Genomic DNA, 97664 nt, shown 5'->3' on the forward strand with positions numbered 1-97664 from the left:
AACACCGGAAATGATGCATAAAAAATCCGGAAAAGTAAAATCTTCCGGATTCGTATCTTAATTGATAACTTGTAAACCTATTTTAGGACTAGTCATATAAATAATTAACTAAGGCAGTTCCCTGATCATTTCCACCATTGGTCCAGGTAAATCTAATTCTATAAAAAAATCCGCCTTCTAAATTAATTTCTGTATCTCTACTAACATTTAAACCATATGATTGTACCAACTGCTGACTCAAATTTAATTTTTCTAAGAATAAAAACCCGGTATCATTATCATTATTTAAAATTTGACCGCTTTCTATTACCAATATTTTGTTTTGAAGTATTTTTCCTAAACTATACGTAGCAGAATTAAAAAGTGTACTTTGTAATGTAACATTCGTAACATCACTATAAACCCAATTTTCAATATTTTCATCAAAATTAGTAATAGGCAGTCCCTCATGATTAAATGAATATGTATTCGCTCCAAAATCAAAAGTTTTCATGCCTCCAGAAGGAAGTTTTATGCTTTTAAGGATATTGATATTGATGCAACTTGGTGAAACGTATTTTGACAAAAGATAATTAGCGTTAGGACGGTTACAGTTAATCCAACCCCATGGATCTTTCCCCAAAGGTCTATTCAGTATATTAGATGTATAATCCAATACGTAATCAAATTCTTTATTTGAAGCCGAATCAAATTTGGTAACTTTAGAGAGTGATAACTTTACGTTTGGTAAATCCACCCCCGATAAAGTATAATTCAAAGAGCCATAGGATAATTCGTATGTTTCTACTGTTTTTCCGGATGGATCAACAATTTTAACCTTATCTAATCTTTGTAACTGTTGAGGAAACGTATAATTAGTATCTCCTCTTCCCTGTAAGTAGGTAAAATTAATTTTTCCTTTTCCTATGATCTCGATATCTTTTAAACTTCGGACAAATGTATTGCTTGTGATTGAGGTCGTTTCGTAAGAAGCTGGAATTTGACCATCAAAAGCCATTGCAATTGCTAAGGTATTTGCATCTTCACTTGCAAATTTATTTCTGCTTATGCCCGAATGATCTGTATACTGTACCTCGTAAGGGGGATAGTATTCCAACTTTACCAATTCTGCATTTGATGTGTTTGTAATTTTACTTAAATGAAAAGCAGTATTACTCTCACCCAAATCTGTTGAATTGGTATCATAAGAGTTATAATATCCTATTTTATTAGATAAGATAGATCTTTGAGATCGTTCTGTGACATCAAAAATAAAATTATTTCCATATTCATCAGTAACTACAAATGACATCACCTCTAATACCTTACTGGGATTAGTAGAGCCTATTGTAATTTTTAAATTATTTTTATCTAATTTTTCTACATATAAATTGTTGTCGGAAGATTTCTTAATTATAAACCGTCCGGTATAACCCATAAAATTATATTGGTAAAGATCATACTCGGTATCATATCTATTAAAAAAAAGCGATTCGAAAAATAGTTTTTTATATTGTTCAATATTATTTGCCCCTAATGCTAACTCATCTAAATATTTTCTGGTATAATTAATTTGGCTTCCTGTATAATTATATTCATCATAAAGAATTCCTATTTTGTTCGCAATTCCTTCGTTAACGCGATCATCTGCACTGCCTCTTATGGTTCTGGTGATGCTTCCTCCTGCAAATAAACTCCATCCCAATCCTTCTTCTCCGGATTTATCATCTGGCTTAGCATTGAGAGGATGATAATTTAGAGAAACGTTCATAGAGATTTTAGAATCATTCGTTGGGATATTGGCAATTGGAATTTTAATATCCGGTATTCCTGTATAATAGCTTACCGGAACCTCTTCAAATTTCATAAGATTATTTGCGGTAGGTGCCGCCGGAAACATTTGTTTTATATTATCCATAGGACTACTTACAGAAGAAGTACCTGTGCTTTGCCCATTCATTGCAAGTAAAAAATTTGAAGCTATTAGTAGTAATAATATCTTTTGTGAAATTTTTCTCATCATTTATTTTTTAATCAATTTAGCGTTAGCCGTTTTATTCGTATTAGTTTTAATCGTAATCAAATAAGCTCCTTGAATGAGTGACTGCGTATTGATTTTAGTGACTTTATTCTTCGTTTTCAAACTTTGCAATTGTCTTCCAGACATATCATACAAAAGGATATCAGCTTCTTTGAAATCAAAACCTATTTCTACATACGCATAATCTGATACAGGATTCGGATAAATCTTGATATCTTGTTTTACAATCAACTGATCAATCTGTTTATCTCCAAGCTTAATGATCTTCCAGTTTTCTTTACCAAGCTCCTCAGCGCTGGTTCCTGCTAAAATGATTGAACCATCTCTGTTGAGTTTAATATCAGAAAGCCTTTCTTCTTTTTTAGAAGATTCACCTTTCACATGTTTTCTCCACTCTTCATTTCCATTTTGATCTAAATACAGTATCCAAAAAGTTTCGTCTTCAGCTTGAATTCTTCCCTCCGCCTGTGTATATCCACCTAATAAAATCCCTTTTGAAGTTTTATCATCTGCTGCATGTAAAACACTCATTCCCATCAAAACATCTCGGTTTTTGAAGTTGTAAGACTTCTGCCAGATTTCATCCCCTTTATCATTAAGAGATATTAACCATAGATCTGTACCTTCTTCAATTCCGACTGTTTTATTTCCTGAACGTTCAGATCTGGATTCTCCTCCAATCAAAAATCCTGTTGATGTTAATGCCAACGTTCTCAAATGATCGTCATCTTTTCCTCCGAAGTTCTTCTCCCATTCAACCTTGCCGTCTTTATTGAGTTTGATAATCCAATAATCTCCTTCGCCAAAGTTTTCAGTTTTCTTTGAACCACCCATACCACTTCTGGAGTATATCCCAAGCAAAGCACCTCCGTCTTTCGTTGGAATCATTTTCTCAACTTCATCTAATCCTTTTCCACCTAAAATAGATTGTGATAGCTCTTTTCCGTTTTTATCTAGTTTTATAATTAAAACATCTTTAGATCCATACCCTTTAGCTGAGTTTTGCACATTACCCGCAACAAAGAATCCTAAATCTGTCGTTTGAATAACTGATCTTGCTTCTTCATCGGCTGAACTCCCTAATGTTTTTTGCCATAATTCGTCTCCAAATTCATTAATCCTTATCAACCAAATATCAGATCCTCCTTTAGAATCATCTTTTTTATCCAGACCTTTTCCGCTGTAAGAAGTTCCTGCTAAAAGAAATCCGCCTTCTTGGGTTGATACAGTTGCTGAAAGGAAATCATGATTGTTTCCGATAAAGAACTTTTCCCAAGCTTGTTCGCCTTGATTATTAAGTTTGACTAAATGGAAATCGTAACCGTTGTTTTGTTTATTATCCGTAGAAAGTTTTTTAGATTGGATGGAGCTCCCGGTAATTAAATACTGTCCATCGATTGTTGTGGTCACTTGGCTTAGAAAATCCTGAGTATTGGATTTAATATCTTTTTGCCAAACCACCTCTTGAGCAGAGTAGCCGGCAGCACATAGAAAAAGTGCACCTATATAGAATTTTCTCATATATTGTTCTCTTTTGATTGTTAGTTTTAAGCGATGCAAAAATAATCATTTTACTTCACTTAAATAAGAGTTATTTGGAGTGTTTCCTTTATTACATGAAAATTAATACTGAAAAACTTGGTATGTTTATAAAAAACTAAAAAACCTTCCAGAATCAACGGGAAGGTCAGATTATATAAGTGCAAAAGCTTTATTTATCTAAATTGTCTTTAAAATCTTCTATTCTGAAATCGGTGAGGGCATTTCCTTTTTCAATTTTTTCTTTGGCATAAAGTCGGAAATCATTTTCGGTTTTTTCCAAAAGATGATCATAAGGGCCAACAGCTGAAATTAGTTTTACCAAGACAGGTGATATTTCCAAGCAGATAAAAAGCCCCATAATAAAAGTGGCGGCTAAGCCAATAATCGCTGAGTTTTTTCCTAATTCGTCTAACGCCTGGAGTCTTGCCGCAAATCCGTTGAATTTATCTTCAAAGGTTTCTGTAGATTTTCTTTCGGTCTCAAGATTCGTATATACTTTAGAGATCTCTTTATCCAGATATTCTAATCGCGGAGATACTTGTTTTTGGTAATTTTCTAAATCTTGTCTGCGTTGTTCTTTAAGCTCTTGTTTACGTTTTGCATTGGGTCCGAAACCTTCTTTTCCACTTGTTAATCCAGATTGTTTTCCTAAAATTTCCTTTTCTAATTCTACGGCAGCAGAATCATAGGATTTTTGATATTGAACAACCTTTTCTGAGATTTGTTTCTTTTCTGTTTCAAAAGGTCCACTTTGTTGCAAAATCCTTCCGTTCATTTCCCCTTGAAGCTGTTTCTTATTTCTCTGAATAATGGTATTTAATTGTTTATTGACTTCTTTCTCAAAAATTTTAAGTTCTAAAGGTTTAGAAATAATAATTCCTAAAAAAGTGGCCAAAATTAAACGAGGAATAGCCATTAAAATCTGGTTCCACCATGTGCCTGTTTTCTTGATAGATGAAACAATGTATCGGTCAAGATTGAAAATCATTAATCCCCACAAAATTCCAAAGCCTGTGGATGCCCAAATATTATCAAATACGGTATACATGGCATAGCCGGCAGAAAGGGTTGCAAAAATAGCTGTGAATAGAACGATACCTCCTATTCCTGCAAATTTATTCCACTCGCTGGGGGTTTTTCTTAACATATGAAGGTTTCCTCCGGAGCAAACCATCAGAAATTTCTGGAACCAATTCATCTTATGATTCACTTGATTTATAGTTTGTTGATTGTTTTTCATTATTGAAAATTTATACAAAAGTAATACTAAAAATCGTACCAATGTTAAAGATAGTATTATGTTTTACCAAGTATAGTTGGTTTTCAGTTTAAAATAGTATAAATAAGTATTTTACATAATAAAGCTAATGGTGATTTAAATAAATTCGGAGCAACAACTTCATGGAATGGTTTATATACCGGACAGGTTTATGAAATCCCTGTAGTAATACACGTTATTGAATCACAAGCTGACGCCAATTCAAATTTAGCGTTAACAGATCAGGAAATTATCAATTGGATCGATAGAGCAAACAAAATGTATGCGACTACCTATGGTAATGGTTTTTATCCTGAAGGTACAGGCCCAACAGGTGGAGCAGTGATGCCATTTAAGTTGGTGTTAGCTAAAAGATCTCCTAGCTGTACTCCTACAACAGGAATTGTAAGATATAACGGAAGTGTACTTCCTTCTTATGATACTTATGGAGTAAAAATGCAAGGGAATAACGGGGCTGCTGATTATGACATTAAAAACCAACTTGCTCCGCATTGGCCGGAAACATCTTATTTTAATATCTATGTAGTGACTGGTTTCGATGGACAACAGCAATTATCTTATGGACTAATGGGATATGCAATGTTCCCAGATGCTTATGATTACAGCTATGAGAGTTTTATGAAAGTAGCAACTATCAAAAATTCAAATGATACTACGCTTACTCATGAGTTGGGGCATGCGTTCGGTTTGTATCATACTTTCCAAGGAGTTTCATATACAAATCAAAATTCTTGTCCAGTAAATAATAACTGCGCAACAGATGGAGACAGAGTTTGTGATACATCACCATCTAGAAGTATGTATGGTGTGAATGTTCCTAATAATACAGCTACAGATCCTTGTACGAGTCAGAATTATGACGGAACGCAATACAATATCATGAACTATACAAATGTGGAGCGTAAATTTACAGATGGGCAAAGAGATAGAGCAGTATTGATGATGATGGAATATAGAAAGAATCTAATGAATTCTACAGCAGGAAAAGATCTGGCAGTAGTTGTTCCTTCTCCGGTTTCTGTTATTGCTGCACAGTGTAATCCTGCGGGAACTGCACATCCAACCAATAATAATTTTGCAATAGGACCTTATAAAGTTAGTTTTGCATCTATAAATAGTACCACAAATGGATATGACTCTGATGAGCCATCACCAATATATTATGCTGATTATTCTACGGCAACTTGTATCAGACCTTCATATGCTACAGAGATTTCTTCAAACTCTAGTACTCCGTTGAAAATAAGTTATATGAATGGATTTAATCAGGCTGATAAATTCAAAACAAAGGTTTGGATAGATTATAATAACAATGGTTCTTTTGAAGATTCTGAGTTGGTTGTGAATAATACTTCGGCTACAGCTATGGCTTCAGGAGCTTCAGTAACACTTACCAATAATATTACTCCACCAGCTTCTGCGGTAAAAGATACATATTTAAGAATGAGAGTGGTGGTAGATGCTGCAACATTTGCGTCGGCAGTACTTCCTGATGTTACTCCGTGTTCACAGTTACAATATGGTCAGGCAGAAGATTATGCGGTGAAAATTCTAGGTGTATTGGGTACTTCTGAAACTAAAGAAAGTTCAGATGCTAAGATTGTATATTCAAAAGGAGAGAATAAGCTTATTCTTGTTGGAGCTAAAAACAATGTATTTGGAGATTATCAGATATATGACCTAAGTGGAAAGTTAATCCAAAAAGGGAATTCTAAAACGAATGAAGTTCAGGTAAACCAAGAATTGGTAAAAGGAGCTTACATCATTAATTATTCGGATAAAGATAAAAAAGGATCCAAGAAATTCTTAAATAACTAAATCTATGAGAGGCCCTTTTTTAAAGGGCTTCTTTTTTGTTGATAAAATGAAATGGGGAAAATTATAAGCATTATTTTATTATTCATATTGATGAGTAATTGCCAGTCTCAGCAGAAAAATAAAGATGCAGGAAGTAAACCGATGCTTTCTGTAAAAAATGATGCCGAATACTTCTTAGGAACCTGGAAATTTGTAGAGAAAAATTATGTTGATGGAACTGAGAAAAAAATCTATCCACTGCATGAGTGTATGAAAAAGTACAACCTTGTATTCGAAAAAGAAAATGATAATATATTTTTAACTAAAAATTATACTACAGGTAAAGATTGTTCTATTAAAAGTTCGTCGGGTAAAATTCAGGTTACCATTAATCCAAGTTCTTTTTCTTATTTAGATGCAGATTTAAAAAGGATTGATCAATATAAAATACTTTCTCCGGAAATGTTTTCCATCCTATATAATGATATCCTAGATGGAAAAGTAACAGAAATTGAAGACATGTATGAAAAGCAGAAGTGAGTTTTAAGTTGATGATTTCAGATGTTTAATTTTTTTAGTTGAAATAACCTTAACTTTAAGAATCCAATCATCAAAATCTTTAATTATGAAAAATTTAATCGTCGTTTCATTAGCTTCATTTTTATTAACTATAATCTCTTGTAATAAAAAGAAAACAATTGATGATGAATTGAAAGAAGCAGCAATTAATATGAATAAACTTACTCCGCAGGTTCTTAATGATGGAATACGTCTGGACAGTGTTTCTTCAAGACCAAATAAAATCTTTAGGTACAATTATACATTGATACAGGATGTAAAAGAAAATGTAACAGAAGAAGAAATCAATATATTTAAGAAAGAAGCAAAAGAAGGAGCGTTGAATGCTATTAAGACCTCTGCAGACATGCAGGAGTTTCGCGATAATGATGTGACGTTGAAGTATTTTTATTACGATAAAAATGGAAAACCTACCGCTGATTTCTCCATTACTTCTACGGAATATAAAAAGAAATAATTGAGATGATAAACTCATCAAAAAATCCGGAGGCTTATTTCAAGCGATCCGGATTTTGTTTTAAAAAGCTGTCCCAGCCCGTATAAGATTTATCACTGCTAATGGTTCCTGAATTAAAGTGATGGCAAACAGCAACGGCTAATCCATCCGATGCATCAAGATATTTTGTGGGAAATTCTTTTAGTTTTAATAAGTTTTGCAGCATTCCTGCTACTTGTTCCTTGCTGGCATTTCCGTTTCCGGTAATCGCCATTTTTATCTTCTTGGGAGAATATTCTGTGATAGGAATATTTCTATATAAACTTGCCGCCATCGCAACGCCTTGCGCACGGCCCAATTTAAGCATACTTTGTACATTTTTACCAAAGAAAGGAGCTTCAAGAGCAACCTCATCGGGATGATATTCATCAATTAATGCCAAGGTTTTATCAAAGATATATTTAAGCTTAGTTTCGTGATTAGGGTATTTCTTTAATATCAATTCATGAATTGAAACCATCTCCATATTGCCCTTCTTAACGGAAATAATACCGAAACCCATAATGGCAGTTCCGGGATCTATTCCTAAAATTATTTTTTCTGAAATCATTGAGCCAAAGATATGACTTTCCTTAATTTTTATGGATGAAAAAATTCATGGGAAATAGGATTGTTTTACCAAAAACTTCTTAACTTAAACAAAAAAATGAGTATGAAAAATTTATTTACCCTTTTTGTATTTCCCGTCTTTCTGTTTTGTAATTTTTTGCAAGTGAAAGACTTAAATGGAAATGAGAGTGCTGGGAATCACATTTCACAGCCAGTGAAAGACCAAATTGTTTATCTTTTTTTTAAAGTTGAAAAAAACAGTTCTGGGATGGAAAAAGTAGTATTGGAAGATAAGAAAATCATGGAAGGAATGTTAAAATCTAAACCTTCTTTTGATAGAAATTCGGCTAAAGTAGGTGATTTTATGATTTCATTAAATGATTCTAATGGGAAAGAAGTGGTGCAGCAGATTCTTAGAGATCCTTTGAATCCTGAATTAGAAAGATTTGCAGAGGAAGGAATAAGCAGAGATAAAGTTTCTCTTCAAAATGCAGAATTTAGCATACGATATTCTCATTCTGAAGATATAAAAGTGGTGAAGGTTGAGAAAATAACAAATACCGGAAGTCAATTATTATTTACCCAAAAACTATAATCATGAAAAAAACTTTGCTTTTCCTGTTCATTAGTACATGTTGCTTTTCTCAGGTCTTCGACGTAGTTCCGGTCTTACAAAACGGATCAAATGCTAAACGAATAAATATTGCAGTTTTAGGGGATGGTTTTACTGCTGCCCAACAGACCAATTTTGTTACCTCAGCACAGTCTACAATTAATTATCTTTTCACAAAAAGCCCTTACACAGAATATAAAAATTATTTCAATGCCTATGCTATAAAGGTAATTTCGGCAGAGACTGGGGTAAAGCATCCGGGAACGGCTACGGATGTTACAGAGCCCGTAATTCCTGTGTCTAATCCTAATAATTATTTGGGATCTTCTTTTGATTTTGGAGTTCACCGATGCATTTACAGTAATTCTACCAATAAGGTAGCGCAAGTTTTAGCAGCGAATCTTCCGGATTATGATATCACCTATGTTCTTGGGAATTCTACAGAATATGGCGGCTGTGGTGGAACGTATGCATTTGCATCATTAAATAATGCAGCGAATGAAATTGTAGTTCACGAACTAGGCCATTCATTTGGACAGCTTGCCGATGAATATTGGTTTGCAGGAACTGGGGAATCTCCCAATAAAACACAGAATTCAAATCCAACAACAAATAAATGGAAAAACTGGGTAGGAACGAATAGTGTGGGTATTTATCCTTATACGGAAAGTCCATCTTGGTTTCGTCCACATCAAAACTGTGAGATGAGGTATCTGGACAGACAATTTTGTTCCGTGTGTAAGCAGCAGATCATCGAAAGAATACATTCTTTAGTTTCTCCCGTTGATTCCTATACTCCTGCGAATAGTAGTTCCGTCAACGCAAATGCTAATGTAACATTTACAGTGAATGAGATTTTGCCCATTCCAAACACGTTGGTTAATTCATGGAAATTGAATGGAACAGCTTTGTCTTCTACAAGTAATTCATTAACCATAACTCCGAGCCAGCTGAATACCGGGAATAATACACTTCTTTTTTCGGTAACTGATAATACGACTTTAGTAAATGTAACAGGCCATAATGCGGTTCATTTCACGAATGTGAGTTGGACTTTGAATAAATCGGGTACACTTAAAACCTCAGAAATAAAAGCTCAGGAAAGGAGATTCAGTATTTATCCTAATCCCGCAAATAGTGAGTTTTATATTAGAGGAAAACAGGATTTTGCAAAAAATACGAAAGTGGTTTTATATGATGCTTCAGGTAAATTGATTCCTGTAAAATATGAAATGAAGGATGCTTCAACGCTGTTTGTTGATATCAATAATTTGCTCATCGGAACGTATACATTAGCAGTAACTCAAGATAATGAATTAATCATTTCTCAAAAGATTAGTAAAGAATAGTTTTAAATTGACCTATAGATGAAATCGGCTTATATGGCCGATTTTTTGTTGTAAAGAATTGAATTTACGATAGCTTTTTCTCAGCGATAGGAACCCATTTTCCGTCGTGACGAAGTAGGGTGATTTTTTCAACGATGAATTTAGTTTTATATTCTTTGTTCTTATATACTTCAATTGCTTTCAGATAATTATCGAAACTTAAATTTCTATACCCTACTGTAATATGAGGATTGAAAGTATATCTCATAAAATTAAATTGTTGTTTTACCCGGTTATAAAGCTCTATTAAATGATCATTAACTTCAGGTTTTACAAAGAGAACAGGATTTTTAGGATTAGAAAAACCATCGAAACCATTTAGCGTAATTTTAAACGGCGAAATATTGGTGTCAATTTTTTGAAATGCAATGTGAATATCTTCTTCCAATTCTATTTCTCTGGAAAAAGGAGGAAACAACGTAATATGAGCCTCATTTTTTAATGCTTTTGAATTATTATAGTTTGACGCCAAATCTTGCTTAAATAGGTTGATCTCATCAATTATCTGTTGAGGTGGAAATAGGGCGATGAAATAAAGCTTTTTCATGTGTCTAAAATAAGACTTTAATTATTTTCAATTTTCAAATAAATATTGATACATAAGAAAATTATGTATAAGTTTGCTAAGTATAAAAGATTTCGGATTGAAAAAAAATAGTCTTTACAAAGGAACACTTCAGAATATCATTTTGAAACTGCTTGCAAAAGAAGTGAAAATGTATGGTTACCAAATTACCCAACATGCCAAAGAATTGACAAAAGGGGAATTGGAAATGACAGAAGGTGCCCTATATCCAATTTTGCATAAGTTGGAAAGTGAAGAGATGATTATTTCTGAAATTCAAAAAATTAATGGAAGAGACCGTAAATACTATCTTTTAACGGAAAAAGGTAAAAAGCAACAGGCGATGCAGGAGGATGAAATGAAAAGTTATCTTTTTAATTTAAGTGCAATTTTTAATATCAGCTAAATACACAAGTGATGACAGCAGAACAGGAAAAACAAATAACAGGTTATCTTATTTTTCAAAAATTACCTTTGGATATTTTATTTGAAGTGAAAGACCATATGATTTCTCAGGTTTTAGAAATTCAGTTGAATGATAATTTAGATTTTGAGGATGCTTTTCATAAGACTAAAAAATTATGGGAAAGCGAATTTAAGCTTACCAATTATTATGCTTTTTATTCAGAAAAGATTCCTGTCATTGTTAAGAAGATTGTGAAAGAACGGTATAATAATATTCTCAAAAAATCATTTTTATTGGGGCTGGTTGCTTTCGGAGTTAATCTGCTACTAATTTATTTCTCGGATAGCACAGAAACGTATACATCGTTTTTCAGAGCACAGAACTGTCTGTTTATACTTGCTCCTTTGCTGGTGCTAACGAGTAACTACAAAATGAGAAAGTATATCAAAAGAGATTTTAAATACAAAGGAAGATTGTTTTACACCATGTATCAGCAAAATATGGGATTACTGATGGTATGTACAACTTCAATGGCTCAGATTATTTCAAAGGAAGGGAAGTATGGCTATTTGTTTTTTAAGACAGGAGACACCACGCATATTCCTTTTATTTTGGTTACTTTAATTCTTCCATTTTTAGTACAAACTATGATTATCTTTTTCCTCATCAATTTCTTTGAGCATAAAAAAACAATTATAAGACTTCAAAATTCTCTTAATCCTTCCGTTGGCTAATAAGTTCTTCGTTCGGGGTTATCATTTTTGTTCTTAAATCAATCACTGTATTTTCTATACCGTCTGTGATTTTCTTTATTTCAATATGTGGTCTGAAGATGGAGCTTTTCCCTTTTTCTTCATCTGCAATATTAGATAAGATAATAACAGAGGTTTTGGTTTCAGGGTAATAAATATTCAGAGAAGGGGAGCCTTTAATATATCCGCTGTGGAAATAAGCATTCGGTTTTCCTATATTAAGCATGATTCCGTAGCCGTAGCCCATTTTTCCGAAGATTTGATGTTGCCTTTCTGAACTTTTAGCCACGAATTTTTGAAGCGTTTCTTGGTTTAAAATTTTTCCACCATATAAAGCGTTATTCCAAGTATTCAAATCCTGAATGGTTGAAAGAATACCTCCTGCGGGAATTCCGATTTCTTTTCCGCCTAATCTTTTGGGCATATTCTGGATGAGCTCAGCATTCTTTGTGTTACCAAGATAAGCGGAGGCAAAATCAGTTCCTCTAAAAACATTTCCTGTAGAAGAGCTGTTCATTCCTGCTTTTTTAAATAGATCCAACACATTCTCGTCATAAGATCTTCCTGATACCTTTTCAATAATCTTTCCAAGTGCATTAAAACCATCATTGGAATAGAAAAAGTTTGAACCACTTTTGAACATTAATTTTCCTCCAAATAAATTCAATCCTGAAGTATGATTTAAAAGTTGATGAATAGTAATATTTTCATATTCTTTGGTCTGAAATTCTTTTAAATATTTTGATACTTTATCATCCGTCTTTAGTTTTCCTTGCTCCATTTCAAGTAAGACCATAACGGCGGTAAATTGCTTGCTTATTGATCCAATAGCAAAAATTGTATGATCGTCAATTTTCGTTTTCGTTTTAAAATCTGAAAAACCGTTTTCTTTTTGGTAAAGCTTAGTAGAATCTTTGAAAACAGCAACACTTCCATTAAAGTTATATTTCTTAAATACAGAATCTATCTGCTGTTCCAGCAATTTTTTTTCAAAAGCGGTGATTGTAGAATCTATTATCGCATTTTTGTCAATTGGCTGAGCTACTATCTGTTTAATTTCATTTTTCTCACATGAAATGATGGTAACCAAAAGGAAGAGAAGTGCGAAAAAAGAATAATTTTTTTGTGTCATTTGAGTGTAATAATTTTTTGAATCAACTTTGTTCCTCAAAAATAAGAAAAACCGCTTAATTTCACTTAAGGGGTTTGGAGTAAATAATATTAAAGTAAGCTTATAGTAGTTTTTATCTTCCGAGGTAAACGATAAATTAAGCAATGAAATGTACAGGTTTCTATTTGACGAATGTAATAAACAGGTCATTTATATTTTCATCTGTCGTAAAGACTTTTATAAATGCTTTCGGAATATAGTATACTTCGTATTTGTTATAGAATAGAGAGAAACTTTTATTGAACATTTTATAGTCTAATTTTTTTCCGCCTAAAAAAACTAAAGATTTTTCATTGGCAAATAATCCTTCTACAGAAACATCTCCGTATTGTTTTCTTTCATCATTTTCTGAAAGATATAAAGTGTTTTTTTTAAGGAGATCCTCCTTTTTGAAGATCATTAATTTTCCCGCATAATGATAGCCTTCGGGACTAAATTCTAGTAAATTTTCTGCTTTGACGCATTCTTGCGGAACCTCCAAATTGTAGAAACCTTTAGCATCTGTTTTTGCAGAATATACTTTTTGAGGAGTAATAAAATGAATAGTCGTTTCCGGGCCCGGTTTATTGGTTCCTTTAATTAAAACTTTCCCTGAAATAATCATATTCCCGTCACCCGTTTTATCTTCTTTTTTCTGATTCTCTTTAGGGGTTTTTGATGGGGAAGAAACAAATTCAGTTTTGGTGACAACTTTTGTTTGCGCAGGATAAGAATTAATCATACTTGCTGTTAAAGCCAATCCAGCTGCGATCTTAGTAAAAGACGTTTTTCTGGGATGATGGTTGTGTGAAAATGAAATTTCAGGTTGTAAAACTAGGTTTAATGATCTCTTAAAAACTATTCCACAGAATTGTTCGCCTTTGTTTTGCAGAATAATACTTAAAATCTCCGAATCATTAAGCTCAGATAAGTCTAAGACTTTTTTTGAGCATAAATCACAGAATTTTCCATCAGGAAGATCATGCATTTTTTCTAAGGATTCTTCACAAGGTTTTTCAATTTTTAAAAAAGGTTTCATTAAGATGGTTTTAGTTTACTATATAAACGAAAACTTTTATCTATTATTTTGAGATCAAATCACAAAACCAGAAAACATATTCTTCCTCTATATCGTTCTCGTCAGATTTAGGCTTGGGATAGGTTTTCTTTACCGTTTCTCCAATTTCAAATGAGATTGGTTGTTTAAAAATAGGTCCGTCAAAAGTAAAGGTGTGAAACTCTCCGTTTTCTCCACAAGGGTCAACGTTTTCAGGTAAGTCATTAATGAAATCCTGATCAATAACTCTTCCTGCAAAACTTTTATCTAAATATGTTTCGTTTACGCAAGTAACAATGGTTTTAAAACCGAGAGCTAAAAATTCATGGATGAGGTCTAACGTATTCTGTTTCCAAAGAGGAAAAACGGCTTCCATCCCGATAGCGTGTAATTGTTCCTCACGATATTTCCGAAGATCTTCCAGAAAAATATCTCCAAAAATAGAATGGGTATTACCTTGAGATTTTATAACATCCATTGTAGAAATCATAATCTCCCGATATTGTTCCATTGATGGCTCTTTCGGAATTTGCATCGTAACTAAAGGAATTCCCAAACTTGATGCCTGATGTTGTAAAAGATCTATATGAACGCCATGCATAGAAATTCTTTGAAATTCTTCATTTACACTAGTCAATAGGGAAGTAACTTCAAAACGGTCTTCTTTTAAGATTTTATATAGTGCCAGAGCAGAATCTTTTCCACTGCTCCAGTTAAAAATGGCTTTTGGCTTCATGTAAGGATGCTATTTTATAAATCTTTATTATGTTAAATGTAACACATTGGTGAATTAAATTGTCTTATTTAATTAAGGACCAACAATTTTTTTTAAATTTAAACCAAATTAAATAAAAATAAAACCACATGAAAAACTTATTATTAGGAACCGCTGTTCTGTTTTTTACAGGAAGTATTAGCCCTGCCTTCTCGCAAAGTAAAGAAGCTCCAAAATTTATCAGTAATACAGAAGGAGTTAAAGAATACAGCCTTAAAAATGGAATGAAAGTTCTTTTAATTCCTGATGCATCACAAAGTAATATGGTGGTGAATATTGTGTATAACGTAGGATCAAAAGATGAAGGTTATGGAGAGAAAGGAATGGCACATTTGCTTGAACATATGTTGTTTAAGAGTACCAAAAATATGGGCGACATAAAAAAGCAGTTGTCTGATAAAGGAGGTCAGGCTAATGGGACGACTTGGTATGATAGAACTAATTATTATGAAATTTTCCCTTCCAATGAAGAAAATCTAAAATGGTCTTTACAGATGGAGGCTGACCGAATGCTGAATGCTACAATTTTACAAACGGATCTTGATAAAGAATTTTCTGTCGTAAGAAATGAATTTGAAATCGGAGAAAATAATCCTACAAGAGTCATGATGCAGAATGTATTTTCTAATGGGTATACATGGCACAATTACGGAAACAGCACCATTGGGAGTAAAGAAGATATTGAGCGTGTAAAAGCGCCAACATTAAGAAAATTCTACGAAAAATATTATCAGCCGGATAATGCAACATTAATTATTGCGGGTAAGTTTGATGAAAAAAGTGCATTAAAATATATAACAGACTATTTTTCAGGATTGGCAAAACCAACTCGTGAATTGGGCGGAACTTATACCGTTGAGCCGGCTCAGAATGGAGAAAAATATTTTGAGGTTAAAAGAAATAATGACCAACAGATTATTGCTGCGGGGTATCATACATCTGCTTTTGCAGATAAAGATTATGCTGCTTTGTCAGCATTGTATGAGATTCTAACTTCTGATCCTTCAGGATATCTGTATAAAAATTTAGTGGAAACGCAGAAGGTTTCTTCTATATGGACATTCAGCCCGGTGGTAAGAGATCCGGGAATGGTTTATTTTAACTTTGATGTTCCAAAGGATAAAAATCTGGATGAAACAACAAAACTTGTAAGAACAGAATTAGACAAAGTATCTACAATAAAATTTACGGCAGAAGATCTTAAAAGAGCGAAAGCAAAATTGGTAAAAGACATTGAAAACGAAAAAAACAATACCATCAATTTTGCAATTAATCTTACAGAAATTATTGGAGCAGGAAATTATAAATTGAACTTTCTTTATCGCGATAATGTAGAGAATCTTAAATTGGAAGATATCAACAGGGTGGCTCAGAAGTATTTCAAAAATAATAACCGTACGATTGGAGTGTTCCGACCTTCTCCTAATGAAGAAAGAGTAGCTCCTGCAGAATTCAGAGATAATCAGATTGCTGATTTGGTGAAAGACTATAAAGGAAGAGCTATAGAAAAAGAAGTTGCTCCTTTTGAAGCTACCATTGCAAATGTTAAGAAAAATCTTACAGAAGGAAAGTTGTCCAATGGAATGAAATACGGGTTGATCAATAAAGAACTTAAAGGCGAAAAAATTCAGGGAACTTTCAGATTTAGAATTGGAAATGAAAAAGATCTTGAAGGCAAAGATGCAATAGCAAGCGTTACTGCTTCACTATTAAAATCCGGAACTAAAACTAAGACAAAAGAGCAGATTCAGGATGATCTTGATCAAATGAAATCTTCTGTGGGTGCTTATATTTACGGACAAAATTTAATTATAAATGTAAATACTTACAAACAGTATTATCCGAAGGTAATGGCTATCATACAGGATATTCTTACAAATGCTATATTTCCGGAAAATGAGCTTAGCAAAACAGTAATAGAAACCAATACTTGGTTGGAAGGACAACTAAAAGACCCAAATGCCATTGCAAGCAATGAATTACAAAGATTGGCTTCACCTTATCCGAAAACAAGTATTTTCTATGTGGCGTCTTTACAGGAACAAATTGATGACAATAAGAAAGTAACCAAAGCTCAGGTTGTAGATTTCTATCAGAATATTATGGGAGCTTCAGATGGGGTAGGAACGTTAATAGGAAGTATTGATGCAAAACAGGCTTCTGCAGAATTGGAGAAAACATTTGGGAAATTTACGGCTAAATCTAAATTTGTTGAGGTAAAGCCAACCTTCTTTGAAACGAAGAAACAAGATAAAAACATCATTACTCCAGATAAAGAAAATGCGGTGGCTCTTGGAACTTCAAGTTTTAAAATGGCTCAGGATAACCCAGATTATCCTGCATTGGTAATGGCTAATGAGATTTTAGGAAGTGGAGGTTTCCTTTCTGCCAGATTACCGATGAGGTTGCGTGAAAAAGACGGGATTTCTTATGGAGTAGGTTCCTATTTAAGCGTTCCCGTTACCAATGATGTTGCATCATGGAATTATTATGCATACCTGAATCCAACGAAGAGAGATGCTGTAGAAGCTGCCGTGAAGGAAGAAGTAAGCAAAGCATTAGCCTCAGGATTTACGCAAGAGGAATTAGATTCTAACAAGAAAAGTTATGCAAACGAAAGAAAGACCAATTTAGGTTCAGACAATACGCTTATTAATCTTGTGAATACCCAACTTCTTTTTGGAATTCCATTGGATAGGTTTGACGAGCAGAATTCAAAAATTCAGAATTTGAAATTGACGGAAGTAAATGCAGCCTTGAAAAAATATCTTTCTGAAAATAAAGTAATCTCTGTTTTTGCCGGAGATTTTAATAAAAAGTAGTTTGACATTGTATAAAAGTGAATCGGCGTAAATATATTTGCGCCGATTTTTTTTGAAATTTAAATCTTACAAAGTAAATATAAAATTTAATTTAGAGCGTTTTAAACCTTCAAGTTTTAATAAGTTAGAATTCTATTAAAAGGTCTTTAATGTCATAATAATCTTGTTGTTCAGTATGATATAATTTAAACTCTTCTTGGTTTTTGAACAATTCGATTACAAATTTCCGATTCAGTCTTGTGGGTTTATGAGAAATGATACTGCCGTAAGAACTCCAAGGATAATCTCAAATTTTTTCTGTGAAATGATGTTTTACAGGATTGAAATGAATATAATGAATGAGTTTCTTGAAATAATTTGTAGAATCAACTTCTTTTCTTTCAAAGTTTTTTTCAAATAAACTTCCGGTTCTATTGTATCGCTTATTAATGGCCTTAGCATAAGAATTAAAAAAATGGCCAAATTGTAAATGAACATCAATCTTTTTAGGTATTTCAGTTGCGGTATATTCTAATTTTTCAATCTTTATTTCTTCAAAAGGTTTCACATAAACTAGAACATGAAAATGATTTTTTAATAAAACCCAAGCAATGGTATCGCAAAATGGAGAAATGTATTGATGAAATCTATTCAAAAAGAAAGTATAATTTTCAGAATCAAAAAAAATATTCTGTCCATTATTACCTCTATTATAAATATGATAATACTTACCAGATTCTAGTAAAGATTTGTTGTTCATTTTATCATTTGTGTATTATAAACCTTCAAGGTTTTTAAAACCTTGAAGGTTTGATTGTATAAAACTACATATTTCTTCTGTACTTACCACCCACTTCAAACAAAGCATTGGTAATTTGTCCAAGAGAACAATATTTCACGGCATCCATCATAACATTAAATAAGTTTTGTTGGTTGATGGCTGCATATTGCAATGTTTTTAAAGCGGCTTCAGATCTATCTTCATTCGATTGTTGGAAGTTGTGAAGCGTTCCAATTTGAACCTGCTTTTCTTCTTCAGTTGAACGGATAACTTCTCCCGGGCGAACGGTTGGTGAACCATCTTTTCCAAGGAAAGTATTTACCCCGATGATCGGATATTCTCCAGTGTGTTTCAACCATTCGTAATGCATCGATTCTTCCTGAATTTTCGAACGTTGATACATGGTTTCCATAGCACCTAAAACACCACCTCTTTCGGTGATTCTGTCGAATTCTGCATATACTGCTTCTTCAACAAGATCGGTCAATTCTTCAATGATAAATGAACCTTGAAGAGGGTTTTCATTTTTAGCTAATCCTAATTCTTTATTGATGATCAACTGAATTGCCATTGCTCTTCTTACAGACTGCTCAGTTGGCGTTGTAATCGCCTCGTCATAAGCATTCGTGTGAAGAGAGTTACAGTTATCGTAGATCGCATACAGCGCTTGAAGTGTTGTTCTGATATCGTTGAAATCAATTTCCTGAGCGTGAAGCGAACGTCCCGAAGTTTGGATGTGGTATTTCAACATCTGGCTTCTTTCGTCTGCACCGTATTTCAGTTTCATGGCTTTTGCCCAGATTCTTCTTGCTACACGTCCGATCACTGAATATTCAGGGTCGATACCATTAGAGAAGAAGAACGATAGGTTAGGCGCAAAATCATTGATATCCATTCCTCTTGATAAATAGTATTCCACATATGTGAAACCATTCGCTAAGGTAAATGCCAACTGAGAAACAGGGTTTGCACCCGCTTCTGCAATGTGATATCCTGAAATAGAAACCGAATAGAAGTTTCTTACTTTTTCGGTAATGAAATATTCCTGAACGTCACCCATTAATCTAAGGGCAAATTCAGTAGAGAAAATACACGTATTCTGTGCTTGATCTTCTTTTAAAATATCAGCCTGAACGGTACCACGAACAGTCGCGATTGTTTTAGCTTTAATTTCAGCGTATGCTTCAGCAGGAATTACTTCATCTCCGGTAAGTCCTAATAATTTTAATCCTAAACCGTTGTTTGATGGAGGTAATTCACCGTTATATTTTGGTCTTTCTAATCCTTTATCGTCGAATTTTGCTTTTAAAGCCTTCTCAACATTCGCTTCTAATTTATGTTCAGCGATATATTTTTCAACATTTTGATCGATTGCCGCATTCATAAAGAAAGCCAACAACATTGGGGCAGGACCATTGATCGTCATTGAAACGGAAGTCATTGCATTCACCAAATCAAATCCGGAATACAATTTTTTAGCATCATCTAATGTTGCAATTGAAACTCCTGCATTTCCAATTTTACCATAGATATCTGGTGGTAATGCTGGATCTTGACCGTATAAAGTCACGGAGTCAAATGCTGTAGACAAACGTTTTGCATCCATTTCCGCCGAAACGTAGTGGAATCTTCTGTTCGTTCTTTCAGGACCTCCTTCTCCGGCAAACATCCTTGTAGGATCTTCCCCAGTTCTTTTGAAAGGGTAAATTCCGGCTGTATAAGGGAATCCTCCCGGAAGGTTTTCCTGACCTTTCCATTTAATTAAATCACCCCAATCTGTATATTTTGGTAATGAGATTTTTGGTATTCTTAAGTGTGATAAAGATTCTGTAGAGGTTTCAACTTTAATTTCTTTTCCACGAACGAAATAAGAGTAAAACTCGGCCTTGAAAGCATCTTTCGTATCGTCCCAAGTTTTTAGGAAGTCGATGTTTTCCTGTTGAAGATCTTTTTCAGCTTTTTGATATTCAGTATCTAAAGTTTCATTTGAAAGGAATTTTTTCACTCCTTCAATATGATACATCTTTCTTGCTAATTCAGCCTGTTTCTCAACATTAGCGTCATAGATTCTATTGTTTTCAACAATTTCAGATAAATAACGAACTCTTTTCGGTGGAATAATCGTGATGTCTTCAGAAACTTCTTGTTCAACAAAACCTTTTAGGTTTAGATCTGAAAACTTATCGTTTACTTTTTCAACTAATCTATTGTATAAATCGGTTGTTCCGTGATCGTTGAATTGAGATGCTTTTGTTGCATAAACCGGCATGTCATCTAATGGACTTTCCCACAACAAATGGTTTCTCTGGAACTGTTTTCTTACCGCTTGAAGTGCATCTAAAGCACCACGCTTGTCAGATTTATTTAAAGCAACTAAATCTGCATAATCTAGCATGTCGATTTTCTCTAACTGTGTGGAAGCTCCATATTCAGGAGTCATTACGTACATTGAAACATCTGCAAAATCTGAAACTTCTGAACCAGATTGTCCAATTCCTGAAGTTTCTAAAATGATAACATCTGGATGAGCCAATTTCAATACATTCAAAGCAGAATGAATGAACGGTGAAACAGAAACGTTGTTCTCTCTCGTTGCCATCGAACGCATATACACTCTAGGATCGTTGATTGCGTTCATACGGATTCTATCTCCCAATAATGCACCTCCGGTTTTCTTTTTCGAAGGGTCGATTGATATGATTGCAATTTTTTTATCTGTATTGGAACGTAGGAAACGTCTTACCAATTCGTCTGTTAAAGAAGATTTTCCGGCTCCACCAGTACCTGTGATCCCGATAATAGGAATGTTTAAGTCTTTTGATTTTTCATCAATTGCTTTTACCAAATCTGGTTTTTCTTCTGAGAAGTTTTCAACGGCAGAAATGATTTTAGCGATGCTTGTAGAATTTTCAAAATTAATTGAATCTAGATCCTCTGCTGTTACTTCTTTTCCGGTTGCAAAATCTGATCTTTTCACCAAATCATCGATCATTCCCTGTAAACCAAGTTCACGGCCGTCATCCGGAGAATAAATCCGGTCGATTCCATAAGACATGATATCTTCAATTTCCTCAGGCAGAATTACACCGCCACCGCCACCAAAAATTTTGATCTGCGGAGAGTTTTTCTCCCTTAAAAGGTCGTAGATATATTTGAAATATTCGTTGTGACCACCTTGATATGAGGTTAAGGCGATTGCATTGGCATCTTCCTGAATTGCTGTATTTACAACTTCTTCTGCTGATTTGTCGTGACCAAGGTGGATGACCTCACATCCTGTTCCCTGAATGACACGTCGCATAATATTAATTGCTGCATCATGGCCGTCAAATAACGACGCTGCGGTTACAATTCTTACTTTGTTTTTAGGAGTATATTTTTGGGTTTCCATAAAAAATCTAGAAATTTTCTGAATTCTCAAATATAACAATAAAATAACAACCCAAATTTTGTGTTTAAAATATTGATTATTAGTTTCCTATTTGTTTTTTTATGAAATGATTTTCCCCAACTGAACAAACATTCGTTTAAGAATGACAACTAAATTATCTATTTTTGCACCTTAATATATATAGTATGAAAAAGGCTTTGATGTATTTTGCTTTAGGAACGGTTTTGAGTTTCCTTATTAATTATTTCTTTTATAATTCCAACAATATCGGTCTTGATATATATTATGCATTAGCTTTTGGGGTTGCTTGGGGGATTGCTTATTATTTAGATACTCCCAATATCACACTGCCACAGAAACTAGGTTTTTCTTTTGTGGCAATGGCAATCTTGGTATTGGTAGGAACCTTGATCTTTAGTTTAGAATTGGCAATTCCTTCCATCCTTAAATTTTCAATGGTTTTTGTAGCTTATTATTTAATTGCAAGCTTTAAAGCAAGTAAGTCATTAAGACAATAAAAAAACGGGCTGCCTTTTAAGACAGCCCGTTTTTGTATTTTAATGGATCATCAGGAAACTGATCATTGCTAAACCAACTAATAGAAAGCTAAAAACAAAAAAGTTGATGAAGAGTAGGAAAGTACCGATGATAAAACTTACTAAACCGTGAGCGTGATATACTTTACGATGGGCAATGAAGAAATAGGCAATACTATATAGGCCCAATAAGTAATATGATATATCAATAATAGTATCAAAGAACTTAATATGTTCAATAAGTCTTTGGGTATGAATTAATATTGAAATAAAGGTGACCAGAAATAATAGAAATGAAAAGTAATGAAGCGTGAACACCCCATGATCAAAATACCACCACTTTTTCTTATTATGAAAGATCCATAATAAGAAGGCGAAAATTGGGAGGTAGATAAAAAGGGCTTTTGGAAGATTATGAAAAGATACTTCATAGATCTTTTGAAATATTTCTTTTTTTGGAATTCCACTTTCTTTCAATTCGAAAAACTTGTGAACAAAAGGAGAAGAAAGGTTATATCCGAAAGAAGGGTTTTTGGCTACAATCGAGTCATATTCTCTAGCATTTTTGGCTCCCGATATTACTATAGATTCATCTATACCATCATTAAAATTCATCTCTTCTTTTGGTTCGGTTGCTTCTTTTGCTCCCTCTTGAATCTTTTTATTTATTGTCGCAGCGAGTATAGAGTCATTTTTGGAAAGATTCTTCGTGTTTTTGTTGACGGCCTCTGTAAGTTGTGTGGAAATAACTTTTTTAATACTATCATTTTTTGCCTTAGTCTCAGCCACGGTAGCGGGAGATTCTTGATGGTCAAAATTAAGATTAATCAATGGGAAAAGCGAAAACATAAAAAAAGTAATAAAACTCATAAATATGTAAAGCTTTACAGGAGGCACATACATCTGTCTCTTTCCTTCCAGATAAATTGCGGTTAATTTTCCGGGTTTGAACAGAAGGTTTTTAATTGTCTTCCAGAATTGTCCGTCGTAATGGGTAAAATCTTCAATAAAGTGGGTAAAGAGATAATGAAAAACCTGTTTAGGTTCCGTATTTTCTTGTCCACAATGGGTACAGAATCTTTCTTCAACCTGATGATTACAGTTTAAACAAGTTTTGTCTTCTCTGATTTTTCCGTGACTCATGATTTTAGGATTTGCCGCAAATATAATTATTTAACAGGATACAATAATTACATTGGTAATCTTTTACGGCAAAGTGTAAATAAAAGTTAATAAAGTAAGAGCTTGACTTGCCAAACTCTTTACTTTATCACTTGTGTTTTTAGAATCTTCTAAAACTTTTTTTTCATCGCTAATGTCTTTACAACATTTATGCCATAAATAACATATATAGATGAAAGTTGTCGAATCGTTTAATCAAAACATCTCATCAGGACATTATATGAAATATGTTTTCAGGTTACAAAATTAATTTGTACCTTTGCACACCCTTACGGGGAAAATTATGTTTAATCTTTAACTAAAACGTGTGAATACATTAAGTTACAAAACTGTTTCAGCGAACAAAGCTACTGCTAATAAAGAATGGGTTGTGGTAGACGCTGAAGGACAGCCGTTAGGAAGACTAGCTTCTACGGTTGCAAAGATTTTGAGAGGTAAGCACAAAACAAACTTTACACCTCACGTAGATTGTGGTGATAACGTTATTGTTTTGAATGCTGGGAAAGTTACTCTTTCCGGAAACAAGTGGAACGATAAGACTTATATCTGGCATACAGGTTACCCTGGAGGTCAAAAGTCTATGACTGCAGCTGAACTTCAAAAGAAAGATTCTTTAAAAGTATTAGAAAAGTCTGTAAAAGGTATGTTACCTAAAAACAGATTAGGATCTGCTTTATTGAAGAACCTTTATTTATATGAAGGAACTGAGCACAAACATGAAGCTCAACAGCCTGAAACAATTAATATTAACGAATTTAAATAATTATTAATATGTCTATAGTTCACAAAATCGGAAGAAGAAAAACTTCTGTAGCAAGAGTTTATGTAAAGCCAGGTTCTGGAATCATTACAGTAAACGGTAAAGAGGCTGCAACTTATTTCTCTACAGACGTTATGGTTTACAAATTGAACCAACCGTTTATCCTTTCTGAAACTGTTGGTCAGTATGACGTTACCGTAAATGTTTTCGGTGGTGGTAATACAGGTCAGGCAGAAGCTATCAGATTAGGTATTTCAAGAGCTTTATGCGAAATCAATGCTGAGTTCAGATTAGCTTTGAAACCTGCTGGTTTACTAACGAGAGATGCAAGAATGGTGGAAAGAAAGAAGCCAGGTCAGAAAAAAGCAAGAAAGAGATTCCAATTCTCAAAACGTTAATTTTCAGACTTTCAGATACAAGGTCTCAGATCTCAAAATTTTTTGGTCTGTTATCTTATGTCTAAAATCTATTATCAAAACAAAAAATTGCCCGTTACGTTTAGCATCCAAACACTTCTCCCATCTAAAGAAGCTGTTGATTGCATAAGAGGCGGAAAGTAAACTAACAAAAACAGAAAACATGGCAAAAGCAAATGTAAAAGACCTTTTAGAGGCTGGCGTACACTTCGGTCACATGACTAGAAAGTGGAATCCAAATATGGCTCCATACATTTTTATGGAGAAAAACGGTATTCACATTGTAGACTTACATAAAACAGCAGTTAAGTTGGATGAAGCTTGTAACGCTTTAGAAAAATTAACATCTGCAGGTAAAAAAGTTCTTTTTGTAGCTACTAAGAAGCAAGCAAAAGAAGTAGTTGCAAAGCATGCTGCTGAACTTAATATGCCTTATATTACAGAAAGATGGCCGGGAGGTATGTTAACAAACTTTGTTACTATCAGAAAGGCTGTTAAGAAAATGAACCATATCGACAAAATGAAAAAAGACGGTACGTTCGAAACTTTATCTAAAAAAGAAAGACTTCAGGTTGACAGACAAAGAGCTAACTTAGAGAAAAACTTAGGTTCTATCTCTGACATGGTTCGTCTTCCTTCTGCAATCTTCGTTGTAGATATCATGAGAGAACACATCGCGGTAACTGAAGCTAAGAAATTAGGTATTCCAGTTTTCGGTATTGTTGATACAAACTCTGATCCTAGAAAAGTTGATTTCGTTATCCCAGGAAACGATGATGCTTCTAAGTCTATTGATATGATCTTGAGCGTAGTTTCAGAATCTATCAAAGATGGTCAGACTCAAAGAAAAGCTGACAAAGAAAAATCTAAAGAAGAAGGAGAAAAAGTATCTGCTGATACAGATGCTGATTTCGATACTGCTGCTGAATAATTAAGGATTTATCTTTAACATATAAAACCTCGCTAAACATGTTTAGCGAGGTTTTTAGTTTTTAAGGACACTTCACCAATGTGAATTCAGGATCATTTGGATCTTGATATTCTATAGCGATTCTACATTTGCCTGTACAGCATATCTCTCCAATTTCAAGGCTACAGCCCTCAATGCAGCTTTTATATCCTCCTTTAATTGTTCTTAGCTGATTTCTTGAGACTTTCTTTAAGTTTTTCATAGTTTTAGTTTTGTAATTTCCTACTCTATGTGCTTTTCGGATTCCGCAATATTATTCAAATATAATAATATAAGTTATATCACGTGTCTTAGAAAAATTAGTTAAGTCTTTTTTTATATTTCATTTAATTCGAAAGTTTAATCTTAAAAGAAGAAGAGATGAATTTAGTTTTTTGATAAATAGAGTTACATACCATTCCGGATAAACTATAATTCTGATTTTTAGGAACCATTGCAGAGCCGATTTTATTGGCGCCGATTGGTATTTTTTTGAAATAATTATTTCCACTTATTGTAAGAACCATATTACACTTCGAATTATTTTCCACGGTGATAGATGTTTCATCGCCATCTGAGCCATTTAATATATCTGTAAGTACTTCGGCTGTTTCAGGCTTGTAAGTCTTTATTAAGGTACTATATTCCCTTTCTACTTGACTTGCTGAGTTGTTTCCACTCGAAGGAATACTTGTTCCAGATCCTTTAACGGTTGGGCTTGAGCGGTAGTGCGTCGTACTACAACTATTTAAAAATATCACCAATAGCAAGCTGTAAAAAAGTAATGTCTTTTTCATTTTATAAATTTGTCATATAAAATTACTCTTTTTACTTATTATTTGAAATGGGTTTATTCCCAACCTGTGAGGGATTGCTTATCGTTAAAAGTGTATTCTTCTTTATATCTTTCTGTGAACTATATTTCACATCACAAACATTGCTGTTAAGGATATAAGATCCTTTATTAATGACAATGAAATTCTCTCCGTGCGCAGGAATTGCCATATTATAGAAATCTTTTCCTTCAATCTTTAAGACTAGATTACAATCAGAGTTATTTTTAAATAGAAGAATGACCTCTTTTTTGCTGATGTCTTCATTAATCATTGCATTTAAAAGCTGTACGGTCTTTTCTTTATGCTCTTTTGTTGTTTCCATTATTAAACGTTTAAACTCTTCTGCATCTTTAGAATTTCTCATGACACTACTGGGAATCTCAGAGATAACAGGTCTGGCTTCCATTGGTTTTGCATCTTTTTTACCTTTTGTCCAGGCTTCATTTTTTAAGGCAATAAGTTTTGGTTTTAAAACGCTTTTTTTGGGATCTTCAGGGAAAGTAGTACTTAGATACTCTTCAATCTCTTTAATATTGGTGCTTTTTAAAATGTTTTTTGATTTTTTTTGTGCATGAAAGGAGTTGCCAATCATTACAAGAAGTAATGAAAGGATGAAGGTGTTTTTTTTCATCAATAATCAATTTAATTAGTGTGTTTTTCATTTGTGATTGTATTGCAGTAGACATGACAATACAAGATTGTAAATTTTTACAATCTCTATTCTTTTGGGTGAATTTTATCACCCAGATAACAAAAAATAGTTAACTAATTATATAGAAATAGGGAGGGATCTTTTTTTTCATCTTGTGTGTATTTTTAATTTATTTTAAATTTTATGTAAGTTATTGTTTTTCCTTTTGCAGAAAACAATTCTTCATAATAGGTTTTTATATCTTTTAAATGTTCTGTGCCCGGATCATATTCTGCTGCACCATAAATATCATGATGTGCCGATATAATTTCGTAGCCTGCTCCTTGAAGATAACCTAATGTATAGCCATGTAAAAACTCAGAATCGGTCTTTAAATGAATGATACCGCCTGGTTTAAGGAATTTTTTATACCTTTCTAGAAAATCGGGGTGGGTTAATCTATGCTTTGTACGTCTGTACTTAATTTGTGGATCAGGAAACGTGATCCAAATTTCATCTACTTCGTTTTCTCCAAAAAAATGATCTACCAATTCTATTTGAGACCTTACAAAAGCAACATTTCCCATGTTGTTTTCTACGGCTTCTTTAGCTCCAAACCAAAATCTAGCCCCTTTGATATCGATACCGATAAAGTTTTTCTCTGGGAAAGCTTTTGCAAGTCCAACAGAATATTCTCCTTTACCACAACCTAATTCAAGAACAATAGGGTTGTCATTTTTAAAGAAATCTGTTCTCCATTTTCCTTTCAGTGCAAAGCTGTGTAAAGCTTCTTCTCTTGTTGGTTGGATAACGTTCGGTAATATTTTGTTTTCAGCAAATCTTGCTAACTTATTTTTTCCCATGAGATATATAAAATCCCGCAAAAATAGCAAAATTTGTATAGATTACCTTGTTTTTTAACGATAAAAGGCTTTTGTGAAGATGTATTATTTTTTTGCTGAACTTCCCAATGCTACCATAATGGGTTTCTGAATTGTTTTTTGAGAAGCATATTGAGCGCCACATACGATGCTTGTGAAGAGATAATCTCCTTTATTCACTACTACAGAACTTTCGTTGTGGGCAGGAACTGCAAGTCTGTATTTCGTAACTCCTACGCCTTCCATTCTTACGATAATATTACAGTCAGATTTATTTTGAATAAGAACAATACAGTCTTTACTCATAGGATCATTATCGAAAAGGGAATTTAATATTTGTACGGTTTTATTTTTGTGCTCCGTAGGAGAAACTGCCATTAATAGATTAAATTCTTCTGCTTCAGTGTCTTTAATTATCGTAGTAGATGCAGCTACAGTAGTATTGGTGATATATACGTTTTTTGCATTACTGGGTGTGTAAACAACCAAAGATTGTTTTGCCTGTAATTCTGCATTGTATTTTGCGATTTGTTTTTGTTTGATGATCGCATTCATTTCATCGAATGTGATTTTTGTAGAAGGCCTTCTTTTCAACAAAGCAAGTTGTTCCTGCATTTGCTTTACTTTCTGGTCTTCCGGAAGTGCATTTTTTATATACTCCCTCATCATTTCCATTACTCTAGGTTTTAGTACGCTTCTGCGAGGGTCATCAGGATGGGCGTCTCGTAAGAAAGCATTTATCTCATAAATGTTCTTGCTTTTTAAAATTTCGCTGTAGTCTTTATCCTTTCTCTGTGCAGAAAGAAGACCAAATAATAGAAAGGTACTAAAGAGTAAAAGTAATTTTTTCATTCACTAATATTAAGGTAAAAAATAACTTATTCTTTTTCTTTATTTGTGTTTTGATGGTTTTGATTTAATCATTAAAGTCTGCTACATTGTGATATAAAATTAACAATATTTTAAAAAAATAAAGGAATGTATATCACTTAATTTTATGATGTACATTCCTTTACTACAAATATGATGCTATTCTATTTAATAATGTCTTGAAGGTGTGAATTTCTTAACCTTCTTTGATAGATAGGCATGTATTTTTCAATAGGGATTTTTACGGCCTCAAAATTACCATTCATAATATAAGGCTGAATATTTTCTGATGAATATACAAATTGAAGGAAATTATCAATTAAATTTTCAGGGATTTTAAACTTAAGGAAATAATCTTTTCCTAAATAATTTTTAATCTGAGAAACAGAACTGTTCATCTTTTCATAGGCAACATAACGTTGTTTTTTCTTTCTTTCTCCTGATAGGATATCGTAAATACTTTCTAAACTAAAGGTAAGTCCGCCATCTCTTAATCCTGCAACAGGAAGTTCCGGTGGAGTTCCATCTCCTTTTGGTTCCGGTAATCCGATTACTTTTTTCAGTGCCCAAGCTTTATCGTCTTTTTTCAACGCGTTCACATCATATCTCAAATTTCCGGTTGGTTTAAACCTGCTTATCACAATTTCCTGAATATCGTGATAGGCTATTTTTAATTCGATTAAATTTTTGGGACCCAACATTTGAGGAGAAAGCTGAATGTCTTTTCTTTCTGTCACGATGGACGTAAAACGAATAACATCTCCAGTATTTGCCGGGATATTAAAATCACCATTGTAATCTGTAAGAACAGTTCTCTGTGTTGTAAGATTGGTTACATAAACCTGATTAAGATATAATACTGAGTTGTCCCTTAGAAACACTTCTCCGGAGTATACTTGAGCATTGATTTTTACCAAAAAAACCAATACTAATAAAGTGATAAGCTTCTTCATATAATGCAGCAAAATTACATAGAAATCCAATAATTTATACCTAGTTAAATAGTGAAATCAGGTTAAAGTTATATTAAACTTTATGATAAAACTGTTAATGAATGTTATAAACCTAGTTTTGAGTATAGATTAAACTATCTGTTCTTAACGAGTAGCCAACTTGAATATTTTACCGATGTGCTTCCTCCAAATTCTGTCCAGCTGATAAAATACCAATACGTGGCTGTGTTTATCGGTCTTCCGCCCAGAGTTCCATCCCAGGTAAATCTATTGGTAGGTGTTCCTCTGAACACTTCAGCTCCATATCTGTCAAATATCCTGAACACTAAATTATCATTCCCCATTAATGCTGAATAATCAATATCATCATTAATTCCGTCATGATTTGGGGTGATGGTATTGATCAAATTAATAATGGTGAATGTTCTCGTCACCTCATCACATTTTCTAGAATCTCTTACATGAATCACATGATTTCCTCTTGGGACATTTTGAAAAATATTGGAAGCCTGCCAGTTGATTCCGTCTAAAGAATATTCATAAGGAGGAGTTCCACCGCCTGCACCAATGGTTACTGTATTGCCATTAATTTCTATGGAGACAATTGCAGGGAGAACAGATTCGGTAACATTTACATTCTGTCTGTAAGTACAACCATCAAAAGTAAGATCTACCCAGTAACTTCCTGCAGGAACGTTTGTAATGGAAGGAGTGGTTGCTCCGGTACTCCATAAATAAGCGTCGAAGCCAGGTCCTGCGTCTAATGTTGTTGTCGTTTTTGGACAAATTATTTGATCAAAAAGTATATTTGATTTTTTAGGGGTCTTGATATTAATTATTATTGATGCTATATTCGGACAAACCCCAGGTTTTTCAAATCTAATATGGATGGTTTGTGTTCCTGTAAGATTCATTGGATTACCAATAGGAGCCACATTATTCTGTGCATCAGCTAAAGTAGCATGATAGGTTACCGTCACGTTAGGGTCAATTGTGAATTGTGGAATATACTGTGTAAGATTTACATTCTTAATTCCATCCAAATCATCATCACAGACGCTTATTGTGTAGGACGTTTTTATCAAAGGAATTTTTGCTCCGATACTGAAATTTAAAGGCTGGATAATAGAAGCACAACCATCCGGAGAGTCAACCCTGATGTATATGGTTGTAGCTGCGGTATAACTCCAGTTGTTAGGAAGTGTATTTGCGTTTCCAGCATTGGCATCAGCTAAATTGGCGTAATATCTTACATTCGTAAAATATGTAGGATTATTAAGAACAAGAGGAGTGATGTTTGATAAAATAACGGTTACTGTGCCATCCAGATTATCATCACAAAAAATACCATTGTAATTGTTGAGTACGATGGCCAGATTGTATAGATTCAGGGTAATCTGAGCAATTGTTTTACAGCCAACATTATTTTTAACTAAGGCATATACAATTGTCCCGTTAGGTGCAGCATAGGTTGTTGGTGCTGTAATTAGTGCTGCGGCATTTTCATTCTGAGCATCTAGCAGGGTAGGGTAATAAGTAATAGTTACAGGTGTATTGTTGGTAACATTCGCTGTTGTTAAATTAAAGGTTCCTTGCCCATTGATATTACAAGCTGTTAATGTTGCATTATTCACAGTCAATGCCTGAATATTAATGGTTACAATTACCGTTTCACAATCTGGAAGATTAGGGTCATTACCGCAGAAAGTATAGGTGAAAGTATCTGTTCCTGTAGTTCCGGGGTTGGTAACCGTGTAGGTAATTATTCCTGTAGTAGGATTAATAACAGCTGTTCCTAAGGTTGGTTGAGTGGTAATGGCAACAGTAGACGGCACAGGTGTTTGTGTAGAACTGCTGAAAGCCGGCGTAATAGGTTGCGAGGAACAAACATTGTAAACTGCAGTAGTCTCCTTCATACAGTTTAATACTTTTAGTTTGTCTGTAACCAAAGGCGCACAGCTTCCCATTGTTACTGAACAGGAGTAAAATCCGGATTGTGTTGGAATATAAGTTGATGCAGTAGCTCCCGGAATTAAAACATCATTCCTGTACCATTGATACGAATCATAAATAAGAGGATCTACGGTAAGAACGATTCCCGGCGCACAACCACTACCAGATTTTAAAATGACCGGCTGAGTTGGAAACCCTGCAAAGAAACCGCCATATCCCACAGCATCACTTCCGGCGCTGATTCCCGCCATAATTGCTTTAGAAGAAACTACGGTAATAGTACCTGTGGTATTCGGGATTCCATAAGTAACCCAGTTGTTGGTTCCCGTCATATTAAACGGCCCTGTGCTGGTAAGAGGAGTGTTTCCATTTACGGTGACAACAGCACCCCTTTCGGTGATTAAATTAAGCTTAGTTGGGATATTTAAAATTCCTAAAGGATTAGCATTTGAATGCACAAAGTTTTCATCAATAAAGCCTAATTCATTAATCTGTTTTGGTAAATAACAATTCAGAGCAGGGATGAAATTAAAACCACCCGTTGCAACCTCACTTCCCGAAGCTGAATCTCCCGCTAAAAGTTGATAGACATAGGCGTTTTTTGAAGTCCTTACATATAAATTATAATGTCCACTTCCTTGAAGCTGATACTTGGTATCCGGGATTACAAAATACTGTCCCGTGTTTAACGTAGCTAATGGAGGAATTTCATTGTTTACAAAAATTTGGGTATTATCTTGTGTGGCGATTACCACAGCACCTTCCATATTGGCGCCAATACTACCGTTGCCTTTTACGATGGCAAACTCATTTCCTAATCTTTCAACAGGGACTGCCTGATCCATCAGAATATCTGAACTTGAATCGTAATTTCCGGCATATTGACCGTTGAAGTTTCCGTTGGTAATATTTACAGGTTTATCAGAAACTATTTTAGATCCTATAAATCCGTCAAAATTTCCTGCAATGGTACCATTACCATCAATGATGTATGATTGCCCTTTATTTAAGGTAAAGGTCATGGTGGGGTTGGTGACTCCTGTGGTTCCGTTGGAAAATTGAACGGTACTTTTATATCCGGAAATCGTAACGGTAGTATTGTCTTCAGTGGCTAAAACACTGGTCATGAAGTTTAAAATAAAATTGCTTACCGTAATAGGAGCACTTGCCGCATGGAAAACTTTTCCTGTAGAAGGTATTCCTTTAGAAGTAATAATTTCGGCGTGGTTAAAAACGGAAAATCTTAAATTGACATAAAATGGGAATTCTGCTTTTAAATAAAGACCTTTTGAAGTTGGTGTAAATAAATCTGTTTGCTGAGTGGTGATGATATAATCTCTTAATACATCAAACTTTTGAGGATTATTTTTACTTATATTCACGGTTCCGATTAAGACATTGTTATTATAAATGCTTACCGGAAAAGAGGTCGTTCGGTTGGTAGATAGATATAATTTTTGATAGGGATTAGGATTTCCCGTTCTGTCTACCATAGGGGCAAACCAATGTTCTCTGTCCAACTGAGCGAAAGTTGAAGTGAAAATATAAAGTATAAATAGAAAAGATAGAATTTTCTTCATTCAGTATCAGCTTTTACCACAAATTTAATAATAAAATATAGTTAATCCTTGAAAAAACAATAAAAAAACCACGATTCTAGAATCGTGGTTTCAATACTTATGTGTTATTTTTATTATTCTCTGTTTTTTACTAAGATCCAGCCTGAGAATTTAATTGGAGTTTGCTTTTTATTAGGCTCATTCCAGCTGATATCATACCAATAACTTCCTGTAGATACTTTATTGGTTCCGCTTATTGTTCCGCCCCATTTGTATCCATTAGTTTTATCTGCCTGGAAGATTTTACTTCCGTATCTGTCGAAGATATTAACAACTAAATTCGGTTTATGAGCTAATGAAGAATAATCTAAAACATCATTTACGCCGTCGTTGTTTGGTGTAATTACATTAATTAAATTAGGAATTGTAATTTCTACATCAATAGGAGTACAGTTATAGTCATCTTTTACATATACCGTTCCATTTCCTCTAGGGACATTTGTGAAGATGTTTGAATCTTGCCAAGTGATATTATCCATTGAATATTTGTATGGAACAGTACCACCTACTACATATACTGTAACAGTATTGTTGGCAATATCAATATTCGAAATAACAGGTTGTTCAGAAGAATATACCTTTACATCTTGTTTAGTGATACAATCTCCTGTTTTTAACTTTACCCAATAGGTACCAACACCTATATTATTGATGGCTTGAGTTGTTGCACCAGTACTCCATTCGTAAGCGCTAAAGCCGGGGCCTGCGTCTAACGTAGTTTTGTCTTCCATACAAATAATCTTATCTACCAATACCGCAGATTTTGTGGGAGGAAGAACAATAAGTGTTATTTGTGCTACTTTGAAACATCCGTTTGCATTGGTAACTCTTACATAGGCAACACCATTAGGAGCGATATAAGTTGTTGGCGTTGTGATCTCATTAGTTCCGTTATTAGCATCAGTAGGGGATGGATAATACTTTTTAGTAATCCCAGCCTCCGTAGTGACACTGGCGGTGGTAAGATTAAATAATGCAGTTGCAGGATTAGATTCAATAAAACAAGATCTTAAAGTTGCATTATTAACTACTGGGCTTTTAGATACTGTTAAATTTAAAGTAATCTGTTCACAGTCTACAAAGTTCGGATCGTTACCACAGAATTTATAAACAATTTTATCTGGACCAAAATATCCTACAGTAGGTACATAAGTAATTACTCCTGTTATAGGATCTACACCTGCCGAGCCATTTGCCGGAGGAGTAATGATTGTTACAGTTCCAGGGACAGGTACCTGACTAGAGGTCGTAAATTGAGGAAGAATATTTAAAAGACCTTCACAAACCGTCATTGCTTTTGTGGTCTCTTGAAGACATGTGTATACTTTATAGACTGGGGTTGTTTCAGGAGGACATGATCCTATGGTAATTCTTACCGTGTAATCTCCAGATTGAGTTGGAGTGTATGAATTAGTATTTGCTCCCGGAATGGCAACTCCGTTTCGGAACCATTGGTATGTTTCGTAGCTATCATCAACCTCTAATACAAGCCCAGGAATACAGTTTCCTGTTTGTTTTGCAATTAAAGGAATAGATGAGAATCCTGCAAAATAACCTCCATATCCGGCGGTGCTATATCCTCCGTTTACCCCTGCGGTAACTGCTTTTGTAGAAGTAATAGAAACATTACCTGTAATTCCTGTAATAGCATAAGTTACCCATTGGTCGTTACCCAAAAGTGGATAGGGTCCCTGAGCAGGAGTAGGAGCTATGTTATTTACTGTTACTACAGCTCCCTTTTCTGTTAAGATATTCAGTTTTAAAACTAATGAACCTGTGTAAGTTGGCATTTCCTGGATTTTTCCAATCTCATCAATTTTTCTTGGCAAGAAACAGTTCAATGGGGGAATATAGTTGTATCCTGCAGTAGCAGTACCACCAGATGATCCTAATAATTGATATAGATATACATTTTTTGTAGTACGTACATACACATTGTAATGCCCGCCTCCTTGGTCAATATAAGCACTGTTTAAGATTCTATAATAATCACCTTCGTTAAGGGTTGCAATAGGTGTCGTTGCATTATTAAGAAAAACTTCTGTATTATTTTCAGTGGCAATTATTATCCCACCCTCCATATCGTAATGATTGGTAAGTGGAGATAAACTTCTTACCATGGCAAATTCATTTCCTAGACGGTTGGTTGGTACAGATTGGTCTAAAACAAGATCAGATCCTGCTGTAGTATTTCCTGTTGCGAACATTCCGTTTGCATTTCCATTGGTTACAGAAATTGCTTTATCAGAAGTTATTTTTGTTCCAATAAAACCAGCTTGGTTTGCAACAGTGTTACCAACTCCGGCAAGAATATAAGATTGGCCTTTATTTAGGGTGAAATTAATAGTTAATGGCGGATTTGTGTTATTGATAAACTGTATGTTGGGATCATATCCGCTAACTGTTACTTTTGTGTTGTCTTCAGTTGCCATGATACCTGTTGTAAAGTTCATACCACTACCCCCTGATAAACTTGTAGTGATTGGTGTTGCAGCTGCATAGAATGTTGTTCCTATACCGGCTTTTCCTTTTGAAGTTACAATTTCGCCATGAACACTATAATATATTCTTAATGAAGCAAAATAAGGTTTTGTTCCCTTGGTGTATACTCCCATATTAGTTGGGGTAGCAGCCTGTGAATCACTAGTTGTTGTAATGTATTGAGATGGCAGGGGAAACATTTGAGGAGTCCCTTTACTGATGGTAACAGTTCCAATGACAGTATTGTTGTTGTAAATGGTTACCGGAAACGGAGTAACTGAATCTGTTGAAAGGTATATACCATGGGTATAGGTTGATCCTGTTGAAGAATTAAAATAAGGAGCAAACCAATGGTCTGTATCCCTTTGTGCAAAAAGTGTATTGATTGTTAATACAATTAATACTAAGGATAGTAGAAATTTTTTCATAAACTTGGAATTAGGATTTTGCAAAAATAACAGAATATTTCAATATTCATTGAAAATAGTACTGTAAATATGGTGTTGTGTAATAAAAAAGCCACGATTTAAAAATCGTGGCTTTAAAATAATTTATTATTCCCTATTTTTTACAAGAATCCAACCTGTATATTTTATTGGAGTCTGTTGCTTGTTGGGTTCATTCCAATTGATGTGATACCAATACGTTCCGGTTTGTATTTTCTTATCGAAATGTTTACCATCCCATCTGTAGTTATTAAACTTGTCTCCTGTGAATATCTTATTACCATATCTGTCATAAATCACAAAGGTTAGATTGAGTTTGTAAGACAGCTCGCTGTAATCAATATAATCATTTTTGTTATCTCCGTTTGGAGTAATCGCATTTAATAAATTAGGAACGGTAACTTCCACAGAGGTAGGAGTACAGTTATAAGTATCTTTTACATAGAATGTATGTTGACCTCTTGAAAGATCTGTAAACACATTAGAGTCCTGCCAATTGGTAATCCCGTCTACTGAATACTTGTAAGGTGGAGTTCCACCGTTAACGTGAACTGTTGCTGTATTTGTAGAGATCTCTATTTGTGTAATCACAGGATCTACTGTTTTCTTAACTCTTACTACTTGGGTAACGAAACATCCGTTCTTTCCAAGGACTACTGTGTATTCTCCAACACCTACTCCCTGAATACCTGATGTTGTTGCACCTGTATTCCAAAGATAAGAATCGTATCCAGGACCTGCCTCTAGATTTGTTTTAGCATCAATACAGATATATTTATCTACAAGGATTGGTGATTTTTTGATAGGCTTTGCAATTAATTCAATTTTTGCAATAGCTGTACATCCTTCGTTGCTTGTTACTTTCACATATACAAAACCTCCTGCAGAAGCATAGTTGGTAATATCTATAATTTGGTTGGTATTTGCATTTAAATCTGCTAGGGTAGGGTAGTATTTTTTAGTTACCTGAGTGAAATCAATAACGTTTGCTTTTGTTAAATCAAAGAATGCTTTGTCTTCATATTGGCAAGCTTCCAGTCTTGCATCTTTTACGATGAATGGAACAACGGTTAGGTTTAGTGTTACAATTTCACAATCTACAAATTCGCCTCCGTTTCCACAGAATTTATAAACAATAATATCTGCTCCTGTATATCCAGTGGTTGGATTGTAGGTAATTGTACCTGTTGTAGGATTTACAACAACAGTTCCGTGCGTAGGTTGAGTAATAATGGTTACCGTACTTGGAACTGGAGTTTGTGGTGAACTCGTAAATGTTGGTATGATTATTTTTGTAGCACAAGCACTTACGTTAGCTGTTGTGTTTTTAACACAAGAATATACTTTATAGATAGGTGTTGTTACTGGAGCACAAGTTCCCATACCTACTGTTACTGTATAATTTCCACCTACTAAAGGAGCATATGTATTTGAGGTAGCAGCAGGGATGGCAACGCCATTTAAGTACCACTGATAGCTATCATAACCGTCATCTACTTCTAAGATGATTCCAGGAGCACATTCTCCTGATTTTTTTGAGATCACAGGAACTGAAGAGAATCCTGCAAAATATCCTCCATATCCGGCAGAGCTATATCCTCCATTTATCCCTGCAGTTACAGCTTTTGTAGAGGTAATGGATACATTTCCTGTAATTCCTTCAATAGCATACGTAACCCAAGCTGTATTTCCTGTAAGTGGGTAAGGTCCTTCTGCAGCTGTAGGAGGTATACCGGTTACTAAAACGGTTGCCCCTGCTTCTGTCAGGATATTTAATTTTAGAGTAATTCCTGAATTAATAGTTGGCATTTCATTGATTTTACCAATTTCATCGATTTTTCTTGGTAAAAAACAGCTCAATGGCGGGATATAGTTAAAACCGCAAGTTGCATTACTTGCTAAAACCGCAACTAATTGATATAGATATACATTCTTAGAGGTTGAAATAAACATGTTAGAATGAGTTCCAGCACCTGTTTGGGTAGCGTAGCTAGTTTCATTTATTCTGTACCATTGCCCTGCATTTATTGATGCAATTGGTGTTGTAGCACCATTTATGAATATGTCTGTATTATCTTCAGTTGCAATGATAATCCCACCTTCCATATTTTCATTAGGAGCTGTAGATCTAGTTTTAACCATTGCAAAAGTACTACCAAGTCTTTCTACTGGAACTGATTGATCTAGAACGGGATCTGACCCTCCAGAGCCAAGAATACCGAAGTTACCATTACAGCTTCCATTAGTAAGAGTTATTGGTTTAGTTGATGTAATCTTTGCTCCCATAAAGCCAGTTAAGTTGGCCTGGACACTTCCAGAGCCTGTAAAAATAAAGGATTGCCCTTTATTCAAAGTAAATGTTTGAGAGTTTCCGGTAGCAGTGCCTCCAGTAAATACTATACCTGTAGTATTCCATGTTACGGTTACAGAAGTATTATCTTCTGTTGCCAGAACTCCTGCTGTAAAGTTGTATAAAGAGTTCACAGAGGTATTTGGACTTGTTGCCACATAAAAATCTTTTCCTATGCCGGCTTTTCCTTTACTTGTGATAATTTCACCGTGAACACTTTGTGCCATTCTTAAACTACAATAAAAGGGTTTGTCTCCTTTGAGGTATAAACCTTTATTAATAACCTTAAATGCATCAGCAACAGTGTTACCCAATATAAGGTTATTGGCAACAGTGTATGTTTGTGGGTTTCCTTTACTGATAGTAACCGTAGTTACTAAATTATTGTTATTATATATCTTTACATCAAAGGGAGTTAGTGAGTCAGTTGATAAATACAAGGCATTAGTATATCCTCCTACATTATCATAATAGGGGGCTATCCAATGTTCTGTATCTCTTTGTGCAAAGAGGGTATTGATTGAAAAAAAAATCAATACCAAGCTAAGTAGAAATCTTTTCATAAAAAGTGGAATTAGGATTTATACAAAATTAGGATAATATTTCAAACAATATTAATAAAATTTAAATAATATTAGAAAATTATTCACGGTTTTTAATTAAAATCCATCCAGAATATGAAACGGGTAATTTTGTATCTGGCTCTATCCATTTTAAAATGTACCAATAAGTCCCTGTTGGGAGAGTTCTGCCGTTAGATTTTCCATCCCAGATATAATTACGATCTGAAGATTGATATACAGTTGCTCCGTATCTATCAACAACTTGTATAGTGACATCCTGTTTTATTCTTAGATCTGAATAATTCAATACATCATTTCTCCCATCACCATTTGGAGTAATAGCATTGATAAGATTTAATACTAAAAATTCTTTAGAAACCGGTTGACATCCATCTGCTCCTAAAACATACACTGTATGAAGGCCTCTTGATAATCCTGTGAAAACATTGGATGATTGATAATCAATATCATTTAATGAATACCTGTAAGGTGCAGTTCCTCCTGAAACATTTATCGTTGCAGTGTTTCCTGAAACAGCAATGCTCGTAATGGTAGGTGCCTGAGCGGTTGTTACATTAACAAATTGACGGTAAACACATCCATTGAAACCTAAATCTACATAGTAACTTCCTGCTCCTACGGTAACAGTTTCTGTAGTAGCTCCTGTGCTCCATAAATAAGATGTGAAACCAGGTCCTGCATTCAACATCACTTTGTCATTGGAACAAATAATCTGATCACGAAGTGTTGTGGATTTTTTTGGAGTCTTCAATGTTACCTTTAAGGTTGCAACGTTTGGACAATCTGTTGTGCTTGTAAATCTCACATAAAAAGTACCAACTGAATTGATAATTTGTGTAGGAGATATTGCACCGGTTACTGTTTGTGCATTGGCCAATGAGGTATAGAATGTTAAGGTTACAGCTGGATTATTTGTGAATAAATTTTTATAATCATTAAGGTTTACAGTTTCAGAACCATTAAGGTCATTGTCACAAACTTCTACATTTACATTATTGGATAGTAATGATATTTTATTTCCGACTTTAAAATTAATCTGTCCAAAAGCTGGTGGACAGTTTGATAAATTATTATCAACTCTTACATAAACAGTTGTATTGGCTGTATAAGTCCAGTTTGTTGGTAAGGTATTATTGTTTCCGGCAGTAGCATCAGCTTGGCTTAAATAATATCTTACGATGAAATTTGCAGAATTAGTAACGATTTGAGGAGTTACTGTTGCAAAATTTACATTGATAGCTCCTTCAAAACTATTGTCACAAAGATTTGCGTTATAGTTGTTTGTGTTTATATTGGGTAAAGGATTTGTTGTTAATGTGATCTGTGCTGTTTTTGAACATCCTGCTGATGAAGTTACATTAGCGTAAATAATTCCTGCAGGTCCGGAATAAGTTGTTGGATTTGTAATTTGTCCAGTTAAATTTGAATTGGTAAAATAGGTAATTGTAATCCCAGAATCTGAAGAAACATTTGCCGAAGTAAGGTTGTAAGTTCCGTTTCCGGTTGTTCCAGCACAAGATGCTAGAGAAGCATTATTAACAGTTGGCAGTGGATTTACCGTTAATGTGATTTGCGCTATTTTTGAACATCCTGCTGATGAAGTTACATTCGCATAAATAATTCCTGCAGGTCCGGAATAAGTTGCTGGATTTGTAATTTGTCCAGTTAAATTTGAATTGGTAAAATAGGTAATTGTAATCCCAAGATCTGAAGAAACATTTGCCGAAGTAAGATTGTAAGTTCCGTTTCCATTTGTTCCAGCACAAGATGATAAAGAAGCATTATTTACGGTTGGTAATGGATTTACAGTTAATGTAATCTGTGCTGTCTTTGAGCATCCCGTTGATGAAGTTACATTAACATAAATAATTCCTGCAGGTCCTGAATAAGTTGTTGGATTTGTAATCTGCCCAGTTAAATTTGAATTGGTAAAATAGGTAATTGCAATCCCAAGGTCTGAAGAAATATTTGCGGAAGTAAGGTTGTAAGTTCCGTTTGCACTTGTTCCAGCACAAGATGATAAAGAAGCATTATTAACGTTTGGCAATGGATTTACAGTCAATGTAATTTGAGCTATTTTTGAACATCCATATTGGGAAGTTACATTAGCGTAAATAATTCCTGAAGGTCCTGAGTATGTTGTTGGATTTGTAATTTGCCCCGTTAAATTCGGATTGGTAAAATAAGTAACTGCTGTTCCTGTATCTGCCGATACACTTGCTGTTGTTAAATTAAAAGTTCCATTTCCGGTTGCATTAGCACAAGTACTTAGAGAAGAGTTATTAACATTTAAGACATTTGTGTTGATAACTATCTTAAAGTATTCAAAACTGAAAGGGTTTCCATTTCCCTGAATATAATAAATAAATGTGTCTGTAGTATTTGTTGTAGTCCCCGCATTTGGAGTGTAAGTAATTTGCCCTGTCGTAGGATTAACGGTTGCTGTTCCTGAAGTAGGTGGAGAAATTATACTCGTTAATGAAGGAACAATAGCCTGTGTAGAGCTGGTAAAAGCTGGAGTGATTACTTTCGTATTACAAGAACCGATATTATAAGTTGTTGTTGTAATTGGCGGACATAAAGTGTAATTATAAATGGCCGTTAATTTTGTTTCGCAATTGTTTTTAGTGATTTGGCAAGTGTAATCTCCTGCTCCATATAATTCAGGATTAATAGAGTAAGTGGTGGCTCCAGGAATCAAAACTCCATTGAGGTACCATTGGTAAACATCATAATTACTGTCTACTTGAAGAAGAATTCCGGCATAACAATCCCCGGTTTTTGTAATGGCAGGGACAGAAGAAAATCCTGCAAAGTATCCACCATATCCTACAGCACCATTTCCTGCCGCTATTCCTGCCGTTACGGGTAAAGTTGAATTAACAGTGATATTCCCTGTTACATTCGGAATAGAATAGGTTACCCAGTTAGGATTTCCGGTTACGGGATATGGCCCATTAGCTACTGCAATATTATTTCCATTAAGTGTTACTGCTGCACCTACTTGAGTGATAATATTAAGTTTAGTATCGTAAGAATTATTTCCTATTTTATTGATGAATCCTATTTCATTAATTTCTTTAGGAAGAAAACAACTTAGCGGAGGTATAAAGTTCATTCCTCCTGTTGCGTATACTGTACTTCCAGAAGCTCCTGCAAGAAGCTGGTAGATGTATACATTATTTGTAGCGGAAATACTCATATTGTAATTTCCGTTTCCCTGATTAATATAATTGGTTCCTTGTACAATATAATATTGCCCTGCATTTAAGGTAACATTATTTAAAAGTGTTCCATTTACAGTAAGTTTGGTATTGTTTACAGTAGCAACAACTAAAGCGGCTTCCATTCCTGAATTCGCGGGTCCGTTACCTTTTACCATGACAAAATCTTTTCCCAGTCTTTCTACCGGAACTGCCTGATCCATCAATACATCTACATTGCTGTTATTTTGGGTGGTATAGATACTGTTGAAATTTCCGTTGGTTACAGATATAGGCTTGTTAGCAACTAATTTTGCACCTACTAATCCTGCCAAGTTACTTGTTGCTAAATCGCTTTGTGCTTCAATGATGTATGATTTACCTTTATTGATAGTAAAAGTTCTCGACGGAGCCGAGATCCCATCAGTGAAAACAACATTGGGGTTATATCCGGATAATGTTACCGTAGTATTGTCTTCTGTAGCAATAACTCCAATGGTTGAGTTTACGTAAGGTTTTGCTGTTGTATTAGGTGCTAATCCTATGAAAAAGTTTTTTCCAATTCCAGCTAATCCTTTTGAAGTAATAATTTCTGCCTGATTGGGAATACCAAATCTAAAGTTGGCAAAGAATTTTTTATTTCCTTTTACGTTTAATCCCATCGTTCTTTGTGTGAAAAGATTGGACAGCGTAGAAGCAATCATGAAATTATTCGGGATTGTTACCTGTACGGGATTTCCTTTGCTTACCTGTACGGTTGTATATACTGCATTGTTATTGTAAACCTGTACGGAAAACGGAGTTGTTTCGTTGGTTGATAGATATAAATAACACTCTGGAGTGCCTAGTAGAGAGCTTGCCGACATGGGAGCAAACCAGTGTTCTGTGTCCAATTGGGCATTCACAAATAGACAAAGAAATGTGCAAATAGCTAGTAGAAATTTTTTCATTGGTTATAATAAGGGGCGCAAATATAATAATTAAGAATCAAGATTCTGTACAAAAAAATCTAATAATTATCTCGTATCGTTCATATTGTTAATTATTTAATATTCACTTCATATTGGGCTCATTAGTTTTTTAATGTTCATCAAAACAGGGCACAAAAAATCCCGATGAAAATATTCACCGGGATTAAGTTTTTATCTGAAAGATTAATTAAGCTAAGCTTACTCTTACAAATCCTGTTACTTTAAGATCTCCGTTTACAGATTTTACATAGTCAGAAACAGAAATACTTCCGTCCTTAATGAAATCTTGGTGTACCAAAGTGTTGTCTTTGTAGAATCTCTGCATTTTACCTTTCAAGATGTTTTCGATAATGTTTGCAGGCTTACCTTCTTCAGTAAGTTTATGTCTTTCGATTTCTAATTCTTTATCGATAGTTTCCTGAGAAACTGCATTCTCATCAAGAGCGATTGGGTTCATAGCAGCAACCTGCATAGAAACAGCTTTAGCAACTTCGTCAGATCCCTCTACTTTAGCAGAAAGAGAAGTGATTGCAGCAATTTTGTTTCCAGCGTGGATGTAAGCTCCTAAGAAAGGACCATCTAATCTTTCGAAAGTACCGATTTCGATTTTTTCACCGATAACACCTGTTTGCTCGATTAATTTCTCAGCAACAGTCATTCCGTGGAAAGCAGTCGCTAAAAGTTCTTCTTTAGAAGCAGCAAATACAGCCATTTCAGCTATTTCGTAAGCCAGTTCAATGAATGCTTCGTTTTTAGCAACAAAGTCAGTTTCACAGTTTAAAGAAATAATAGCACCTAACGTGTTATCTTCGTTTACTCTAGCGATAACTGCCCCTTCAGCAGACTCTCTGTCAGCTCTGTTAGCAGCAACTTTTTGTCCTTTTTTTCTAAGGATGTCAATCGCTTTTTCGAAATCTCCTTCAGCTTCAACTAAAGCTTTCTTGCAGTCCATCATACCTGCACCTGTTGTGTTTCTCAATTTTGCTACGTCTGCAGCAGCTGGTGTATAAGACATAATATCTATTATTTTTTTATTGTAAGATTAGTATTGATTTTTTTTAGCTTATTTTTAGAGCAGTGCAAAGATAATGATTTTAATGATAAACTAAAAAATGACTTTTTGCGTTATTTACTTATTTAATAATTTTTTAAACGTTTAGTTAATGAAAAAAATATTTCTCCTCCTGTTTTTATGCATTTTCTCGCTGGGCTTTTCTCAAAAGAAGAAAAAAGCTAAATCTAAAGCAATTATAGAAAAGGAAACCCTAATCATATACACTGAGAATGATGCCGAAAGCACAAAAGAAGCCAGAATAATTGCTGGATTTTTAAAACAAAATCCGGGTCATGCTAAAACAGATTATTTTAAAAGAAAATTGATAGAAATAATAATGGCAGATAATTCTCCGGAAGCAAAACCAGTAATTAAGCCATTGAGTAAAGAGAAAATTGAAAAAATTGTTAGTAATAATGAGCTAAATAAGTCTAGACCAATTGCCTCAAATTCAAATAATAAAGCTGCTGCACCGGAGAAAATGGTTAATTATGCAAGTGTTGATAATACGAGTAAAAAAGCCGAACCAAGTGAAAGAAGTAAGAAGACCGCAGCAATGCTTACGCATATGTTTAACAATGATCCGATGGATAAAGAAGCCTATATTAATATTAAGAATAGGTCTAAATGTAATTTAATTGTAAAAATAAGCGGAAAGAAATATTATAATTTGGATGTACCAGCTAAGAGTCAAAATTTTATTTTGATAGATAAAGGAGAATATGTGGTAACTACAATGGTATGCGATGCGAAATATTCTTCTCTGAAAAAGATAGATAAGGATATTGAGATTGAATTGAATTTGAGAGAAGATTAAATAAATCTCGAAACTAAATAAAAAAAGCGGTTAAGAAATTTCTTAACCGCTTTTTATTTTATCCTTTATATTGCCCCATTGCAATAAATTTATCTTGTCTTTGGGTTTCAAGCTCTTGTCCTGTAAATTTAGAAAAAGCTTTGATGTTTTGTAAAATTGAAGCTTTCAAATTTAAGTATGTTGTTGCAGGATCGTAATGCGCTCCTCCAAGTGGTTCTTCAATGATACCATCAATGAATTTCTCTCTTAAGGCATCTTTAGGAGTCAAATTCAATGCATTCGCTGCATCTTCTTTGTGATCCCAGTTTCTCCATAAGATAGAAGAACAGCTTTCTGGTGCAATTACGGTATACCAAGTGTTTTCTAGCATATACACTTTGTTTCCAACACCAATTCCTAAGGCTCCACCACTAGCTCCTTCACCAATGATATAAGTAAAGATTGGAGTTTTTAGCTGAACCATTGTAAAAATGTTTCTTGCAATAGCTTCACCTTGACCTCTTTCTTCAGCTTCCAATCCTGGATAAGCTCCCGGTGTATCAACCAAAGTAATCACAGGAATATTGAATTTTTCAGCAAGCTTCATTAGTCGTAAAGCTTTTCTGTATCCTTCAGGATTTGGCATTCCAAATCTTCTGTGTTGTCTCTCTTTAGTTGTTCTTCCTTTTTGAGTTCCGATGATCATTATTTTTTGACCATCAAGGGTAGCTAAACCACCAATCATTGCAGGATCATCTGCGAAATTTCTGTCTCCGTGAAGTTCCAGGAAACTTCCTTTGTCTACCATTCCGTTGATATAATCTAGGGTATAAGGACGATCCGGATGACGGGATAGTTGTACTCTTTGCCAAGGTGTAAGATTAGAATAGATTTCTTTTTTCTTTTCTATGATCTTATCCTCAATTTGGCTGCATGCTAATTTTACATCAACACCACTTTCTTCTCCTACCAAAGAACATGTCTGGTACTGGTCCATCAATTCTTGTATAGGAAGTTCGAAACTTAAATATTCCATTCTTGAAGTAAATTAAATCTTTCAAATTTATGAAAAATTATGGTAATTCTATTTAAAATTATTGATAGCATTGTTTATCCTAGCTATACTTTCTTGTTTTCCAATGATTTCTAAAATGTCTGGAACGTCTGGTCCCTTCAATTCTCCAACCAAGGCTAAACGGAGCGGCATCATTACTTTACCCATTCCTAAGCCCTTGTTTTCTGCGAAATCATGTATTGCCTGCTTCAAGGTTTCAGAAGTAAATTCGGTACTTTCTAATGTGGTAGCAAATTCACCTAAAACAGCAGAAGTCTCATCATTCCAAGCTTTTTTTGATGCCTTTTCATCATAAGAAACCGGAGCTTCGAAGAAAAATTTTCCGTTTTCATAGATGTCTTTCGGGAAAGTTGCTCTTTCTTTCATCAGGTGAATAATCTTCAGTAATTTTTCATCATCAATCGTTAGATCTACATCTGAATTTTTCAATATTTGAAGTAATTCTTCATCAGATTTCAATTGAATATACTGATGGTTAAACCATTCTGATTTTTCTTTACTGAATCTCGCACCTGCCTTATGAACTTTATGAAGATCGAATTCTTTTGCCATTTCATCTAAAGACAAAATTTCTTTATCATCTGCAGGAGACCAGCCTAAAAGAGCAGACATATTGATGAATGCTTCAGGAAGATAGCCATTTTCTCTGTAGCCCTTAGAAATGTTTCCTGTTGCAGGATCTTTGAAATCTAAAGGAAATACTGGGAATCCGAATTTATCACCGTCTCTTTTGCTTAATTTTCCTGAAAGTCCTTTCTTTAAAAATTGCTTTACAGAAGCCGTTATTTCATCGTCCTTATCATTTTCGCCCAACATAGATTTAAACCTTGGACTTTTTACTTCTGAAAAGAATTTTTTAATAATTGCTGCTGATTCATCAAAAGAAAATTGGCTGTTTTTCGTCACAAATTCATCTGTAAAAGATTTTGTAATACTGTCAATATTATCTTTATTAATTAATGTTGATACATCAGGTTTTAGAATCAATGAAAGGTGAGCAAATTGTGGAGCTTCCCAAGCCATTGCTTCATATAATAAAGTGTGTAGGCCTAAAGATGGTAACCATTCTTCCCCACGGATTACGTGAGAAATTTCCATTTCGTGGTCATCAATGATGTTGGCGAAATGGTAAGTTGGCATTCCGTCGTTTTTAACTAAAACTTTATCGTCTAGTGTATTTGTATTTACAGAAGAATTCCCTCTAATAATGTCTACAAGATTCAAGGTTCTGTCAATTGGCATTTTAAATCTTACAACGTAAGGAGTTTTTTCATCCAACAGTTTTTGAACTTCCTCTTCAGAAAGAGAAAGACTGTTTCTTAAACGGTTTCTCGTTTTGTTATCATAAGAAAAAACGTCTCCTTTAGCTTCATATTCTGCACGAATAACATCTAATTCTTCCGCAGTATCAAAAGCAATATAAGCATAATCTGTTTTCAAGATCTGCTCTGTATATCTGTTGTAGATATCTCTTCTTTCAGATTGTCTGTATGGAGCAAATTTCCCTCCTTTCTTAGGACTTTCGTCAGGAATGATGCCGCACCATTCTAATGCTTCTTCGATATATTCTTCAGCTCCTTCTACATATCTTGCAGTATCTGTATCTTCAATTCTCAATACAAATTCACCACCTTGATTTTTAGCAAAAAGATAATCATATAATGCGGTTCTTACGCCTCCCAAATGCAAAGGTCCGGTAGGACTTGGAGCAAAACGTACTCTAACTTTCTCCATTTCAAATAAAATTTTGATGCAAATTTACTTAAAAATATATGTTTTAAAGTTGTTTTACCATTCTGTTATTGGCTTTTTTGATTTTATTACTTCAATTCATAAAAGCAATCTCCTTTATAGAAATAGCGGGAAGACTATTGAAGGAATATTTTGGTTTGGTAGATGGCACAGATTATAGAAGTGTAGAGAAAAGTACTTTGGAGAAGATGATATTGTGAGGCTTAATGATGAGTATGACAGAAATTAAGAAAAAATATTTATAAAAATTTGTAGTGCTACACGAATATTTCATGCAGCCTTATCTTTAAAAATGTATTTTTGTAATATATAAAATATTTTAAGTTGTCAATGAAAAAAGCAATTTGTCTTTTTATCGTAGGAGAAAAGTATTGGAAGATGTACGATAAAAATAAAGTACAGTTTGAAAATTATGCAAAAAAATGTGGGGCAGATTTAAAAATTATTGATAAGCCTTTAGATGAAAAGTTTAAAAGACCGCTTTTATCCCAAAAATTGTTGATTCCGGCAGCGACACAACAATATGATATAGTACTTTTTCTTGATTTAGATATTATCATTTCAGATAAAGCACCATCAATTTTCGAATATCTTCCCATAAATAAATATTTTGGTGCAATTCTGGACCCAAGAGGAACTATCGAATTTAATAAAACTTGGGGGCATATTCCAAGAATCTTAGATGAAACCAATGAAGTTTATTTCACAGATCGTTATTTTGAAAATCATCCTTTATTACAGGGAAGCATCAATGGCGGAGTATTTATTTTCAGACCGAAAAAAATAGCAGATTTTTTTGAAAATTATTACTTCTCTAGCCATAATCAAGGTGAACTTAATAGTTTTGAAGAAACTCCTTTTGCATATTTTTCGCAGATTAATAATTGGTTTGAGGCTTTACCAATAGAATTTAATACACAGATATTATATAAAATAAAAGGAACTGAAAAAGGTGTTGAAATTGATAAAAGAGAAAAAAAACTTCCTAAATTTTTTCTGAAGTATTATTATAAAAAAACAGGCTTTTGCTTTTATCCAACAAAGCAATATAAAAATTATATAAAACAAATTATTTCTGAAAATTATTTTATCCATTTTTCAGGCAATTATCCAATAATATCCAATTAATATGAGCATACTCTCTCGCATTTCGAGTGCATTTATTACTGTTTCTTACGGGATTACAGTAAATAATGAAGTTGAAGAAATTACTTTACTTTTAAAAACTTTACTTCCTTTGATTGATAAACGTGATGAAATTATCGTGCTACAGGATATTACTGAAAAAAATCAAAAAGTTTCAGATATTTTGGATAAGTACGGTGATCAAATTATTAGATTGGAAGCTAGATTAGATGGTGACTTTGCTACATTTAAAAATAACTTGATAAAAGCAGCCAGAAAAAAATATTTATTTCAAATAGATGCTGACGAAATTCCTAAAGAATCTCTTATCAAAGGAATTAAATCTTATCTGTCTGAAAAAAGGAAAGAAGAGGTTTTAATGGTGCCGAGAATTAATATTGTAAATGGAGTAACAGATGAGCATATTGAGCGTTGGAAGTGGAAATTAAATGAAGAAGGATATGTGAATTTTCCGGATTATCAATACCGTATTTTTAAATTAAATAAGGGAATTGTTTGGGAAAATAAGGTACACGAGAGACTTCGTAACTATAAGACAATTGCAAGTTTACCTTCTTTGGATTATTCTATGTGCCTTTTGCATATTAAAGAAATAGAGAGACAGGAGCAGCAAAATTCATTTTATGACACCATACAATAAATATCTGATGAGTATGAAAGTAATTTTAGATGCTGATGTTATCGCAGATTCGTATAAAGACAACCGTACCGGGATTTTTCGGGTTGCTTTTGAACTTTTTGGAAGCTTAGCAAAGCTTAAGTCTGTTGATGTTTATTACAGCCATTTGAGTTTATTTCACCGTGAAACTTCTACCGGGGAATTAGACGAGTTCTTTAGCGAGAACTCTATAACAATAAATCGTGCAAACGTTAGAGCCAAACGCAAATTTTTACTATTCAGAAAAGAAAAGCTTTTTAGGTATTTATACAACAAAATTGGAATTTATAATTATAAGAACACTCATTTTGAAAAAGTTTGGAAGAATGCTGACATTTTTCATTCTTTTTATCATCCTTTCAATAACGAAATCGAAAAATATCCTAATCTAAAGAAAGTTATTACAGTTCATGATTTAATCCCTGTTTTATTTCCAGACCTTCATTTTACTTCAGATTTAATAAATAATATTGTAGCAAGTATTGGAAAGGACGGATATGCAATTTGTGTTTCCGAGAATACAAAAAAAGATTTATTGAATTATGCTCCTCACATAAACCCCAATCATGTTTTCGTTAATTTGTTAGCAGCTTCAAAAACACTTTTTTATGTTTGTAAAGATGTGGAGAAATTTAATCATATAAAGGCTAAATACAATCTTCCGAAAAAATATTTTCTGAGTGTAGGGACTTTAGAACCTCGAAAAAATGTAGATTTTGTGATTCGAACTTTTTTAAAATTTATTAAAGAAAATAAGATTGATGATCTAGGGTTGGTTTTAGTAGGTGCAAAAGGTTGGGATTATGATAAAATTTTTGAAGAATATAATAATGCTCAAGAATTAAAAAATAAAATTATAATTACAGGAAGAGTCCCTGATGAAGATCTTGCAAGTTTGTATAGCCATGCTCACTCTTTTTATTATATGTCCCTTTATGAAGGTTTTGGATTGCCTCCTTTAGAAGCAATGCAATGTGGTATTGCAACGGTCACTTCCAATACTTCATCATTGCCGGAAGTTGTAGGTGATGGCGGAATTATGTTGGATCCCAATGATGAAAAACTATTGTCAAAAACAATGTTAGATTTGTATTTGGATGATTCTTTGAGAGAAGAATATGCTAAAAAAGGACTCAACCGTTCAAAATTATTTTCATGGAAAAAAAGTGCTGAGGAGCTTGTTGATATTTATCAAAAAATTGGGAATTCTAGATAGATTTAAATCGGATATTTCTACTTGTTGTAGTTCTGTTTTTTAATAATTTTAGCCGCAAATTTCTTATAATTTCAATTTTAGAAAATTGATTTTGTTATATTTTCTATAGCATTCTTTCCATTTATATTCATCATTAAATATGAAATAATAACAAAATTCGTTTGTGTTATTTTCTCTATATATGGGCTCTCCTTACACAATCATTTTTAAAGATTTTAAATGATCTTTTGTTCGTTTTTATTATATAGATTTTCTATGAATAAGTAGGAGTGAGTAATTCGGTTATACTAAATAAAGTAGTGTTAATCAGTGTTTGTCGTCTAAAAGCAATTGAAAAGATGAAGATTTCAAAAAATTAACTATTTTTTATTATTGATAATGTATTATTGGATTTTTTGATCTTATATTTGTAGAATTTTAATACGAGTAAATCATATGCTTACAATTAGTGAGAAACCTTGGAATAGACGCCATATATTGGCTTGTAAGTCCAGCGAGGAAATAAAAAGTGCTAGCGCGAATTGGCTCCAAAAGCTATCTTATCATTGCTATAATAAAAAAGATATAGCAATATTTGAAGCTAAGGGAAGTAGACAAGAATATAACTAAGAATAAAATGACAAATACACTAAGGATGTTCCGTCACATTAATAAGTCGAAATTTTTGCTACTACTTATAGTTTTTACATTTTCTTGTTCTCAACAAGAAGAAAGTTTGTTTGCCGAAAATGTACCTGTTACACCAGATAATAACAAGCAATACGATGGGGTAATAGATTACCTTACGGATCTTGGGACTCTTAATATCAATGCATTTGCTAATGGAAATTATCCGGGTAAAAGTGATCCGTCTTTTATAAAAGATATTAATTCTCCTAGTTTTGCCTATTGTCATCCTGATGTACAGTATTTTCCGAATGGATTTAACGGATATAAGTATTGGATGGTTTTTACCCCTTACTTTGGAGCAGTAGGTAATGATCAGAATTCTAAAAGATATGAAAATCCAACAATCGTTGTGTCCAATGACGGTATAAACTGGAATGGTCCAAATGGGCCAGCCAATCCATTGCAAAGAGCTCCTTCCGTTAATGAAAGTTTTTCGGAAAATAAACAGGATCCTAGGCAAGGTTTCTGGTCAGATGTTGATTGGACATTTGAAAATGGAAAGTTCTCATTATATTATAGAGGCAGTCTTATAAAAGCTTCAGCTTTGAGAGCAAGGGGAGCTAAGAGTCAAAATAATTTGAGAAAATTATTGAAAAACTCTCAAAGAACTATTGTTAGACAAACTTCTACAGATGGAATATACTGGACTCCTCTGGAAGCTGTTTATACAAGTAATACACCGTATGCTCCTAAAAATAATCATATCATTTCACCAAGTATTGTTTACAATGGTAAAGGATATGTAAGCTATGAAGTGGAAAATAATATTAGTCCGAATTTTCCAGGAAATGACCCTTCATACATCATAACAAGAACATCTAATAACGGGTTAGATTTCTCAACCTTTAAACAAAGTAAGGTCGTTAATTTTATTAATAAACCTTGGACACAAGTTAATTCTGAATATGCACCATGGCATATACAGGCAACGTATGTAGATGGATATTATTTTCTATGTATTGCGGCCGGTGAGGTGAAAAAATATACTGCTGAAAGTCTTTATCTTGCTTTTTCTAAGGATGGACTTAATTTTAAAGTACTTCCTAAACCATTGGTGGAACATAATACATATAGATCTAGTATTTTCCCAATGAATACTAATAATGAGACAATTGACTTTGGGGCGGTTATTGCTTATAAGACCGGTATTTTTAAGTATAGAGAGTTCAAGCTTAATAAAGAAAAGCTGGACGCATGTCTTTCTAAATAATAGGTATGAATACTATTTCGGTCTCTGTAATTATTCCTATATATAATGCAGAGAAGTTTTTGGATGAAACATTAGAAAGTGTTATTCGTCAAAGCCTTGTCGATTTTGAACTTATTTTAATCAATGATGGTAGCACAGATAACTCTGCATTTATTTGTGATAATTATTTGAAAAAAGACAAGAGAGTACAATATTTTATGCAGGAAAATTCAGGCGTTTCGGTAGCAAGAAATTTAGGATTATCCTACGCCCGTGGTGAATATGTTTTTTTTCTCGATTCTGATGATATTCTTGATTCTGAATTTTTGGAAACATCTTATAATGCAGCTAAAAAGCAGAATAGTGATATTACTATTGTTGGAGAAGAATTTTGCAGACGATTACCAAATGTCCCTGCATTGCCAACATGTGCTCAATTTTTGAAGATGGATTTTTTGAACAAATATCCAGACATACGATTTCCTAAGAATATTCAGCCTTGTGAGGACGGTTTGTTTTCTCATCAATTAATTGCTTTAACCCAAAATATAGGAACTAATCCTGATGGTATTTATCATTATAGACATCATGAAAATCAAAACCATTTAAAAATTAATGAAGACTGTTGGAAAGTCGTTCATCAGATTCCTATTTGGTTTGATATTTTAAATCAGTTTTATACAAATAACAATTTGTTTCATTCACATGCTCTTCATTTAGCACTTTTTATTGAGCATGAACCATTTGAACTTAGGTATTTATCTATGTCATTAGATAATGAGCAGAAAACTTTTTTATTTAATTTAATTAAAACATTTATGGTAAAAATTTTACCATATCTTTCTGATAAAGAGGAGACATTACTAAGCACACCTTTTCTTTATTTTATCAATTCTAATAATGTTAACGATTTTGATCAGTTTTATAGAAAATATATAAAACGAAAGAAAATTAAAAAGAGAATATACCTATTTCTTATAAAGTTTATTCCACTTAGGAAATTGAGAAAACAAGTGAGAAGGACTATTTGTGAAAAATTTTAAATCATGAAAATTTTATTCATACAACATAAGGGTTTTATTAACGGATCAGGAGGTACTGAAAAGATATGTAGTTTTTTGGCTAATGAATTTTCTAACTTGGGGCATACAGTTGAGATTGCTACGAATGAAGATGTTGATGGAGAACCTGTTTTTAATCTAAAACAAGAAGTTTTGGTTACGAATATTTTTGACAGAAATATTCCTCAGATTGAACTGAAAAAAACTTTTAATTATAGAGGTTCCAATCCTCTAAAATGGATTTCTTATAAGATTCAAAAGAAATTAATTAAGAGGGATAACAAAAAATTAATTAAACAAAATGGTGGTGCTAATGAACTTTTTAAGTTAAATCTCCATAACCGATCAAAAGCTTGGAAATCTTATATTGATGCTTTACATCCAGATATTATTATAACAATGTCTATAAGTTCTCTTTTAGAAATTACTTTTAGAAACGAATTTAAGGTTCCAATAATTAATTCCACGAATGGAAGACCAGATTATGATTATTCTGATGTTTTGTGGTATAGAAGTCCTTTTGAAATGGATTTATTAAGAAATGCTTATCAAAAACTTTCTGGTATTCAAGTTTTATTTGACAGTTACAAAGATTTTCTTCCAGATACATTTCACGGGAAAGCTGTAACTATTCCTAATCCGGTACCTCAATTTCCGGATACTGAAATGGTAGATCTTAAGGTGATAAAGAAAAGGTATAAGATTATTAATATTGGTTCTTTAGCAACGGATTGTAAACAGCAGCATGTTGCAATTGATGTTTTTGCTTCTATTGCAGAACGTTTCCCAGATTGGGATTTACACTTTTGGGGGCTTGGAAATGATTTTAATTTTCTGAAGGATAAAATTCAGAAAGTTAATTTACAAAACCGGATATTTTTGAATGGCTTTACTCATGATCCCATAGCAGAATTAAAAGACTCTGATATTTTTATTTTCCCAAGTAAATATGAAGGCTTTGGACTAGCCTTAGCTGAAGCAATGTCTTTGGGACTTCCTGCTTTAGGATTTACGACATGTTCTGGGGTTAATGAGCTTATACAACATGACGAGAGTGGGTTTCTTGCTCAAAATACTGAAGACCTTAGAGTCTATCTTGAAAAGCTGATGAGTGATTGTACTTTACGTTCCGAATTAGGAAAAAAAGCTCATTTTGAAATGAAAAAATATACTCCCAAAACAATTGGCAATGAATGGGAGTTTTTCTTAAAAGCATTTGCTTCTTAATTTGTTAAGATAACATACTGAAAATTTCTTCTTTTTGAGCGTCAATTGAGAAAGGATAAATTCCTTTTTCAGAATTGTTATGAAGGGTATTCCAAAGTGTTGTGTTTGTACAAATAGCAATGACATTATCTGCGAATTTCTGATAATCTTCATTACCCGCAATAAGTGCTGTAATTCCATCTTCTAAAAACATTCCTTCTGCTCCGATTTCGGTTGTTAAAACAGGAAGTGTATATTCCAAAGCCTGACCAATTTTACCTTTTACTCCAGCCCCAAAACGTAATGGAGAAACTGAAGCAAAACATTTCTCGTAATATGGGATAATATTTTCAACATATCCCGCGATTTCAAAGTTTTCAGAATTCATTTTCTGTATAAACTCCGGTGATTCTGAACCTATAATGGTGATTTTAAGATTAGGTAGCTTTTCCCAGACTAGAGGCATTATTTTATTATAAAGAACTTCAACAGCATCTACATTAGGATCGTGTAGGAAAGTGCCGATGAAAAATATACTTTCTCTTTTTTCAAAAGGGGGCATATCTTCAGGTTTTACTTTCAGGTTATGAACATTACTGACTGTGAAAAGTTTTGACTCATCAACAAAAGATTTCATAAATTCTTTTTCTTTATCACTAATTACAGCAATCTTATCTGCTTTTTTACAAAGCTCAGTTTCAATATATTTGTAATGAAGAACTTCTTTTGCTCTTTGTTTGTCATATTTTATTTCAAGACCTCTTTCCATTCTAAGGTAATGAATATCAACCATATCATAGATTATCTTTGCATGAGGAGCTTCTTTTCTGAAAAAATCTAAATAATATTCAAAAAGTTCAGGTCTGTGACACCAAACAAAATCAAGAGTTGGGAGTAAGCTATTAATGAAATGTTTTTTACCTTTCATTATCCCAAATTTGTTTATAAATGGAGCATAAACAGTTACATTATGATTATTGAAATTTTGAATATATTTTTTAGATTCTATGGTTGGAATTGATTTTCTCCAATCCATTAGATATACATTGTAATATTTGGCTAAAAATTTAGCAATTTCTGTAATTCGATTAGATGCTGAATCTTTATCAAAAGTCGGAATTTGACTGTCTATAATAAGAATGTTTTTTTTATTTTTATCAGGGACAATGTTTTTGTCTGATAAAGGATAATGATTCTTAATATGGATGTAATTTTTTATCTTTCGTTTAATTCCCATCGGGTTATAATTTAAATATTCTTTTTGTAAAGCACCTTACACTGTATTTATCAAGAATGTTTTGTGAAATCTCTATGTAGGGTAATTCAAGGAATTCTATGATTTCATGAGTGCTAATATCTTCACTGTTTATGATCAACATATTATTGGGATGATAAAAATCGTAATTTTTCACCATTGAATTTGTTGTGATAAGTTTTTTTCTGTAACCCAAACTTTCAAAAGTTCTGAAAGAAAGACCTTTTTGGTCTAATCTCTGTATATCTATCATTGCTTTTGATTCTGAAATAATTTTTTTTGTTTCTTCTAAAGATAGATATTTTGTTGTGGAGATCAAATGCGGATAACTCAGTTTTTCAAACCAAAATAATATAAAGTGAATTCTAAGTCCTGCGGCAAATAATACTTTAGATATATGATCAATTTCATTAATCCTGGAATCATATGATGAGATATTAAAAACATCATATTTTACTTCATTAGATGCTATCTTTTCGTCATATATAAAATTAGTTGTCTCTATAAAATTGTGTTCTTCAATATCTTCTTTTTCGTACGAATATATCTCATCAAAAAAATGGGCTATCTCAAGTTGTTTAGGGTATTTTTTACAGCTATCATAATAGTAAGCTATAAAACTATCTGTGTTATTTTTTAATTCTTTTAATAAAGAGATATCAACAAGATCTGGGCGAATAATAAAAATAATATCCTGTTTTTCTTTAATTTGTTGAACAATTTGTTTATTGAAGAATTCTTTTTTTATGTTTTTACCGAAGAGTTTTGTGATACCATTCCATATTTTTACGCCTAAGTTAGGGTACTTATACTTTATAGAATCTGTTTTAATATCTGTTACAGTTACATGAGAGTGGAGTTCTTGAACTACAAAGTCAATATATCCGTAAGCAAAAGGATAAATTAATGTAATCTTCTTCGACATTATCTAAATATTTCTTGTAATTTTTTTTCGAAAGCCTGCTCTTCATTCAAAACCATATTTTTATAAATTTTGAATTGAGGAATATGCTCTGGATAATTATCCAAAACTTCTTTTATTTTCGTTATAATTTCAGGAATTCTTTTTTCACTAAAATCAAATTTATATTCTTCAGGAATCGTAAGGTCCTCATAATAGGCTGATGAACCGTTTTTTCCTGAAATAATGCAACAATCTTGGGAAACAGATTCTCTTAACATCTTATCCCGCCCAGGGTTTTCTCCAAAATCAACGTATAATAATGATTTTGACATTAGGTCTTTTATTTGGAGGGCGTTCATGTTTTGAATAGGAATCCACGTTAGCTCAGGTGAGCTTTTAATTAATTCCGAAATTTCCTTTTTCCCTTTTTTGGGGTTATATAATATTGTTTTGTTTGAAATGTCCTTTTGGATAGGTTGAGTATTATCTAAAAATATAGGATTAATATAATCGCATACAAAATCTATTTGATTTTCATGAATACCATGATTCTTTATATAGATAGAAGATCTGAAAGACTGTGCCCATTGAAAAACATTCGGCAGAGGTTCAAAATGATATTCTTTATCTTCTTGTTTGTAAAATAGCTTTGTGAAAAAACTTTGTTTTCTTATTCTATAATCCATTAAGATTTTGTAAAAATCTACACTCAGCCACCAGATGATTTTTTGGCTTAAAGGATATTTTTTTACCAAGAATGTCATTGACTCTGGGATTATCAGAATGTTTTCAGGACTGTCTTCAACAGTATCTATTTCACCCGTTTTATAAATAGAATAGTTTTCTGGTTTAGCATTAGCTCTTTTGGGAATGTAATGCATAAACACATTATTATAGTTCAGCTCATAAAGTTTATTTGATAGCTGATGGAGTGCTTCCGGACCACCTGTTACTTTTCTTGGAGGGCAGAATATGATGATTTTGGAAGTATCTGTATACGAAATCATAAAGGAAATGAATTAAAAATAGGCTATTGAAAATATACAATCAATTACCGGTTGCTATAATACTATTTAATTTTTAAAATTACAAAACTTTAATTAACCAATTCGTCTACCCAGTTATCTATCAGATATTTATTTAAAATGTCTTGTGGGATGTCAATGTAAGACGTTTCAAAGAAATGGTCAGTAATTTTTATATCCTCAATATCGTCTATAACGAATATATTTTCGGGATTATAAAAATCATAATTAATAATATCTGTATTTGTTGTAATTAGTTTTTTCTTGAGACCTAAACTTTCAAATACTCTAAAGCTTAATCCTTGTTGATTACTTCTATTAATATCCAACATTATTTCAGATTGTTCTAATAAATGGTTGATATCCGAAATAGATAAGGTACATTTTGAGAACTCTATATAAGGATCATTATTTTCTTTAGAGGTGAAAATAATAATTTTACTTTTCACATCCATATTATACAACGTTTCCGCTATTTTTTTTACAATAGGAAATCTTTTGTCGTATGAGCTGATATTGAATACTTTATATTTGTATTTTAGAACCGTTTTAGTAACGGTTTTATAGATAAAATTTGTTTTAAAGTGTAAATTATACTTTTTACAATCCTTTTTCTCAAATGAAAAAACCTTATCAAAAAGAGAAAGTATATTTTTTGTTTTTGGATACCTATTAATAGAATCATTGATGATTAATACTGATTTACTTGCTTTTTTATTAATAGCTTCTATCGTTTGTTGAGACAGAAAATCAGCTTTTATATAGATGGCGGTATCTATTGATTTGAGATTTTTAATTTCATTTAAAATGGTCTCATTATAATGGATGTGTTTAAGATTGGCTATTCCTAAATTTTTCGTGAAAAAATTAAGAGCTTTATGTGAAAACCCAGGATATTTATACTTAAAGCTGTGAAAATTTATGTGCTTTACTTCATAAGATTTTCTCTCCAAAGCATCGGCAATGTATTGATTATAGCCCCAATTATCGTAGGTTATTAAAAGTATGAGCTTTTTATTTTTTTGCATTCTATCTCTCTATTCTTAATTCTTACAATTAATTACACTAATGTTTTGTCCAAGAATTCTTCCAAATCATTTTTCAAAAATGAAGGTTTGAAATCTGAATAGGTTTTAGAATCAGGTACAAAATTTGTAATATGCAAAAATCTATCCATTTCTGGATTACTGCTCCACGCCCAATCTGATAACTGAATGTGAGGAGAAAAAATTGTAAAAGTAGGAATGTCCAAAGCTTTGCTAAGATTAGTAGCGCCACCTTCATTACCTATAAGACATTTGCAAAGGCTTGTGACCGAAGCAAATTCACGTAAGTTTCTAGTATCGAAGTTTTTTATAATTAATTTTTTAGTGTTGGGGGATATCAAGGTGAGCAGTTTCTCAAACAATCCCTTTTGAGATGGAAGGTAGTTGCATAGAATCTTAGCATCAGGCTTATAATAGGCAATATATTCCAACAATTCAGCCATATATTCTATAGGATATGTTTTCTCTTCAGAACTACCGAAAGTACTTATCATAACCAAATTGTCATGAGAAGATAATCCATTTTCAGCAAGAATTTTATGAGCATTATTCACTTCTTCCTCTAGCAAATATACTTTGGGAAATACTTCCTGAAATTGAATTTGTAAAGGTTCTAGCATCAATAATCGATGTTCAATACCTAAAGTAGTATTTTTTGATTTTAATTTTTTATCTCTTTTTACTGGGAAATTGTAAAAAAATTGAGTGTATTTTTTTAAAAAACCAATTCGTGTTTTTGCTCCTGAAAATAAAGTTATAATGCCTGTTTCAATTTTTGAATACAGGTCTATAACTAAATCAAATTTTTGTCGTTTTATATCTGCTAAAGTATTAATCATGCTATCTTTAAAAAAGATAACATGATTAACATAAGGGTTTCCAATTAAGATTTGAGCATGTTTCTCGTCTAGGAGAAAGCTAATTTCGGCCTGTGGATATTTTTTTTTCAATAAAGGAAGAATTGTACTCGTCACAAGTACATCACCCATGAATTTTTTTTGAATAATTAAAATTTTCATATTAACCGTGAAACTCCAGAATTGTTTTTTCAATAATTCTTACGCAGTCTAACAATTGCTCTTCTGTAATAACCAATGGTGGTGCTAGTCTGATAATGTTTCCGTGAGTAGGTTTAGCAAGTAATCCGTTTTCTTTTAATTGTAAACAAAGATTCCAAGCAGTAGAACTGTCCGGAGTATCATTAATTAGAATAGCATTTAATAATCCTTTTCCTCTTACTTTGGTGATAAGATCAGATTTTGCAATCAATTTTTCTATTTCACTTCTGAATAGTTGACCTAATTCCTCAGCTCTTTCAGATAGTTTTTCATCTGCAACAACATCTAAGGCTGCAATTGCTACTGCACATGCAATAGGATTTCCTCCAAATGTTGAACCGTGTTGTCCCGGTTTGATGACATTCATGATTTCGTTATTTGCCAAAACCGCTGAAACAGGATACATTCCTCCAGAAAGTGCTTTTCCAAGGATTAAAATGTCGGGTTGTACATCTTCGTGATGGCAAGCGATTAATTTTCCTGTTCTTGCAATACCTGTCTGAACTTCATCAGCAATGAAAAGTACATTATATTTTTTACAAAGCTCAGAAGCGTTTTTCAGGAAGTTCTCGTCTGGAACATATACTCCGGCTTCCCCTTGGATTGGCTCTACCAAAAAGGCAGCAATATTTTGTGCATCTTGAGCTAAAATTTCCTCTAAAGCTTTGATATCGTTGTATGGAATTTTAATAAATCCAGGAGTAAAAGGTCCATAATTCTGATTGGCATCAGGATCATTTGAGAAAGAAACAATTGTTGTGGTTCTTCCATGGAAATTATTTTCACAAACGATGATTTTTGCTGCGTTTTCAGAAATTCCTTTTACTTCATAGCTCCATTTTCTCGCTAATTTTACTGCGGTTTCTACAGCTTCTGCTCCAGAATTCATCGGTAAAACTTTATCGAACCCAAATAGAGTCGTTATTTTTTGTTCGTATTCTCCCAAATTGGAATTGTAAAATGCTCTTGATGTTAATGCTAATTTTTTAGCCTGATTCACTAAAGCATCTACAATTTTAGGATGAGAGTGTCCTTGGTTAACGGCAGAATAAGCAGAAAGAAAATCATAATACCTTTTGCCTTCTACATCCCAAACGAAAACGCCTTCTCCGCGGTCTAAAACTACCGGAAGAGGGTGGTAATTGTGTGCGCCATGTTTGTCTTCAAGGTCAATGAAATACTGTGAGTTTTTTACTGTTTCTACTGTTGACATATACTTTTGGTTTTGTACAAAGTTAATAATTTAATATGAGAAGACACAAAAACAAAAACTGCCTCAGAATGAGACAGTTTTCAAAATTTTTATTTAAAAAATAATCTTAGTGATTATCATATTTTCTATCCATTACAAAATCTTCCATGAATTTTGTAGTATAGTTTCCTGCAAGATAATCTTCATTATCCATCAATTGTCTGTGGAACGGAATAGTAGTTTTTACTCCCTCAATATAGAATTCTTCCAAAGCACGTTTCATTTTTGCAATTGCTTCTTCACGAGTTTGAGCCGTGGTGATTAATTTCGCAATCATTGAATCATAATTAGAAGGAATTGAGTATCCAGAATAAACGTGAGTATCAACTCTGATTCCATGTCCGCCAGGAATGTTTAATCCTGTGATTTTCCCCGGAGATGGTCTGAAATCAGCGTAAGGATCTTCTGCGTTGATTCTACATTCAATAGAGTGTAATTTTGGATAATAGTTGATTCCTGAAATTGGAGTTCCAGCTGCCAAAAGAATTTGCTCTTTAATTAAATCATAATCAATAACTTGTTCAGTAATTGGGTGCTCAACCTGGATTCTTGTATTCATTTCCATGAAATAGAAATTTCTATGTTTGTCTACCAAGAATTCAATAGTACCTACACCTTCATAACCAATGAATTCTGCTGCTTTTACAGCTGCATCACCCATTTTTTCACGAAGTTCGTCAGTCATGAACGGAGAAGGTGTTTCTTCTGTTAATTTCTGATTTCTTCTTTGTACAGAACAATCTCTTTCAGAAAGGTGGCAAGCTTTACCAAATTGGTCACCGGCAACCTGAATTTCGATATGTCTAGGCTCTTCAATCAATTTTTCCATATACATACCTCCGTTTCCGAAAGCAGCTACAGCTTCTTGAATAGCAGATTCCCAATGTTCTTTAAGGTCTTCAGCTTTCCAAACGGCTCTCATCCCTTTTCCACCACCACCTGCGGTAGCTTTAATCATTACGGGATAACCTGTTTCTTCAGCTGTTTTTACAGCGTGTTCGTAAGATTCAATTAATCCTTCAGAACCAGGTACACATGGTACACCTGCTGCTTTCATGGTAGCTTTAGCATTTGCTTTATCTCCCATTTTCTCAATCTGCTCAGGAGAAGCACCAATGAATTTGATACCGTTTTTCTGACAGATTCTAGAGAAATTAGCATTTTCAGATAAGAATCCGTAACCTGGATGAATAGCGTCTGCATTCGTAATTTCTGCAGCAGCTATAATGTTAGGGATCTTAAGATATGAGTCTTTACTCATTGCAGGACCAATACAAACAGCCTCGTCAGCAAATCTTACATGAAGACTGTCTTTGTCTGCAGTAGAGTATACTGCAACAGTTTTGATTCCCATTTCTTTACAAGTACGTAAGATACGCATTGCAATTTCGCCACGATTGGCAATTAATATTTTTTTGAACATCTCTCCGAAATTTTAAATTATAAATTTTGAATTTTAAATTATTTTAAATGAAAAGCCTTCATCTAAAATTTATAATCTTTAATCTAAAATTCCTTAAGATGGATCTACTAAGAATAAAGGTTGGTCATATTCTACAGGAGTAGCATCGTCAACTAAAATTTTAACGATTTTACCGCTTACTTCAGAATCAATTTGGTTGAATAATTTCATTGCTTCAATTACACAAACAACTTTTCCAACAGAAACTTCGTCTCCTACGTTTACGAAAACATCTTTATCTGGAGATGGTTTTCTGTAGAAAGTTCCAATCATTGGAGATTTGATAGTAATAAATTTGCTGTCATCAGATGCAGCTTCAGCTTTTTCAGCAGGTGCAGATGTAGCAACTGGAGCTTGTGCAGGAGCAGCCATTTGTTGTGGTGCTGTGTGGTAAACAGCAGGTTGAGCATAAGCAACTTCGCTTCCAGCTAATGGAGTTTTAATAGTGATTTCGAAATCTTTAGTTTTGTACTTCACTTCAGAAACTTCAGCCTTAGATACAAACTTAATAAGATTTTGTATGTCTTTAATGTCCATAAATTTGATATTTGATTTTGGGTCAAAGATACCAAAAAAACGTAAAAAACAACAAAAAACCGCCGAATTTTATCAAAATTGGGCGGTTTTTGTATAAAAACGAGTGTTTTTCAATGAAAAACGACTTCTTAGTTTTCTTCAGTAGTTGCTACTTCTTTTTCCAATACTACTTTACCTCTGTAGTAAAGTTTCCCTTCATGCCAGTGAGCTCTGTGGTAAAGGTGCATTTCTCCTGTTGTTGCATCTTTAGCTAGTTGAGGAACTACAGCTTTGTAGTGAGTTCTTCTCTTATCTCTTCTTGTGGACGATTGTCTTCTCTTTGGATGTGCCATCTTGTAATAACTTTTTTAATTTGATGAGCGATGAGATTCTTTTCATCCTCTCATCATATTTAAATTATTTTAATTTTTATCTTTTAACTTCTTAAGTGCTTCCCATCTTGGGTCACTTTCCGGTTCTTTTTCTTCAACTTCTTTCGGGCTGAATTTTTCAAGAATTTCCAGATCTTCTTTACTTACGTTGGGTGAAACCTTTTTCATTGGTATGGAAAGGATCACGTTTTCGTAAATCAACTGTGCTACATTAAAAGCATGGTCGTTGGTTGGAATGGTGATAACATCTTCTTCGCTGTCATCGTATTCTTCTCCAAACTTAACCAAAACTCTGATGTCATTTTCAATAGGGTGGTTGAAATCATCGTTTGTGATATCACAAACCAGCTCTACAGTCCCATTGGTTTCTATCTCAAATTCTAAAAAAGTAGTGTGTTTCTCAAGAAAAACATCTACTGAAATCTTAGGATTTGTAAATTCCTGCTCAGTGTCAAATAATTGAAAGAACGATTTGTCTATCTCAAATTTGAACTGGTGCTTCCCGATTTTCAGTCCGGAAAAGCTCACGTCATAGTTTCTTAACTTGTCCATAAAATGAGTGTGCAAAAATATGCATTTTTTTTATAATTACAAATAAAATCCCCAACAAATTAATTTTAAATTTGTTTTAAGGATTTATGCTTCAGTTTCATCTGGTAAATCTTCATCAATTCCGTTGTCGCTAACCATTTTTCTTGGCTGCATACGGTTGCTCATCAATTCGTTGTATTCGCTTCTATTCTTGAAGATTTTAATGGCTGTGAAGATTGCTTCTGAAAAACTTTGTTCATCTGCAATGTTTTGTCCAGCGATGTCATATGCAACGCCATGGTCTGGTGAAGTTCTTATAAAAGGAAGGGCAGCCGTATAATTTACGCCTTCTTCATAGGCTAATGTTTTGAAAGGAGCCAGGCCTTGATCGTGATACATTGCTAAAACAGCATCGAAGCTTCTGTATTTGCTTGGCTGGAAAAAACTGTCTGCAGGGAAAGGTCCGAAAGCCAAAACTCCATTATCAGAAAGCTCTTTTATTGCTGGAGAAATAATTTCAATTTCTTCATTTCCGATCACTCCGCCATCTCCTGCATGTGGATTTAATCCTAAAACAGCAATTTTAGGTTTCGTAATATTAAAATCTTCAATTAAAGTTTGATTTAACGCTCGGATCTGTTTTTTTATTTTTTCCTTAGAAATGTTTTCAGCTACTTTTGCCAACGGGATGTGGTGGGTAGAAACAGCAACTTTTAAATCTTCCGTTACCAAAAACATCAATCCTTTTTTACTGAATTTTTCTTCAAAATATCCTGTGTGGCCAGCATGCTTAAAGCCCATCTTCATCATTTCGTCTTTATTAATAGGAGCTGTTACAAGAACATCTATTTCTCCTTTCATTAAAGCTTCAGTTGCTGCTTCCAAAGAATCTATTGCCAATTTGGTTGATTCTTCTGTTGGTTTTCCCAATTCTACATTAGAATTGTCTTTCACAAGATTCACCATATTGATCTTTCCTGCCTGAGCCTGTGAAGTTTCGTTGATGTAATTAAAGTTTAAATTAAGCTTAAAAATATTTTTCTGATAGGTGAATAATTTCCCTGAACCAAAAATTATCGGAGTGAAAAAATCCGTAATGGCTTTGTCTTTCAGAGACTTCATGATGATTTCTGGTCCTATGCCGTTGAAATCCCCGATTGAAATTCCTACTCGTACTTTATGGTTTTTTGGGCTCATTTTGATTATCTTTGAAGATTATAATTTTACAAATTTAGCAAAAAATAATATGTTCACAGGAATTATTGAAGCAGTTGGAGTTATTGAAAAGATTGAGGAAAAAGGAAGTAACATTGATTTTACTTTAACATGCCCTTTTACCAATGAATTAAAAATAGATCAAAGCCTTGCTCATAACGGTTGTTGTTTAACAGTTGTTGAGATAAAAGGAGATCAATATGTCGTAACGGCAATTAATGAAACATTAGAAAAAACCAACCTTGGAAAATGGGATGTGGGAACTGTTGTTAATCTTGAGCGTTGCATGAAAATGGACGGAAGATTAGACGGACACATTGTTCAAGGTCACGTTGATCACACGGGAGAAGTTGTGGGAGTTGAGAATAAAGACGGAAGCTATTTTATTACGGTTAAATATGAATCTAACGGAAGTTTTGTAACAGTTCCACAAGGGTCTATTACTGTAAACGGGATAAGCCTGACCGTTGCGAAAAGTGAAGATTCTCAGTTTTCAGTAGCAATTATTCCTTATACATGGGAGTTTACCAATATGCAGCATCTTAAAATCGGAGATAAAGTTAATCTGGAATTTGATATTATTGGTAAGTATATTGCTAGGTTAATTAATAAACAGAATGGCAATTAATAAATACAAAGGATATAGTTTAAGGAATCGGGTCTTTTTCGGCTTCTTACTCGTATGTTTTTTAAGTGTTGCCGCTTCGTCGTTGGTTCCTTATTTTGTTTTAAAGAGTAACTCTTTAGAGCAGAGTAGGATAGACATGCAGGATAAAACAAACGCCGTAATGGGGTATTTGGATTATGCTGTGAGTCGTGCTCTTGTGGAGACAAAAGACCTTCCTGAAGTTCTAGGTAATAAAATTCTTGAAATTGCGGATATCAATCAACATGATATTGTTATTTATGATTTAAAGGGGAATTATCTGCTTTCTAATAAAGATGAGAGCTTGGTTGAGCAAAAAACGATTCCTTTAAATATTGTGAATAAAATTCTGGCTACCGATGCAAGAGTTGATATTAGAGGATATGATCAGGCTAAAGATGCGGTTTTTACATCCTCTTATTTAGTGTTGAAAAATAATGTTCTAGACCCAATAGGTATTGTGTATATTCCTTTATATCACAATGAATCGGCGTATCTGGATGTCCTTCATCAATATGTTAAATATATCTTATTGGTAGATATATTTCTTATTTTATTTAGTATTTGGCTAAGTTGGGTTACTTCTAATAATTTGGCGAAAACAATTACTAAGTTTTCTGATATGATCACACGTATCACATTGTTTGAGAATGAAATGCATCCTATCAGATACTATAAAAACGATGAATTGAATGCGCTGGCAAGAGCCTATAATAGGATGATTCTCCAAATTCAGGATCAAAAAGAAAGATTACGCTTTAAAGCCTCGGAAGAAGCTTGGCGGGAAATGGCCAAACAGGTTGCTCATGAGGTGAAAAACCCTTTGACACCAATGAAGTTGACTATTCAGAATTTTGAAAGAAAATTCGATCCTGAAGATCCAAATATTAGAGAAAGAGTAAAGCAGATGAGTAAAACGATGGTTGATCAAATTGATTTGATTGCTACCGTTGCTTCAGCTTTTTCAGAATTTGCAAAGCTTCCTGAGAAGAATAACGAGGTAATCAATCTGAATACAGAGGTTGAAGATATTCTGCGTGTTTTCAATGATGATAGTATTTTTATCCATTCCAATAAGAGCAATATCATGATCAATATGGATAGGATTTACCTTTCCAGAATTATTACCAATCTTGTTACCAATGCGAAGCAAGCTGAAAGTGATGAAAGGAAATTAATTATTAATGTTGATGTAGAGCAGCATCAGAGAAGAGTGATGGTGTCTATTCAGGATAATGGTGTTGGGATTCCTGAGAATATATATGAAAGGATTTTTGAGCCTAATTTCACTTCGAAGAATAGTGGGATGGGACTTGGTCTATCCATGGTAAGAAAAATGGTTGAAGATTATAAAGGGGAAATCTCTGTGAAGTCTGAAGTAGGAAAAGGATCAACATTCACAATTACATTACCAACCAATTTATAGTGAAGCCTTTTACATTTAAACAATTCGATATTTATCAGTCTAAAAATGTCTTTCGTGTAGGAACAGACGGTGTTTTGCTGGGTGCTTTAGCGAATGTAGATAACAAATCTAACGTTCTGGAAATAGGAACGGGAACAGGATTAATCTCTTTAATGTTAGCCCAAAGAAATCAGCATGCTGAATTTTTAGGATTAGATATTAATGAAGATGCTGTAAATCTCACAAAATCTAATTTTGAGAATTCAATATTTAATCCAAGGTTAAGGAATGTTCTTCAGGATTTTAAAAATTTTGAAACGGAAGATAAATTTGATTTAATAGTTTCTAATCCTCCTTATTTTGAAGAATCAGGTTCTGAGAAGGATAAAATTGCTAGGCAAACGGTGGAATTAAATTTTCAACAATTAATTTCAAAATCATCCAAATTACTTTCTGAAAAAGGGCTTTTTTCTGTGATTATTCCTGTCGAAGTGGGACTTGATTTTATTGAAATTGCTAAGGAAAATCAATTGTTTTTAATCCGAAGAGTTAATATTAAAGGAATTGAAAATTCAAACGTAAAGAGATTGGTTTTAGAGTTTTCTTTAGCTGAAAATCAACTTGAAGAATCTGAATTTATTATAGAAAAAAGTCCGAGACAATACTCGGACCAATATCTTGAACTCACTAAAGAGTTTCATGTTTTCGGGAAATAAATTATTCAAATAATTCTGCTGTATCCAGCACAGAAACTTTACCGTCTTCACATCTAATCGCCTCTCCAGGGAAGTTTTGAATCATGTGATAATCATGTGTTGCCATTACCACAGCAGCTCCGTTTTCTAAAGCCACTTGTTTTAGTAAAGTCATAATTTCATTAGACGTCTCTGGGTCAAGGTTTCCTGTTGGCTCATCTGCTAAGATTAAGTCTGGATGATTCAGTAAAGCTCTTGCAATAGCTACACGCTGTTGCTCTCCACCAGAAAGCTCATGAGGCATTTTGTGCTTCTTGCTTTTCATGTTTACGCTTCCAAGAACCTCGTTGATACGGTCTTCCATTTTTGTTTTATCACTCCATCCGGTAGCTTCAAGAACAAATTTTAGATTTTTCTCAACTGTTCTGTCAGAAAGTAATTGGAAATCTTGGAAAACAATTCCTAATTTTCTTCTAAGGTTAGGGATGTCGGAAGTTTTCATTTTTGCAAGATCGAAACCAACAACAGCTCCATGTCCTGACGCTAACGGAATGTGTCCGTAAAGCGTTTTTAATAATGAGCTTTTCCCAGAACCTGTTTTTCCGATAAGATAACAGAATCGGCCTTTTTTGATGTTAAGATTCACATCAGAAAGAACCGTGAAGTTTTTTTGCGCAATCTTCGCGTGCTGTAAACTTATAATGCTATCTCCGGAGATATTTGTATGTGGCATAATTCAAATTTAAGAGGCTATTTCTAAAAAATATTTTCAGATCTTAAAAATAGAAAAAAGAAACCTAAAGAAACTAAATTTTAGTAAATTTTAACAACAAAAAATGCCTGAAAAAGTTCTTTTCAAGCATTTCTTGTATATTGTAAAATAAGATATTATCTCTTAGCTCTTGCAGAACTTACAGATAGACTCTTTCTACCTTTAGCTCTTCTTGCTGCCAAAACTCTTCTACCGTTTGGCGTTGACATTCTTTCTCTGAAACCGTGTTTGTTTCTTTTTTTTCTCTCCGATGGTTGGAATGTTCTTTTACTCATTACTATATATTTAAGTCGTAATTAATATTAATTTTTCAGGTTGCAAAGATATAGATTTTTTTATAAGTTCCAAACTTAACGCGTCTTTTTTTGGAAAATATTGAATCTTTTTTTTATCACTTATTTTATTACGCCCATGGATAAATGACTTAGGCGTAGTTTGAAAATAATGAGTTATGATTTATTTAAAAGCTCTATCTTTGAAGACTCAAATTTAAAGAAAATAAATGTTTACACCTGCAGAACTTTTAGAAATTAATACACTTCTTATTCCTGAAAACAAAATAGTTATTCTTACACACTATAATCCGGACGGAGATGCTATTGGTTCTAGCTTAGGCTTAAAGCATTATTTGCATGCAAAAGGAATCAATGCGGAAGTGGTTGTGCCTAACGATTTTCCTAAGTTTCTGAAATGGATGCCTGAGGCTAGAAAGAATGTTGTTGCTGAATATAAAAGGAAAGTAGCTTTTGATATTATTAATGAAGCGGATGTTATTTTCTGTTTAGATTTCAATTCTCCTGCTAGAATTGGTATTTTGGGAGAATGGCTAGTGAAGGCAACAGGTAAGAAAATCCTTATTGATCATCATCAGCAGCCAGAACAGTTTGATTATGTATATTCTGATACTGTAATCCCTGCAACTTGTCAAATGGTATATCATTTTATTGAAGCGATGAATGATGAACATTTGGTAAATAAAGATATTGCAGAATGTCTTTATACTGGAATAATGACAGATACAGGAGGTTTCCGTTTTCGTTCTACCAGTGCAGCAACGCATAGAATTATTGCTAATCTTATTGAAAAAGGAGCAGATCCTTCTATGATAACTTCTAATACATGGGATACCAATACGGTTTCACGTCTTCATTTATTGGCTTTGATCTTAGGAAGAATTGAAGTGGTGAATGAGGGTAAAGTAGCCGTTTTATATTTAACAAGAAAAGAACTTCAGGAATACGGTTTCCAGAAAGGAGATACCGAAGGTTTTGTTAATTATGGATTGAGTATTGTTGGTGTAAGAATGTCTGCATTCTTTATGGAAGACTTGTATGATGATTTTATTAAAATATCATTCAGAAGTAAAGATGATGTGGATGTGAATCAGTTTTCAAGAAAATATTTCAGTGGAGGAGGGCACATCAATGCGGCAGGAGGAAAATCGAATGCTTCTTTACAGGATACGCTTGAAAATTTTAAAGCTAAAGTGGAAGAAGAAACTTTGTCGCTGAATTTAAATAGCTAAACCTCAATATCTACAAAGACTTTTGCTTTTCATTTTTAAAAGAATCTAAACACTTAATAAAGTGAGAATTCAGATTCGAAATAATGATAATGACGTATTTTTCTAGCTCGGATCTTGAATGTTAGTTACTTTTTTATAACCTTTTTCTTCAAGCTCTGTGCAAGTATATTCATAAACTTCTTGAAACATTATGTCAAGATTTTTCTTACTGAATAAACTGAATTTCGTCATTTTTGGGGGATCCAGAAATATATTACAGGATTTCGCTTTAGAGTAAACAGATTTTGCTATGGCTAAATGTAAAATCCGGTCAAATTCTTTCATTAGGCTCATGTGCTTGAGCTCTTCGTAACTTATTGAGTTGACGTGTGAACCAATTAAAAAGTCACACTTGTCAATAATAGGACCTATGGGCAGATTGTCTAAAACACCTCCATCTACATATATTTTATCTCCCATCTTTATGGGTGGAAAAATAAACGGAACGCTGGAGGATGCTAAAAGCGGTTGAAAAAGCGGTCCCTCAGAAAAGAAATCTACGATACCTTGTGTCATTTCTGTTGTGGCAACATAGAGAGGGATTTTTAAGACTTTAAAATCATCTTCAGGAAAATGATCATTAAATAATTTTAAAATGAAACTAGAGCTGAATATCCCATTTTTAGAAAGCCTTAAATAGGATCTTGAAAAAAATGTGGTTTCTTTTACAATTTCTATCATTTCATCAGGCGTTTTACCGAAAGAATAGAAAGCAGCGACGATAGAGCCTGCGCTTGTTCCTGAAATGATATGTGGTTTCAGATCATATTCTTCCAACGCTTTTAAAACGGCAATATGGGCAATTCCACGCATTCCTCCGCCTGAAAGTGTCAAGCCGATAATTGGTTTCTTTTTTTTGAAAGAGAATAGCCCCATTGCTGAATTTAATCTTTACTAAGATACAAGAATTTTTGATATAAAAAGATTAAGGCTCGTCACAATCAGAGTCTATTTTTATGAAAAGTGAGTTGAACTCTTTTTCCATTTTCTCATCGTGTAATGGACCTGAAATTTCCTCGTTTGCACAATTTCCCCAGCCAAAAACTATCAGATCCAAAATAGCGTAATCTTTTTTATCGGGAGAATTTAAACGACTTTCAAACTCATTCCTGATTCTTTGTGGGTCGCTGTTTTTTTTACTCATTTCTTCACGCAGTTTTCGCCATTCTTTCACCATTTCATTATCATTAGAATTCAGGGCTTTTATAAAGCGCTCACAATTTTTAGAATATTTTTTATTTAATAAAACAGATGGATCAGAGAATGCCATTACTTCTGTCTTTCTAATTTCATATTCGTGTAACAAAGATTGGTACGTTTCTTTTTTTACATTCTGCCAGTAAGGGGTATTGACAATCTTTAAATTTTCAATTAATTTCTTTTTTTCATTGAAATCTTTTTCTAACTTTTCAAGAATCTGATCTCTGTCCATTCTCACTTGCTGAAGAGTCTCAAGTTTGAAAACCTGAGGTGTACTCAAAATGACGGAACCTAACTGGAAATATAGTTTATAAGTTCCCTCCAGCTCTTCTTTGGTGTATTTGTTCTCATCAAAATAAGCTTTGTTTTGACATAACTCTGTTTGAAAATTAAAAATTCCCGGTTTACTTGATTGGGTTTTTAGGCTGTCTTTTGGTGTGCTTTCTGTAATTGTAGTCGAATCTTTTTGAATAGGATTCTTGGAAACCTGAGTTTCTTTTTTACAACTAAATAATGAAAGAAAAATAATGGAAAGTATATAAATTCTCATAGATGAATTTTTTAAAGAACTAAATTTTTCGGCATATTGTGAAGAAGTTCTGTATTGATGATTTCTGCACAGATAATTGGTTTTTCCCAGTGTCCGTTATGTCCGCAATCAAGAACGTAAGATTTGATATTGGTTCGGTCGGGAAGGTTTTTGATAGTTTTTTCTGTTTTTACAGCATTGTCGTGTTTTCCTGCAATAACTAAAATTTTAGCTTCAAGATTTTCTAACACATGTTTTTTATCGGTTCTGTCTACCATGCCTTTTACACAGGCTAAGGCTCCTAAATTATTGGTGGAAAGAGCAATTTTCAAAGCCGTTTCTATTTTTCCTTCCAGAATGTCTCTTTCGTTTGGATTAAATAAATTAGGAATTCCCGCTCTTGCGTAATGTGCAAAAGCATCTTTGATAATCCTATAGCTTTTTATGCGTTGTTCTTTCTTTTCTTCATCATCAGGAAAATAGGTGGAGAAAAATAGTGTTAAGCTTTTCAATGTTTCAGGGTGTTTTTCAGCAAATGCTAATGAGATATAACCTCCCATTGAATGTCCCAATAAATGAACTTTATTTAATTTCTGATGATCTAAAACTTTCTTCACTTCATCAGCCATTAAATCAATACTGTGGATTTCTCCTAAAACTTCGGATTTACCATGACCGGGAAGATCTATTTTTAATAGTGAAAAATTTTCAGACAAATGAGGTTCCATGTCGCTCCAAATAGAACTGTTTTCCATGAAACCATGAAGCAGTACCAATGTCTCTTTTCCGTTTCCTTTTCTCTCGAAATGTAGCATAGTTTCAAATATTAAAAGTGAATGTCAATATAATCAACAAATCCCGAACCATTTACCATATCCTGAAGTCTCCAGGTTTTTCCGCCGTCTTTAGACATAAATGTTTTTGTTCCTTTTCGGGCATAGGTTTTTCCGTTGTCGTTTGAAGAAATGCTCTGCGTAATGTCTCCTGTGAAGTTAAGATGCTTAGGGGAAACAACAATTGCAGATCCTTTAATGGTTATAAAATCTTTTCCGGATTTAATATTTCCTGAAACATCATAGTCGTCTCTACCCATTTTTTTGAAATTCACAGAACCTGATTTTGTTGATGAATTCTGGCTTTGGTACGTGAATTTATGATCTCCGCTAAAATCTTTAAAATTATTTTCGCTGTTTTTAGCTTTAATACTGTCATTCATTTTGGTTCTGACCGCATTAATAGAATCAATGATTTTTGTGCTGTCTGATGGGTTGGGTGTAGGTTGTGTTTCTTTTTTTGAACATGAAACCATTAAGGCTATAATAGCAATTGCGGTAATTAGATTTTTCATCAATACTTAAAATTATAATCTCAAATGTAAATAAAAAAGAGCATTTTAAAAATGCCCTTTCGTATTATTTTGTTAATTCCTCGTAAACTTTCTTTTCCCAAGGTTTTATGTCTGTAACTCCGTATCGTTCTTTTTTAGAAATGGCGATATTATCTAAGATATCTACGAAATTTTTGTAGTTTGCCTTATCGGTAGGTTCAATAATAACTGTGAAGTTTTCTTTAACTGGTGCATTTTGATAGGCTTCAGAAATAATCTTTGAAATCTTCACACCGCTAAAATCTGTTTCTTTTAAATTACCTGTATTTAAATCTTGCTTGTCTTGTTGATGGTAGAATACTCTGTTGTCTTTTCCAAGAATAAACGTTACTTGGTTTTTAACATCAACTACGTTTGTTGTTGGTATTGGACTTTTCGCAGGCAATCCCAGATCCATCACGTTAGGTTTTGTAAAGTTGGTGGTAAACATAAAAAAGGTGATTAATAAAAACCCTAAATCTACCATTGGAGTCATGTCAACTCTGATCAATTTTTTCTTTTGCTTGCCTCCTTGTTTTTCTTGTGCAATTACTTCAGCCATGATTACTATTTTTTAAATGTTAAACAGTTTGTAATAAAGAGTGATTTGTTTTTTTTTATTTGAAGGAATCAATACAAAGTCTATACCTAAATTACATAAATGGTGTAAAATATTTAAAAATGATTATTATTTGTTAATATTATGTTGTATTCTTTTTTAATTGTATAAAGTTTTGTGATATTTTAAGTGTTTGATTATAGTTTCGTTAAACTCTTTTGTCTGTTATTTTTACAATAAAAAAAACTCACACTTTTCAGCGTGAGTTTTTAGTAATATTTTGAATTTTTTATTTATTCTTTTTGTAATAATTAACACCACATTCCAAGAATTTTTTGAAATCTTCTTTCGGCATATATCCTGAAACCGGAGCATTGATTACTTTTCCGTCCGGAGTTATCAAAACGTAGTGGGGTTGAGAGTTATTATTAAAATTAACTTGTTGGAACAAACTCCATCTGTCTCCAATTGTTTTTACTTTTTTAACTTGGCCCTCGCCCAAATCAATCTTCGTTTTTTGATCTTCAGGAAGTTCTTCTTTGTCATCAACATATAATGAAGCTAATACAATATCATTTTGAAGAATAGGTAAGATATCCGGTTCACTCCAAACAAATTCTTCCATTTTTCTACAGTTTTCACAACCGTAGCCAGTGAAGTCAATTAAAACAGGTTTATCTTCTTTTTTAGCTAATTCAAGAGCTTTGAAGAAGTCATGTTCAGGATGCATTCCCAAAATTCCATCTTTTTCATCGTGGAAATAGCTAACATTCAATGGAGGTAGAATTCCGCTTAACAATTGCAGTTTCGGACGTTCTGAAGGAACTAATCCTTGAATCATATAAATAACGAAACCAATTCCTAACACTCCTAAAATTTTTCTACCGATAGAGATTTTAGGTTTCTTATCATCGTGTGGAAATCTTATGATTCCGAATAAATATAAAGCTAATCCGATTGCGATAATGATCCATATTCCGATGAACAGTTCTCTTTTTAATAAGAATGTTTTAGAAACTAAATCTGCTTTTGACAAGAATTTTAAGGCTAATGCTAGTTCTATAAATCCTAAAACAACTTTTACCGTATTCATCCATCCTCCTGATTTTGGAAGACTTTGTAATGCTTGTGGGAATAGTGCCAACAATCCGAAAATAATGGCCCAAGCTAAACCAAACCCTGTTAAAGCTAAGGTTAACAGCGTTGGAATATGAGATGAACCTGATAATGATCCTCCTAATAAACTTCCTAAAATAGGACCTGTACAAGAGAAAGATACAATTACCAAAGTTAAAGCCATAAAGAATATACCGATGATTCCACCAGCTTCTTCTGCTTTTGAAGATTTATTTGCAATTGAGCTTGGTAACGAAATGTCGTAATATCCAAAGAAACTTCCCGCGAAGAAGATGAATATGATAAAGAATACAATATTCAACCAAATGCTTGTAGAAATTTCATTGAAGACGTTTCCTGCAATTCCATCAATTAAATGAAAAGGAACGCTTAATAAAACAAAGATCAAGAGAATAAAAAATCCGTACATCAGTGCATCTCTTTTGCCTTTTGATTTATCTTTATTCCCTTTTGTAAAGAAGGAAACTGTTAGAGGAATCATTGGGAAAACACATGGTGTTAACAATGCAATTAATCCTCCGATAAATCCTAGGAATAAGTACGTCCAATAATTTTCACTGTCTTTCACAGCTGCTGTTCCGCAATCTGTTAAAGGTTTTTGAAAATCAATAGATTCTATTTTTAATTGTTTTGGATCTAGCTTTGAAACTTCTTTTACTGTCATTTCTCCTTTTCCGGGATCAGCAGTTACTGTTTCAACCATTTTAGCAGAATCTTTAGTAGGTTCTACTATATCAGCAGTAACTTCTTCAGTTGCCCCTTTTGGAGTTACTTTTTGATTGAATTCTAGTGTGTTTGGAGCTAAACAAACGCGGTCGTCACAAGTTTGATAAGTAATTTCTGCAACCACATCGCCAGGTTTTGTTCCGTCTTTTAATTTAAACTTTTGTTTAAAGCCGGCGCTGTTGGAATAGAAGATAATCTTTCCGCCAAAGGCTTCAGAAAATTCTTCATGTTTTTTACCTGTTTCTGTGAACTTCCCAATCAGTTCAATATTTTTACCTGAAACTTTATATTCTGTAGGGATTCCGGTGTCTTCAGGAATGTCTTTAGAATAAATATGCCAACCGCTTTCCATTGTTGCATTCAACACGGCTTCATATTGGTTGTTTCCTAATTCGTTAACCGTAAGTTTAAATTTTACAGGATTTTTGATTTGTGCATTAATTCCTGTTGCTAAAAACAGCAGAATTAATAAAAACCAGTTTTTAAATTTCATTTTACTTTAATTAAAAATTTTGAGAATATTGTTTCGTTTTCTCATCCCTTGCATATGGTTTGCCTTATCTTAATGATAGAATTCCGAGAACAGAATTTTTTCTTTAAGGCTAAGATCCATTTTTTTTCTTCGCTAAAATAGCTAATTTTTCGTCCTTAAAAAAACGAAGGAACCCTCTTTTTCCTAAGAATTCTTTCAATAAAAGATGTTCGTTGATGTATTTACCTTAGCAGTAACAGAAATACGTATTCTTTTTACTAAAAATGTTGTGAGAAAATCCCTATTGATTTTCTCAATATGTTCAATACCTGATTCGGCAATTTACCTGATTCTCTTTTCTCCAGCTATCTTTTTTATTTTTTCTTCTCTAATGTTTTTGGAGGTTTTTCAGTGGAGATTTTATCCACAACAGCCATTCCAACTGTGGAGAACTGCTCAGCATTATAATACCCAAAGTCATATTGAACTAATTTTCCTTCAGAATCTAAAAATAAAAATGATGGGAAATTCACAATTTTGAATTCTTTTGCCAATGCTACACCTTCTTTTTCTGCGTCTATCGCAAGATTTACAAAGTTTTTATTGAATATGTCTCCAACTTTAGGATCGGGGAAAGTATTTTTCTGCATCAATTTACAAGGACCACACCAAGTGGTGTATATATCTATGAAAATGAGTTTGTTTTCTTTTTTAGCGATCTTTTTGGCTGCTTCCAAATCAATTTTTTGAAAATCAATACCTTTCTTACTTTGTGCATTAGCGGAAACTCCGATGATTAGGCACAGACTGAATATGATTGTTTTAAACATAATGTTGATATTTATTATAAGTTCCAAAAACAAAAAAAAATCACCCGTCTTTTCGAATGTTTTTTATAATGTATTGTATTTCAGTGTTGAAAATAATCGTTGTTTTTAATTTTTCTAATTTGTTCTACACATTTATGCTTCTGATTTTGTGCATTATGCTTACTGGTATATTGATATTTACTTTGAATCTCTTCAATACTTTTATTTTTCATAAAAATATCCTGAATTAAGTTTTTGCAATGCGTAGATATAGAATTGATATACACATTAAGTTTATCCCAATAGTCCCGCTCGTTTTCAATAGCCAAATTGATCTCTTCTTGATGGGTGGCGTAATAATTTTCCGGAATTTCTATGAAAAACTGTTTGTTTCTAAGCTTTTTCAACCATAAGTTTTTAGAAATCCCTGAAATGTAATAACCAAGACAAGTGTGCGCTTTGAAGTCGTCAGTAAATAACTTTTCGTATAAAATAACCAATGAATCCTGAAAAATGTCTTTGGCATCCTCTAGATTTCCTTTATTATTAAGAACAAATTTTTTAGTGTATGTAAAGTATTGTTGATATAAAATGGCAAAAGCTACATTGCTGTTTCTCTTAAAATCATCTATTGCTAGAGTATTTGTTGTTTTTCTGTCCATTTTATTTTCAACATTTTTTGAGTCTGCTTGCTGGCAGAGAACCTTCTATCTTGTCTATAAGGTAGTATTCCTAAAATCTGATCTTTTGCATCGCACAATAACCAAGCGTTTTCTTTTTCTAGAAAAGATAATTTTTCATCTCTCAGGAATTTTGAAATCTTCTTTTTTCCTGAAAACCCTGATGGGTAAAATTCATCTCCATCCTCTTGTTTTCTTAAACGTAAAGGAAAGTGGAGTTTATCGGCATCAAAATCCCATTCAACTATCTTATTGATTTCGTAGTTGCTTTCAATAATATCTTCGAGATTAATGATGATTTGGTTTTCTGAAAAATTAAAATTTTCAATCAGAAGAATTTCAGATTCGGGTTTCTTGCCTTTTACTTCCTCCTTCTTGCTTATAATCAATTCATCTCTATTGATGCTTAAATGATAGTCTTTTGAAAAAAAAGAACTTCCATTTTCAGCTTTGAAAATTTTAGAAATTTCCTCTTCCTGATTAAAACCATATTTCTTTAAAATTTCAAACTTTACAAAATCACTTTCCTGATCCAGCTTTTCTTTGGATAAAATTTTATGGTCTTTGTTAAATGTTGAAAGCTTATTTTCTATTTCTTTAATCTGATGTTGAACAAAATCTTTGGTCTGATTTAAATAAGAAGAGCTTTTTTTGAAGTTTTCCAAAAAATGGTCGTTCGTTTCTAAAAGCTTGGGAACAATCTCGTTTCTTATTTTATTTCTTAAATAATCACTTTTTTTATTAGAAAGATCTTCGCGAAATTCAACGCTGTTTTCTTTTGCAAACGCGTAAATTTCTTCTTTTGAAAATGATAAAAGAGGTCGAAGGATATTATTGTCATTGGAAGGGATTCCACTCAAACCATTAATTCCTGCTGCTTTTGAAAGATTTATGATGAATGTTTCCAATTGATCATTCAAATGATGAGCAGTTACTAAAAACTCTAACTTTTCCTGTTGCTGAATATTTTTAAAGAAAGCATAACGGAGCTCTCTTGCCCAAAGCTGAATCGAGTTATCGGGTTTTTCATCTTTTTCTGAAACTTCATATAAATGAAAAGGAATTTTGTTTCTCTCACAAAAATCCTGAACAACTTTTTGGTCAAGGTTAGAATCTTCACCGCGAAGTTTATAGTTGATATGGGCTATCTGAAAGGGAAATCCAGAATTTTGAAACAAATAAGCCAGCACCATAGAATCAGCACCGCCACTCACTGCTAATAAATAAGTGTGGTTTTCCGGATTGTGAATAAGATTTTCTAATTGATCTCTAAAACGTAATTTTTTCAACATCTAGGTTGATAATTTCTTTTGTGCAAAGATAACCCATATAATTAAAATGAATTTTCCTAAATTTGATTCGTCTAAAAAAGATTATTTATGAAGATTATTAAAATTCTAGCAGTTTCTGCGATGGCGTTGGGGATGACATCTTGTATAAGCAAAAAGCAATACGATGCTCTAAGTTCAAACTATAAGCAATGTATTGAAAACATTGGCGAAAGACAGAGAGAGATTCAGGATCTGAAGTCTCAAAACTCTGCATTGTCTGGTGAGAATAATTTACTGAAAAGTCAGCATGATGCTTTAAAATCATCATTAGATGCTTGTTTATCTAATACAGGTAAAAGCTCTGCAAATATTGATAAATTGGTAAGTGAGATTAATTCTTCAAACTCTTACATCAAACAGTTGATTTCTAATAATGCTAAAAATGACAGTTTGAATCTAGCATTATCAAACAAACTGAAAAGATCTTTGGATAATGTAACAGACGATGATGTTCAGGTAAAAGTATTGAAAGGAGTGGTTATGATCTCGCTTTCAGACAAAATGTTATACAAAGTGGGAGACTACAATGTATTGCCTGCAGCTCAGGAAGTATTAGGAAAAGTGGCTAAAGTAATTAATGATTACGATAAATATTCAGTATTAATTGAAGGTAATACAGATAACTCTCCATTAAGTTCTCCAAACTTGCCAAGAGACAACTGGGATCTTTCTGCATTAAGAGGTACATCAATTGCTAAAGTTCTACAATCTCAATTTGGAGTTGATCCTGCAAGAATTACAGCAGGTGGACGTTCTGAATACAATCCTAAAGCGACAAACATGAGCGTTTCAGGTAGAGCAGAAAACAGAAGAACAGAGATTATCATTATGCCTAAACTTGATGAATTCATGAAGTTGATGGATATTGCTCCTAAGAAATAAGAATTTCAAATTCAACAATAAAAAAATAACTCCTGAATTTCTTCGGGAGTTATTTTTTTTAATCAAATTAATTCTTCTTTTTTCAATAAGGAAATAATTCTTTGGAAAAATGAAGAGGATATTCCTGGTTTAGTTTTTTTCACAGAAGAAGCCGCCTTGTCCGGGGACACTGCGGTCTTCTGATTCTTAGTGTTTATTTGTTTTTCCCCTATCTTCATTGTTTTTTTTTTCTTAGTGTTTCTACCCGTCTTTGCAAAGGTATTACAATGGCTCATTAAAAAACATCCGTGTTTTTACGGTAAATGATATGGGACTTTCCCCATCTTTAAGAGAATGTTTGTTTCAAAATTTATTCTTTTTCCTTATATTTAGTTAAATTTGAATCACAAAAATTTGTAAAATGAGCTTTTTTGAAGAAAAGAATCCAGAAATGGACAGGTATTTGGAAACACACGGATCTTCCGAACCTGAAATTCTGAAAAAATTAAGAAAAGAAACTTTCCAGAAAACGACGCAGCCTCATATGATTTCGGGATATCAGCAAGGGAGACTTTTAACCATAATTTCTCAGATGTTACAACCCAAAAATGTGCTGGAAATAGGAACTTTTACAGGATATGCAACTTTATGTTTGACGGCAGGTTTAGCCAAAGACGGAAAAATAACAACATTGGATGTCAATGAAGATCTTGCCTATTTACCTAAAAAATATTTTCAGGAAAGTGAATATTCTAATCAGATCAACTTTAAACTTCAGGACGCAAAAGAGTTTTTAAAGGAAACGGATGAGATTTTTGATCTTGTTTTTATTGATGCTGATAAAGAAAATTATGCGGAGTATTTTAGATTAATTAAGCCCCGAACACAATCGGGTTCAGTGGTATTGTTTGATAATGTTCTTTGGTATGGTAAAGTGCTGGAAGAAAATCCGAAGCAGAAATCTACTCAAATCATCAAGGAACTAAACGATTTGATCGCAAAAGATAATGATTTTGAAAATCTTATTTTACCTTTGCGTGACGGAGTGAATTTCCTAAGAAAGATATAAGATATTTAGTATCTAAAAAATTATGAATAAAGGAATTTGTATTGTTACAGTAGCACCGGTGCGCGCAGAAAATTCTGATAGAGCTGAAATTGTTACTGAAATATTGTTTGGAGAAAGTGCAGATATTTTGGAAGTGAATAAAAACTGGACCAAGATAAAAATGCATTATGATGGCTATGAAGGATGGATGGATACCAAACAAATAAAGCCTGTAACAGACGAAGAGCTGGCGAATAGAAAAGTAACCTTAATCACTGAAGATTTTTCTTCTGTACTGATGAATGATGGGAAGACATTACTTTCCATGGGTTCTGAGGTTGAATTTCCTGCGGTGGCTTCCAGAAGAAGTCATGATACCCGTGAAAGCATTGCTTTAACAGCAAAAGAATTTCTTAACGTTCCTTATTTATGGGGTGGGAAAAGTTTTTTCGCGGTAGATTGTTCTGGTTTTACACAATTGGTTTACAAAGTTCATCATGTGAAATTACCGAGAGATGCATCTCAGCAGGCAGAAGTCGGGGAGACGTTAAGTTTTGTAGAAGAAAGTCAGCCTGGTGATTTGGCGTTTTTTGAGAATGCTGATGGTAAAATTATTCATGTGGGAATCATGCTCGATAATCAAAGGATTATTCATGCTTCCGGAAAAGTAAGAATTGATACTTTAGATTCTACAGGAATTTTTAATAAAGAACTGAATCAGCATACTCATAAATTAAGAGTGATTAAAAGTATCATTTAAATATGAAAATCTCGAGCATATTATTAATTGTAAATACTCTTTTACTTATAGTAATTTGGGCTTTTACAGGAATGAAATATGCTGGATTACCGGATGTTATTCCTACCCATTTTAATTTTGAGGGGAATGTAGATGGTGAAGCCGAGAAGGCGGCAATTTGGGCTGTGCCATGTATTGCTACATTTATTTCGGTTCTCTTTGCAGGACTCTCCAGAAATCCTAATTCTACTTTATTAAACGTTCCAAAAAGTTTTCGAAATAAAAAGACGTTAGAACTATACTTATATTCTATCCAGTTTCCTATAATGCTTTTATTTTTGGATATTGTTATAGAAAGTATCCGTATTGCAGAAGGGAAACAGACTAAGCTAAGCGGGCTTGTTTTTTTTATTGTGGGATTATTATTTGCGGTGATTGGAGTAGGTCTTGTAAAATCAATTCAGGAAGGAATAAGAGATAAGGCTAATTATTAAAATAACCAGGTTTGAAATTTCTCTACAACATATTCATCAATCTTCTCATCTTCGGAATGAAGGTTTTCTCGTTGTTTAATGATAAAACTAAAAAAGGCGTTGAAGGAAGAAAGCAATCTATCCATGTTATTAAATCTAAATTTTCGAAATCTGATAAAGTAATCTGGATGCATGCTGCAAGCTTGGGCGAGTATGAGCAAGGTTTGCCTGTGTTAGAAAAACTGAAAAAAGAATTTCCAACGCATAAAATTTTAATTACTTTTTTCTCACCATCAGGCTATGAAAATGTTATTAAAAAGAAACATATTGCCGACTGTATCTGTTATTTGCCTTTCGATAAAAGATCAACAGTAAAAGACTTTATTTCCCAGTTTGAGACTGAACTATTTTTTACGGTGAAATATGATTACTGGTATAATCTTTTGGCTGAATTAAAAGAGCAGGGTGCAAAAACTTATGTTATTTCAGCTCTTTTTTATGAGAATCAATCTTTCTTTACCTCGTATGGAAAATGGTTTGTGAAACAGTTGAGAAATAATATTGACTGGTTTTTTCATCAAACAGAAATGTCTTTTGCTTTGGCAAAAAGTGTAGGCTTAGAGCGTTCTTCGATAGCAGGAGATACAAGATTTGATCGCGTGAAACAGCTTAGAGAAAGAGATAATCATGTGAAGTATATCAGTGAGTTTATTGATGGGGATAAGACTATCGTTTTCGGAAGTTCTTGGGGTTCGGAGGAAAAGATAGCAGACATTATTTTAAAGGCGAATCCGTATGTTAAAATTATTATTGCTCCTCACGATCTCAAAAGGGTTCAGAATTTAAGAGAAATTTTCCCTGATACTTTGTTATATAGTGAAATTACAAATCAGTCATCATTTAGCCATCATCGTTTGCTTATCATCGACAGTATTGGTTTATTGTCGAAACTCTATTCTTACGCTGATGTTGCAGTGGTTGGAGGAGGTTTCCATGATGCGGGTTTACATAATATTCTGGAGGCAGCAACTTTCGGAGCGCCAGTTATTTTCGGAGATCATTATAAGAAAAATCCCGAAGCAGATGATTTGATCTCAGCTAACGGAGGAAAATCTTTTCATGAAGAAAATGTAGCAGCCGACTTCGCGCTATTTCTCCTCAATGGTGATAATGAAGAAGTGTTAGCAGAAATGTCTGCAAATGCGAAGAAATTTGTGGATGAGAAACCTAATTCAACCGAAATTATTCTCAAGAAAATTCTATCTTAAAAAACCCTGACTTTTTATTTCTTTCATAATCTGATCTAAATTATCCGGAATGTTTTCACATTTCAGCCAATTAAAATCTAAACCGTTATTAATGCAAAGCTTTTGTAGATATGTATTGCTGTTTATTTTCTTATCGAGATCTTCTAAAAGTTCATCAATCTCCATCCAGTAATCTTCATCTAATTTTTTAGCTAAAATTAATGCTCGGAATATTTTATTGATGATATAAAGGTAAAGCTTATAAACATTGTCAAACCTTTGTCTGCCAAGTTCTTCGTTGTTTTCCAGAATTTCATTGATAAGTAATATGTGCAGAGAGATTTCTCCAAACTTATCAGTCGTTATCTTTATGTGTTCTGTTATTTCTGCACTGAGTTTTCGGATAATGGTCTGGAAATATTTTTGATTTCCAATGTATTTTGAAGCCAAAAAAACTTTCTCCTTTACATTTTCTTCCATTGCATCTCTTTTGTCATCGGTTGTTTCTGTATCAATCAATTCGAAATACAGTTTTTTAGACAAAAGTTTATCTTTTTTTAATAATCTGAAAATAAGACGGTCTTTTTCTACAGGAGAAAAATTACTTAAAGCCGCTTTAAATTCTTTTGAATACTCCATTAATTAAAAATTTTTGAATATTTAAGAAACCCATTTAATGCCCAATTGGCCGTGTAATACAACGATTTTACAGTAGAAAATTCCATGAAGTCTTTGTAAACTAAATATTGATCTTTAATGATATTTTTCTTCTTTCTCGAAACGCTGTTTTCGCGCATTCTATATTTTGCTAACGTCTTTTTTACGGGATATCCTTTGGGGATTTCTTTTAATAAATTCAGCCACATCACATGGTCTTCACGTTTGCTTTTGATGGGAAAGAAGAATTTACCTACTCTTTGGGTGTCATACATGGTGGAAACAGGTGCAAGTCTGCAAGTCTTCAATAAGTTTGAAAAAGTAACGATTTTATCAGCAAGATAATCCTTTAAAACAGGTTGCATGGTATGTTCATCACATCTTGAATAATTACAATAAACAAGTTCTACTTTATTTTCCTGCATATAATTGGTCATTGTTTCCAAATATTCAGGGTACCATAAATCGTCAGAATCCAGGAAAGCAATATATCTACCGTGTGCTCTTTCCAGGCTTTTGTTTCTTGCATTTCCTGCGCCTCCGTTTTGCTGTAAAGCTTCCAGTTTTATTCTGGGATCATTGTACTTTTTAATGATTTCTACGGTATTGTCTTTAGAAAGGTCGTCCGTAATCAGCCATTCCCAGTTTTCGTAGGTTTGGTTGAGGACAGATTGTATCGTTTCTTCTATAAATTCTGCAGAATTATAGCAGGGAGTGATGATGGAAACAAGATCTTTCATTTGTGCAAAGTAATATAAATAGATTTAAAGTTGGATGAGGGACTCTTAAAATTATAAAAATCTTTTTTCGTAAAGATGCCATGAGCATACTCCGACTCCTATAACGACGAGCATACATATAAATGCCATGAAATAAGGATTGTAATTGGAAAATAAGCCTAACGTTGCAAATACTCGGATAATCGGGAAGTGGAAGATGTAGATGCCATATGTGAAATCTCCATATTTTCCGAAATTATTTAAAAACTTAAATGAATAGGCAACGTAAAGAACGATAATGCTTATCATGATGGGTGAGAATAATTTAATTTTAAAAATCAAATCAATCCAAACTGTTAGAATAGCAATGATGAAAAGGATATTTTTATGTTTAATGAATTTATGAAAGTTAAAATACACCAACATTCCACCAATGAAATAGCATAAAGCTCCCGGAATTTGTCTTGAAATTTCAACTTTCCCTATCATTTCAAAATAATTAAGATAAATTAATGAAAGGAAATAAAATACGATTAAACTGATATTTCTATATTTATTATTCTTCCCAAAAAATAAGAAAAGAACCGGAACTAAAAAGTAAAAACACATTTCGATTTTTAAAGTCCAAAGGGCACCGTTTACCGCTCCATTCCCGAAAACACCGGGAAGGTTGGGCGCCATAAAGTTCATAAATGCGGAATTCCATAAAAAATATCTAAGCGTTTGAGGGCTGCTGAAATATTCTGAAAAGGAAACAGTGCTTACCAAGCTTAATAGTACGGTACATAAAACTACGACCAATAAATAGGCAGGAACGATTCTGTTGAGTCTTTTTTTGATGTATTTTTTTAATGTACTTGTTCTTTCGTAGCTTCGTGCAATTAAAAAACCACTGACGATGAAAAATGCGAAAACACCAACTTCTACAGGGCTGTGCTTTAGAAATTCGAGAGAGGGAGAGGTGCTTAGGTAGCCTAGGTGACCAACAAAAACGATGAAAGCGAGGAGAACACGGATGAAGTCAAAATTATTTTTCGCGATGTCTTGCATTTGTTTTTTTAGCAAAAATAACTTTTTTAGTAAATATATAACACTATAATATAGTTCAATATTTGTTAAATAGAAGTAATATTGCAGGAATAAGCCGTGACAATTTTAAAAATATTGGATTTTGAAATAATTTTTCACAAAAAACTATTAAGTAAATCAAAAAAATTATAATTTTAGCGCTTGAAAAATTTGATACATGAAGAAATTAGCTTTACTATTTGCAGGTTTATCATTATTTGTAGCTACAGGATGTACTAAGAATGACGATGAAGTAGTTCTATCTCCTATTAGAGGAGTTTGGCAGCCGCTAAAAGAAGTTGTTACTACAATACAGACAGGGCAGCAACCTATTAGTGATGTTATTACATATAGCGATTGTCAGAAAGAATCCAGATGGAGATTTAATACGGAGTCATTAGGACAAAGAATTGAATGGAATGATGTTGCTACACCTGGAGTATGTGCTATATCATCAAGTCAAAATTTCAGCTATATATATGACAGCAGTGCAAAAACAATACAGATAAAATATCAAGGTACTGTAGATCCATCTAACGGTAAGGTAGTTACTCTTAATGAAACTACGCTGAACCTCGCCATAAGAGAAGAAACTTCAGATCCTACCGTATACAAGACAAGAACCTATACTTTTAAGAGAATTCCTCAACCATAAGTAATAGCAGATATATAACAAAAGGTCTCGTCTTCGGATGAGATCTTTTTGTTTAGGGATGCATTATAATTAATCGAAAATTAAAGTTGCATTTCTTTTAAAATCATTATTTTTGTGAAAACTAGTGTTAAAATTAATCTAACATCTAGAGTCTAACATCTAATATCAATAACAACGTGTTTTACGATCATCAGCAGATAGAAAAAAAGTGGCAGAAATACTGGGAAGACAATCAAACGTACAAAACTTCCAATAACACAGATAAACCAAAATTTTATGTTCTCGATATGTTTCCGTATCCATCGGGGGCGGGGCTTCATGTAGGCCACCCGCTGGGATATATTGCATCAGATATTTATGCGAGATATAAAAGACATCAAGGTTTTAATGTTCTCCACCCGGTTGGTTACGATAGTTTCGGACTTCCTGCTGAGCAATACGCAATTCAAACAGGACAGCATCCTGCTGTTACAACAGAACAGAATATTAACAGATATGAAGAGCAATTAAGAAAAATTGGTTTTTCATTCGATTGGAGTAGAGAAGTAAGAACTTCTGATGCTTCTTATTATAAATGGACGCAATGGATCTTTATTCAATTGTTCCACTCTTGGTATAATAAAAATACCGACAAGGCAGAATCTATTGAAACATTGATCAAACATTTTGAAGAGAATGGATCATTGGATGTAAATGCCAATCAAAACGAAGAATTAAATTTCACAGCAGAAGAGTGGAAAGAAGCTTCTGAAATAGATAAAGAAGATATCTTATTAAACTACCGTTTGTCTTTCAGAGCGGAAACGACTGTAAACTGGTGTCCTGCTTTAGGAACAGTGTTGGCAAATGATGAGATAAAAGACGGAAAATCTGAAAGAGGAGGTTTCCCTGTTTTCCAGAAAAAAATGATGCAGTGGAGCATGAGAATTTCTGCATATTCTGAAAGATTGTTGCAAGGTCTTAAAACATTAGACTGGCCACAACCTTTGAAAGATGCTCAGGAATACTGGATCGGAAAATCTCAGGGTGCTCAGGTTAGATTTAATATTGATTCTCATGACGAAATCGTTGAGGTTTTCACAACAAGACCTGATACTATTTTTGGAGCAACATTTATGGTGTTGGCGCCGGAAAATCCTTTAGTTGAAACCATTACTACAGCAGAACAAAAAGCTGAGGTAGACACTTATATTGAAGAAACTTCTAAGAAGTCCGAAAGAGACAGAATGTCTGACGTGAAAAACGTTTCGGGAGCTTTCACAGGAAGTTATGCAATCAATCCTTTCAGTAATGAAAAGATGCCGATCTATATTTCAGATTATGTATTGATGGGTTACGGAACGGGAGCTGTAATGGCTGTTCCTGCACATGACGAGCGTGATCACAGATTTGCGAAGAAATTTAATTTAGAAATTAAAAAAGTGGTGGAAACTGAAGAAGACGTTCGGGAGAAATCTTTTGATTCTAAAACAAGTGTTTGTGTAAATTCAGATTTCTTGAATGGTTTAAGTTATGATGAAGCAAAAGCGTTAATGATTGATGCTATTGAGAAAAAAGGAATTGGTCACGGAACTACAAATTACAGACAGCGTGATGCCATTTTCTCAAGACAGCGTTATTGGGGAGAGCCGGTTCCAATTTATTATAAAGATGGAATGCCTTACACATTGCCAAATTCGGCATTGCCTTTAGCGCTTCCTGAAGTTGAAAAATATTTACCAACAGAAGATGGAGATCCACCATTAGGAAATTCAAAAACTTTTGCTTGGGATGAAGCCAACCAGAAAGTGGTTGCTACAGATCTTATTGATGATAAAACAGTATTTCCATTAGAATTATCTACAATGCCGGGTTGGGCAGGAAGCTCTTGGTATTTCCTTAGATATATGGATCCTAATAATGATGAGGTTTTTGCGAGAAAAGAACTAACTGATTATTGGGGACAAGTAGATTTATATATTGGAGGTAGCGAGCACGCAACCGGACATTTATTATATTCTCGTTTCTGGAATATGTTCATGAAAGATCGTGGATATGTGAATCATGATGAGCCTTTCCAAAAATTGATCAACCAAGGAATGATTTTGGGGATGAGTGCTTATGTATATAGAATTGATGGAACTAATCAATATGTTTCTAAAAATTTAGCCAATCAATATAAAACTCAGGAAATCCACGTTGATGTATCTTTATTAAAAGGAACATCTGATGAATTGGATACAGAAGCTTTCAAAGCTTGGAGACCAGATTATGCTGATGCTGAATTTATTTTAGAAGACGGAAAATACATCACAGGACGTGAAGTAGAAAAAATGTCTAAGTCTAAATATAATGTAGTAAATCCTGACGATATCTGTAATGAATATGGAGCAGATGGATTGAGATTGTATGAAATGTTCTTAGGTCCGTTAGAACAGTCTAAGCCTTGGAATACACAAGGGCTAAGTGGAGTATATGGTTTCTTGAAAAAATTCTGGAATTTATATTTCAATGGCGAAAATTTTGAAGTTTCTGATGAAGAACCTACAAAAGAAGAATATAAAGTATTACATACATTAATAAAGAAAGTAGTTTACGATATCGAAAACTTCTCTTTCAATACGTCTGTATCATCATTTATGATTGCTGTAAATGAATTACAGAAAATAAAATGCAACAAACGCAATATTCTTGAACCTTTAGCCGTTATCATCTCGCCGTATGCCCCTCACATCTGTGAAGAGCTTTGGAGCTTGCTAGGACACGATACTTCTATTGAATTTGAGAAATTTCCAGAACTGAATGAAACGTACTTAGTAGAAGACGAAATTCAGTATCCGGTAAGCGTAAATGGTAAAATGAAATTTAAATTATCCCTATCTGCGCAATTATCTGCTAAGGAAGTTGAAGATTTGGTGATTAATGATGATAAAATTCAACAAATTCTGGAAGGGAAAGCACCTAAAAAAATCATAGTAGTGCATCACAGAATTGTGAATATTGTAATTTAAAAAAAAATTAACATTGGTAATTTAAAAAAAATGAGGGGTTAAATTTTTTAATATTTTAACATAAATGTTAAAATTGAGGAAAATAATTAAAAAATTGAAAAAAAATTATAATATCGAAATCGTATTAAAATTTCTTTATCAAAAAAAACAAAAATGTTTATTTAAGACTCTTGCATTTTAATTAATTTTGCCTTTAATTTACAAACTGTAAAAATTTTAAAACAATATAATTTAGTTAAATATGGAAATGAATGTTTCAAAAAATGATGAGCAATTAGTTGCTAGAAAAGCAGGAGGTTTAAATCCGGCTATTATTATTCCTATTTTATTCGTTATAGGAGTTTGTATCTATTTATTCGTTCTTGGTAGCCCAGGGAATTTTAAAGACGCAGATAAACTAGGTGGTGGTTCTGTAGCTTTTTCAAGTGTTGAAGGAAAAGACATTCATCCAGAGTCGTTTTTAGGTATTATTTACAAAGGAGGGGTTATTGTACCAATCTTGATTACTTTCATGATTACAGTAATTGTTTTCTCTTTTGAAAGACATTTTGTACTTGGAAAAGCGGCTGGGAAAGGAAACTTAGACAACTTCGTAGTACAAGTAAGAAGCTTATTGAATCAAAACAAAGTTGATGAAGCTTTAGAAGAGTGTGACAGACAACAAGGATCTGTAGGTAATGTAGTAAAAGAAGGTCTTACTACTTACAAAGCACTTTCTCATGACACTACATTAAATAAAGAGCAAAAAATGGTAGCTCTTAACAAAGCTATCGAAGAGGCTACAACTCTTGAGATGCCAATGTTAGAAAAAAACATGATGATTCTTTCTACATTAGGAACTGTTGCAACGTTGATCGCACTTTTAGGAACTGTAATCGGGATGATCAAAGCATTCTTCGCATTAGGTTCTGGTGGTGGTACTCCAGATGCAGCTGCACTTTCTACAGGTATCTCTGAAGCATTGATCAATACAGCTTTAGGTATTGGTACTTCTGCTATCGCGATTATCCTTTATAACTACTTTACATCTAGAATTGATGGGTTGACTTACAAGATCGACGAGATCGCAATGAGCATCCAGCAGTCTTTCGCTGAATTCAACTAAGAATTTTAGCAAGGTGTTTGCATTAGCAATAAAAGAAGTTTAATTAAAAATAATTCAAAACAATGGCGAGAGTCAAACCAAAAAGACATGGAGTAGTTACGGATATGACGGCAATGTGTGACGTTGCATTCCTACTACTTACATTCTTTATATTGACCACTCAGTTTAAGAAACCTGACGTGGAGCAGATTAAACCGCCATCTTCAATATCAGAGAAGTTACTTCCTGATGCGAGTTTGATGACCATCAACGCTACTGCTGACGGGAAATTTTATTTCCAACCGGTAGAAAATGCATCAGAGAGATTACAGCTTTTAGATAAAATGGGTCAAAAGTATGGAATTACTTTTGACAACAACGAAAAAGCTGCGTTTCAAAAAGTACAAGCAATTGGGGTTCCTATGAACCAACTTAAGAGCTATCTTGATTTGTCAGATGAGGAACAAAAGAGTTTCAAGAGTCCTAAGGGGATTCCTATGGACAGTACAAATAAGCAGTTAGTAGACTGGGTACAACAGAGTTTAAGCGTAAATCCTGATTACAAATTAGCAATCAAGGGTGACGTAACTACGGAGTATCCTAAAGTTAAAAGCCTATTTGAAGGTTTAAGAGATATTGATTTTCTTAAATTCTGGTTGATTACATCACAAGAAGGTAAACCATAATATAATCATTTAGAAATGGCAGAAGTACAAGTACAGGAAAAAGGCGGCAAAGGCGGCAAGGTACGTTCCAAGAAACAGAATACCAGGGTAGATATGACTCCTATGGTGGACTTGGGTTTTCTATTGATTACCTTCTTTATGTTCACAACCACATTCTCTAAACCGAATGTAATGGATTTGGGTCTTCCGGCAAAACCGAAAGAAAATACCCCAAAACCACCTCCAACAGAGATTAAACTTTCTAACTCAATTTCTTTATTATTAGGTAAAGACAATAAGGTTTTTTGGCATCAGCAAGATAATACATCTTTAACTGATCAAAATCTTAATGAAACTACTTATGATAGAGAAGGAATTAGAAAAGTAATTGAGCAGGCAAAAGCAAATGCGGCAGATAAAACGAAATTTACTGTTATTATCAAACCGACTGACGATGCTGTATATAAAAACTTTGTAGATATTCTTGACGAAATGGCTATTACCAAAAGTGAGCAATACGGTGTTACCGATGTGAAGCCTTGGGAACAAGCTATTTATAATAAGAAGGTTGGTAATTCTGGGGCTCCAGTGGCACCAGCAACAAAGTAATTTAACCATAAAATTGTAAATCTATGGCAGATGAAAATGTATACAATCAAAATCTTACGTTAGACGAGATTGTATTTGAAAATAGAAACAAGGAATATGGTGCCTATGATCTTAGACATCAGTATCCAAGACTTCTGACAAAGTCTTTTATTCTTGGAACGGCATTATTCCTAGTTGCGGCTTTATCTCCTTTTATTTATCTTACAATTAAGAGACTTACTGAGCCACCTAAACAAGAAGTTAAGGCAGATTTAGTAGAAATTCTTCAGGAAGATAAAATTATTGAGGAGCCAAAAGAAGAATTACCACCGCCACCACCTCCACCAAAAGAAGAGGAAAAAATCGAGGTAATTCAGAACGTTGTTCCGGAACCGGTGAAAGCTCCGAAAATCGAAACTCCACCTCCACCAATTTCTAAGCAATTAGAAACAACAACAGGTCTGAATAATCAGGAGGGTGTAAAAGCTCCGGCTTATACTCCACCACCTCCACCACCATCTACAGGTACAAGAACTTCAACTGCTGAAGTGAAGCCTCAGGTGAGTGATACTCAGATTTATAGTGAGGTAGAGCAAACTGCAGAATTCCCAGGAGGGATCAACACTTTCAGAAAGAAAGTAGGAGATAGCTTCGATGGTTCTGCGATGAATGGAGATGAAGGTACAGTAAAAACTGAAATTACTTTCGTAGTAGAAAGAGATGGAAGTATTACTGACGTAAAGGCTAATGGAAAAAATGCAGACTTCAACTCTGAAGCTGTAAGAACGATTAAGTCTATTAAGAATAAATGGAGTCCGGCTAAAATTAATGGTCAATCTGTTCGTTACAGATTCAGATTACCTTTAACAATGAATTTTGAAGGATAATATTTATCTTTAAATAATAATTAAAAAAGAGAAGCAATAGCTTCTCTTTTTATTTTTTTTGGTATTTTTGTTTTATGATGTTCAATTGGTTATCCTTAATTACAGGATTGTTTTATATAGTGTTAGGAGGTGTAGTTATTTACTACAAATTCTTTTTTACCGTTCTAGAACCTACGGTTGCGTACGCAATGGGTGGGCTTCTTATGCTTTACGGGATATTCAGAATATACAGAGCTATTTCAAAAATTAAAAATACTGAAAATGAAAAATAGTGTTAAAATTGTAATACTATTTGTTCTTAGTGTTATTGTTTCGGGATGCAAAAAAGAAGATAAATCTCCATCTTATCACAAAGGAGACCTTACAATTCTTACTGATGAATCTTTTAAAAGTGTTACTAAAGCGTTGGCTGATGGGTATATGATTAATTATCCTGAAACAAAAATTAAAGTAGTCACCAGAAAAGAAGATTTAGGCTTTCTTGATCTTTTACAGGGTAAAGCAAGAATTGCCGTTATGTCTAAAGAACTTTCTCCTGAAGAAGTTAAAGCTTATGAAGAGCAGGTTGATATGAAAATTTTACCTGCAAAATTTGCTGCTGATGCAGTGGTTTTTGTGGTTCCTAAAAGTTCTCCAAAGACGAGTATTTCAATGGATGAAATTAAAAATGGACTACAGTCTGATAATAAAGCGTTTATTTTCGACGGAACCAATTCAAGTAACTTGAATTTTGTAGCTCAAAGGCTTAAAAAACAACCTAAGGATTTGAAGTTTTCAGTAATTCCGGGAAGCCAGAATATTATTGAAGAATTAAATAAATTTCCAGATAAAATAGGAGTTATTGGTCTGAATACATTTAGCAGACCTTATGATGAAACTTCTGAAAAATTAAGAGAATTGGTAAAAGTGCTTCCTGTTGAAAATGAAGGGAAACTTTATACTGCTGATTCTAGTACATTACGTGAAATGAAATATCCTTTTACAAGAGTTTTATACTTTTTAACAAATGAAGGGAATTTTAACATTGCTAATGGGTTTATAAGATATTCTTGTACTCAACTTGGCCAGATGATCGTAGAAAAAGAAGGATTACAACCATACAATATTTACAAGAGAGAGGTGCAGATGCATTAAAAATAGTAAATTAACCTTTTGTCCAGAATAATTATACTATTTTGGTCTGAAAATTGTGTAGTAAATTAACTCAATTTAGAATATATTAAAAATGAAAGATATAATGATTATGAATGTAAAGAAGATTGCTTTTGGGGCAGCCGTGGTATTTTTTGCCAACTTTGCCTCTGCGCAAACAGTACAAGATGGTATTAACAGTATTGACAGTGATAAATTTGCTCAAGCAAAAACTAATTTCACTGACATGATTGCTAAAGCGCCTACAGCTGAAAATTATTTCTATTTAGGAAATACATTTTTAAGACAAGGTGAGCCAGATTTTGCAAAAGCAACAGAAAGTTTTAACAAAGGTCTTGCAGCAGATGGTAAGAGCTACCTTAATAAACTAGGTTTGGCTACTGTAAAACTAGGAAAAGGAGATAAAGGAGCAATTGCTGAAATTCAGAAAATTGTAACTGATTCTAGAGAGAAAGATGCAGAAGTATTATTCAGAGCTGCTGAAGCTTTAACATTATTTGAAAAAAATAACTCTCCTGATCTTGCTATCCAGTTCTTGAATAAAGCTATTGAGAGAGCGTCTAAAAAAGAAGTTCCTGCACATTACTATTATACATTAGGAGATGCTTACAGATTGAAGAAAATCCCTGGTGATGCAATGAGCGCGTATGATAAAGCTTTGCCACTTGCGAAAAATAAAGCATCCGTTTATACAAGAATTGGAACTTTATGGATGGCTGCACAACAATGGAAACAAGCAAAAGAAAGTATAGATAAAGCAATTGCTACAGATGCAACGTATGCACCTGCATATAAAGCATTAGCTGCTTATGATATTAAATATCAAGAGAATGCAAAAGCAACTCAGGATTTGATTAATTATACAAAGTATGCTGATGAAGATCCATATACACAATTAGAAATTGCTAAACTTTATTTTACGAATGAAGATTATGCTAACTCTAAAATGATTTTGGATAAGATTTTTGATAAAGTTGAAGATCCAATCAAATTTAAATTAAGAGCGTATCAACTATATTCTGAGGGAAAATATGCTGATGCTAAACAAAGTATCGACAGTTTTGTTTCTCAGGCTGAAAAGTCAAGAGTACAGCCAGCTGACCAAGGATTATTAGGTCTAATTGCTGCTGGTTTAGCTAAAGATGAAAAAGATGCGGCTAAGAAATCGGCTTTAATGGCTGAGACTCAACAAAAAGTAGCAATTGCTAAAGGAGCAAAAGACGAAACATTGAAGTGGGATATGGAACTTGCTAAAATTGCTGGAGGTGGCGCTGTATCACAAGGTTCTGCTGATTCTGGAGCAACGAACCCTACTATCGAAGGATTAAAGCAAAAAGTTGCTGCTAATGCTCAGGATACAGATTCATTATTTAAGTTGGCAACAGCTTATCAGGATGCTAAAAACTGGAACGGAGCAATCCTTACATGGCAAAAAATGAGTACGCTTCTTCCTGATTGGGCTCCTGCTTACTATAGCCAAGGATATTCTTATCAGCAAGCTGGAAATAATGATGCTGCAAAGATTGCTTATGAGAAATTTATCTCTACAGTAAAACCTGCAGATAAGGAAGCGAACAAGCAAACGTTGGCTTATGCTTACTTTGCGGTAGCATACATGAGTAAAGATGCAGATCTTGCAAAAGCAAAAGATTATGTTGCAAAATCTTTACAATTAGATCCAACATACCAAGATGCTGTTAAGCTTAACGGAGAAATCAACAAGTAATTTAAATTTTAAATTATAGATATTAAAACTTCCCATTCGTAATGTTTGGGAAGTTTTTATTTTAAACCCTATATTTGAAAATAGGAAATGTTCACAGTTAAAAATTCGAAAATATGATCATAGCTGTTGGGCGTTCTGTTGTACAAATTAAAAATAATAAATGAAAATAGATATACTTGCCTTCGGGGCACACCCTGATGATGTTGAATTAGGATGTGGTGGTACCATTGCCAAATTAATTTCAGAAGGGAAAACCTGCGCTATTGTTGATTTAACAAAAGGCGAGATGGGAACCAGAGGTACAGATGAAACAAGAAGAGTAGAGGCTGGAAATTCTGCCAGGATTTTAGGCGTTTCTGCGAGAGAGAACTTGGGAATGAAAGATGGCTTTCTTGTGAATTCTGAAGAATATCAATTAATGATCGTAAAAATGGTTCGCAAATACCAGCCAGAAATCGTTTTAGCGAATGCGATTGATGATAGACATCCAGATCACGCAAAAGGAGCGAAATTAGTGTCGGATGCGTGCTTTTTAGCTGGTTTAAGAAAAATTGAAACTACAGAAGAGGGAGAAAGCCAAGAGGTGTGGAGACCGAAGCATATTTTCAATTATATTCAGTGGAAAAATATCAAGCCTGAGTTTGTTATTGATATATCTGAGCACCTTGATAAGAAGATCGAAGCATGTATGGCTTTCAAAACTCAGTTTTATGACCCGAATTCTGATGAACCCGAGACTCCAATCACATCAAAAGACTTTTATGAGAGTTTAACCTATCGTGCACAAGACTTAGGAAGGTTATCGGGAGTTGCTTATGCTGAGGGATTTACGACTGAGAAGCTAATTGCGATGAAAAATTTTGATGGAATTGTTTTGTAATTAAAAAATCTTTCCTATATTTGCAGCACCAAAAACGGTGATTGTAGCTCAGTTGGTTAGAGCGCCGGATTGTGGTTCCGGAGGTCGGGGGTTCGAGACCCCTCATTCACCCACATTTAAACACATTTTCTTTATTGAAGATGTGTTTTTTTTATGTAATAATGCCAACGAAATAACTCGTATTTATAAAAATATTGAGGGATCAGTTCCAAAACTTGGGGACTACGCAAAAAGTTTAGATAATCTAAAAAGGAAAAACGATTTATCTCGCACGCCTCTAAGTTGTAATCTGAA

The 97664-nt window shown here is 33.5% G+C and carries 88 protein-coding genes and 1 tRNA gene; 39 read left to right on the top strand and 50 right to left on the bottom strand.

What is annotated here, in order from left to right; translation table 11 throughout:
- Positions 1 to 88: 88 nt before the first annotated feature.
- The 3 genes from BUB80_RS12645 to BUB80_RS12655 all read right to left on the bottom strand — a co-directional run bounded on the left by BUB80_RS12645 (position 89) and on the right by BUB80_RS12655 (position 4802).
- On the bottom strand, positions 89 to 1999 hold the full coding sequence (locus BUB80_RS12645) for a hypothetical protein (RefSeq protein WP_139262677.1): 1911 nt from the start codon (positions 1997 to 1999) through the stop codon (positions 89 to 91).
- 3 nt (positions 2000 to 2002) lie between these two features.
- The gene (locus tag BUB80_RS12650) at positions 2003 to 3541 is read right to left on the bottom strand and encodes a T9SS type A sorting domain-containing protein (protein ID WP_073293367.1); all 1539 of its coding nucleotides are present in this window, start codon (positions 3539 to 3541) and stop codon (positions 2003 to 2005) included.
- Positions 3542 to 3731: 190 nt separating this feature from the next.
- Positions 3732 to 4802 (bottom strand): DUF4407 domain-containing protein, encoded by a 1071-nt coding sequence (locus tag BUB80_RS12655; RefSeq protein ID WP_073293369.1) that lies wholly within the window; start codon positions 4800 to 4802, stop codon positions 3732 to 3734.
- Positions 4803 to 5099: 297 nt separating this feature from the next.
- Here BUB80_RS12655 and BUB80_RS12660 point away from each other — a divergent pair, with 297 nt between their 5' ends.
- The 3 genes from BUB80_RS12660 to BUB80_RS12670 all read left to right on the top strand — a co-directional run bounded on the left by BUB80_RS12660 (position 5100) and on the right by BUB80_RS12670 (position 7674).
- Positions 5100 to 6659, top strand: coding sequence for a zinc-dependent metalloprotease (locus tag BUB80_RS12660; RefSeq protein ID WP_228433800.1), 1560 nt, complete (start codon positions 5100 to 5102; stop codon positions 6657 to 6659).
- 51 nt (positions 6660 to 6710) lie between these two features.
- Positions 6711 to 7178, top strand: coding sequence for a lipocalin family protein (locus BUB80_RS12665; protein WP_073293371.1), 468 nt, complete (start codon positions 6711 to 6713; stop codon positions 7176 to 7178).
- Positions 7179 to 7263: 85 nt separating this feature from the next.
- Positions 7264 to 7674: a hypothetical protein gene (locus BUB80_RS12670; protein ID WP_073293373.1), complete on the top strand. Its 411-nt coding sequence runs from the start codon at positions 7264 to 7266 to the stop codon at positions 7672 to 7674.
- Positions 7675 to 7708: 34 nt separating this feature from the next.
- On the opposite strand, the gene ruvC is transcribed toward BUB80_RS12670, so the two are convergent.
- Positions 7709 to 8263, bottom strand: coding sequence for a crossover junction endodeoxyribonuclease RuvC (gene ruvC / locus BUB80_RS12675; protein WP_066754672.1), 555 nt, complete (start codon positions 8261 to 8263; stop codon positions 7709 to 7711).
- Between the two features lie 102 nt (positions 8264 to 8365).
- Between ruvC and BUB80_RS12680 the strand changes: the two genes are divergently transcribed.
- Positions 8366 to 8857, top strand: coding sequence for a hypothetical protein (locus BUB80_RS12680; RefSeq protein WP_073293375.1), 492 nt, complete (start codon positions 8366 to 8368; stop codon positions 8855 to 8857).
- A gap of 2 nt (positions 8858 to 8859) precedes the next feature.
- Positions 8860 to 10224: a M64 family metallopeptidase gene (locus tag BUB80_RS12685; protein ID WP_073293377.1), complete on the top strand. Its 1365-nt coding sequence runs from the start codon at positions 8860 to 8862 to the stop codon at positions 10222 to 10224.
- Between the two features lie 64 nt (positions 10225 to 10288).
- On the opposite strand, the gene BUB80_RS12690 is transcribed toward BUB80_RS12685, so the two are convergent.
- Entirely contained in the window at positions 10289 to 10810 is a 522-nt protein-coding gene (locus tag BUB80_RS12690) for a 2'-5' RNA ligase family protein (RefSeq protein ID WP_073293379.1), read from the bottom strand.
- Between the two features lie 97 nt (positions 10811 to 10907).
- On the opposite strand from BUB80_RS12690, the gene BUB80_RS12695 reads away from it, so the two are divergent.
- Entirely contained in the window at positions 10908 to 11234 is a 327-nt protein-coding gene (locus tag BUB80_RS12695) for a PadR family transcriptional regulator (RefSeq protein ID WP_073293381.1), read from the top strand.
- An 11-nt stretch (positions 11235 to 11245) separates the two neighbouring features.
- Positions 11246 to 11968 carry a hypothetical protein gene (locus BUB80_RS12700; RefSeq protein WP_073293383.1) on the top strand — a complete coding sequence of 241 codons (723 nt, stop codon included), beginning with the start codon at positions 11246 to 11248 and terminating at the stop codon, positions 11966 to 11968.
- On the opposite strand, the gene BUB80_RS12705 is transcribed toward BUB80_RS12700, so the two are convergent.
- From BUB80_RS12705 to BUB80_RS12715, 3 genes are all read right to left on the bottom strand, one after another.
- Positions 11949 to 13118: a serine hydrolase domain-containing protein gene (locus BUB80_RS12705; protein ID WP_073293385.1), complete on the bottom strand. Its 1170-nt coding sequence runs from the start codon at positions 13116 to 13118 to the stop codon at positions 11949 to 11951. The genes BUB80_RS12700 and BUB80_RS12705 overlap by 20 nt on opposite strands.
- A 160-nt stretch (positions 13119 to 13278) precedes the next feature.
- Positions 13279 to 14175, bottom strand: a complete 897-nt coding sequence (locus BUB80_RS12710) for a hypothetical protein (protein WP_073293387.1) — start codon at positions 14173 to 14175, stop codon at positions 13279 to 13281.
- 43 nt (positions 14176 to 14218) lie between these two features.
- Positions 14219 to 14929: a Dph6-related ATP pyrophosphatase gene (locus BUB80_RS12715; RefSeq protein WP_073293389.1), complete on the bottom strand. Its 711-nt coding sequence runs from the start codon at positions 14927 to 14929 to the stop codon at positions 14219 to 14221.
- Between the two features lie 128 nt (positions 14930 to 15057).
- Between BUB80_RS12715 and BUB80_RS12720 the strand changes: the two genes are divergently transcribed.
- Entirely contained in the window at positions 15058 to 17790 is a 2733-nt protein-coding gene (locus tag BUB80_RS12720; RefSeq protein ID WP_073293391.1) for a M16 family metallopeptidase, read from the top strand.
- A 286-nt stretch (positions 17791 to 18076) separates the two neighbouring features.
- Here the strand turns inward: BUB80_RS12720 and BUB80_RS12725 are convergent, their stop codons facing one another.
- Both BUB80_RS12725 and BUB80_RS12730 read right to left on the bottom strand, forming a co-directional pair.
- A complete protein-coding gene (locus BUB80_RS12725; RefSeq protein WP_073293393.1) occupies positions 18077 to 18529 on the bottom strand; it encodes a hypothetical protein in 453 nt (150 codons plus the stop codon).
- Between the two features lie 64 nt (positions 18530 to 18593).
- Positions 18594 to 21941, bottom strand: coding sequence for a methylmalonyl-CoA mutase family protein (locus BUB80_RS12730; protein ID WP_073293395.1), 3348 nt, complete (start codon positions 21939 to 21941; stop codon positions 18594 to 18596).
- Positions 21942 to 22126: 185 nt separating this feature from the next.
- On the opposite strand from BUB80_RS12730, the gene BUB80_RS12735 reads away from it, so the two are divergent.
- Positions 22127 to 22459 carry a hypothetical protein gene (locus BUB80_RS12735; RefSeq protein ID WP_073293397.1) on the top strand — a complete coding sequence of 111 codons (333 nt, stop codon included), beginning with the start codon at positions 22127 to 22129 and terminating at the stop codon, positions 22457 to 22459.
- Between the two features lie 39 nt (positions 22460 to 22498).
- On the opposite strand, the gene BUB80_RS12740 is transcribed toward BUB80_RS12735, so the two are convergent.
- Positions 22499 to 23620, bottom strand: a complete 1122-nt coding sequence (locus tag BUB80_RS12740; RefSeq protein WP_073293399.1) for a DUF3667 domain-containing protein — start codon at positions 23618 to 23620, stop codon at positions 22499 to 22501.
- Positions 23621 to 23966: 346 nt separating this feature from the next.
- Between BUB80_RS12740 and rplM the strand changes: the two genes are divergently transcribed.
- The 3 genes from rplM (at position 23967) to rpsB (ending at position 25766) form a co-directional block, all read left to right on the top strand.
- Positions 23967 to 24422, top strand: a complete 456-nt coding sequence (rplM, locus tag BUB80_RS12745; protein WP_073293401.1) for a 50S ribosomal protein L13 — start codon at positions 23967 to 23969, stop codon at positions 24420 to 24422.
- Positions 24423 to 24430: 8 nt separating this feature from the next.
- Positions 24431 to 24817 (top strand): 30S ribosomal protein S9, encoded by a 387-nt coding sequence (gene rpsI, locus BUB80_RS12750; protein ID WP_054511446.1) that lies wholly within the window; start codon positions 24431 to 24433, stop codon positions 24815 to 24817.
- A 181-nt stretch (positions 24818 to 24998) separates the two neighbouring features.
- Complete coding sequence (rpsB, locus tag BUB80_RS12755; protein WP_073293403.1) at positions 24999 to 25766, top strand: 30S ribosomal protein S2; 768 nt, start codon at positions 24999 to 25001, stop codon at positions 25764 to 25766.
- A 61-nt stretch (positions 25767 to 25827) separates the two neighbouring features.
- Here the strand turns inward: rpsB and BUB80_RS24130 are convergent, their stop codons facing one another.
- The 11 genes from BUB80_RS24130 to tsf all read right to left on the bottom strand — a co-directional run bounded on the left by BUB80_RS24130 (position 25828) and on the right by tsf (position 44577).
- Positions 25828 to 26007: a bacteriocin-like protein gene (locus tag BUB80_RS24130; protein WP_449384805.1), complete on the bottom strand. Its 180-nt coding sequence runs from the start codon at positions 26005 to 26007 to the stop codon at positions 25828 to 25830.
- A gap of 124 nt (positions 26008 to 26131) precedes the next feature.
- Positions 26132 to 26581 (bottom strand): DUF6759 domain-containing protein, encoded by a 450-nt coding sequence (locus BUB80_RS12760; protein WP_073293405.1) that lies wholly within the window; start codon positions 26579 to 26581, stop codon positions 26132 to 26134.
- A 31-nt stretch (positions 26582 to 26612) separates the two neighbouring features.
- Complete coding sequence (locus BUB80_RS12765) at positions 26613 to 27251, bottom strand: DUF6759 domain-containing protein (RefSeq protein ID WP_073293407.1); 639 nt, start codon at positions 27249 to 27251, stop codon at positions 26613 to 26615.
- A gap of 185 nt (positions 27252 to 27436) precedes the next feature.
- On the bottom strand, positions 27437 to 28114 hold the full coding sequence (trmB, locus tag BUB80_RS12770) for a tRNA (guanosine(46)-N7)-methyltransferase TrmB (RefSeq protein ID WP_073293409.1): 678 nt from the start codon (positions 28112 to 28114) through the stop codon (positions 27437 to 27439).
- Positions 28115 to 28198: 84 nt separating this feature from the next.
- Entirely contained in the window at positions 28199 to 28984 is a 786-nt protein-coding gene (locus BUB80_RS12775) for a DUF6759 domain-containing protein (protein ID WP_073293411.1), read from the bottom strand.
- Positions 28985 to 29166: 182 nt separating this feature from the next.
- A complete protein-coding gene (locus BUB80_RS12780; RefSeq protein ID WP_073293413.1) occupies positions 29167 to 29955 on the bottom strand; it encodes a hypothetical protein in 789 nt (262 codons plus the stop codon).
- Positions 29956 to 30089: 134 nt separating this feature from the next.
- Positions 30090 to 33488: a T9SS type B sorting domain-containing protein gene (locus BUB80_RS12785; protein ID WP_073293415.1), complete on the bottom strand. Its 3399-nt coding sequence runs from the start codon at positions 33486 to 33488 to the stop codon at positions 30090 to 30092.
- A 113-nt stretch (positions 33489 to 33601) separates the two neighbouring features.
- On the bottom strand, positions 33602 to 36436 hold the full coding sequence (locus BUB80_RS12790; protein WP_073293417.1) for a T9SS type B sorting domain-containing protein: 2835 nt from the start codon (positions 36434 to 36436) through the stop codon (positions 33602 to 33604).
- Positions 36437 to 36562: 126 nt separating this feature from the next.
- Positions 36563 to 39367, bottom strand: a complete 2805-nt coding sequence (locus BUB80_RS12795) for a T9SS type B sorting domain-containing protein (RefSeq protein WP_073293419.1) — start codon at positions 39365 to 39367, stop codon at positions 36563 to 36565.
- Between the two features lie 79 nt (positions 39368 to 39446).
- A complete protein-coding gene (locus BUB80_RS12800) occupies positions 39447 to 43541 on the bottom strand; it encodes a T9SS type B sorting domain-containing protein (protein ID WP_083547156.1) in 4095 nt (1364 codons plus the stop codon).
- Between the two features lie 208 nt (positions 43542 to 43749).
- Complete coding sequence (gene tsf / locus BUB80_RS12805; RefSeq protein ID WP_073293423.1) at positions 43750 to 44577, bottom strand: translation elongation factor Ts; 828 nt, start codon at positions 44575 to 44577, stop codon at positions 43750 to 43752.
- A gap of 148 nt (positions 44578 to 44725) precedes the next feature.
- Here tsf and BUB80_RS12810 point away from each other — a divergent pair, with 148 nt between their 5' ends.
- Positions 44726 to 45433, top strand: coding sequence for a DUF6759 domain-containing protein (locus BUB80_RS12810; RefSeq protein WP_073293425.1), 708 nt, complete (start codon positions 44726 to 44728; stop codon positions 45431 to 45433).
- A gap of 58 nt (positions 45434 to 45491) precedes the next feature.
- Here the strand turns inward: BUB80_RS12810 and BUB80_RS12815 are convergent, their stop codons facing one another.
- The gene (locus BUB80_RS12815; protein ID WP_073293427.1) at positions 45492 to 46448 is read right to left on the bottom strand and encodes an acetyl-CoA carboxylase carboxyltransferase subunit alpha; all 957 of its coding nucleotides are present in this window, start codon (positions 46446 to 46448) and stop codon (positions 45492 to 45494) included.
- Between the two features lie 48 nt (positions 46449 to 46496).
- Complete coding sequence (gene gltX, locus BUB80_RS12820) at positions 46497 to 48221, bottom strand: glutamate--tRNA ligase (RefSeq protein ID WP_073293429.1); 1725 nt, start codon at positions 48219 to 48221, stop codon at positions 46497 to 46499.
- A gap of 348 nt (positions 48222 to 48569) precedes the next feature.
- Here gltX and BUB80_RS12825 point away from each other — a divergent pair, with 348 nt between their 5' ends.
- The 6 genes from BUB80_RS12825 to BUB80_RS12850 all read left to right on the top strand — a co-directional run bounded on the left by BUB80_RS12825 (position 48570) and on the right by BUB80_RS12850 (position 55405).
- Positions 48570 to 49367: a glycosyltransferase family protein gene (locus BUB80_RS12825; protein ID WP_073293431.1), complete on the top strand. Its 798-nt coding sequence runs from the start codon at positions 48570 to 48572 to the stop codon at positions 49365 to 49367.
- A 1-nt stretch (position 49368) separates the two neighbouring features.
- A complete protein-coding gene (locus tag BUB80_RS12830; protein WP_073293433.1) occupies positions 49369 to 50025 on the top strand; it encodes a glycosyltransferase in 657 nt (218 codons plus the stop codon).
- Complete coding sequence (locus BUB80_RS12835; RefSeq protein WP_083547157.1) at positions 50009 to 51259, top strand: glycosyltransferase family 4 protein; 1251 nt, start codon at positions 50009 to 50011, stop codon at positions 51257 to 51259. The genes BUB80_RS12830 and BUB80_RS12835 overlap by 17 nt, the downstream gene beginning before the upstream one ends.
- 616 nt (positions 51260 to 51875) lie before the next feature.
- Positions 51876 to 53138, top strand: coding sequence for a hypothetical protein (locus BUB80_RS12840; RefSeq protein ID WP_228433802.1), 1263 nt, complete (start codon positions 51876 to 51878; stop codon positions 53136 to 53138).
- A 5-nt stretch (positions 53139 to 53143) separates the two neighbouring features.
- Positions 53144 to 54160 carry a glycosyltransferase family 2 protein gene (locus BUB80_RS12845; protein ID WP_073293439.1) on the top strand — a complete coding sequence of 339 codons (1017 nt, stop codon included), beginning with the start codon at positions 53144 to 53146 and terminating at the stop codon, positions 54158 to 54160.
- A 3-nt stretch (positions 54161 to 54163) separates the two neighbouring features.
- Complete coding sequence (locus BUB80_RS12850; protein ID WP_073293441.1) at positions 54164 to 55405, top strand: glycosyltransferase; 1242 nt, start codon at positions 54164 to 54166, stop codon at positions 55403 to 55405.
- A 4-nt stretch (positions 55406 to 55409) separates the two neighbouring features.
- On the opposite strand, the gene BUB80_RS12855 is transcribed toward BUB80_RS12850, so the two are convergent.
- The 11 genes from BUB80_RS12855 to pdxA form a co-directional block, all read right to left on the bottom strand.
- Positions 55410 to 56621, bottom strand: coding sequence for a glycosyltransferase (locus tag BUB80_RS12855; protein ID WP_073293443.1), 1212 nt, complete (start codon positions 56619 to 56621; stop codon positions 55410 to 55412).
- 4 nt (positions 56622 to 56625) lie between these two features.
- Complete coding sequence (locus BUB80_RS12860; RefSeq protein WP_228433804.1) at positions 56626 to 57564, bottom strand: WaaS/CpsH family glycosyltransferase; 939 nt, start codon at positions 57562 to 57564, stop codon at positions 56626 to 56628.
- On the bottom strand, positions 57564 to 58550 hold the full coding sequence (locus BUB80_RS12865; RefSeq protein WP_073293447.1) for a hypothetical protein: 987 nt from the start codon (positions 58548 to 58550) through the stop codon (positions 57564 to 57566). Before BUB80_RS12865 ends, BUB80_RS12860 begins: the two co-directional genes overlap by 1 nt.
- 89 nt (positions 58551 to 58639) lie before the next feature.
- Positions 58640 to 59596: a WaaS/CpsH family glycosyltransferase gene (locus tag BUB80_RS12870; protein WP_073293449.1), complete on the bottom strand. Its 957-nt coding sequence runs from the start codon at positions 59594 to 59596 to the stop codon at positions 58640 to 58642.
- A gap of 32 nt (positions 59597 to 59628) precedes the next feature.
- On the bottom strand, positions 59629 to 60633 hold the full coding sequence (locus BUB80_RS12875) for a glycosyltransferase family 9 protein (RefSeq protein WP_073293451.1): 1005 nt from the start codon (positions 60631 to 60633) through the stop codon (positions 59629 to 59631).
- A 1-nt stretch (position 60634) separates the two neighbouring features.
- Complete coding sequence (gene rocD / locus BUB80_RS12880) at positions 60635 to 61885, bottom strand: ornithine--oxo-acid transaminase (RefSeq protein ID WP_073293453.1); 1251 nt, start codon at positions 61883 to 61885, stop codon at positions 60635 to 60637.
- Between the two features lie 106 nt (positions 61886 to 61991).
- The gene (gene accC, locus BUB80_RS12885; protein ID WP_073293455.1) at positions 61992 to 63347 is read right to left on the bottom strand and encodes an acetyl-CoA carboxylase biotin carboxylase subunit; all 1356 of its coding nucleotides are present in this window, start codon (positions 63345 to 63347) and stop codon (positions 61992 to 61994) included.
- 93 nt (positions 63348 to 63440) lie between these two features.
- Entirely contained in the window at positions 63441 to 63923 is a 483-nt protein-coding gene (accB, locus tag BUB80_RS12890) for an acetyl-CoA carboxylase biotin carboxyl carrier protein (protein WP_073293457.1), read from the bottom strand.
- Between the two features lie 128 nt (positions 63924 to 64051).
- The gene (rpmF, locus tag BUB80_RS12895) at positions 64052 to 64255 is read right to left on the bottom strand and encodes a 50S ribosomal protein L32 (protein ID WP_034678990.1); all 204 of its coding nucleotides are present in this window, start codon (positions 64253 to 64255) and stop codon (positions 64052 to 64054) included.
- A gap of 69 nt (positions 64256 to 64324) precedes the next feature.
- On the bottom strand, positions 64325 to 64846 hold the full coding sequence (locus BUB80_RS12900) for a YceD family protein (RefSeq protein WP_073293458.1): 522 nt from the start codon (positions 64844 to 64846) through the stop codon (positions 64325 to 64327).
- Between the two features lie 84 nt (positions 64847 to 64930).
- Positions 64931 to 66022: a 4-hydroxythreonine-4-phosphate dehydrogenase PdxA gene (gene pdxA / locus BUB80_RS12905; RefSeq protein ID WP_073293460.1), complete on the bottom strand. Its 1092-nt coding sequence runs from the start codon at positions 66020 to 66022 to the stop codon at positions 64931 to 64933.
- A 49-nt stretch (positions 66023 to 66071) separates the two neighbouring features.
- Here pdxA and BUB80_RS12910 point away from each other — a divergent pair, with 49 nt between their 5' ends.
- Genes BUB80_RS12910 through BUB80_RS12920 form a run of 3 tightly spaced genes read left to right on the top strand, consistent with a single transcriptional unit; the run spans position 66072 to position 68807 of the window.
- Entirely contained in the window at positions 66072 to 66668 is a 597-nt protein-coding gene (locus tag BUB80_RS12910) for a riboflavin synthase (RefSeq protein WP_073293521.1), read from the top strand.
- Positions 66658 to 68112, top strand: coding sequence for a sensor histidine kinase (locus BUB80_RS12915; protein WP_073293462.1), 1455 nt, complete (start codon positions 66658 to 66660; stop codon positions 68110 to 68112). Before BUB80_RS12910 ends, BUB80_RS12915 begins: the two co-directional genes overlap by 11 nt.
- Positions 68112 to 68807: a tRNA1(Val) (adenine(37)-N6)-methyltransferase gene (locus tag BUB80_RS12920; RefSeq protein ID WP_073293464.1), complete on the top strand. Its 696-nt coding sequence runs from the start codon at positions 68112 to 68114 to the stop codon at positions 68805 to 68807. Before BUB80_RS12915 ends, BUB80_RS12920 begins: the two co-directional genes overlap by 1 nt.
- 1 nt (position 68808) lies before the next feature.
- Here BUB80_RS12920 and BUB80_RS12925 read toward each other — a convergent pair whose 3' ends face one another.
- Entirely contained in the window at positions 68809 to 69519 is a 711-nt protein-coding gene (locus tag BUB80_RS12925) for a cell division ATP-binding protein FtsE (RefSeq protein WP_073293466.1), read from the bottom strand.
- 155 nt (positions 69520 to 69674) lie between these two features.
- Positions 69675 to 69833: a 50S ribosomal protein L34 gene (rpmH, locus tag BUB80_RS12930; RefSeq protein WP_054511485.1), complete on the bottom strand. Its 159-nt coding sequence runs from the start codon at positions 69831 to 69833 to the stop codon at positions 69675 to 69677.
- A 227-nt stretch (positions 69834 to 70060) separates the two neighbouring features.
- On the opposite strand from rpmH, the gene BUB80_RS12935 reads away from it, so the two are divergent.
- Positions 70061 to 71083 (top strand): DHH family phosphoesterase, encoded by a 1023-nt coding sequence (locus tag BUB80_RS12935; protein ID WP_073293468.1) that lies wholly within the window; start codon positions 70061 to 70063, stop codon positions 71081 to 71083.
- A gap of 102 nt (positions 71084 to 71185) precedes the next feature.
- Here the strand turns inward: BUB80_RS12935 and BUB80_RS12940 are convergent, their stop codons facing one another.
- The 9 genes from BUB80_RS12940 to tilS form a co-directional block, all read right to left on the bottom strand.
- Positions 71186 to 71998 carry a patatin-like phospholipase family protein gene (locus BUB80_RS12940; protein WP_073293470.1) on the bottom strand — a complete coding sequence of 271 codons (813 nt, stop codon included), beginning with the start codon at positions 71996 to 71998 and terminating at the stop codon, positions 71186 to 71188.
- 49 nt (positions 71999 to 72047) lie between these two features.
- On the bottom strand, positions 72048 to 72872 hold the full coding sequence (locus BUB80_RS12945) for a hypothetical protein (RefSeq protein ID WP_073293472.1): 825 nt from the start codon (positions 72870 to 72872) through the stop codon (positions 72048 to 72050).
- Between the two features lie 11 nt (positions 72873 to 72883).
- On the bottom strand, positions 72884 to 73666 hold the full coding sequence (locus tag BUB80_RS12950; protein ID WP_073293474.1) for an alpha/beta fold hydrolase: 783 nt from the start codon (positions 73664 to 73666) through the stop codon (positions 72884 to 72886).
- Positions 73667 to 73677: 11 nt separating this feature from the next.
- Positions 73678 to 74199: a hypothetical protein gene (locus BUB80_RS12955; protein ID WP_073293477.1), complete on the bottom strand. Its 522-nt coding sequence runs from the start codon at positions 74197 to 74199 to the stop codon at positions 73678 to 73680.
- Positions 74200 to 74263: 64 nt separating this feature from the next.
- The gene (locus BUB80_RS12960) at positions 74264 to 74779 is read right to left on the bottom strand and encodes a biopolymer transporter ExbD (protein WP_073293479.1); all 516 of its coding nucleotides are present in this window, start codon (positions 74777 to 74779) and stop codon (positions 74264 to 74266) included.
- Positions 74780 to 75065: 286 nt separating this feature from the next.
- Positions 75066 to 77132 (bottom strand): protein-disulfide reductase DsbD family protein, encoded by a 2067-nt coding sequence (locus BUB80_RS12965; RefSeq protein ID WP_073293481.1) that lies wholly within the window; start codon positions 77130 to 77132, stop codon positions 75066 to 75068.
- Positions 77133 to 77485: 353 nt separating this feature from the next.
- Complete coding sequence (locus tag BUB80_RS12970; RefSeq protein WP_073293483.1) at positions 77486 to 77941, bottom strand: thioredoxin family protein; 456 nt, start codon at positions 77939 to 77941, stop codon at positions 77486 to 77488.
- An 80-nt stretch (positions 77942 to 78021) separates the two neighbouring features.
- Positions 78022 to 78582 (bottom strand): RNA polymerase sigma factor, encoded by a 561-nt coding sequence (locus BUB80_RS12975; RefSeq protein WP_073293485.1) that lies wholly within the window; start codon positions 78580 to 78582, stop codon positions 78022 to 78024.
- The gene (tilS, locus tag BUB80_RS12980) at positions 78555 to 79892 is read right to left on the bottom strand and encodes a tRNA lysidine(34) synthetase TilS (RefSeq protein ID WP_073293487.1); all 1338 of its coding nucleotides are present in this window, start codon (positions 79890 to 79892) and stop codon (positions 78555 to 78557) included. The genes BUB80_RS12975 and tilS overlap by 28 nt, the downstream gene beginning before the upstream one ends.
- A gap of 87 nt (positions 79893 to 79979) precedes the next feature.
- On the opposite strand from tilS, the gene BUB80_RS12985 reads away from it, so the two are divergent.
- Positions 79980 to 80813: an OmpA family protein gene (locus tag BUB80_RS12985; RefSeq protein WP_072411117.1), complete on the top strand. Its 834-nt coding sequence runs from the start codon at positions 79980 to 79982 to the stop codon at positions 80811 to 80813.
- 62 nt (positions 80814 to 80875) lie between these two features.
- On the opposite strand, the gene BUB80_RS23650 is transcribed toward BUB80_RS12985, so the two are convergent.
- Positions 80876 to 81031 carry a hypothetical protein gene (locus BUB80_RS23650; protein WP_175549607.1) on the bottom strand — a complete coding sequence of 52 codons (156 nt, stop codon included), beginning with the start codon at positions 81029 to 81031 and terminating at the stop codon, positions 80876 to 80878.
- Positions 81032 to 81213: 182 nt separating this feature from the next.
- On the opposite strand from BUB80_RS23650, the gene BUB80_RS12990 reads away from it, so the two are divergent.
- Genes BUB80_RS12990 through BUB80_RS13005 form a run of 4 tightly spaced genes read left to right on the top strand, consistent with a single transcriptional unit; the run spans position 81214 to position 84320 of the window.
- Positions 81214 to 81861 (top strand): O-methyltransferase, encoded by a 648-nt coding sequence (locus BUB80_RS12990; protein WP_073293489.1) that lies wholly within the window; start codon positions 81214 to 81216, stop codon positions 81859 to 81861.
- A gap of 22 nt (positions 81862 to 81883) precedes the next feature.
- A complete protein-coding gene (locus BUB80_RS12995; protein WP_073293491.1) occupies positions 81884 to 82600 on the top strand; it encodes a C40 family peptidase in 717 nt (238 codons plus the stop codon).
- A 2-nt stretch (positions 82601 to 82602) separates the two neighbouring features.
- Entirely contained in the window at positions 82603 to 83073 is a 471-nt protein-coding gene (locus tag BUB80_RS13000; protein ID WP_073293493.1) for a DUF1648 domain-containing protein, read from the top strand.
- Positions 83074 to 83084: 11 nt separating this feature from the next.
- A complete protein-coding gene (locus BUB80_RS13005) occupies positions 83085 to 84320 on the top strand; it encodes a 3-deoxy-D-manno-octulosonic acid transferase (protein WP_073293495.1) in 1236 nt (411 codons plus the stop codon).
- On the opposite strand, the gene BUB80_RS13010 is transcribed toward BUB80_RS13005, so the two are convergent.
- Genes BUB80_RS13010 through BUB80_RS13020 form a run of 3 tightly spaced genes read right to left on the bottom strand, consistent with a single transcriptional unit; the run spans position 84312 to position 86725 of the window.
- Positions 84312 to 84938 (bottom strand): deoxyuridine 5'-triphosphate nucleotidohydrolase, encoded by a 627-nt coding sequence (locus BUB80_RS13010; RefSeq protein ID WP_073293497.1) that lies wholly within the window; start codon positions 84936 to 84938, stop codon positions 84312 to 84314. The genes BUB80_RS13005 and BUB80_RS13010 overlap by 9 nt on opposite strands.
- Positions 84938 to 85696, bottom strand: coding sequence for a glycosyltransferase family 2 protein (locus BUB80_RS13015; RefSeq protein ID WP_073293499.1), 759 nt, complete (start codon positions 85694 to 85696; stop codon positions 84938 to 84940). Before BUB80_RS13015 ends, BUB80_RS13010 begins: the two co-directional genes overlap by 1 nt.
- A gap of 51 nt (positions 85697 to 85747) precedes the next feature.
- Positions 85748 to 86725, bottom strand: a complete 978-nt coding sequence (locus BUB80_RS13020; RefSeq protein ID WP_073293501.1) for an acyltransferase family protein — start codon at positions 86723 to 86725, stop codon at positions 85748 to 85750.
- A 196-nt stretch (positions 86726 to 86921) separates the two neighbouring features.
- On the opposite strand from BUB80_RS13020, the gene BUB80_RS13025 reads away from it, so the two are divergent.
- The 11 genes from BUB80_RS13025 to BUB80_RS13075 all read left to right on the top strand — a co-directional run bounded on the left by BUB80_RS13025 (position 86922) and on the right by BUB80_RS13075 (position 97482).
- A complete protein-coding gene (locus BUB80_RS13025) occupies positions 86922 to 87398 on the top strand; it encodes a lipocalin family protein (protein ID WP_073293503.1) in 477 nt (158 codons plus the stop codon).
- Positions 87399 to 87574: 176 nt separating this feature from the next.
- Entirely contained in the window at positions 87575 to 90388 is a 2814-nt protein-coding gene (gene leuS / locus BUB80_RS13030; RefSeq protein WP_073293505.1) for a leucine--tRNA ligase, read from the top strand.
- Positions 90389 to 90629: 241 nt separating this feature from the next.
- Positions 90630 to 91493 carry a MotA/TolQ/ExbB proton channel family protein gene (locus BUB80_RS13035; protein WP_054511508.1) on the top strand — a complete coding sequence of 288 codons (864 nt, stop codon included), beginning with the start codon at positions 90630 to 90632 and terminating at the stop codon, positions 91491 to 91493.
- A gap of 62 nt (positions 91494 to 91555) precedes the next feature.
- Positions 91556 to 92158 carry an ExbD/TolR family protein gene (locus tag BUB80_RS13040; RefSeq protein WP_073293507.1) on the top strand — a complete coding sequence of 201 codons (603 nt, stop codon included), beginning with the start codon at positions 91556 to 91558 and terminating at the stop codon, positions 92156 to 92158.
- Between the two features lie 15 nt (positions 92159 to 92173).
- The gene (locus BUB80_RS13045) at positions 92174 to 92746 is read left to right on the top strand and encodes an ExbD/TolR family protein (RefSeq protein ID WP_073293509.1); all 573 of its coding nucleotides are present in this window, start codon (positions 92174 to 92176) and stop codon (positions 92744 to 92746) included.
- A gap of 23 nt (positions 92747 to 92769) precedes the next feature.
- Positions 92770 to 93612, top strand: a complete 843-nt coding sequence (locus BUB80_RS13050) for an energy transducer TonB (protein ID WP_073293511.1) — start codon at positions 92770 to 92772, stop codon at positions 93610 to 93612.
- A gap of 74 nt (positions 93613 to 93686) precedes the next feature.
- Entirely contained in the window at positions 93687 to 93884 is a 198-nt protein-coding gene (locus tag BUB80_RS13055) for a C4-dicarboxylate ABC transporter (RefSeq protein ID WP_175549608.1), read from the top strand.
- Positions 93874 to 94746 carry a PstS family phosphate ABC transporter substrate-binding protein gene (locus BUB80_RS13060; protein ID WP_073293515.1) on the top strand — a complete coding sequence of 291 codons (873 nt, stop codon included), beginning with the start codon at positions 93874 to 93876 and terminating at the stop codon, positions 94744 to 94746. The genes BUB80_RS13055 and BUB80_RS13060 overlap by 11 nt, the downstream gene beginning before the upstream one ends.
- Before the next feature lie 91 nt (positions 94747 to 94837).
- Positions 94838 to 96490, top strand: coding sequence for a tetratricopeptide repeat protein (locus BUB80_RS13065; RefSeq protein ID WP_073293517.1), 1653 nt, complete (start codon positions 94838 to 94840; stop codon positions 96488 to 96490).
- Between the two features lie 160 nt (positions 96491 to 96650).
- Positions 96651 to 97370 (top strand): bacillithiol biosynthesis deacetylase BshB1, encoded by a 720-nt coding sequence (gene bshB1 / locus BUB80_RS13070; protein WP_073293519.1) that lies wholly within the window; start codon positions 96651 to 96653, stop codon positions 97368 to 97370.
- A gap of 36 nt (positions 97371 to 97406) precedes the next feature.
- Positions 97407 to 97482: transfer RNA gene (locus BUB80_RS13075), tRNA-His, on the top strand.
- The last annotated feature ends 182 nt before the right edge of the window (positions 97483 to 97664 follow it).

The sequence above is a fragment of the Chryseobacterium polytrichastri genome (assembly GCF_900142445.1).
GTDB classification, from domain to species: domain Bacteria; phylum Bacteroidota; class Bacteroidia; order Flavobacteriales; family Weeksellaceae; genus Chryseobacterium; species Chryseobacterium polytrichastri.

Bases quoted from the DNA above. Each gene is read 5' to 3' on its own strand.
- BUB80_RS13065 (WP_073293517.1), top strand. From the start codon at position 94,838: ATGAAAGATATAATGATTATGAATGTAAAGAAGATTGCTTTTGGGGCA.
- BUB80_RS12970 (WP_073293483.1), bottom strand. From the start codon at position 77,941: ATGTTTAAAACAATCATATTCAGTCTGTGCCTAATCATCGGAGTTTCC.
- BUB80_RS12795 (WP_073293419.1), bottom strand. From the start codon at position 39,367: ATGAAAAGATTTCTACTTAGCTTGGTATTGATTTTTTTTTCAATCAAT.
- BUB80_RS12665 (WP_073293371.1), top strand. From the start codon at position 6,711: ATGGGGAAAATTATAAGCATTATTTTATTATTCATATTGATGAGTAAT.
- BUB80_RS12850 (WP_073293441.1), top strand. From the start codon at position 54,164: ATGAAAATTTTATTCATACAACATAAGGGTTTTATTAACGGATCAGGA.
- pdxA (WP_073293460.1), bottom strand. From the start codon at position 66,022: ATGAGCCCAAAAAACCATAAAGTACGAGTAGGAATTTCAATCGGGGAT.
- BUB80_RS13015 (WP_073293499.1), bottom strand. From the start codon at position 85,696: ATGAAAGATCTTGTTTCCATCATCACTCCCTGCTATAATTCTGCAGAA.
- BUB80_RS12660 (WP_228433800.1), top strand. From the start codon at position 5,100: ATGTATGCGACTACCTATGGTAATGGTTTTTATCCTGAAGGTACAGGC.
- BUB80_RS13045 (WP_073293509.1), top strand. From the start codon at position 92,174: ATGGCAGAAGTACAAGTACAGGAAAAAGGCGGCAAAGGCGGCAAGGTA.
- ruvC (WP_066754672.1), bottom strand. From the start codon at position 8,263: ATGATTTCAGAAAAAATAATTTTAGGAATAGATCCCGGAACTGCCATT.
- BUB80_RS12690 (WP_073293379.1), bottom strand. From the start codon at position 10,810: ATGAAAAAGCTTTATTTCATCGCCCTATTTCCACCTCAACAGATAATT.
- BUB80_RS12735 (WP_073293397.1), top strand. From the start codon at position 22,127: ATGAAAAAGGCTTTGATGTATTTTGCTTTAGGAACGGTTTTGAGTTTC.
- BUB80_RS12760 (WP_073293405.1), bottom strand. From the start codon at position 26,581: ATGAAAAAGACATTACTTTTTTACAGCTTGCTATTGGTGATATTTTTA.
- rpsI (WP_054511446.1), top strand. From the start codon at position 24,431: ATGTCTATAGTTCACAAAATCGGAAGAAGAAAAACTTCTGTAGCAAGA.
- BUB80_RS12835 (WP_083547157.1), top strand. From the start codon at position 50,009: ATGACACCATACAATAAATATCTGATGAGTATGAAAGTAATTTTAGAT.
- BUB80_RS13020 (WP_073293501.1), bottom strand. From the start codon at position 86,725: ATGCAAGACATCGCGAAAAATAATTTTGACTTCATCCGTGTTCTCCTC.
- BUB80_RS12935 (WP_073293468.1), top strand. From the start codon at position 70,061: ATGTTTACACCTGCAGAACTTTTAGAAATTAATACACTTCTTATTCCT.
- BUB80_RS12710 (WP_073293387.1), bottom strand. From the start codon at position 14,175: ATGAAACCTTTTTTAAAAATTGAAAAACCTTGTGAAGAATCCTTAGAA.
- BUB80_RS12705 (WP_073293385.1), bottom strand. From the start codon at position 13,118: ATGACACAAAAAAATTATTCTTTTTTCGCACTTCTCTTCCTTTTGGTT.
- BUB80_RS12965 (WP_073293481.1), bottom strand. From the start codon at position 77,132: ATGAAATTTAAAAACTGGTTTTTATTAATTCTGCTGTTTTTAGCAACA.
- BUB80_RS13035 (WP_054511508.1), top strand. From the start codon at position 90,630: ATGGAAATGAATGTTTCAAAAAATGATGAGCAATTAGTTGCTAGAAAA.
- BUB80_RS12790 (WP_073293417.1), bottom strand. From the start codon at position 36,436: ATGAAAAAATTTCTACTATCCTTAGTATTAATTGTATTAACAATCAAT.
- BUB80_RS13060 (WP_073293515.1), top strand. From the start codon at position 93,874: ATGAAAAATAGTGTTAAAATTGTAATACTATTTGTTCTTAGTGTTATT.
- BUB80_RS12775 (WP_073293411.1), bottom strand. From the start codon at position 28,984: ATGAAAAAATTACTTTTACTCTTTAGTACCTTTCTATTATTTGGTCTT.
- BUB80_RS13040 (WP_073293507.1), top strand. From the start codon at position 91,556: ATGGCGAGAGTCAAACCAAAAAGACATGGAGTAGTTACGGATATGACG.
- BUB80_RS13055 (WP_175549608.1), top strand. From the start codon at position 93,687: ATGATGTTCAATTGGTTATCCTTAATTACAGGATTGTTTTATATAGTG.
- BUB80_RS12985 (WP_072411117.1), top strand. From the start codon at position 79,980: ATGAAGATTATTAAAATTCTAGCAGTTTCTGCGATGGCGTTGGGGATG.
- BUB80_RS12915 (WP_073293462.1), top strand. From the start codon at position 66,658: ATGGCAATTAATAAATACAAAGGATATAGTTTAAGGAATCGGGTCTTT.
- BUB80_RS12720 (WP_073293391.1), top strand. From the start codon at position 15,058: ATGAAAAACTTATTATTAGGAACCGCTGTTCTGTTTTTTACAGGAAGT.
- BUB80_RS12940 (WP_073293470.1), bottom strand. From the start codon at position 71,998: ATGGGGCTATTCTCTTTCAAAAAAAAGAAACCAATTATCGGCTTGACA.
- BUB80_RS13000 (WP_073293493.1), top strand. From the start codon at position 82,603: ATGAAAATCTCGAGCATATTATTAATTGTAAATACTCTTTTACTTATA.
- BUB80_RS12780 (WP_073293413.1), bottom strand. From the start codon at position 29,955: ATGAAGAAGCTTATCACTTTATTAGTATTGGTTTTTTTGGTAAAAATC.
- BUB80_RS12700 (WP_073293383.1), top strand. From the start codon at position 11,246: ATGACAGCAGAACAGGAAAAACAAATAACAGGTTATCTTATTTTTCAA.
- BUB80_RS12785 (WP_073293415.1), bottom strand. From the start codon at position 33,488: ATGAAGAAAATTCTATCTTTTCTATTTATACTTTATATTTTCACTTCA.
- BUB80_RS12765 (WP_073293407.1), bottom strand. From the start codon at position 27,251: ATGAAAAAAAACACCTTCATCCTTTCATTACTTCTTGTAATGATTGGC.
- BUB80_RS23650 (WP_175549607.1), bottom strand. From the start codon at position 81,031: ATGAAGATAGGGGAAAAACAAATAAACACTAAGAATCAGAAGACCGCA.
- BUB80_RS12865 (WP_073293447.1), bottom strand. From the start codon at position 58,550: ATGATTTCGTATACAGATACTTCCAAAATCATCATATTCTGCCCTCCA.
- accC (WP_073293455.1), bottom strand. From the start codon at position 63,347: ATGTTCAAAAAAATATTAATTGCCAATCGTGGCGAAATTGCAATGCGT.
- BUB80_RS12815 (WP_073293427.1), bottom strand. From the start codon at position 46,448: ATGGAATATTTAAGTTTCGAACTTCCTATACAAGAATTGATGGACCAG.
- BUB80_RS12995 (WP_073293491.1), top strand. From the start codon at position 81,884: ATGAATAAAGGAATTTGTATTGTTACAGTAGCACCGGTGCGCGCAGAA.
- BUB80_RS12875 (WP_073293451.1), bottom strand. From the start codon at position 60,633: ATGAAAATTTTAATTATTCAAAAAAAATTCATGGGTGATGTACTTGTG.
- BUB80_RS12810 (WP_073293425.1), top strand. From the start codon at position 44,726: ATGAAAAAAATATTTCTCCTCCTGTTTTTATGCATTTTCTCGCTGGGC.
- BUB80_RS12900 (WP_073293458.1), bottom strand. From the start codon at position 64,846: ATGGACAAGTTAAGAAACTATGACGTGAGCTTTTCCGGACTGAAAATC.
- BUB80_RS12830 (WP_073293433.1), top strand. From the start codon at position 49,369: ATGAGCATACTCTCTCGCATTTCGAGTGCATTTATTACTGTTTCTTAC.
- rpsB (WP_073293403.1), top strand. From the start codon at position 24,999: ATGGCAAAAGCAAATGTAAAAGACCTTTTAGAGGCTGGCGTACACTTC.
- BUB80_RS12990 (WP_073293489.1), top strand. From the start codon at position 81,214: ATGAGCTTTTTTGAAGAAAAGAATCCAGAAATGGACAGGTATTTGGAA.
- BUB80_RS12685 (WP_073293377.1), top strand. From the start codon at position 8,860: ATGAAAAAAACTTTGCTTTTCCTGTTCATTAGTACATGTTGCTTTTCT.
- BUB80_RS12715 (WP_073293389.1), bottom strand. From the start codon at position 14,929: ATGAAGCCAAAAGCCATTTTTAACTGGAGCAGTGGAAAAGATTCTGCT.
- BUB80_RS12645 (WP_139262677.1), bottom strand. From the start codon at position 1,999: ATGAGAAAAATTTCACAAAAGATATTATTACTACTAATAGCTTCAAAT.
- BUB80_RS12840 (WP_228433802.1), top strand. From the start codon at position 51,876: ATGACAAATACACTAAGGATGTTCCGTCACATTAATAAGTCGAAATTT.
- rpmF (WP_034678990.1), bottom strand. From the start codon at position 64,255: ATGGCACATCCAAAGAGAAGACAATCGTCCACAAGAAGAGATAAGAGA.
- BUB80_RS12860 (WP_228433804.1), bottom strand. From the start codon at position 57,564: ATGTCGAAGAAGATTACATTAATTTATCCTTTTGCTTACGGATATATT.
- BUB80_RS12825 (WP_073293431.1), top strand. From the start codon at position 48,570: ATGAAAAAAGCAATTTGTCTTTTTATCGTAGGAGAAAAGTATTGGAAG.
- BUB80_RS12950 (WP_073293474.1), bottom strand. From the start codon at position 73,666: ATGCTACATTTCGAGAGAAAAGGAAACGGAAAAGAGACATTGGTACTG.
- BUB80_RS24130 (WP_449384805.1), bottom strand. From the start codon at position 26,007: ATGAAAAACTTAAAGAAAGTCTCAAGAAATCAGCTAAGAACAATTAAA.
- BUB80_RS12655 (WP_073293369.1), bottom strand. From the start codon at position 4,802: ATGAAAAACAATCAACAAACTATAAATCAAGTGAATCATAAGATGAAT.
- BUB80_RS12725 (WP_073293393.1), bottom strand. From the start codon at position 18,529: ATGAACAACAAATCTTTACTAGAATCTGGTAAGTATTATCATATTTAT.
- BUB80_RS12955 (WP_073293477.1), bottom strand. From the start codon at position 74,199: ATGAAAAATCTAATTACCGCAATTGCTATTATAGCCTTAATGGTTTCA.
- BUB80_RS12800 (WP_083547156.1), bottom strand. From the start codon at position 43,541: ATGAAAAAATTTCTACTAGCTATTTGCACATTTCTTTGTCTATTTGTG.
- BUB80_RS12680 (WP_073293375.1), top strand. From the start codon at position 8,366: ATGAAAAATTTATTTACCCTTTTTGTATTTCCCGTCTTTCTGTTTTGT.
- BUB80_RS12960 (WP_073293479.1), bottom strand. From the start codon at position 74,779: ATGGCTGAAGTAATTGCACAAGAAAAACAAGGAGGCAAGCAAAAGAAA.
- tilS (WP_073293487.1), bottom strand. From the start codon at position 79,892: ATGTTGAAAAAATTACGTTTTAGAGATCAATTAGAAAATCTTATTCAC.
- BUB80_RS13025 (WP_073293503.1), top strand. From the start codon at position 86,922: ATGAAGAAATTAGCTTTACTATTTGCAGGTTTATCATTATTTGTAGCT.
- BUB80_RS12945 (WP_073293472.1), bottom strand. From the start codon at position 72,872: ATGAGAATTTATATACTTTCCATTATTTTTCTTTCATTATTTAGTTGT.
- BUB80_RS12910 (WP_073293521.1), top strand. From the start codon at position 66,072: ATGTTCACAGGAATTATTGAAGCAGTTGGAGTTATTGAAAAGATTGAG.
- rpmH (WP_054511485.1), bottom strand. From the start codon at position 69,833: ATGAGTAAAAGAACATTCCAACCATCGGAGAGAAAAAAAAGAAACAAA.
- BUB80_RS12730 (WP_073293395.1), bottom strand. From the start codon at position 21,941: ATGGAAACCCAAAAATATACTCCTAAAAACAAAGTAAGAATTGTAACC.
- BUB80_RS12870 (WP_073293449.1), bottom strand. From the start codon at position 59,596: ATGCAAAAAAATAAAAAGCTCATACTTTTAATAACCTACGATAATTGG.
- BUB80_RS13010 (WP_073293497.1), bottom strand. From the start codon at position 84,938: ATGGAGTATTCAAAAGAATTTAAAGCGGCTTTAAGTAATTTTTCTCCT.
- BUB80_RS12740 (WP_073293399.1), bottom strand. From the start codon at position 23,620: ATGAGTCACGGAAAAATCAGAGAAGACAAAACTTGTTTAAACTGTAAT.
- rocD (WP_073293453.1), bottom strand. From the start codon at position 61,885: ATGTCAACAGTAGAAACAGTAAAAAACTCACAGTATTTCATTGACCTT.
- tsf (WP_073293423.1), bottom strand. From the start codon at position 44,577: ATGTCTTATACACCAGCTGCTGCAGACGTAGCAAAATTGAGAAACACA.
- bshB1 (WP_073293519.1), top strand. From the start codon at position 96,651: ATGAAAATAGATATACTTGCCTTCGGGGCACACCCTGATGATGTTGAA.
- BUB80_RS13050 (WP_073293511.1), top strand. From the start codon at position 92,770: ATGGCAGATGAAAATGTATACAATCAAAATCTTACGTTAGACGAGATT.
- gltX (WP_073293429.1), bottom strand. From the start codon at position 48,221: ATGGAGAAAGTTAGAGTACGTTTTGCTCCAAGTCCTACCGGACCTTTG.
- BUB80_RS12670 (WP_073293373.1), top strand. From the start codon at position 7,264: ATGAAAAATTTAATCGTCGTTTCATTAGCTTCATTTTTATTAACTATA.
- trmB (WP_073293409.1), bottom strand. From the start codon at position 28,114: ATGGGAAAAAATAAGTTAGCAAGATTTGCTGAAAACAAAATATTACCG.
- BUB80_RS12925 (WP_073293466.1), bottom strand. From the start codon at position 69,519: ATGCCACATACAAATATCTCCGGAGATAGCATTATAAGTTTACAGCAC.
- BUB80_RS12975 (WP_073293485.1), bottom strand. From the start codon at position 78,582: ATGGACAGAAAAACAACAAATACTCTAGCAATAGATGATTTTAAGAGA.
- BUB80_RS12845 (WP_073293439.1), top strand. From the start codon at position 53,144: ATGAATACTATTTCGGTCTCTGTAATTATTCCTATATATAATGCAGAG.
- BUB80_RS12650 (WP_073293367.1), bottom strand. From the start codon at position 3,541: ATGAGAAAATTCTATATAGGTGCACTTTTTCTATGTGCTGCCGGCTAC.
- accB (WP_073293457.1), bottom strand. From the start codon at position 63,923: ATGGACATTAAAGACATACAAAATCTTATTAAGTTTGTATCTAAGGCT.
- BUB80_RS12855 (WP_073293443.1), bottom strand. From the start codon at position 56,621: ATGGGAATTAAACGAAAGATAAAAAATTACATCCATATTAAGAATCAT.